Annotated in this window: 94 protein-coding genes, 1 pseudogene and 1 riboswitch (2 of these 96 only partly in view); of the genes and pseudogenes, 54 read left to right on the top strand and 41 right to left on the bottom strand. The window is 65.7% G+C overall.

Annotated features, from left to right (window positions below):
* On the top strand, window positions 1-352 hold the 3' portion of the coding sequence (locus ICJ04_RS12515) for a tetratricopeptide repeat protein (protein ID WP_188324557.1). It extends 506 nt beyond the left edge of the window; the window shows 352 of its 858 coding nt (coding positions 507-858); its start codon lies off the left edge, out of view; its stop codon occupies window positions 350-352.
* 174 nt (window positions 353-526) lie between these two features.
* Here the strand turns inward: ICJ04_RS12515 and dapE are convergent, their stop codons facing one another.
* Genes dapE through map form a run of 5 tightly spaced genes read right to left on the bottom strand, consistent with a single transcriptional unit; the run spans window position 527 to window position 6,513 of the window.
* The gene (dapE, locus tag ICJ04_RS12520) at window positions 527-1,657 is read right to left on the bottom strand and encodes a succinyl-diaminopimelate desuccinylase (protein ID WP_188324558.1); all 1,131 of its coding nucleotides are present in this window, start codon (window positions 1,655-1,657) and stop codon (window positions 527-529) included.
* A complete protein-coding gene (locus ICJ04_RS12525) occupies window positions 1,654-2,016 on the bottom strand; it encodes a Spx/MgsR family RNA polymerase-binding regulatory protein (protein WP_188324559.1) in 363 nt (120 codons plus the stop codon). The genes dapE and ICJ04_RS12525 overlap by 4 nt, the downstream gene beginning before the upstream one ends.
* Window positions 2,017-2,021: 5 nt before the next feature.
* Window positions 2,022-3,098: a 2,3,4,5-tetrahydropyridine-2,6-dicarboxylate N-succinyltransferase gene (gene dapD / locus ICJ04_RS12530; protein WP_188324560.1), complete on the bottom strand. Its 1,077-nt coding sequence runs from the start codon at window positions 3,096-3,098 to the stop codon at window positions 2,022-2,024.
* Window positions 3,098-5,734, bottom strand: a complete 2,637-nt coding sequence (locus tag ICJ04_RS12535) for a [protein-PII] uridylyltransferase (RefSeq protein ID WP_188324561.1) — start codon at window positions 5,732-5,734, stop codon at window positions 3,098-3,100. Before ICJ04_RS12535 ends, dapD begins: the two co-directional genes overlap by 1 nt.
* 2 nt (window positions 5,735-5,736) lie before the next feature.
* On the bottom strand, window positions 5,737-6,513 hold the full coding sequence (map, locus tag ICJ04_RS12540) for a type I methionyl aminopeptidase (protein ID WP_197973995.1): 777 nt from the start codon (window positions 6,511-6,513) through the stop codon (window positions 5,737-5,739).
* Window positions 6,514-6,737: 224 nt separating this feature from the next.
* On the opposite strand from map, the gene ICJ04_RS12545 reads away from it, so the two are divergent.
* From ICJ04_RS12545 to bamA, 16 genes are all read left to right on the top strand, one after another.
* Window positions 6,738-7,280: a spore coat U domain-containing protein gene (locus ICJ04_RS12545; RefSeq protein ID WP_188324563.1), complete on the top strand. Its 543-nt coding sequence runs from the start codon at window positions 6,738-6,740 to the stop codon at window positions 7,278-7,280.
* Between the two features lie 14 nt (window positions 7,281-7,294).
* Window positions 7,295-8,032, top strand: coding sequence for a molecular chaperone (locus ICJ04_RS12550; RefSeq protein WP_188324564.1), 738 nt, complete (start codon window positions 7,295-7,297; stop codon window positions 8,030-8,032).
* A 7-nt stretch (window positions 8,033-8,039) separates the two neighbouring features.
* Window positions 8,040-10,394, top strand: a complete 2,355-nt coding sequence (locus tag ICJ04_RS12555) for a fimbria/pilus outer membrane usher protein (RefSeq protein WP_188324565.1) — start codon at window positions 8,040-8,042, stop codon at window positions 10,392-10,394.
* Window positions 10,391-11,425, top strand: coding sequence for a spore coat protein U domain-containing protein (locus ICJ04_RS12560; RefSeq protein ID WP_188324566.1), 1,035 nt, complete (start codon window positions 10,391-10,393; stop codon window positions 11,423-11,425). The genes ICJ04_RS12555 and ICJ04_RS12560 overlap by 4 nt, the downstream gene beginning before the upstream one ends.
* 79 nt (window positions 11,426-11,504) lie before the next feature.
* A complete protein-coding gene (locus tag ICJ04_RS12565; protein WP_188324567.1) occupies window positions 11,505-11,789 on the top strand; it encodes a hypothetical protein in 285 nt (94 codons plus the stop codon).
* Window positions 11,789-12,499, top strand: a complete 711-nt coding sequence (locus tag ICJ04_RS12570; protein ID WP_188324568.1) for a fimbria/pilus periplasmic chaperone — start codon at window positions 11,789-11,791, stop codon at window positions 12,497-12,499. Before ICJ04_RS12565 ends, ICJ04_RS12570 begins: the two co-directional genes overlap by 1 nt.
* A gap of 237 nt (window positions 12,500-12,736) precedes the next feature.
* Entirely contained in the window at window positions 12,737-13,549 is an 813-nt protein-coding gene (gene rpsB / locus ICJ04_RS12575; protein ID WP_188324569.1) for a 30S ribosomal protein S2, read from the top strand.
* A gap of 124 nt (window positions 13,550-13,673) precedes the next feature.
* Window positions 13,674-14,552 carry a translation elongation factor Ts gene (gene tsf / locus ICJ04_RS12580; RefSeq protein WP_188324570.1) on the top strand — a complete coding sequence of 293 codons (879 nt, stop codon included), beginning with the start codon at window positions 13,674-13,676 and terminating at the stop codon, window positions 14,550-14,552.
* A 280-nt stretch (window positions 14,553-14,832) separates the two neighbouring features.
* Window positions 14,833-16,371 carry a GGDEF domain-containing protein gene (locus ICJ04_RS12585; RefSeq protein WP_188324571.1) on the top strand — a complete coding sequence of 513 codons (1,539 nt, stop codon included), beginning with the start codon at window positions 14,833-14,835 and terminating at the stop codon, window positions 16,369-16,371.
* A 121-nt stretch (window positions 16,372-16,492) separates the two neighbouring features.
* Window positions 16,493-17,227, top strand: a complete 735-nt coding sequence (pyrH, locus tag ICJ04_RS12590) for a UMP kinase (RefSeq protein ID WP_188324572.1) — start codon at window positions 16,493-16,495, stop codon at window positions 17,225-17,227.
* A gap of 90 nt (window positions 17,228-17,317) precedes the next feature.
* Entirely contained in the window at window positions 17,318-17,875 is a 558-nt protein-coding gene (gene frr / locus ICJ04_RS12595; protein ID WP_188324573.1) for a ribosome recycling factor, read from the top strand.
* Window positions 17,876-17,880: 5 nt separating this feature from the next.
* Window positions 17,881-18,648, top strand: coding sequence for a polyprenyl diphosphate synthase (uppS, locus tag ICJ04_RS12600; RefSeq protein ID WP_188324574.1), 768 nt, complete (start codon window positions 17,881-17,883; stop codon window positions 18,646-18,648).
* Window positions 18,645-19,487 carry a phosphatidate cytidylyltransferase gene (locus ICJ04_RS12605; RefSeq protein WP_188324575.1) on the top strand — a complete coding sequence of 281 codons (843 nt, stop codon included), beginning with the start codon at window positions 18,645-18,647 and terminating at the stop codon, window positions 19,485-19,487. Before uppS ends, ICJ04_RS12605 begins: the two co-directional genes overlap by 4 nt.
* 2 nt (window positions 19,488-19,489) lie before the next feature.
* A complete protein-coding gene (gene dxr / locus ICJ04_RS12610) occupies window positions 19,490-20,680 on the top strand; it encodes a 1-deoxy-D-xylulose-5-phosphate reductoisomerase (protein ID WP_188324576.1) in 1,191 nt (396 codons plus the stop codon).
* Between the two features lie 37 nt (window positions 20,681-20,717).
* A complete protein-coding gene (rseP, locus tag ICJ04_RS12615; RefSeq protein ID WP_188324577.1) occupies window positions 20,718-22,076 on the top strand; it encodes an RIP metalloprotease RseP in 1,359 nt (452 codons plus the stop codon).
* Window positions 22,077-22,165: 89 nt separating this feature from the next.
* A complete protein-coding gene (bamA, locus tag ICJ04_RS12620; RefSeq protein WP_188324578.1) occupies window positions 22,166-24,532 on the top strand; it encodes an outer membrane protein assembly factor BamA in 2,367 nt (788 codons plus the stop codon).
* A 239-nt stretch (window positions 24,533-24,771) separates the two neighbouring features.
* On the opposite strand, the gene ICJ04_RS12625 is transcribed toward bamA, so the two are convergent.
* Window positions 24,772-25,311: a hypothetical protein gene (locus tag ICJ04_RS12625; RefSeq protein WP_188324579.1), complete on the bottom strand. Its 540-nt coding sequence runs from the start codon at window positions 25,309-25,311 to the stop codon at window positions 24,772-24,774.
* 416 nt (window positions 25,312-25,727) lie between these two features.
* On the opposite strand from ICJ04_RS12625, the gene lpxD reads away from it, so the two are divergent.
* From lpxD to ICJ04_RS12660, 7 genes and pseudogenes are all read left to right on the top strand, one after another.
* On the top strand, window positions 25,728-26,750 hold the full coding sequence (lpxD, locus tag ICJ04_RS12630) for a UDP-3-O-(3-hydroxymyristoyl)glucosamine N-acyltransferase (RefSeq protein WP_188324580.1): 1,023 nt from the start codon (window positions 25,728-25,730) through the stop codon (window positions 26,748-26,750).
* Window positions 26,747-27,217 carry a 3-hydroxyacyl-ACP dehydratase FabZ gene (gene fabZ, locus ICJ04_RS12635; protein ID WP_188324581.1) on the top strand — a complete coding sequence of 157 codons (471 nt, stop codon included), beginning with the start codon at window positions 26,747-26,749 and terminating at the stop codon, window positions 27,215-27,217. The genes lpxD and fabZ overlap by 4 nt, the downstream gene beginning before the upstream one ends.
* A gap of 19 nt (window positions 27,218-27,236) precedes the next feature.
* Window positions 27,237-28,028, top strand: coding sequence for an acyl-ACP--UDP-N-acetylglucosamine O-acyltransferase (lpxA, locus tag ICJ04_RS12640; RefSeq protein WP_188324582.1), 792 nt, complete (start codon window positions 27,237-27,239; stop codon window positions 28,026-28,028).
* An 83-nt stretch (window positions 28,029-28,111) separates the two neighbouring features.
* Window positions 28,112-29,275, top strand: a pseudogene (gene lpxB / locus ICJ04_RS12645) (lipid-A-disaccharide synthase); the annotation flags it as partial.
* Window positions 29,272-29,949 carry a ribonuclease HII gene (locus tag ICJ04_RS12650; protein WP_188324584.1) on the top strand — a complete coding sequence of 226 codons (678 nt, stop codon included), beginning with the start codon at window positions 29,272-29,274 and terminating at the stop codon, window positions 29,947-29,949. The pseudogene lpxB and the gene ICJ04_RS12650, both read left to right, overlap by 4 nt.
* A gap of 766 nt (window positions 29,950-30,715) precedes the next feature.
* Window positions 30,716-34,294, top strand: a complete 3,579-nt coding sequence (gene dnaE, locus ICJ04_RS12655; RefSeq protein WP_188324585.1) for a DNA polymerase III subunit alpha — start codon at window positions 30,716-30,718, stop codon at window positions 34,292-34,294.
* Window positions 34,295-34,368: 74 nt separating this feature from the next.
* Entirely contained in the window at window positions 34,369-35,328 is a 960-nt protein-coding gene (locus ICJ04_RS12660; RefSeq protein ID WP_188324586.1) for an acetyl-CoA carboxylase carboxyltransferase subunit alpha, read from the top strand.
* A 337-nt stretch (window positions 35,329-35,665) separates the two neighbouring features.
* On the opposite strand, the gene ICJ04_RS12665 is transcribed toward ICJ04_RS12660, so the two are convergent.
* Window positions 35,666-36,121, bottom strand: a complete 456-nt coding sequence (locus ICJ04_RS12665; protein ID WP_188324587.1) for a CopD family protein — start codon at window positions 36,119-36,121, stop codon at window positions 35,666-35,668.
* Window positions 36,122-36,184: 63 nt separating this feature from the next.
* On the opposite strand from ICJ04_RS12665, the gene ICJ04_RS12670 reads away from it, so the two are divergent.
* Window positions 36,185-36,775 carry a class I SAM-dependent methyltransferase gene (locus ICJ04_RS12670; RefSeq protein ID WP_188327323.1) on the top strand — a complete coding sequence of 197 codons (591 nt, stop codon included), beginning with the start codon at window positions 36,185-36,187 and terminating at the stop codon, window positions 36,773-36,775.
* A 96-nt stretch (window positions 36,776-36,871) separates the two neighbouring features.
* Window positions 36,872-38,179, top strand: coding sequence for a polyhydroxyalkanoate depolymerase (gene phaZ, locus ICJ04_RS12675; RefSeq protein WP_188324588.1), 1,308 nt, complete (start codon window positions 36,872-36,874; stop codon window positions 38,177-38,179).
* A 247-nt stretch (window positions 38,180-38,426) separates the two neighbouring features.
* On the opposite strand, the gene ICJ04_RS12680 is transcribed toward phaZ, so the two are convergent.
* Together ICJ04_RS12680 and ICJ04_RS12685 are read right to left on the bottom strand one after the other, a co-directional pair.
* Window positions 38,427-39,437 carry a sensor domain-containing protein gene (locus tag ICJ04_RS12680; RefSeq protein ID WP_188324589.1) on the bottom strand — a complete coding sequence of 337 codons (1,011 nt, stop codon included), beginning with the start codon at window positions 39,435-39,437 and terminating at the stop codon, window positions 38,427-38,429.
* Window positions 39,434-39,799: a PadR family transcriptional regulator gene (locus tag ICJ04_RS12685; protein ID WP_188324590.1), complete on the bottom strand. Its 366-nt coding sequence runs from the start codon at window positions 39,797-39,799 to the stop codon at window positions 39,434-39,436. The genes ICJ04_RS12680 and ICJ04_RS12685 overlap by 4 nt, the downstream gene beginning before the upstream one ends.
* A 346-nt stretch (window positions 39,800-40,145) precedes the next feature.
* Between ICJ04_RS12685 and ICJ04_RS12690 the strand changes: the two genes are divergently transcribed.
* Window positions 40,146-41,051, top strand: coding sequence for a peptidylprolyl isomerase (locus tag ICJ04_RS12690; RefSeq protein WP_188324591.1), 906 nt, complete (start codon window positions 40,146-40,148; stop codon window positions 41,049-41,051).
* Window positions 41,052-41,318: 267 nt separating this feature from the next.
* Complete coding sequence (locus tag ICJ04_RS12695) at window positions 41,319-41,612, top strand: hypothetical protein (protein ID WP_188324592.1); 294 nt, start codon at window positions 41,319-41,321, stop codon at window positions 41,610-41,612.
* Window positions 41,613-41,666: 54 nt separating this feature from the next.
* Here the strand turns inward: ICJ04_RS12695 and ICJ04_RS12700 are convergent, their stop codons facing one another.
* Both ICJ04_RS12700 and ICJ04_RS12705 read right to left on the bottom strand, forming a co-directional pair.
* Window positions 41,667-42,410, bottom strand: a complete 744-nt coding sequence (locus ICJ04_RS12700) for a DUF4349 domain-containing protein (RefSeq protein WP_188327324.1) — start codon at window positions 42,408-42,410, stop codon at window positions 41,667-41,669.
* 53 nt (window positions 42,411-42,463) lie between these two features.
* Window positions 42,464-42,820, bottom strand: a complete 357-nt coding sequence (locus tag ICJ04_RS12705; RefSeq protein WP_188324593.1) for a GFA family protein — start codon at window positions 42,818-42,820, stop codon at window positions 42,464-42,466.
* Window positions 42,821-42,924: 104 nt separating this feature from the next.
* Here ICJ04_RS12705 and ICJ04_RS12710 point away from each other — a divergent pair, with 104 nt between their 5' ends.
* Window positions 42,925-44,733, top strand: a complete 1,809-nt coding sequence (locus ICJ04_RS12710; RefSeq protein ID WP_188324594.1) for a DUF885 domain-containing protein — start codon at window positions 42,925-42,927, stop codon at window positions 44,731-44,733.
* 111 nt (window positions 44,734-44,844) lie between these two features.
* Here the strand turns inward: ICJ04_RS12710 and smrA are convergent, their stop codons facing one another.
* Together smrA and ICJ04_RS12720 are read right to left on the bottom strand one after the other, a co-directional pair.
* Window positions 44,845-46,677, bottom strand: coding sequence for a multidrug efflux ABC transporter SmrA (gene smrA / locus ICJ04_RS12715; protein ID WP_188324595.1), 1,833 nt, complete (start codon window positions 46,675-46,677; stop codon window positions 44,845-44,847).
* A 93-nt stretch (window positions 46,678-46,770) separates the two neighbouring features.
* Window positions 46,771-48,330 (bottom strand): serine hydrolase, encoded by a 1,560-nt coding sequence (locus tag ICJ04_RS12720; RefSeq protein ID WP_188324596.1) that lies wholly within the window; start codon window positions 48,328-48,330, stop codon window positions 46,771-46,773.
* A gap of 106 nt (window positions 48,331-48,436) precedes the next feature.
* On the opposite strand from ICJ04_RS12720, the gene ICJ04_RS12725 reads away from it, so the two are divergent.
* Genes ICJ04_RS12725 through ICJ04_RS12735 form a run of 3 tightly spaced genes read left to right on the top strand, consistent with a single transcriptional unit; the run spans window position 48,437 to window position 50,664 of the window.
* The gene (locus ICJ04_RS12725; protein WP_188324597.1) at window positions 48,437-48,880 is read left to right on the top strand and encodes a VOC family protein; all 444 of its coding nucleotides are present in this window, start codon (window positions 48,437-48,439) and stop codon (window positions 48,878-48,880) included.
* Entirely contained in the window at window positions 48,877-49,677 is an 801-nt protein-coding gene (locus tag ICJ04_RS12730) for a DUF72 domain-containing protein (protein WP_223202881.1), read from the top strand. Before ICJ04_RS12725 ends, ICJ04_RS12730 begins: the two co-directional genes overlap by 4 nt.
* A gap of 39 nt (window positions 49,678-49,716) precedes the next feature.
* Window positions 49,717-50,664: a DMT family transporter gene (locus ICJ04_RS12735; protein ID WP_188324598.1), complete on the top strand. Its 948-nt coding sequence runs from the start codon at window positions 49,717-49,719 to the stop codon at window positions 50,662-50,664.
* Window positions 50,665-50,745: 81 nt separating this feature from the next.
* Here ICJ04_RS12735 and ICJ04_RS12740 read toward each other — a convergent pair whose 3' ends face one another.
* From ICJ04_RS12740 to ICJ04_RS12760, 5 genes are all read right to left on the bottom strand, one after another.
* Entirely contained in the window at window positions 50,746-51,816 is a 1,071-nt protein-coding gene (locus ICJ04_RS12740; protein WP_188324599.1) for a sensor domain-containing diguanylate cyclase, read from the bottom strand.
* A gap of 87 nt (window positions 51,817-51,903) precedes the next feature.
* A complete protein-coding gene (locus tag ICJ04_RS12745; RefSeq protein WP_188324600.1) occupies window positions 51,904-52,626 on the bottom strand; it encodes a pseudouridine synthase in 723 nt (240 codons plus the stop codon).
* A 39-nt stretch (window positions 52,627-52,665) separates the two neighbouring features.
* Entirely contained in the window at window positions 52,666-54,327 is a 1,662-nt protein-coding gene (locus tag ICJ04_RS12750) for a diguanylate cyclase (protein WP_223202882.1), read from the bottom strand.
* Between the two features lie 97 nt (window positions 54,328-54,424).
* Entirely contained in the window at window positions 54,425-56,842 is a 2,418-nt protein-coding gene (locus ICJ04_RS12755; RefSeq protein ID WP_188327327.1) for an EAL domain-containing protein, read from the bottom strand.
* A 163-nt stretch (window positions 56,843-57,005) separates the two neighbouring features.
* Complete coding sequence (locus ICJ04_RS12760; protein WP_188324601.1) at window positions 57,006-58,901, bottom strand: DEAD/DEAH box helicase; 1,896 nt, start codon at window positions 58,899-58,901, stop codon at window positions 57,006-57,008.
* Window positions 58,902-59,135: 234 nt separating this feature from the next.
* On the opposite strand from ICJ04_RS12760, the gene ICJ04_RS12765 reads away from it, so the two are divergent.
* Complete coding sequence (locus ICJ04_RS12765) at window positions 59,136-59,366, top strand: RNA-binding S4 domain-containing protein (RefSeq protein ID WP_188324602.1); 231 nt, start codon at window positions 59,136-59,138, stop codon at window positions 59,364-59,366.
* Between the two features lie 7 nt (window positions 59,367-59,373).
* On the opposite strand, the gene ubiM is transcribed toward ICJ04_RS12765, so the two are convergent.
* From ubiM to ICJ04_RS12785, 4 genes are all read right to left on the bottom strand, one after another.
* On the bottom strand, window positions 59,374-60,564 hold the full coding sequence (ubiM, locus tag ICJ04_RS12770) for a 5-demethoxyubiquinol-8 5-hydroxylase UbiM (protein ID WP_188324603.1): 1,191 nt from the start codon (window positions 60,562-60,564) through the stop codon (window positions 59,374-59,376).
* 89 nt (window positions 60,565-60,653) lie between these two features.
* Window positions 60,654-61,043 (bottom strand): MAPEG family protein, encoded by a 390-nt coding sequence (locus tag ICJ04_RS12775; protein ID WP_188327328.1) that lies wholly within the window; start codon window positions 61,041-61,043, stop codon window positions 60,654-60,656.
* A gap of 9 nt (window positions 61,044-61,052) precedes the next feature.
* The gene (locus tag ICJ04_RS12780) at window positions 61,053-61,613 is read right to left on the bottom strand and encodes a DUF4019 domain-containing protein (protein ID WP_188324604.1); all 561 of its coding nucleotides are present in this window, start codon (window positions 61,611-61,613) and stop codon (window positions 61,053-61,055) included.
* A 57-nt stretch (window positions 61,614-61,670) separates the two neighbouring features.
* A complete protein-coding gene (locus tag ICJ04_RS12785; RefSeq protein WP_188324605.1) occupies window positions 61,671-62,831 on the bottom strand; it encodes a hypothetical protein in 1,161 nt (386 codons plus the stop codon).
* 156 nt (window positions 62,832-62,987) lie between these two features.
* Between ICJ04_RS12785 and ICJ04_RS12790 the strand changes: the two genes are divergently transcribed.
* From ICJ04_RS12790 to ICJ04_RS12810, 5 genes are all read left to right on the top strand, one after another.
* The gene (locus ICJ04_RS12790; RefSeq protein WP_188324606.1) at window positions 62,988-64,463 is read left to right on the top strand and encodes a DNA-3-methyladenine glycosylase 2; all 1,476 of its coding nucleotides are present in this window, start codon (window positions 62,988-62,990) and stop codon (window positions 64,461-64,463) included.
* Window positions 64,460-64,957 (top strand): methylated-DNA--[protein]-cysteine S-methyltransferase, encoded by a 498-nt coding sequence (locus tag ICJ04_RS12795; protein ID WP_188324607.1) that lies wholly within the window; start codon window positions 64,460-64,462, stop codon window positions 64,955-64,957. The genes ICJ04_RS12790 and ICJ04_RS12795 overlap by 4 nt, the downstream gene beginning before the upstream one ends.
* Before the next feature lie 46 nt (window positions 64,958-65,003).
* Window positions 65,004-66,257 carry an ectonucleotide pyrophosphatase/phosphodiesterase gene (locus ICJ04_RS12800; protein ID WP_188324608.1) on the top strand — a complete coding sequence of 418 codons (1,254 nt, stop codon included), beginning with the start codon at window positions 65,004-65,006 and terminating at the stop codon, window positions 66,255-66,257.
* 677 nt (window positions 66,258-66,934) lie between these two features.
* Window positions 66,935-67,795: a pirin family protein gene (locus ICJ04_RS12805; RefSeq protein ID WP_188324609.1), complete on the top strand. Its 861-nt coding sequence runs from the start codon at window positions 66,935-66,937 to the stop codon at window positions 67,793-67,795.
* A 176-nt stretch (window positions 67,796-67,971) separates the two neighbouring features.
* Window positions 67,972-68,433, top strand: coding sequence for a hypothetical protein (locus ICJ04_RS12810; protein WP_223202883.1), 462 nt, complete (start codon window positions 67,972-67,974; stop codon window positions 68,431-68,433).
* Between the two features lie 56 nt (window positions 68,434-68,489).
* Here the strand turns inward: ICJ04_RS12810 and ICJ04_RS12815 are convergent, their stop codons facing one another.
* A complete protein-coding gene (locus ICJ04_RS12815; protein ID WP_188324610.1) occupies window positions 68,490-69,341 on the bottom strand; it encodes a pirin family protein in 852 nt (283 codons plus the stop codon).
* Window positions 69,342-69,612: 271 nt separating this feature from the next.
* Between ICJ04_RS12815 and ICJ04_RS12820 the strand changes: the two genes are divergently transcribed.
* Both ICJ04_RS12820 and ICJ04_RS12825 read left to right on the top strand, forming a co-directional pair.
* Window positions 69,613-71,694 carry a carbon starvation CstA family protein gene (locus tag ICJ04_RS12820; protein ID WP_188324611.1) on the top strand — a complete coding sequence of 694 codons (2,082 nt, stop codon included), beginning with the start codon at window positions 69,613-69,615 and terminating at the stop codon, window positions 71,692-71,694.
* On the top strand, window positions 71,694-71,918 hold the full coding sequence (locus tag ICJ04_RS12825; protein ID WP_188324612.1) for a CstA-like transporter-associated (seleno)protein: 225 nt from the start codon (window positions 71,694-71,696) through the stop codon (window positions 71,916-71,918). The genes ICJ04_RS12820 and ICJ04_RS12825 overlap by 1 nt, the downstream gene beginning before the upstream one ends.
* Before the next feature lie 47 nt (window positions 71,919-71,965).
* Here ICJ04_RS12825 and ICJ04_RS12830 read toward each other — a convergent pair whose 3' ends face one another.
* On the bottom strand, window positions 71,966-73,099 hold the full coding sequence (locus ICJ04_RS12830; protein ID WP_188324613.1) for a DUF3103 family protein: 1,134 nt from the start codon (window positions 73,097-73,099) through the stop codon (window positions 71,966-71,968).
* Window positions 73,100-73,335: 236 nt separating this feature from the next.
* Here ICJ04_RS12830 and ICJ04_RS12835 point away from each other — a divergent pair, with 236 nt between their 5' ends.
* On the top strand, window positions 73,336-74,808 hold the full coding sequence (locus tag ICJ04_RS12835; RefSeq protein WP_188324614.1) for a hypothetical protein: 1,473 nt from the start codon (window positions 73,336-73,338) through the stop codon (window positions 74,806-74,808).
* Between the two features lie 90 nt (window positions 74,809-74,898).
* Here the strand turns inward: ICJ04_RS12835 and ICJ04_RS12840 are convergent, their stop codons facing one another.
* The 3 genes from ICJ04_RS12840 to ICJ04_RS12850 all read right to left on the bottom strand — a co-directional run bounded on the left by ICJ04_RS12840 (window position 74,899) and on the right by ICJ04_RS12850 (window position 78,263).
* Complete coding sequence (locus ICJ04_RS12840) at window positions 74,899-76,149, bottom strand: DUF819 family protein (protein WP_188324615.1); 1,251 nt, start codon at window positions 76,147-76,149, stop codon at window positions 74,899-74,901.
* A gap of 136 nt (window positions 76,150-76,285) precedes the next feature.
* Complete coding sequence (locus ICJ04_RS12845; protein WP_188324616.1) at window positions 76,286-77,575, bottom strand: HAMP domain-containing sensor histidine kinase; 1,290 nt, start codon at window positions 77,573-77,575, stop codon at window positions 76,286-76,288.
* On the bottom strand, window positions 77,565-78,263 hold the full coding sequence (locus ICJ04_RS12850; protein ID WP_188324617.1) for a response regulator transcription factor: 699 nt from the start codon (window positions 78,261-78,263) through the stop codon (window positions 77,565-77,567). Before ICJ04_RS12850 ends, ICJ04_RS12845 begins: the two co-directional genes overlap by 11 nt.
* 149 nt (window positions 78,264-78,412) lie before the next feature.
* On the opposite strand from ICJ04_RS12850, the gene ICJ04_RS12855 reads away from it, so the two are divergent.
* Complete coding sequence (locus ICJ04_RS12855) at window positions 78,413-80,407, top strand: M2 family metallopeptidase (RefSeq protein WP_188324618.1); 1,995 nt, start codon at window positions 78,413-78,415, stop codon at window positions 80,405-80,407.
* 93 nt (window positions 80,408-80,500) lie between these two features.
* On the opposite strand, the gene ICJ04_RS12860 is transcribed toward ICJ04_RS12855, so the two are convergent.
* Complete coding sequence (locus ICJ04_RS12860; protein WP_188324619.1) at window positions 80,501-80,893, bottom strand: hypothetical protein; 393 nt, start codon at window positions 80,891-80,893, stop codon at window positions 80,501-80,503.
* A 105-nt stretch (window positions 80,894-80,998) separates the two neighbouring features.
* Complete coding sequence (locus tag ICJ04_RS12865) at window positions 80,999-82,219, bottom strand: multidrug effflux MFS transporter (protein WP_188324620.1); 1,221 nt, start codon at window positions 82,217-82,219, stop codon at window positions 80,999-81,001.
* Between the two features lie 284 nt (window positions 82,220-82,503).
* Window positions 82,504-82,606: riboswitch (glycine riboswitch) on the top strand.
* A 60-nt stretch (window positions 82,607-82,666) separates the two neighbouring features.
* Between ICJ04_RS12865 and gcvP the strand changes: the two genes are divergently transcribed.
* The 3 genes from gcvP (at window position 82,667) to ICJ04_RS12880 (ending at window position 86,492) form a co-directional block, all read left to right on the top strand.
* Complete coding sequence (gene gcvP, locus ICJ04_RS12870) at window positions 82,667-85,534, top strand: aminomethyl-transferring glycine dehydrogenase (RefSeq protein ID WP_188324621.1); 2,868 nt, start codon at window positions 82,667-82,669, stop codon at window positions 85,532-85,534.
* 419 nt (window positions 85,535-85,953) lie between these two features.
* On the top strand, window positions 85,954-86,181 hold the full coding sequence (locus tag ICJ04_RS12875) for a hypothetical protein (protein ID WP_188324622.1): 228 nt from the start codon (window positions 85,954-85,956) through the stop codon (window positions 86,179-86,181).
* 83 nt (window positions 86,182-86,264) lie between these two features.
* Window positions 86,265-86,492, top strand: a complete 228-nt coding sequence (locus ICJ04_RS12880) for a hypothetical protein (RefSeq protein ID WP_188324623.1) — start codon at window positions 86,265-86,267, stop codon at window positions 86,490-86,492.
* 329 nt (window positions 86,493-86,821) lie between these two features.
* Here ICJ04_RS12880 and ICJ04_RS12885 read toward each other — a convergent pair whose 3' ends face one another.
* Window positions 86,822-88,207 carry an amino acid permease gene (locus ICJ04_RS12885; protein ID WP_188324624.1) on the bottom strand — a complete coding sequence of 462 codons (1,386 nt, stop codon included), beginning with the start codon at window positions 88,205-88,207 and terminating at the stop codon, window positions 86,822-86,824.
* Window positions 88,208-88,288: 81 nt separating this feature from the next.
* Window positions 88,289-88,999: an AraC family transcriptional regulator gene (locus tag ICJ04_RS12890; RefSeq protein ID WP_188324625.1), complete on the bottom strand. Its 711-nt coding sequence runs from the start codon at window positions 88,997-88,999 to the stop codon at window positions 88,289-88,291.
* Window positions 89,000-89,119: 120 nt separating this feature from the next.
* On the opposite strand from ICJ04_RS12890, the gene ICJ04_RS12895 reads away from it, so the two are divergent.
* From ICJ04_RS12895 to ICJ04_RS12905, 3 genes are all read left to right on the top strand, one after another.
* Entirely contained in the window at window positions 89,120-91,228 is a 2,109-nt protein-coding gene (locus ICJ04_RS12895; protein ID WP_188324626.1) for a catalase, read from the top strand.
* Window positions 91,229-91,458: 230 nt separating this feature from the next.
* Window positions 91,459-92,430, top strand: coding sequence for a L,D-transpeptidase (locus ICJ04_RS12900; protein WP_188327330.1), 972 nt, complete (start codon window positions 91,459-91,461; stop codon window positions 92,428-92,430).
* A gap of 4 nt (window positions 92,431-92,434) precedes the next feature.
* A complete protein-coding gene (locus ICJ04_RS12905; protein ID WP_188324627.1) occupies window positions 92,435-93,124 on the top strand; it encodes a M23 family metallopeptidase in 690 nt (229 codons plus the stop codon).
* Between the two features lie 77 nt (window positions 93,125-93,201).
* Here the strand turns inward: ICJ04_RS12905 and ICJ04_RS12910 are convergent, their stop codons facing one another.
* Together ICJ04_RS12910 and ICJ04_RS12915 are read right to left on the bottom strand one after the other, a co-directional pair.
* Window positions 93,202-93,636 (bottom strand): pyridoxamine 5'-phosphate oxidase family protein, encoded by a 435-nt coding sequence (locus ICJ04_RS12910; RefSeq protein ID WP_188324628.1) that lies wholly within the window; start codon window positions 93,634-93,636, stop codon window positions 93,202-93,204.
* Window positions 93,637-93,967: 331 nt separating this feature from the next.
* Window positions 93,968-94,255 (bottom strand): hypothetical protein, encoded by a 288-nt coding sequence (locus ICJ04_RS12915; RefSeq protein WP_188324629.1) that lies wholly within the window; start codon window positions 94,253-94,255, stop codon window positions 93,968-93,970.
* Window positions 94,256-95,040: 785 nt separating this feature from the next.
* Between ICJ04_RS12915 and ICJ04_RS12920 the strand changes: the two genes are divergently transcribed.
* Window positions 95,041-97,557, top strand: coding sequence for a tetratricopeptide repeat protein (locus ICJ04_RS12920; protein ID WP_188324630.1), 2,517 nt, complete (start codon window positions 95,041-95,043; stop codon window positions 97,555-97,557).
* Between the two features lie 246 nt (window positions 97,558-97,803).
* Here the strand turns inward: ICJ04_RS12920 and ICJ04_RS12925 are convergent, their stop codons facing one another.
* From ICJ04_RS12925 to hflK, 5 genes are all read right to left on the bottom strand, one after another.
* Window positions 97,804-99,096, bottom strand: coding sequence for an adenylosuccinate synthase (locus ICJ04_RS12925; RefSeq protein ID WP_188324631.1), 1,293 nt, complete (start codon window positions 99,094-99,096; stop codon window positions 97,804-97,806).
* A gap of 207 nt (window positions 99,097-99,303) precedes the next feature.
* A complete protein-coding gene (locus tag ICJ04_RS12930) occupies window positions 99,304-101,442 on the bottom strand; it encodes a M13-type metalloendopeptidase (protein ID WP_188324632.1) in 2,139 nt (712 codons plus the stop codon).
* 212 nt (window positions 101,443-101,654) lie between these two features.
* A complete protein-coding gene (locus tag ICJ04_RS12935) occupies window positions 101,655-101,840 on the bottom strand; it encodes a DUF2065 family protein (protein WP_188324633.1) in 186 nt (61 codons plus the stop codon).
* A 68-nt stretch (window positions 101,841-101,908) separates the two neighbouring features.
* On the bottom strand, window positions 101,909-102,772 hold the full coding sequence (locus tag ICJ04_RS12940; protein WP_188324634.1) for a protease modulator HflC: 864 nt from the start codon (window positions 102,770-102,772) through the stop codon (window positions 101,909-101,911).
* Window positions 102,769-103,902: an FtsH protease activity modulator HflK gene (gene hflK, locus ICJ04_RS12945; protein WP_188324635.1), complete on the bottom strand. Its 1,134-nt coding sequence runs from the start codon at window positions 103,900-103,902 to the stop codon at window positions 102,769-102,771. The genes ICJ04_RS12940 and hflK overlap by 4 nt, the downstream gene beginning before the upstream one ends.
* Before the next feature lie 143 nt (window positions 103,903-104,045).
* Here hflK and ICJ04_RS12950 point away from each other — a divergent pair, with 143 nt between their 5' ends.
* On the top strand, window positions 104,046-105,041 hold the full coding sequence (locus tag ICJ04_RS12950; protein ID WP_188324636.1) for a YhdH/YhfP family quinone oxidoreductase: 996 nt from the start codon (window positions 104,046-104,048) through the stop codon (window positions 105,039-105,041).
* Window positions 105,042-105,130: 89 nt separating this feature from the next.
* Complete coding sequence (gene pilH / locus ICJ04_RS12955; protein ID WP_188324637.1) at window positions 105,131-105,502, top strand: twitching motility response regulator PilH; 372 nt, start codon at window positions 105,131-105,133, stop codon at window positions 105,500-105,502.
* A 447-nt stretch (window positions 105,503-105,949) separates the two neighbouring features.
* Here pilH and ICJ04_RS12960 read toward each other — a convergent pair whose 3' ends face one another.
* Window positions 105,950-106,846, bottom strand: coding sequence for a DnaJ C-terminal domain-containing protein (locus tag ICJ04_RS12960; RefSeq protein ID WP_188324638.1), 897 nt, complete (start codon window positions 106,844-106,846; stop codon window positions 105,950-105,952).
* 195 nt (window positions 106,847-107,041) lie between these two features.
* On the opposite strand from ICJ04_RS12960, the gene ICJ04_RS12965 reads away from it, so the two are divergent.
* Complete coding sequence (locus tag ICJ04_RS12965; protein WP_188324639.1) at window positions 107,042-107,524, top strand: peroxiredoxin; 483 nt, start codon at window positions 107,042-107,044, stop codon at window positions 107,522-107,524.
* A 44-nt stretch (window positions 107,525-107,568) separates the two neighbouring features.
* Window positions 107,569-108,138, top strand: a complete 570-nt coding sequence (locus tag ICJ04_RS12970) for a ferritin-like domain-containing protein (RefSeq protein WP_188324640.1) — start codon at window positions 107,569-107,571, stop codon at window positions 108,136-108,138.
* A 78-nt stretch (window positions 108,139-108,216) separates the two neighbouring features.
* On the opposite strand, the gene pbpC is transcribed toward ICJ04_RS12970, so the two are convergent.
* Complete coding sequence (gene pbpC / locus ICJ04_RS12975) at window positions 108,217-110,595, bottom strand: penicillin-binding protein 1C (protein ID WP_223202884.1); 2,379 nt, start codon at window positions 110,593-110,595, stop codon at window positions 108,217-108,219.
* A gap of 113 nt (window positions 110,596-110,708) precedes the next feature.
* Here pbpC and ICJ04_RS12980 point away from each other — a divergent pair, with 113 nt between their 5' ends.
* Window positions 110,709-111,494 carry a carbonic anhydrase family protein gene (locus tag ICJ04_RS12980; protein WP_188324642.1) on the top strand — a complete coding sequence of 262 codons (786 nt, stop codon included), beginning with the start codon at window positions 110,709-110,711 and terminating at the stop codon, window positions 111,492-111,494.
* A 58-nt stretch (window positions 111,495-111,552) separates the two neighbouring features.
* Here the strand turns inward: ICJ04_RS12980 and ICJ04_RS12985 are convergent, their stop codons facing one another.
* Window positions 111,553-115,343 carry the 3' portion of an alpha-2-macroglobulin gene (locus ICJ04_RS12985; RefSeq protein WP_188324643.1) on the bottom strand. Its footprint extends 1,153 nt past the window's final position, so the window shows 3,791 of its 4,944 coding nt (coding positions 1,154-4,944); its start codon lies off the right edge, out of view; its stop codon occupies window positions 111,553-111,555.

Here is a 115,343-nt window from a genome sequence, read left to right on the forward strand (position 1 = left end):
CGTCGCACCGCAGCACGGACAGGAGCATCCGTTGGTCACCGATATCCGGGCACGTGCGCAGGCCGGGGATGTGGAGGCTCAGGTGGATCTGGGCGCACTGCTTGAGACCGGTATCGGACTGGAGCGCGATGGCGTGCAGGCGCTCCAGTGGTATGAGCGGGCCGGCAACCGGGGCAACGTTTACGGGCAGTACTTCAGCGGATTGCTGCTGGGTCGTGGCCGGGCGGGCGTGACGCGCGATCTGGATGCAGCTGCCGGGTGGTTCGCAAAGGCCCATGCCCAGGATTTTCACCTGGCCGGCGAGGCGATATGGCGCAAAAGCATAGAGCCGCCGTTCTGGACGTTCGACTGACGCGCGGTAGACGCCACGGCCGCCGCTGCGCTCGCCGAGCGTGGCTCGGCGCTAGCGGGCGAGCGGTGAATGGGCTTTGGTAGCGCCGAGCCGTGCTCGGCGGAATGGGTGGGCGCGTGCGGGTGGGGGCAGCCGACTGAAGTCGGCTCTACCAAGCAGCTCTACCAAGCGGCTCTATCCCGCCAGCAGGCGCTCGACCAGACGCTGGTACAGCGCGGGCAGCGCCTCCAGATCGGCGAGGGCTACGTTTTCGTCTACTTGATGGATGCTGGCGTTGACGGGCCCTACTTCGATGCACTGTGCGCCCAGCGGGGCGATGAAGCGTGCGTCGGAGGTACCGCCCCCGGTGCTCTCTTCCGGCGCGGCACCGGCGAACTCGCCCAGCACCTCGCGCGCTACGCGACGCAGTGTGCCTTCCGGCGTATAGAACGGCTCTCCGCTGCGGTGCCAGGCCAGCGTGTAGTCCAAGTCATGCCGATCCAGCAGCGCGGCGATCTCCCGCTCCAGCTTGTCCGCGTTCCAATGCGGGTTGTAACGCAGATTGAAGTCCACCTGGAGGTGGCCCGGGATCACGTTGTTGGCCCCGGTACCGGCCTGGATGTTGGACACCTGCAGACTGGTCGGTGGAAAACTTTCGAAGCCATCATCCCAGTGACGCGCCGCCAGCTCGGCCAGTGCCGGGGCAGCGAGATGGATCGGATTGCGTGCTTTCTCCGGATAAGCCACGTGGCCCTGTACCCCCTGCACACGCAGTTTTGCCGACAGGCTGCCACGTCGGCCCACCCGCAACAGATCGCCCAGGCGCGCAGTGGACGACGGCTCGCCGGTTATGCACCAGTCGATGCGCTGGCCGCGTTCGGCGAACAAGCGCGCGACGTGGCGAACGCCGTCGATGGCATCGCCCTCCTCGTCGCTGGTCAACAGCACCGCCAAGGTGCCTGGATGATCAGGATGTGCGGCAACGAACTGCTCTGCAGCGATCACGAACGCGGCCACGCTGCCTTTCATGTCTGCAGCGCCACGCCCATACAGCACGCCATCGCGGACCGTCGGAACAAAGGGATCGCTGGCCCAGTCCGCGGCCGGGCCGGTGGGCACCACATCGGTGTGGCCGAGCAGCACCAGCACCGGCGCTCCGCTGCCATGGGTGGCCCACAGGTTGTCGACCTCGCCCAGCCGCAGGTGCTCGCAGGAAAAACCAGCCGCCTGCAGGCGGCCGCCGATCAATTGCTGGCAGCCGGCGTCTTCCGGCGTGACCGACGGGCGCGCGATCAGATCGCAGGCCAGCTCGAGCACCGCGCTCACGCACCGACTCCGAAGCGTGCCTTGAAGCCGTTGTCGGTGAATCCCTGGCTGACCGTGCCGTCCCCGGTCACGACCACCGGACGTTTGATCAGCTGTGGATACTCGCGCAGCAGCAGCTTCCACTCCGCATCGGAGGCAGCTGCCTTGCGGTTGTCCGGCAACTGCCGCCACGTGGTCGAAGACCGGTTCACCATGGCGCCCAGGCCGCCAAGCTGCGCCGCCCAGGCCATCAAGGTATCCGGGTCCGGCTTGGCGTCGCGGTAATCAACGAATACGTAAGGAACGGCGAAGCGGTCGAGCCACTTCGTCGCCTTCTTGCAGGTATCGCAGTTCTTCAGCCCGTAGACGGTCGTGGTCATCGCGATCAGTCAGCCAGGCCGCGCAGCAGGTCGTTGACGCTGGTCTTGCTGCGGGTCCTGGCGTCCACCTGCTTGACGATCACCGCGCAGTACAGCGAATGGCTGCCATCGGCGGACGGCAGCGACCCGGACACCACTACGCTGTACGGCGGAATGTAGCCGTAGCTGACTTCGCCGGTGGCGCGGTTGTAGATGCGGGTGCTCTGGCTCAGGAAGACGCCCATGCCGATCACGCTGTGATGGCCGACGACCACGCCCTCCACCACTTCCGAACGCGCGCCGATGAAGCAATGGTCTTCGATGATCGTCGGGCTGGCCTGCAGCGGTTCCAGCACGCCGCCGATGCCGGCGCCCCCGGACAGATGGCAGTGCTGGCCGATCTGCGCGCATGATCCCACCGTGGCCCACGTATCGACCATGGTGCCTTCGCCCACATAGGCACCAATGTTGGTGAAGCTCGGCATGAGCACGACATCCTTGCCGAAATACGTGCCGCGGCGTGCGATCGCACCTGGCACCACGCGCACGCCGCCACGGCGGAACTTCGCTTCATCGTAACCGGCGAAGCGCGATTCCACCTTGTCCCAGAACGGTGCAGGACGTGCATCGACCACCGCCATGTCGTTGACCCGGAAATACAGCAGTACGGCTTTCTTCAGCCACTCGTTGACCTTCCAGCCCCCCTGCCCGTCCGGCTCGGCCACGCGGAACTCGCCGCTTTCCAGCCCGTCGATGACCCGGTTGACCAGCGGCTTGGTGGAGCCTTCAAGCTCGTGCAGGGTGAGCGTGGCACGGCGCTCGAACGCGCTTTCGATACCGAACTTCAGCTCTGACACACCGGGCGCCGGCGGCTTGCGCAGCGACTTGCGCGCGATATTGTCCGCCCGCGCCTTCTCGACCGGCACCTTCTTGCTCACGGCCTTGCGCGCTGCCGGCTTCTTCGTTGCCGCCGCTGCCGGTGCCGCCTTGGCGACCTTGGCCGTGCCGGCGGCCTTCTTCTTCGCTGACGCGGTCGGGGTGGCAACAGGTGCCTGACCCGCCTTCGGCTGGGGGGACGCTTTCTTGCTCGGCTTGGTGGCCATCAGGGGGTATCTCCGGCGTTTATGTCAGGGTCCAGGCAGGACAACATCGCGTCCTGCAACTGCTGCCTGGCGGTTTCATCAAGGGGGAGGTCGTGCTCATCACTGATCACGAAGGTGTCTTCGGCGCGTTCGCCGAACGTGGCAATGCGTGCATCGTGCACACGCAGGCCTTGGTTGCGCAGCACGTGCGCCACGTCAGCCAGCAGGCCAGGGCGGTCCGGTGCCACCAGGCTGAAACGGGTTCCTGCCGCTTCGCCGGCCTCATCGCGGAACTCGATGCGCGGGGCGAAACGGAAGTGGCGAAGCTGACGGGGAATGGCCCGACGCGAGGGGCGCAACTGCGACAGATCGCCCGACAGCGCGTCGCGCAGGGCAACCTCCAGCCGCAGCGGGTCGCCATCGGCGTAGGTGTCGGCCGGATTGACTTCGAACGTATCGAAGATCGTGTCCGACGGGCCGTCCAGTACGCGCGCGCGGTGGATGCCGTAGCCCTTGCGGTCCAGCGTCATGACGATGGCCGCGAACAGACCGTCACGGTCGGGCGAATGCACGAACACTTCCAGTGCCGGGTCATCGACGCTGATCGGCCGCACCTTCACCAGCGTATGCCCCTGGCGCACGGGCACCAACGCGGCCGCCTGCCAGGCCAACTGTTCCGGGCGCAGGCGGATGAAGCTTTCATCGGGCATCACCGCGAACTGGCGGTCGATGGTGGCATCGTCGTAGCCGTGCTCGCGCACCAGTTGGCGCACGGTATCGCGTGCTTCGGCAACCCGCTCGGCTGCTGGCAGCGGCGGCTCCAGGCCCTCGCGCAGCGCGCGACGGGTCGCGAAATACAGGTCGGCGAGCAGCCGGTCTTTCCACGCATTCCACAGCTTGGGGCTGGTGCCGGCGATATCCGCGCAGGTGAGCAGGTACAGATAATCCAGCCGCTCACGTGTAGCCACCAGGCTGGCAAAGCGATGGATGACTGCCGGGTCGGAGATGTCCTGCTTCTGCGCGGTCACCGACATGCGCAGGTGCTGCTCCACCAGCCACGCCACCAGATCGGTGTCCGCTGCACCCAGTTCGAGTGCCTGGCAGAACTGCCGTGCATCCACCGCACCGAGTTCGGAATGATCTCCGCCTCGACCTTTGGCGATGTCGTGGAACAGCCCGGCCAGCAGCAGGAGCTCCGGCCGCCGCAGACGCGGCCACACTTCGTGGGCGATGGAGAACCGCTCCGCCGCGCGGCTGCTGGAAAATTCGCCGATGTTCCGCAGCACCATCAGGGTGTGCTGGTCCACGGTATAGACATGGAACAGATCGAACTGCATCCGCCCGCTCACCTGCGCAAACGCGGGAATCCATTGCCCCAGTACGCCCAGCCGGGCCATGCGCGACAGCGTATCCACCGGTCGTGGCTGGCGCAGCAGCGACAGGAACTGCTGGCGGGCGGCCTGGGTAGCCTGCTCGAAGCTGGGCAACTGCGGCAGGGCTTCTGCCAAGGCACGTGCAGTCAGTGAGTGCAGCCCGCGCACCTGCGCGTTGTTGGCCCAACTGGAAAACAGGGAGAAAATCGCGCTGATGTCATCGTCGGGCCAGTGTGCATCATTGGCAGCCAGATAACCCCGGCGCAGCGAGAAGCCGACGGTCAGCGGCTCGGGCACGGCTTCGCCGTCGAACTGTTCTTCGAAGCGCTGCAGCAGCCGGTCGCTGATCCGGCGCACCACCGACGCGGCGCGGTAGAAGCCCTGCATCATCTTCTCGACGCCCAGGCTTTCGATGTCGTCGGCGAAGCCCAGGCGCGCGGCCAACGTTTTCTGGTAGTCGAAACGCAGGCGCTCTTCGGGCCGGCCGGCGACCAGGTGCAGGCCGTAACGCAGCCCGGCCAGCACGCCGCGTTCGCGGTGCAGCGCAGCAGCCTCGTCGGCGCCCAGATGACCCAAGCCGACCAGCGCTTCCAGGTCACGTACGCCAAACGCACGAAGCGCCATCCAGCCCAGCGTATTGAGATCACGCAGCCCGCCCGGTCCGTCCTTCAGATCCGGCTCCAGGTTATCGGCGGTATCGCCAAAGCGCGCATGACGCGTGCGCAGCTCGTCCAGCTTGGCCAGGAAGAAGGCGCGTGGCGGCCACAAGGTGCCATCATTCATCGCCTGCCGCAGCGCGCGTCGCGCGGCATCGCCGGCCACCAGCGGGCGGGCTTCGATCAGTGCCGTCAGCACGGTCTGGTCGGCCGCGGCCTCACGGCATTGCTGCAGCGAACGCACCGCATGGCTGACCGGCAGCCCACAATCCCACAACAGGGCGAACAGCCGTGACAGACCGCCTTCTGCCGCGTGCTGCGCGCTGGTTTCGCCCAGCACGAGCACATCGACGTCAGAACGCGGGAACAATTCGCCGCGCCCATAGCCGCCCACGGCGAACATCGCCAATGCATCGCCGGGCGGCATGCAGCGCTGCCACGCCAGGCGGATCAGGTGGTCCGCCGCGCGCGCGCGCAGCGCAAGCAAGCGCTCGATGCGATCACCCTGGTCGAAACGCCGATGCAGCCGCGCATCGGCCTGCTGCAGCGCCTGACGCGCCGCAGCGGCCCAGTCGGCATCCGGAGCAGAGTCTGCCGGCGCGTCCAGCATCGAACCCGCCGGCAACATCGTCAGGCGACCTGCGATTCGCCGGGGGACAGGGTCAGTACGTCAACACCGGTCTCGGTGACCGCGACCATGTGTTCCCACTGCGCCGACAGCTTGCGATCCTTGGTCACCACGGTCCAGCCATCGGGCAGCACCTTGTTGTAGCGGGTGCCCTCGTTGATCATCGGTTCGATGGTGAAGGTCATGCCCGGCTGCAGCACCAGGCCCTGGCCGGGGCGGCCGTAGTGCACCACCTGCGGCTCATCGTGGTAGACCTTGCCGATGCCGTGGCCGCAGTACTCGCGCACCACGCTGAAGCGCTCGCCCTCGGCATAGCTCTGGATCGCATGGCCGATGTCACCCAGCGTTGCGCCCGGCTTCACTGCACGGATGCCGCGCCACATGGCTTCATAGGTCGCATCGACCAGGCGCTTGGCCATGACCGACGGCGTACCGACGTAATACATGCGGCTGGTATCGCCGTGCCAGCCGTCCTTGATCACCGTGACGTCGATGTTGACGATGTCGCCGTCCTTCAACACCTTCGCTTCGCTCGGGATGCCGTGGCAGATCACGTTGTTCACCGAGGTGCACACGCTCTTCGGGAAGCCACGATAGCCGACGTTGGCCGGCACGGTCTTCTGCACGTTGACGATGTGATCATGGCAGATGCGGTCCAGCTCTTCGGTGGTGACACCGGGCTTGACGAAGGGCGTGACGATGTCCAGCACCTCACTGGCCAGACGGCCAGCCTCACGCATCAGTTCGATTTCCTGGGGGGTTTTCAGATTTACGCTCATGGGGACCATTATCGCCGATCCGGCGCCGATGCTGAACGGGTTCCTGCACGGACCGACAGCGAAGGTTTGGCCTCGCGGCTCGCTGCCGATGGGTCAAAAGTGTGACGTAGGTCTGAATGCGCTCACTTCGCGCCCACGACGGCTTGTTATAAACGACATGTAACAACGCGTTCGACTGCATCGCCCCGGTTCAGGACCCTGAAGGGTCCAAGGAGATCCCGCCCATGCGCTCTACTCGTAGTTTCGGCCGTCTCGCCCTCAGTGGCCTGACCCTCTGCCTCGCAGCTGCGGCCCTGCCCGCCCTCGCGCAGAACAGCGTCACGTTCAATGTGCGTATCGCCATCACGACGTCGTGCACCATTGCCGCGGCCGCCCCTACCGACGTCGATTTCGGCACGGTAGCGTCCACGGCCACCGCACCGGTGCTGGCCCAAGGCACCATCACCGCGCAGTGCTCCGCGCTGACGCCGTACTCGATCGCCCTGAACGCCGGCAGCAACGCCGCGACCGCCGGTGATGTCACCACACGCCGCATGCGCAACGTCGATGCAGGCGTGACCACCAACAACTTCGTCGGCTATCAGCTGTACCAGGACGCGGGACGCACCAACGTCTGGGGCGCTACGACGGCCACCAACACCGTTGCCGCAGTGGGCACGGGCCTGCCACAGGCCTACAACGTGTACGGCCGCGTGCTCAATCCCAGCGTGAACAACGCCGCGGCCGGTTCCTACCTGGATACGGTCACCGCCACGATCACCTACTGAAGAGGGTGATCGCGATGGTCATTGAACGATGCCGATGGCACACCATCGGCCTGGCGGCGCTGTGCGCGCTGCTTATCCCGCTCGACGCGCTTGCCGCCAGCCTGCAGGTGGCGCCCACGCGGATCGAGCTGCGCCCGGGCCAGACCAGCGAGGCGCTGTGGCTGACCAATACCGGCACGGCCCCCATGCAGGTGCAGGTGCGCGTCTTCCAGTGGCTACAGTCCGACGGACAGGACCAGTTGCTCGAAACGCGGGATATCCAGCCCAGCCCCCCGGTGCATGACATCGCCGCGGGACAGCAGCAGCTGGTGCGGCTGGTGCGCATGGGAGAAACGGATGAGACGCGCCAGCGCGCGTACCGGGTGGTCGTTGACGAACTCCCCCGCTTGGATCCGGATGCCAAGGGCATGCAGTTCGTGCTGCGCTATTCCGTCCCCCTGTTCCTGCAGCCGGCTGACGCCGCCAAGCTGCAGCCCCGGCTGAGCGCGCGCCCCCTCCCCATGGCCGATGGCAGCCCGGGTATCGAGGTACGCAACGAGGGGGATGGCCATGCCCAGCTGGCCGACGTGGCGCTGGGTGATCCACGGCGCCCCCGGATCGTACGGCCGGGCCTGGTGGGCTATGTCCTGCCCGGTCAGGTCATGCACTGGACACTGGACACCGCCTCCCTGCCGGAAGCGGCCTCGTTCTCGGCGAAGATAAATGGCGAACCGGCGCAGACGCCGCTGCCTGCGACGGCACCGGCTCGCTGAGGCCGCCATGCGCATCCTGCTCGGCCTGGTGCCGGCGAGCGCCCACGCCGCCGACGTGGTCGCCACCGGCGCCATGCCGGACGCGCTGTTGCCGCCTCCCACCCCGCTCACCGCCAGCCAGTCGCTGTACCTGGAGGTCAGCCTGAACCAGGCACCTCGCGGCCTGCTGCCCTTCACCGACGACCACGGGCGACTGCAGGCCAGTCCCCAGGTGCTGCGCCAGCTCGGCTTTCCCGCGCGCGGTGATGCACCGGTCTATCTGGACCAGTTGATGGGCGTACAGGTGCGTTATGACGCGCGCATGCAGACGCTCGCGCTGGATGCGCCGCTGGACGCGTTGCAGTTGCCCACCACGGCAGTGGGCGCACGCCCGGCGGACATTCCCGTGGCCAGCTCCAGCCCCGGCGTCCTGCTCAATTACGATCTCTACGGCACGCACGTGGCAGATCTGTCCAGCCTGGCGCTGACATCGGAAGTACGTCTGTTCGGCATCGGCCGTGGCACGTTGTCCAACCTTGCCCTGCAGCGCAGGTTCCAGGACGGTGACGCGCGACGTTGGCGCAGCGACAGCGTGCGCCTGGACACACGTTGGACCCTGGATTTCCCGCAGCAGGCGGTCACGCTGGAAGTCGGCGATTTTTACAGCGGCTTTCTCGACTGGAGTCGTCCGGTGCGCATGGGCGGATTGCAGATCGGGCGCAACTACGGCCTGCAGCCCTACCGCGTGTTATCGCCGACGCCCAGCTTCCTTGGCCAGGCCGTGGTGCCCAGCAACGTCGAGCTGTACGTGGACGGGCTGCGCCAATACAGCGGGGCCGTGCCGGTAGGCCCGTTCCAGCTGGCGACGCAGCCGGGCATCAGCGGCACCGGCACCGCGCAGGTGGTCATCACGGATGCGTTCGGACGCACGCGCACCGTGGACTTCGATTTCTATGGCACCCAGCAACTGCTGGCGCGGGGCCTGACCGACTGGTCAGTGGGCGTGGGCCGTCTGCGCGAAGACTACGGGGTGCGTTCTTTCGCCTACGACAACCGCACCCTGGCCAGCGCGACCTGGCGGCATGGCGTCAGCGACCGGTTCACCGCCGAAGCCCATGCCGAGGCCGGTGGCGGGCTGCGCACGGCCGGGGTGGGCGGCGGCTGGCTGGCAGGTCGCGCCGGGGTGGTCACCCTGGCCTATGCACGCAGCGCGCTGGGGGCGCTGGAGGGCGGGCAGTACTCGGTGGGCTACAACTGGAACAACCGGCGCTACAACCTCAACCTGCTCAGTCGCCGCACCCACGGCGATTACCGCGACCTGGGCGCGCTGCAGGACAGCCTGCCAGCGGACATCACCGAGCAGGCCACGTTCGGCGTCAGCCTGGACCGGCTGGGTGCGTTCAGTGCCAGCTACCTGCGCTTGCGCCAGGCGGAAGGCCAGGACGACCGCTACGCCAGCGTGTTCTGGTCGCGCACCTTCGCCCAGCGCTGGTCGGCCTATGTGTCGGTGAATCAGAACCTGAGCGACGGCGGCGACCGCAGCATCTACGCCTCGCTGGCGACGACCTTGGGGCGTGACCGACAAGCCAGCGCCGCCGTGCAGCACAACGGGGGCGACGCGCTGTACAGCGTGGACGTCTCGCAACCCGTGCCCGGCGACGGGGGTGGCAATGGCATGGGCTGGCGCGTGCAGGCGCGCCAGGGTGACCGCGGCACCGGCGGGCTCGCAGAGGCCGGCTGGCTGACCCCGACCGGCCGCTACGCGCTGGGGGCGGTGCATGAGGGCGGCAGCACCTATGGCTACGCCAACGCCGGTGGCGCGCTGGTGTGGATGGGCGGCCACCTGTTCGCCGCGCGCGAGGTCAACGATGCCTTCGCGGTGGTGTCCACGGGGGGCATCGAAGGCGTGCCCGTGCGGCTGGAAAACCGTCCCGTCGGCATCACCAACCGACGCGGCCTGCTGCTGGTCAGCCCGCTGCTGTCCTGGCAGCGCAACCGCCTGTCCATCGATACCCTGGGCCTGCCGGCAGACATCGCCGCCGAGCGCGTGGACGATTGGGTGACGCCGAGCCAGGGCGCCGGACTGGGCGTGAGCTTCGGATTGCGGCGCAGTCGCGCGGCGCAGCTGGTCGTGCACGATGTCGCCGGGCAACCGCTGCCCGCAGGGAGCGTGGCGCGGTTTGGCGACCAGGGTGACGCCGTGGTCGGCTATGACGGCGCGCTGTACATCCAGGACCTGCCCAGCAACGGCAGGTTGGACATCGCCACCAGCGAAGGACGCTGCGTGCTTGCCGTACCGCCCCTCCCGGTGGCAGCCGACGGTGCCATTCCACGCCTCGGCCCGCTTGTCTGCCAGCCGGTGGCCGACGGGGACGTGCAATGAACCGCATGGGGCTGCCCGGCATCCTGATGCTGCTCATGCTGTTGGCCTGGCCGCGTGCTGCCCACGCCGACACGACATGCACCGCCACCGCCACAGCCGTGGCCTTCGGTAATGTGGGCAACATGGCGGGCTCGCCCACGCCCGCCAGCATGGGCATCAGCATCACGTGTGCCACCAGCGGACTGACCCTGCTGGCCAATGTCCGTGTGCGCCTGTGCGTGGGCATCGGCAGCGGCAGCGCCGGCACCACCCTTCTGCCAACCCGGCAACTGGCCAATGCCAGCGGCGATACGCTGGCGTTCCAGCTGTACACCGACGCGGCGCACCAGGTTCCGTGGGGCCTGTTGCAGGGAGGTGCGCCGCCCGCGCAGGACCTGCAGATCAGCTACTCCGCCCCCCTGCTCGGCGGCAGCACCACCACATCCACCACCGTGTACGGCCTTGTCCCCGCCAACCAGTCGTTGGCCACGGGCACCTACAGCAGCAGCTTCAACCAGGCCAATGTCACCTTGACCTATGCCTACAACGAAGTAGTCATCGGCACACCGACCATGCCGGCCAGCTGCACCGCCCCGGCCGCCACCAACCGCAAGACCGCCATCAACAGCTTTCCTTTCACCGCCACCGCCACGGTGCTGCCCCAGTGCGGCAGCTATCTGGTGACCGACATGGATTTCGGCAGCGCGGCAGGACGCATCGGCAGCGCCATCGACCAGACCGCCCAGCTGACCCTCACCTGCGTGCGCCGCACGCCGTTCAACGTCTCCCTGGACAACGGCCTGTACGCATCCGCAGGCACGCGCCGGATGCGCCATGCCACCAGCAGCACCGCCTTCATTCCCTACGAGCTGTACCGCAATGCCGCGCGTACCCAGCGCTGGGGCAACGCGATCGGTACCGATACCGTCGCCGGCACCGGCACCGGCGTTGCCCAGCAGATCACCATCCACGGACGTGCCCCCGCCACCAGCGGCGCCCTACCGGCGGCCGGCAACTACAGTGATCGGATAACGGTGACCATCACCTACTGATCAACCGTCCTCGTTGCGGGTTAAAGCGCGCTCTGTCACAGCCGATATCCCGTCAGGTATCGGCTGCAGGAGAACGAGGATGGGTCATCACACAGGGCGGGGCCTCCTGGCCGCCATGGCCGTCCTGTACGCAGCCGGCGCTGGCGCTTCGGCGTCGGACACGCTGCGCCTGCGCATGCAGATCGTGGAAAGCTGCACCGATCCCGCACCGGCCCGGACGGCCCCGACCGACAGCCGCGTGCAGTGCAGCGCGCCGCACCGGCGCGGCGAACCGGCGCGCTTCCCCGCACAGCTGCAACGCCTCGCACCGCCACAGCGCCCCGGCGAACGCAGCGAGCGCGGCGCGGACACGGTGGTGTTCTGATGCGGCAGCGCGTGCCCGTTGCCGCCACCCTCGCCTTGTTGGCAGCGACCGGCGTTGCGCCGCGCACCCTGGCACTGGAACTTCAACCGACCACGCTGCAGCTGGCACAGGGGCAGGCCCAGGGGGAACTCTGGCTGGGCAACCCCGGCCCTGAGCCGTGGGCCGGCCGGATCCAGATCCTGCACTGGGTGCAGACCGAAGGACGCGATGCCCTGCAGCCAAGCGCGGACGTGGTCGCCAGCCCTGCCCTGCCACGCCTCCCGGGTGGCACGCGCCAACGTATCCGGCTGGTGCTGCCACACCCCCTTCCCGCAGGCGCCGAACGCGCGTATCGCGTGCTGGTGGAACCCACCGACCTGCGGCTGCCCCGGTACTCACTGCCCTTGTTCATCACACCTGCGGGGCCGACTGGCAAGGCGACCCTGCAGGCAGGCGTGCAACGTCGCACCGCGGACGCCTCCTGCCTGTATCTGCATAATGCGGACCTGCGCAGGGCGCGGCTGGCCGATCTGGCTTTCGTTGATCGCGACGGCGGGATCCAGGTGTTGCAGTCCGGGCTGGCCGGCTATGTACTGCCCGGCGCCTCGGTGTGCTGGGACCTGCCACAGCGGGCTGACCACTATGCAGGCGGGCGGTTCCAGGCCCGACGCGATGGCGCCGATAGCGGGCTCCTTGCCGAGATTGCAGTGGCCGCCAGCAGCGGGCTATAATCCGCGGATTCCTGCCGCATCCGTGCGCGGGACATCGCCCACACCGGACGTCACCGGTGAATCCACACCCATCGTCCCGATCCGTGCCGGGGTGCCCCGCAAGGGGTTCGGCCACGGAGACGATGGGGAAGCCCAACCCCGGAACCATTCATGCGCGCCCGCGCCGTCCCGCACACTTTCCGCGGGCGTCCTCCAGGGGACATCGGTGCACGCAGGTTCCCTGTCAGGAGTAATGCAATGCCCCAGATCACCATGCGCCAGATGCTTGAAGCCGGCGTCCATTTCGGCCACCAGACCCGTTACTGGAACCCGAAAATGGCTCCGTACATCTTCGGTGCCCGCGGCAAGATCCACATCATCAACCTGGAAAAGACCGTCCCGCTGTTCAACGATGCGATGAACTTCATCTCCTCGATCGCACAGAAGCGCGGCATCATCCTGTTCCTGGGCACCAAGCGCAGCGCACGCGAGTCGATCCGCGAAGAAGCCGAGCGTTGCGGCATGCCGTTCATGAACCAGCGTTGGCTGGGCGGCACCCTGACCAACTTCCGTACCGTGAAGCAGTCGGTTGCCCGCCTGAAGGAACTGGAAGCCGGTGAGAACGACGGCAGCTTCGAGAAGCTGGTCAAGCACGAAGTGCTGGGCCTGCGTCGCGAGCGCGACAAGCTGGAAGCCTCGCTGGGCGGCATCAAGGACATGAACCGTCTGCCCGATGCGATCTTCGTCATCGATATCGGCCACGAAGACATCGCCATCAAGGAAGCCAAGAAGCTCGGCATCCCGGTGATCGCCGTGGTTGATACCAACTACAACCCGGAACTGGTCGATTACGCCATCCCGGGCAACGACGATGCCATCCGCGCCGTGCAGCTGTACGCCCGCGCTGCGGCTGACTCCGTGCTGGAAGGCAAGGCGGCTGCCCCGCATTCGGCCACCGTGCGCGAAGAAGAGTTCGCCGACGCTGCCGCTGAAGGCGAAGAGGCCAAGCCGGCCCGTCGCGCTCCGGCCAAGAAGGCTGCCGAGAAGAAGTCGGGCGAAGCCCAGGCCTGATCCAGGCCCCCGGTGGGCGCCCTGCGCCCACCTCCCCTGCATGTCGCCACTGGCGGCTGACAGGGCCATGTCATACGGGCCGGCCATCATGCCGGCCCAACCCCTTTCTTTCTGAGGAAATCCCATGGAAATCACTGCTTCCCTGGTCAAGGAACTGCGCGAGCGCACCGGCGCCGGCATGATGGAGTGCAAGAAGGCGCTCGTCGAAAACAACGGCGACATCGAGCTGTCCATCGAAGCGCTGCGCAAGTCGGGTCTGGCCAAGGCCGACAAGAAGGCTGACCGCGTTGCGGCCGAAGGCATCATCCGCGCTGCACAGAACGGCGGCACCGCGGTGCTGGTCGAAATCAACTCCGAAACCGACTTCGTCGCCAAGGATGAGAACTTCACCAACTTCGCCGATTCGGTCGTTGCTGCCGCACTGTCCTCGGGCGCTGCCGACATCGCAACCCTGAACAACGTCAAGCTGGCGTCGGGCGAGACCATCAACGAGACCCGCGCTGCGGTGATCGCCAAGGTCGGTGAGAAGGTCGACGTGCGTCGTATCGTGCGCCTGGAAAGCACCCACAACGTGGCGGCCTACGTCCACGGTGGCCGCATCGGCGTGCTGGTGGAACTGGCCGGCGGCGACGCCGAGCTGGCCCGTGGCCTGGCCATGCACGTGGCAGCGATGAACCCGCCGCACAACAAGGCGGCCGATGTGCCGGCCGAGTTCGTTGCCAAGGAAAAGGAAATCGAGCTGGCCAAGATGACCGATAAGGACAAGGCCAAGCCGGCCGACATCCTCGAGAAGATCATCAGCGGCAAGATCGCCAAGATCGTCAACGAAGTGACCCTGTACGGCCAGCCGTACGTGCTGGACACCAACCAGTCGGTCGAGCAGGTACTGAAGGCCGCGGGCGCCGAAGTGATCGGCTTCCAGCGTCTGGCCGTCGGCGAAGGCATCGAGAAGGTGGTGGAAGACTACGCCGCCGAAGTGATGAAGCAGGCTGGCCTGGCCTGATCGCCCGGTTGACCTGATTCACGGAAAAGCCGCGCTCTGCGCGGCTTTTTTTTGTTTCCCACGATGCCGGTCGCGTCCGCTATCGCCGCGCCATGCTTGGCAGGATCCTCGAACGCCGCTGCGCTCGCCGACCGTCGGTCGGCGCTACCCACCGCGGCGCCTTTGCGTTATGTGGCGTTCGGACCGATACTCTTTCCAGGGGAGTTCGTAGGGTGCAAGGGGCATTACGCAGATCTGTGACGGAACCCCTCTCCCGCCACATTTGAATGAACGACCCGATATGCCTCCTGAGCTGACAGCCGTCCTGGCGCTCTGCCGCAATCTTCCGTCGCCCCCCGGCATTGCCCTGCGCATCATCGAACTTGCCCAGGATCCCGAAGCGGACATCACCACCGCCGCCGACATCATCGCCATCGACATGGCGCTGAGTGCTCGCATGCTGCGCATCGCCAATTCGCCGCTGTATGCCAGCCGCCGCCGGATAGAAAATCTCGGCCAGGCGCTGACCATGCTGGGCCTGAACGCGACCATCAGCCTTGCCCTTGGATTCACCGTGACCCAGGGCCTGCTGGCCCGCGACAGCGGCAATGGCCATGACCTGCGCGAACGCGTCTGGCGTCGCAGCATCCTCAGTGCGCTGGCCGCCAGCCAGCTTGGCCAGGCCCGCGGCCTGCGCCGACTGGAAGAACTGATGCTGGCCGGCCTGCTGCAGGATATCGGCATCCTCGCCCTGCTGCAGTCACATGCGGATACCTACCCGCCGCTGCTGCGCGAGGCGGATGACAACGCCGCCCTGCTGGCCGCCGAGCGCACGCAGCTGCAGTGCACGCATGCGGACGTCGGCACATGGATGGCCGGCCAGTGGGACCTGCCGCGCTACCTTGCCGACTCCATCGCCCACAGCGAGGACGCCACGCTGTCCGACGACCATTTCCAGGCCTGTGTGCAGCTCTCCGGTACCGTGGCGGACATCTGGCTCGACACCGATCCTGACGCGGCCCGCGAGCGCGCCTTGGCGCAGGTACATGCGCGGCTTGGCCTGGACAGTGCGCAGTTCGACCAGGTGCTGGCAAAAATCAGCGAGGCGCTGCCGACCATCGCCAGCCTGTTCGACACCGCCCCCACCACGCCCACGCGCGTACAGCTGCTCATCGACCACGCACAGGAACTGGCCACGCTGCGCAACCTGCGTCAGCTGCAGGATGCCGAGCAGGCCCGTCGCCGCGCTGATGAGTTCGAAGCGCGCGCCAAGCGGCTGACCGAGCAGGCGCACCGCGATGCACTGACCGGCGTCCTCAACCGCCGCCAGCTGGAAGCCGTGCTGGAGCAGGAATTCCTGCGCGCGACGCGGCACGGCTGGCCGCTGTCTGTGGCCTTCATCGACCTGGACGATTTCAAGAAGATCAACGACGCGCATGGTCACCTGACCGGCGACGAAGTGCTGCGCGAGTTCGCCGGCAACCTGCAGGGCAAGCTGCGCACCAGCGATACGGTCGCGCGCTTTGGTGGCGAAGAGTTCGTCGCGCTGCTGCCGAATACCACCGAATCGGTCGCGCTGGATGTGATCCGCCGTGTACTGGCCAGCATCGTCATCACGCCGATGGCCATGAGCGAAGGCGGCCCACTGTTCGTCACGTTCTCCGCCGGCGTCGCGACCCAAGGGGGCTACGAGCGTTTCGCCGATGTGCAGGACCTGCTGCGCGCTGCCGATGACGTGCTGTACCGCTCCAAGAACCTGGGCCGCAACCGCGTCATCGCCCGCTCGCCCAGCGACGAGCCGTTCACCCGGGCCACGATGGAAAGCGGCAGCGCGGCCTGAACCCAGGCTCGCCAGCACACCGCCCTGGCGGCGCTGCACATGCCGCAGTGCACGAAAAGACTACAGCGGGGGCCCGCTTGCCAGTAGAATCTGCCGGGAATTCACGCATACCGAGGCCCCCATGTCCAAGCTCACCTATCGCCGCATCCTGTTGAAACTTTCCGGGGAGGCGCTGATGGGAGACGAGGACTACGGCATCGACCCCAAGGTCATCAACCGCCTCGCCCGTGAAGTCATCGAAGCGCAGCAGGCGGGCGCGGAGATCGCCCTGGTCATCGGCGGCGGCAACATCTTCCGCGGCGCCGGCCTGGCAGCGGGCGGCATGGACCGGGTAACCGGCGACCAGATGGGCATGCTGGCCACGGTGATCAACGCCCTGGCGATGCAGGATGCGCTCGAGAAAGTCGGCGCCAAGGCGCGGGTGATGAGCGCGATCAAGATCAACGACGTGTGCGAGGACTACATCCGCCGCCGCGCCATCCGGCACCTGGAAAAGGGCCGTCTGGTGATTTTCGCCGCCGGCGTGGGCAGCCCCTTCTTCACCACCGATTCGGGTGCCGCCCTGCGCGCCATCGAGATCGGTGCCGACCTGCTGCTGAAGGCCACCAAGGTCGATGGCGTCTACGACAAAGACCCGAACAAGTACGACGACGCCGTGCGCTTCGACAGCCTGACCTACGACGATGTCATCACCCGCGGCCTGGAGGTGATGGACACCGCCGCCTTCGCACTGGCGCGCGACAGCGACCTGCCGCTGCGCGTGTTCGACATGAGCCAGCCGGGCGAACTGCTGAAGATCCTGCACGGCGAGAACATCGGCACCCTGGTGCGCGGCCGCAACACGCCGGCCAACTGAGCGGCGGATGCACGAACGGGGCCGCACGGTCCCGGCTGGGGCCCTATTCGCCTATAATCGCCCGATTCCAGTACTACCCAGGATCGGGCGATGCTCAACGACATCAAGCAGAACGCGCGCGAGCGCATGACCAAGAGCATCGAAGCTCTGCGTCAAACCCTGACAGCCATCCGCACCGGCCGCGCCTCGCCGGCGCTGTTGAATGGCATTTCGGTGCTGGCCTACGGCACGCAGTCCCCGCTGGACAACGTGGCCTCCATCAGCGTTTCTGAAGGCCGCTCGCTGGTGATCTCGGTGTTCGACAAAGGCCTCGTCGCCGCGGTCGAGAAGTCGATCTACGCGTCCGACCTGGGCCTGACCCCGACCGTGGTCGGCACCGTCATCCGCCTCAACCTGCCGCCGCTCACCGAAGAGCGCCGCAAGGAGCTGGCCAAGACCGTGGGCAAGGAAGGCGAAGAAACCAAGGTTTCCATCCGCAACATCCGTCGTGATGCCAACCAGGAAGTGGCCAAGCTGCTCAAGGACAAGGAAATCACCGAGGACGACAAGAAGCGCGCCGAAGACGACATCCAGAAGCTGACCGACAACAGCATCAAGGACGTCGACAAGGTGGTTGCCGAGAAGGAAAAGGAACTGATGGCGGTCTGAAGCAGATGCCTTCAGTCCCTCCACCGTTGCCAAGCGCGCTGCCGCGCCACGTTGCCGTCATCATGGATGGCAACGGGCGTTGGGCACAGCAGCGCCGCCGCCCGCGCATGATCGGCCATCGCGCCGGCGCGCGCGCGGTCAACCGCACCATCGACCGTTGCCTGGAACTCGGTATTCCGGCGCTCACCCTGTTCGCGTTTTCCAGCGAGAACTGGGGCCGCCCGGACGACGAAGTACAGTCATTGATGAAGCTGTTCCTGCACGCATTGGATCGCGAAGTGGACGAGCTGCATCGGCGCGGCGTGCGCGTGCGTTTCATCGGCGAGCGCGAGCGCTTCGGCGCTTCGCTGGTCAGCCGCATGCAGCTGGCCGAGCAACGCACCGCGGACAACCGTGCCATGACCCTGTGCATCGCCGCCAGCTACGGTGGCCGCCAGGATATCGCACGGGCCGCGCGCATCCTGGCGCAGGAAGTGGCTGCCGGACGCCTGCTGCCGGAACAGATCGACGAGCATCTGCTCGGCACGCATGTCGCCCTGGCGGACATGCCGGCGCCGGACCTGTTCATCCGTACCGGCGGTGACACCCGCATCAGCAATTTCCTGCTCTGGCAGCTTGCCTACACCGAGCTGTGGTTCACCGACGTGCTGTGGCCGGATTTCGATGCCGACCAGCTGCAGCTTGCCCTGGACACCTATGCCAGCCGTGAGCGCCGCTTCGGGCTGACCAGCGCCCAGATCGCCGCTCTCGCCACCGAGACGTCCAGCCCATGACCAAGACCCGAGTCCTCGCCGCGCTGATCATGGCGCCGACGGCCATTGCCGCCATCCTGCTGCTGCCCAGCCAGTGGCTCGCCGCTGCCGCCGCCGCGGTGTTCCTGATCGGCCTGTGGGAGTGGCTGAAGCTGGCCGGCGTGGAAGACACGCTGGCCCGCACCACCCTGCTGCTGCTCAACCTCGTGCTGATGGTGCTGGTGGTCTGGGACCGCGATGCGTCGCTGTTCCTGTTCCGCGTCGCCGCCCTGATCGGTGTCGGCTGGTGGCTGCTGGCCCTGCTGTGGCTGCGTTTCTTCAACTTCGGCGCGCAGCCGGACAGCCATGCGCGCGCCCTCAAGCTGCTCGCCGGCACGTTGGCGGTGCTGCCGGCCTGGGCCTCGCTGGTGCTGCTGCACGCCTCCAGTGACCAGGGCCACCTGTGGCTGCTGACCGCGCTGGCCGTGGTGTGGGCTGCCGACTCCGGGGCCTACTTCGCGGGCCGCACCTTCGGCAAGCACAAGCTGGCGCCGCGCATCAGCCCCAACAAGACCTGGGAAGGCCTGTTCGGCGGCCTGATCGCCGGTCTGATCGTCGCGACCGCCTTCGGCCTGGGCTTCGGCGTGGCCGACTGGACGCTGGTCACCGTGGCGCAGCTGCCGTGGCTGCTGCTGGTGACCACCGTGGCGGTGTTCGCCTCGGTGCTGGGCGACCTGTTCGAGAGCCTGCTCAAGCGCCACGCGGGCGCCAAGGACTCCGGCCACATCATCCCCGGCCATGGCGGCGTGCTGGACCGGGTTGACGGCGTGTTGGCCGCCCTGCCGGTGTTCGCCATCGGCAAGGAAATCTTCGGGCTCTGACCATGCACGCCTCCCCTGCCCTGCGCCGTGTCGCCGTCTTCGGCGCCACCGGCTCCATCGGCGCCTCTGCGCTGGATGTCATCGCCCGTCACCCGGACCGGTTCCAGCCCACGGTGCTGGCGGCCGGCTCGCAGGTCGATGCGTTGCTGGCCCTGTGCCGCGCACATCGTCCCCTGCATGCGGTGATCGCCGATGAAGCGCTGTATGCACGCCTGCGCGACGGCCTGCGCGACGCCGGCCTGGCAACCACCGCCCACGCCGGCGATGCCGCCCTGGATGCACTGGCTGCCGGAGACACCTGCGATACGGTGATCGCCGCGATCGTTGGTGCGGCCGGGCTGTCGTCCACGCTGGCCGCCGCGCGGGCCGGCAAACGCATCCTGCTGGCCAACAAGGAATCGCTGGTGCTGGCCGGCGAACTGCTGATGCGCACCGCGCAGCAGGTAGACGCCGAGATCATCCCGATCGACAGCGAACATAGCGCCATCTTCCAGTGCCTGCGCTCGCGCGATGCCAGCCTGGACGGGGCCGGCGTGCGCCGCATCCTTCTGACCGCATCCGGGGGCCCCTTCCGTGGCCGCAGCCGCGCCGAGCTGGAGCAGGTCACCCCGGCGCAAGCCGTTGCCCACCCGAAATGGTCGATGGGCCCCAAGATTTCGGTCGATTCAGCCACCCTGATGAACAAGGGGCTGGAAGTCATCGAAGCCCACCACCTGTTCGGGGTGCCCGCCGCGCGCATCGAGGTACTGGTGCATCCGCAGAGTCTGGTGCACTCGTTGGTGGAGTTCGTGGACGGGTCCACGCTGGCGCAACTGGGCCTGCCGGACATGCGCACCACCCTGGCCGTGGGCCTGGGCTGGCCGCAGCGCATCGACGCCGGCGTTGGCGGGCTGGATCTGCTGCGCCAGGGTCGGCTGGACTTCGAAGCCCCCGATACCGACGCATTCCCGTGCCTGGCCTTGGCCTGGCACGCGATGCGGGCCGGCGGCACGGCGCCGGCGGTGCTGAACGCGGCCAATGAAGAGGCTGTTTCAGCGTTTCTTCAGGGAAGGGTAGGCTTTCTGGCCATTCCTGCCTTGGTGGATAACGCGCTCTCAACACTCCCGGTCGAGCCTGCCGATACACTTGGCGGCCTGCTCGCCGCCGACCAGCGTGCCCGTTTGATCACCCGGACTGCCATCGAAGCCCTCTGAATGCCGCCCTGCCCTGCCGCCACCACTGCGCTCCCCCATGACTGAGTTCCTCGGATCGGTGTGGTGGATGATCGTCAGCCTGGGCCTGCTCGTGACCATTCATGAGTTCGGGCACTACTGGGTTGCGCGCCGCTGCGGGGTCAAGGTGCTGCGCTTTTCCGTCGGCTTCGGCAAGCCGCTGTGGTCGCGCCGCGACCGCAATGGCACCGAGTTCGCCATTGCCGCCATTCCGCTCGGCGGCTACGTGAAGATGCTTGATGAGCGTGAGGTGGAGGTCCATCCGCACGAGCGCGGCCAGGCCTTCAACCATAAGACCGTCTGGCAGCGCATCGCGGTGGTCGCCGCCGGTCCGCTGGCCAACCTGCTGCTGTGCATGCTGCTGCTGTGGGCGATGTTCGTGATCGGCAAGCAGGACTATTCGGCCACGGTCGGCCGCGCCACCGGCATGGCCCAGGTGGCCGGGCTGCAGGGTGGCGAGCGTATCCTGTCGGTCGATGGACGCTCGGTCGCCACCGTCGGCGAGGCCAGCATGGCGCTGACCGCCGCCGCCATGGACCGTCATGACGTGACCCTCCAGGTGGTGGATGCGCAGGAACGTCGTCATCAGCGCACTCTGCCGCTGTCCCAGCTGCCGGCAGGCTTCGATGAACGCCGCGTCGCCCCGCTGGCCGGCATCAACTGGCAGTTCTGGCTGCAACCCGCGTTGGTGGACCGCCTGGTGGACGATTCCGCCGTGCGCGGCGTGCTGCAGCCGGGTGACCTGATCGTGGCCGTGGACGGCGAGCGGATAGACGCCGCCGACCAGGTCTATCCGGCCGTACAGGCGCTGGGTAAGCGCGGCGGCCCGGGCATGATCGACGTGCTGCGCGGTGGCGAGCGCCTGGCCCTGGAAGTCGAGCCACGACAAGGCCTGGACGGCAACAGACAGCCCGTATGGCAGCTCGGCATCGGTTTCAGCGAGGCCCACGCCCCGGTGTACGACACCGTGCTGAAGTACGGCCCGCTGGCCGCGGTGCCCGTGGCGATCAGCGAAACCGGGCGCATGGCCTCCGACTCCCTCGGGATGATGCGCCGCATCGTCACCGGCAATGCCTCGCTGCAGAACGTTTCCGGCCCCGTCACCATTGCCCGGGTGGCCAATGTTTCCGCGCAACGGGGGGTGGATTGGTTCCTTCAGTTCCTCGCCCTGCTGTCGCTCAGCCTGTGCATCATCAACCTGCTGCCCATTCCCGTCTTGGACGGAGGGCACCTGCTGTATTACCTTATCGAGTTGGTCAAGGGCAGCCCGCTGAGCGAGCGTGCCATGGCGGCCGGCCAGTTTGTCGGTCTCGCGCTGCTGGCCGGGCTGATGGGATTGGCGTTCTACAACGACATCCTCGGCCTTGTCACGCGATGAACATGGGCTCTGTAATGAACTTTTTCCTGCTGTCGCCGTCTACAACGTCGGCATTCCGCACTACGCAATCGACCTCTACCGGACGTGACATGACGCGACTCCCGAACCGCCGCCTGCTGGCCCTCGCCCTCGCTGTTGGAATCGGCGCCCCCGCACTGGCGCAGGCTGCCGCCCCCTTCACGGTCAGCGACATCCGCGTGGACGGCCTGCAGCGCATCAGCTCCGGCACCGTGTTCACCTACCTGCCGGTGGAACGTGGCCAGGCGCTCACCGACGCCAAGGTCAGCGAAACCATCCGTGCCCTGTACAAGACCGGCTTCTTCGAAGACGTCCAGCTGGACCGCCAGGGCGACATCCTGGTGGTCACGGTCAAGGAGCGTCCGGCGATCAACAAGCTCACCGTCACCGGCAACAAGGACATCAAGTCCGACCAGCTGCTGAAGGGCCTGAGCGACATCGGCCTGACCGAAGGCGGCACGTTCGACCGCCTGAGCCTGGACCGCGTGACCCAGGAACTGCGTCGCCAGTACAACGACCGCGGCAAATACAACGTGGAAATCACCCCGACGGTGAGCCCGCTGGACCGCAACCGGGTCGATATCGCGATCACCATCAAGGAAGGCAAGGCGGCCAAGATCCGCCACGTCAACCTGATCGGTACCGAGAAGTATCCGGCCGAAGACATCCTGGACACGTGGGAATCGAAGGAGCACAACTGGGCGTCGTGGTACCGCCGTGATGACCAGTACTCCAAGGAAAAGATGTCCGGCGACCTGGAGAAACTGAACTCCTGGTACCTGGACCGCGGCTACGTGGACTTCAGCATCGACTCCACCCAGGTGTCGATCAGCCCCGACAAGCGCGACATGTTCATCAGCGCCGGCGTCACCGAAGGCGAGCAGTACAAGATCTCCGAGATCAAGGTCAGCGGCGATACCGTGCTGCCGCAGGAAGACGTCGAGCGCATGGTCATCCAGAAGTCAGGTGACACGTTCTCGCGCGCCCTGCTGGAATTCAGCTCGAACAGCATCACCAATTCGCTGTCGAACATCGGCTATGCCTTTGCCAAGGTGAACCCGATCCCGACCACCAACCGTGCCGACCGCACGGTGGCGATCAACATGCAGGTGGTGCCCGGTCCGCGCGTGTCCGTGCGGCAGATCCAGTTCCGCGGCAACACGCGCACCTCCGATGAAGTGCTGCGTCGCGAAATGCGCCAGTTCGAGAACAGCTGGTACTCGCAGGCCGCCATCGACCGTTCCAAGATCCGCCTGCAGCGCCTGGGCTACTTCGAAGCGGTGGATGTGCAGTCCACCCCGGTCACCGGCAGCAACGACCAGGTCGACGTGATTTACAACGTCAAGGAAACCACGTCGGGCAGCTTCGTGTTCGGCCTGGGTTACTCGCAGTCGTACGGCATGACCACCTCGGTGCAGCTGTCGCAGAACAACTTCCTGGGCGGCGGCAACCGGGTGTCGGTGGAAGCCTCGCGCAGCAGCTACCTGCAGCGTTATGGCTTCAGCTACACCAACCCGTACTTCACCGATGACGGCGTGTCGCTGGGCTACAACCTGTCGTGGCGCGAGCTCGATTACTCCGACTTCAACACTGCGCAGTACAACAGCACCAACGGTGCAGCGCAGATGGTGTTCGGCGTGCCGATCACCGAGACCGATACGGTCTCGTTGATGTTCGGTATCGATAGCAACCAGATCACGGTTTACGAAGGCTCCACGCCAGCGTCGATCATCGACTACATCAATGCTGTAGGTCGTAAGACCTTCCACGCATGGCGTTCGGAGCTGGGCTGGGCGCGAGACTCCCGAAACGACTACTTCATGCCGACCCGTGGTACGTACCAGCGCGTCGGTCTTGAAGCCACACTGCCGGGTTCAACCGTTGAGTACTACAAGCTGAACTATCAGATCAGCAAGTACTGGCCGATCATCCCGTCCCTCGTCATCAACACCCGTTTCGAGGTTGGCTACGGCGATAGTTACGGAGACGATGTGTCGCGCGTTGTGACCGAGGCGGATGGCACCCAGCGCGTGATTACCGCGTCCGGCCTGCCGTTCTACGAGAACTTCTACGCGGGCGGCACGAACTCGGTTCGCGGGTTCGAAGACAATACGCTTGGACCGCGTTCCACGCCCAATCGGTTCTACAACCGTGGCCAGCCTCTGGGCGGCGCACTCAAGACTGTGGGTTCGGTTGAAGCGTATTTCCCGCGTCTATTCGACAGCCCATCCGCCCGTGTCTCCGCGTTCTTGGACTTCGGCAACGTCTATAGCGGCACGGACGACTTCAAGGCGAACGAACTGCGTGTGTCTACCGGTGTTGCCCTGCTGTGGCGCGCCCCGGTCGGCCCCATCTCGATCAGCTATGCCTTCCCCCTCAAGAAGGAAGACAACGACGAAGTCGAACGCCTGCAGTTCACGTTCGGCGGTCAGTTCTAAGCAGTCCGCACGAAACACAGAAACGCCGGGCATTGCCCGGCGTTTTTTTTGCCGTTTGACCAACCGTCGTATGTGACGCGAGGTATGCAGAGGTGGAGGAGCTGCGGCGCCAACTCCTTCAACCCCACTTAAGAACCGCTCGAACTGCACACCGGCGGCGAAGGCAGCGACCGGTCCAGTGGCGTAATAGAAATGTGTCCAATGGTCGAAGCAACGTCCGCTCTTCTGGACGCGATGGTCTAAAGGAACACGTGGCCTAGAACGCCGTCATTTACCGCCGAAACACTTCCTTCGCAGGTCGGATCCAGCGTATCAAAGTGCCGCCAGTCAGTTCCCTTCCAGATGAAAACACATCGATAAAGGGGCAATGTTCCAGGAAGCGCAACTTTGGAAATATGGCCGATGAAGTAGTCTCCAACGTGGTATCCCGCCTCGCAGTCCGGATCCGGTGAGGTGAAGAAGTTCCAGTTCCCTGGTCCATTGCAGGAGTAAAGTGGGGTGCTGTCTTGGAAAGGGGTCGACGATAGAAAACCCAGCGTTCCTTCCAACCGCCATCCCTGCTTGTGACCATTCTCAGGCCAGTAGAAATTGGTTGAGTGCGTCTGAGTTTTAGATCGATACATTCGGATGATCTCCCTCAGGGTGACCCCCGTGGGCAGCGCCATGGAGGCGGCAGCTGATGGCGGATCAATTCCGACAAGGTCAGCGTCATGCGCAGCTGCGCTACCAACTGTCGCGAACAGCGAGCCGACGAGTGCCATTCTTCCAATGACTTTCATACTTCACTCCTAGCTATATGAAGCGGAGCAGAAATGCTCCACTGCAGGCGTCATGCCCACCGGCGGAGCCTAGAAGGATGGAACTGGGCCTACTTACATATTCCGGTCATCGCATTGCCACCAGCTCTTGCGCCTGTCGTCCGACACGGCCACGTCCTGCGGCGACACATCAGCCCTTTCTGGACTGGCCCGCGCTTCGCGCTCGCCGAGCATGGCTCGGCGCTACGGCGTCGGTGGGCGTTTCGGACACGGGTGTGTGGGAGTGGCGAACACGGGTCGGTGGGCGTGGCGGACACGGCTACGTGGGCGTGCCGAATGTGGCGAGTGACCGGTGGAACGGCACCGGGGCCTCGTCCTGACCGCCCTGGCGGGAGCGGTAACATGACCGTTGTCACGCCACACGGTAAACTCCCCGCGTGAATACTCCTACCTACTCCGCCCAGCAACTCGCCGAGCAGTTCGGCCTGCAGGTCCATGGCGATGCCTCCACCGTGATCGGTGGCGTGGCGACGCTGGCCCATGCCGGACCGGCCCAGCTCACCTTCCTGGCCAATCCCCGCTACCGTGCGCAGCTGGCCGACAGCCAGGCCGGCATCGTGGTGCTTCGTGCCGAGGATGCCGAGTCCGCGCCCGGCACGGCGCTGGTCGCCAAGGACCCGTACAACACGTTCGCCCGCATCGCGGCCCTGTTCGATGTGGCCCCCAGCCGCCCGCCGGGCATCCATCCCAGCGCGGTCATCGACCCCAGCGCACAGGTGGCCGCCAGTGCCCATGTCGGACCCTTCGTCATCATCGGCGAGCGCAGCGTGATCGGCGAGAACTGCATCATCGGCGCGGGCAGCGTGATCGGCGAAGACTGCAGCCTGGACAGCGGCTGCGAACTCATCGCGCGGGTCACCCTGGTCACCCGGGTAAAGCTGGGCAAGCGTGTGCGCATCCATCCCGGCGCCGTGCTCGGCGCCGATGGATTCGGCCTGGCCATGGACGCAGGCAAATGGATCAAGGTTCCGCAGCTGGGTGGCGTGCGCATCGGCGACGACTGCGAGATCGGCGCCAATACCTGCGTGGACCGTGGCGCCCTGGAAGACACCGTGCTGGCCGAAGACGTGCGCCTGGACAACCTGGTGCAGGTCGCCCACAACGTGCAGATCGGCGCGCATTCGGCGATTGCCGGCTGCACGGGTATCGCCGGCAGCGCGAAGATCGGCCGTTACTGCCTGCTCGGCGGGGCCGTCGGCGTGGTCGGTCATCTTGAAATCTGCGACAAAGTCGTGGTCACCGGTAAATCGGTGGTCCGCAACTCCATTACCGAGCCGGGCGAGTATTCCTCCGGCACGCCGTTGACCGACAACCGCACGTGGCGCAAGAACGCCGCGCGCTTCAAACAGCTCGATGCGCTGGCCCGTCGCATCCTGTCTGTGAGCAAGGAGAAGGAATGAGCCAGGAACAGACCCCGTCGGACATCGACCTGCCCGACATCGCCCAGATCCGGGCCTTGATCCCGCACCGCTACCCTTTCCTGCTGGTGGACAAGGTGGTGTCGCTCGACTTCGAGAAGCGCAAGATCGTCGCCCGCAAGAACGTCAGCATCAACGAGCCGTTCTTCCAGGGCCATTTCCCCGAACAGCCGATCATGCCCGGCGTGCTGATCATCGAAGCCATGGCGCAGGCGGGCGGCGTGCTCACCCAGCTCACGCTGGGCCGGGATGCGCAGTCCAAGCTGTTCTACATGGTGAAGGTGGACAATGTCCGCTTCAGCGACAAGGTGGTCCCCGGCGATGTGCTGGAGATGCACGTGGAGATCAAGCGCGTGATCCGCAACATGGCGGTGTACGACTGCAAGGCCTTCGTCGACGGCAGGATCGTCGCCTGCGCCGAAGTCATGTGTGCCGGCACCCGCGAATAACCTACGAGGAGGACCACCGATGAGCGGACACGCTCCGTTGATCCACCCCACGGCAGTGATCGATCCGTCGGCGAAGCTCGCCGACGGCGTCCGCGTGGGCGCATTCACCCTGATCGGGGCCGATGTTGAAATCGGCGAAAACACCGAGATCGGCCCGCATTGCAGCATCCACGGCCCGACCCGTATCGGCCGCGACAACCGGTTCATCGGCCACGCCGCCATCGGTGGCGAGCCGCAGGACAAGAAATACAACGCCGAGAAGACCGAGCTGGTGATGGGGGACCGCAATGTCATCCGCGAGTTCGTCACCATCAACCGGGGGACCGGCGGTGGCGGTGGCATCACCACCGTCGGCGATGACAACTGGATGCTGGCGTACACCCACGTCGCGCACGATTGCCACGTCGGCAGCCACTGTGTGTTCTCCAACAACACCACGCTGGCCGGCCACGTGACCGTGGGCGACCATGTGATCATCAGCGGCTTCGCCGGTGCCCACCAGTTCTGCCGTATCGGCGCGCATGCCTTCCTGGGCATGGGCGCGCTGACCAATGGCGATGTCCCGCCGTTCACCATGGTCGGCAGTGATTCGCTGGGCCGTCCGCGCGGCATCAACAGCGAAGGCCTGAAGCGCCGCGGCTTCGACGCCGAGCGCATCGCCAGCATCAAGCGCGCGTACCGCACCCTGTACGTTGCCGGCCTGCCGCTGGCCGAGGCCAAGGTGCAACTGGCCGAGCAGGCGCGCAGCAGCGAAGACGTCAAGGCGCTGCTGGAGTTCATCGAACAGGCCGAGCGGCCGCTGCTGCGATGAACCAGACCACGCTGCCGCCCACGGCCGAGGTCATCCTGTTGCGTGAAGCACCGGCTGCCAGCGCCCCCGCGCGTGTCGATACGCGTCCCCTGCGCGTGGCGCTGGTGGCGGGCGAAGCATCAGGTGACCAGCTGGGCGCAGGGTTGGTACGGGAGTTGAAGGCACGCTTCCCCAATGCAGAGTTTGCGGGCATTGGCGGTGATGGGATGCGCCATGCGGGCTGCCAGACCTGGTTCGACGCCAGCGAGTTGGCCGTGATGGGGCTGACCGAAGTGCTGCGCCATCTGCCGCGGTTGCTGAAGCTGCGTTCGCAGTTCCGCCAGCGCGTGCTGGAGTGGCAGCCTGATGTGTTCATCGGCATCGACGCGCCCGACTTCAACCTGGGCGTGGAGCGCTGGCTGAAGCTGCGCGGCATCCGCACCGTGCACTACGTCAGTCCTTCGGTGTGGGCATGGCGCGAGAAACGCGCGGAGAAGATCGGCGAGAGCGCGGACCTGGTGCTGTGCCTGTTCCCGATGGAGCCGCCCATCTATGCGCGGCACGGCATCGATGCGCGGTTTGTCGGCCACCCGATGGCCGATGACATCCCGATGCACGTGGATCGCGAACAGGCACGCGCCGACCTGGGCCTGCCGTCCAATGCGAAAGTGCTGGCGGTGCTGCCGGGCAGCCGGCTGGGCGAAATCAGCCGGCTGGGCGAGCCCTTCTTTGAGGCGGCCTGGCAGGTATGCGAACGCATTCCCGGATTGCACGTCGTCGTGCCGGCCGCGAACGCCGCGTGCCGTCAGTTGATCGACCAGCAGCTCTCCCGCTCTGCGTTCCCCGTGGTGCATTCCCATGTGCTGGACGGACAGGCGCGCACCGCCATGATCGCCGCCGACGTGGTGGTGCTCGCTTCGGGCACGGCCACGCTGGAGGCGATGCTGGTGAAGCGGCCCATGGTGGTCGGCTACCGGGTCAACGAGCTGACCTACCGGCTGGTCAAGGCGCTGGGCCTGCTGAAGGTCGATCGCTATGCCCTGCCGAACATCCTGGCCAACAAGGATCTGGCGCCGGAACTGATGCAGCACGATTGCGTGCCGGAGAAGCTGGCCGCTGCGATCCAGCAGTGGTTCGACCATCCGCAGAAAAGCATCGACCTGCAGGCCACGTATCAGCAGTTGCACACCCTGCTGCGGCGTGATGCCTCGGCCCGCGCGGCCGATGCCGTGGCCGAGCTGGTGGCCCGCGATGTGGTGCCCCGATGAGCCGTCGTGCTGCCGCTGCCGCGACGATGACGCTGTTCAGCGCCACCGCAGCGGCAACCGTGGTCGTGCAGCGTATCGCCGGCGTGGATGAGGCCGGTCGTGGCCCGTTGGCCGGCCCGGTGTCCGTGGCTGCGGTGGTGTTCGATCCTGCGCGGCCCCGCATCAACGGCCTGGACGATTCCAAACAGTTGACTGCGGCCCGCCGTGACCAGTTGTACGACCGCATCATTGACCGTGCGCTGGCGTGGCATGTGGTCCTGGTCGATGCCCCCACCGTGGACCGGCTGAACATCTATCAGGCGACACTGCAGGGCATGCGCGAGGTGGTGGCTGCGGTTGCGCACGCGGCCGATCTGGCACGCATCGATGGCAATGTGGTGCCCAAGGGTCTGGTGCTGCCGGGCGAAGCGTTGATCGGGGGCGACGCCATCGACCGCGCGATCATGGCTGCTTCGATCCTCGCCAAGGTCAGCCGTGACCGCTACATGCAGCGCGTGCACGAGCAGTTTCCGTATTTCGGCTTCGACCAGCACAAAGGGTATGGCACGCCCATGCACCTGGCGGCATTGCGCGAACACGGACCGTGCCTGGAACACCGGCGCAGCTTCGCGCCCGTGCGCGAGTGCCTGGCCGTGCCGGTTGCTGCTCCTTTGGAGATGGCGCTGGCGCTGTAGGTGAGTCGAACGGGTGAGACCCCCTCGCGGTGGCTCTGACAGCGGGTTCCGAGCTTGGGGCCGGGCGGTGGGGCTGCGCGGGGGACGGCAAAAACTGCGTCCATGCGTGCCTCGTTTCGCGCCATCCATGGCGCGGGTACACGTCATCGCATTCGCGCTGCCGCTCCCACGCTTTGCTGCGCAAACCGCGGGCCCCGTCTCACCAACACCCACACCCCGCCGCTTCGCGGCCGCCCCTGACTCAGGGGCTCCCTCCACCAGACGGATTGCCGTCATCGGTAGCGCCGAGCCGTGGTCGGCGGAATGTTCCCGCTAACGGCCCGCTACGCTCGCCGACCATGGGTCGGCGCTACCGATGCCCGCAGGTCCCATGGCCACCATGGACCTGTCGAAGGTGGGGCGGGGTGGGTTGGCGGGGGCGTTGAGCGCCATGGATGGCGCGAAACGAGGCCCGCAGGATGCGGTTGTTGCCGTCCCCCGCCAACCCACCCCGCCCCGCCAACAAGCAGCCCTGCAGCTGTAGCTGTAGCTGTAGCTGTAGCTGTAGCTGTAGCTCTAGCTGTAGCTCTAGCTGTAGCTCTAGCTGTAGCTGTAGCTGTAGCTCTGGCTTCGAAGCCCCCCGCGCAGCGCGCCCCTTCCTCTACGTCAAGACCTTGTCCGTACAGGTCACCGCCGGTACCCTGAGCGGGCACTCCTGCGCACCTGTGACCCCGGCGGCCGTTCCTACGCCTGCTCCCGGGGCCGGTGCGCTCCAACCTGGTCCGGCATGTCCAACTCCCGTTTCGTCCATCTCCACGTCCACACCGAATTTTCGCTGGCGGATTCCACCATCCGTGTGCCGGCGAAGCCGGAACAGGCTGACCCGAAGAAAGCCAAACAGGCCAACCTGCTGTCGCGCTCGGTCGAGCTCGGGCTGCCCGCGCTGGCAGTCACCGATCTGAACAACCTGTTCGCCCTGGTGAAGTTCTACAAGGCGGCCGAAGGCGTGGGCATCAAGCCGATCGCCGGCGCCGACGTGATGATCGCCGAGGAAGGCCAGGATCCGTGGCGGATGACCCTGCTGTGCCGTGACCGCGAAGGCTATCTCAGCCTGTCCCGGCTGCTCACGCGTGCCTGGATGGAGGGCCATCGCCCGGAAGGCGGCGTCGCGGTGCATCCGGAATGGCTGAAGGCCGGCTGTCAGAACCTGTTCGCGCTTACCGGCCGTGAAAGTCTCGCCGGACGTCTCGCTGCGGCAGGCAAACATGAGCTGGCCGAGCAGCAACTGGCTGACTGGCAGCGCGTGTTCGGCGATGGACTGCACCTGGAACTGACCCGCACCGGCCGCGACGGCGAAGAAGCCTTCAACCAGTTCGCGCTGATGGCAGCGGGCCAGCGTGGCCTGCCGGTCATCGCCAGCAACGATGTGCGCTTCCTGCAACCGACCGATTTCAACGCGCACGAAGCGCGCGTGTGCATCGCCTCCGGTCGCGTGCTGGATGACCCCAAGCGCCCGCGGGACTACAGCGACCAGCAGTACCTGAAGTCGGCCGAGGAGATGTGCGCGCTGTTCGCCGACATCCCCGATGCCATCGACAATACGCGTGCGCTGGCAGAGCGCTGCAACATCGAGATGCGGCTGGGCACCTACTTCCTGCCCAACTACCCGGTGCCCGACGACGAGACGCTGGACAGCTGGATCCGCAGCGAGTCGCGCAAGGGCCTGGCACTGCGCCTGGAAAAGAACCCGGTCGCTGCCGGCATGACCGCGCAGGACTACAGCGAGCGCCTGGAATTCGAGCTGGATACCATCATCAAGATGGGCTTCCCCGGTTACTTCCTGATCGTGGCGGACTTCATTCAGTGGGGCAAGAACCAGGGCATCCCGATCGGGCCCGGCCGTGGTTCGGGTGCCGGTTCGCTGGTGGCATGGGCGCTGCAGATCACTGATCTGGATCCCCTGCCCTACAACCTGCTGTTCGAGCGCTTCCTCAACCCGGAACGCGTGTCGATGCCCGACTTCGACATCGACTTCTGCATGGACCGCCGCGACGAAGTCATCGACTACGTCGCGCGCAAGTACGGCCGCGAGCGGGTCAGCCAGATCATCACCTACGGCACCATGGCGGCCAAGGCCGTGGTGCGTGACTGCGGTCGCGTGCTGGGCTTCCCGTACGGACTGGTCGATGGTGTGGCCAAGCTGATTCCAAACATCCTCGGCATTTCACTGAAGGATGCGATGGGGGAAGGCAAGGACAGCGAGATGGCCTCGCCGGAACTCATCCAGCGCTACCAGAGCGAAGACGATGTCCGCGACCTGATCGATCTCGCACGCCAGCTGGAAGACCTGACCCGCAATGCCGGCAAGCATGCCGGTGGCGTGGTCATCGCCCCCGAACCACTGGCCGAGTTCTGCCCGCTGTTCGCCGAACACGATGAAAACGGCATCGGCCGCAACCCGGTCACGCAGTTCGACAAGAACGATGTGGAAGAAATCGGCCTGGTGAAGTTCGACTTCCTGGGCCTGCGCACGCTGACCATCATCGACTGGGCAGTGAAGGCGATCAACAAGCGCCACGAGCGCGCCGGCATTCCGCCGGTGGATATCGCCGCGCTGCCGCTGGATGATGCGGCGACCTACAAGGACATCTTCGCCTCCGGCAACACCGGCGCGGTGTTCCAGTTCGAATCCTCCGGCATGCGTCGCCTGCTGAAGGACGCCAAGCCCGATCGGTTCGAAGACCTGATCGCGCTGGTGTCGCTGTATCGCCCCGGCCCGATGGACCTCATTCCCTCCTTCGTCGACCGCAAACATGGGCGCGAGGATGTGGAGTATCCCGATCCGCGCACCGAACGCATCCTGCGCGACACCTACGGCATCATGGTGTATCAGGAGCAGGTGATGCAGATGGCGCAGATCGTCGGCGGCTACTCGCTGGGCGGCGCCGATCTGCTGCGTCGCGCGATGGGCAAGAAGGTGCCGGCCGAGATGGCCAAGCACCGTGAAATCTTCCGCGAGGGCGCGGCCAAGGACGGTGTAGGCGAAGCCAAGGCCGATGCGATCTTCGACCTGATGGAGAAGTTCGCCGGCTACGGCTTCAACAAGTCGCACGCTGCCGCCTACGCGCTGGTGAGTTACCAGACCGCGTGGCTGAAACGCCATTATCCCGCCGAGTTCATGGCCGCCACGCTGTCGTCGGACATGGACAATACCGAGAAGGTCGTCGGCTTCCTCGACGAGGTGCGCAACCTCGGCCTGACCGTGCTGCCGCCGAAGGTGAACCAGTCCGCCTACATGTTCGAGGCCGCCACGCCGGACACCATCCAGTACGGTCTGGGAGCAATCAAGGGCGTGGGCCAGGGCGCCTGCGAGGCCGTGGTCGATGAGCGCCTGCAGAAGGGCGCGTACACCAACCTGCTGGATTTCTGCACGCGCATCGGCTCGGCCAAGCTCAACCGGCGCACGCTGGAGGCGATGATCAACTGCGGTGCGCTGGACGAACTGGGCCGCAACCGCGCGTCGTTGATGCTGCAGCTACCGGAGGTGATCAAGGCCACCGAGCAGATGGCGCGCGAGCGTGCATCGGGTCAGAACTCGCTGTTCGGTGGACCGGACCCGAGTGCGCCGGCAATCCACCTGGAACTGCAGGAGACCGACGAATGGCCGCTGCTGCAGCGGCTCACCGGCGAGCGCGACACGCTGGGCTTCTATCTCAGCGGACATCCGTTCGACCCGCATCGCGACGATGTGCGTGACCTGGTCGGCACCGATCTGGGCGCCGTGGAAAAAATCTGGAGTGCCAACAGCGGCGGTGGTGGCGGTGAAAAGCGCTGGCGCCCGGAAGTACAGACGGTACTGGCCGGCCAGGTGGTTGGCGTGCGCCGCAAGGGTGAAAGCCAGATCTTCATCCAGCTGGAAGATGGTCGCGGCCGGGTGGAATGCAGTGCGTTCTCCGATGCGATGGCCGAGTTCGGCCACCTGATGACCAAGGACCGCATCCTGGTGGTCAAGGGCGGCCTGCGCGAAGACGAGTTCAATGGCGGCTTCGCCCTGCGCATCCGCCAGTGCTGGGATTTCGACGAGGTCTGTGCCAACTACGCCACCCGGCTTTCACTGCGGGTGGACCTGCGCCGTGAACGCCCCGTGTGGCAGCGCCTGAACGCACTGCTGGACCGGCATCGCCCCGGCCGTACGCCCCTGCGCCTGGACCTGCTGTTGAAGGACGAGGAAGGCTCGCTCGCGGGCATGCTGGACGTGGGCGGCGACAGCGCGGTGCGCATCGATTCCAAGCTGATCGACGCCCTGCGCGCGGACCCGGCGATCCGCACCCTGAAGGTGCGCTACAGCCCGCCCTGGGCGAGCTGACCAGACGACGGCGTACGGGGCATCTGCACGCATTCGGCTAAACTCCCCCTCTTCACTTCACACGACGGCTTCCGATGAATCCGAACTACCTCGACTTCGAGCAACCCATCGCCGACCTGGAAGCCAAGATCCAGGAACTGCGCAGCGCCAGTGCCGGTCCGGCGGTCAACGTCGAAGCCGAAGTGAATACCTTGCGCGACAAGCTGCGCGTGCGCACCGCGCAGATCTTCCGCAACCTGACCACCTGGCAGATCCTGCAGCTCGCCCGGCACCCGTCGCGTCCGTATACCGCGGACTACATCCGCCTGTTCTGCGACGAGTTCCAGGAACTGGCCGGTGACCGCGCGTTCGCCGATGACAAGGCGATCATGGGCGGCCTGGCCCGCATCGGCGGCCGTTCGGTGATGCTGATCGGTCACCAGAAGGGCCGTGACACCAAGGAAAAGATCAAGCGCAACTTCGGCATGCCCAAGCCGGAGGGCTACCGCAAGGCACTGCGCCTGATGAAGATGGCAGAGCGTTTCGGCCTGCCGGTGCTGACCCTGATCGACACCGCCGGCGCATGGCCGGGCATCGATGCCGAATCCCGTGGCCAGTCCGAAGCGATCGCCCGCAACCTGCTGGAGATGGCCGAGCTGAAAGTGCCGGTGATCTGCACGGTGATCGGCGAAGGCGGCTCCGGCGGCGCGTTGGCGCTGGGCGTAGGTGATCGGACGATCATGCTGGAATACAGCGTGTACTCGACCATCACGCCGGAAGGCTGCGCCTCGATCCTGTGGAAGGACGCAGGCAAGGCCAAGGAAGCCGCCGAGCAGCTGGGCATGACCGCGCCGCGGTTGAAGGGCCTGGGGTTGATCGACAAAGTGGTGCGCGAGCCCACCGGCGGCGCCCATCGCAACCCCAACCAGATGGCCAAGCGCCTGAAGGCCGTGCTGCTGAACGAGCTGGACGCCCTGCAGGCCCTGCCGACCGACGAACTGCTGGCCCGACGCTATACGCGTCTACGCAGCTACGGTACGTACGAAGCCGCGTAAACCGCGGCCGCGCTGCGCACTCGCCCAGCGTGGCTCGGCGCTACGGTCGCGGCCCGGACGGCAGCGCGCTGCACGTGCACGGGTAGCGCCGAGCCGTGCTCGGCGGCACTTCGTTCCGGCCCCCCCACACCTGACACAGACCGCGCTCCGCGCTCGCCGAGCGTGGCTCGGCGCTACCGTTGCGGTCCGGCCCGCAGCGCGCTGCACTTGCACTGGTAGCGCCGAGCCGTGCTCGGCGGCTTTTCGATCCGGCACCCCCACACCTGACACAGGCCGCGCTGCGCGCTCGCCGAGCGTGGCTCGGCGCCACCGTGCGAGGCCCGGCGGCAGCAACTCGTCAGAACGGCTTGGCCACCACCAGCCAGACAATCGGGATGAAGGCCAGCAACGGGATTTCGTTGATCCAGCGCAATGCGACCGGCGAGGGCAGCGCGCGGCCCTTGGCCACGCCTTTGAGCAGGCGCCCGGTCCAGATGAAATAGGCCAGCAGCAGTACCACCAGACCCAACTTCGCATGCAACCAACCGGCACCGCCCGGCGCCACCATCGTGGGGAAATCCGGAATCATTCGATATCCCATCCACAGGACCAGCCCCAGCACGAAGGCCAGACCGAACATCGCGTGCCCGAAGCGATAAAGGCGCCGCCCCATCAGCTGCAGGCGCTCGCTCACCGCAACCTGCCCGGCGGTCTCGGCAATGTTCACCAGGATGCGCGGCAGGTAGAACACCGTCGCCATCCATGCCACCACGAACACGAGATGGAAAGTCTTGACCCAGAAGTACGACTGCATGCGCTTGCTCCGGTGGCTGGCGTAGGATGAACGCCATTTTCACCGATGCGCAGACCCACGTACATGGACAAGACCTACGACGCCGCCTATTTCCAGCATTGGTACAGCCGCGCCGACATCGGCGGTAGCGCCCGCTTGGCGCGCAAGGAGGCCCTGGCCGTCGCCACCGCCGAGTACTACCTGGAGCGGCCGATCCGCACCGTGTTGGATATCGGGTGTGGCGAAGGCGCGTGGCGCGCGCCACTGCTGAAACTGCGCCCAAAACTGCACTACCTCGGTTTCGACAGCAGCGATTACGCCGTGCAGCGCTATGGCCGCACGCGCAACCTGCGTCCTGCGGCCTTCGGTGACTTCGCGTGGCTGCGGCCGTGTGCACCGGTCGACCTGCTCATCTGCTCGGACGTGATGCATTACGTGCCCGACCGCGAACTGCGCGCAGGCATGGCTGGGCTGGGTGAGCTCACCGGTGGCGTGGCGTTCCTCGAAACCTTTGCCGCGGAAGACGATTTCGAAGGCGATCATGAGGGTTTCCACGCACGTCCGGCCCGTTGGTACCGGCGCGAGCTGGGCAAACAGGGCCTGGTGCCCGTTGGCTCGCATTGCTGGCTCGGACCGCCGTTGGCAACGGATGCATCCGCGCTGGAAAAGGCATGAGGGCCAGCGGCCCGCCTTGCCGCGCCCAATTAATATACCGGCCGGCCTGATCGGTTATGCTGCGCGGCAACATATGACCATACATATTGAGTCAGTATGCTCTACCAACTGCACGAACTGACCCGCAACCTGCTCGCCCCTTGGGTGCATCAGGCGCAGGCCAATGCCCACTTCTTCAACAATCCCGGCCACTGGTGGTCGCAGATGCCCGGTGCCGACCGGCTGGCCGCGATGAACGAGCTGTTTCATCGCGTGGGCAAGGATTACGAAAAGCCGGAGTGGGGCATCAACGAAATCGACGTGGATGGCGAACGCGTGCCGATCGTGGTCCACGAAGAAGTCAGCAAGCCGTTCTGCAAGCTGCTGCGGTTCAAGCGTCATAGCAACGAAGCCGACCAGTTGCACACGATGTTGAACCAGCCGTTCGTGCTGGTCGTTGCACCGTTGTCCGGCCACCACGCGACGCTGCTGCGCGATACGGTGCGCACGCTGTTGCGGGATCACCGGGTGTATGTCACCGACTGGGTCGACGCGCGCATGGTGCCTGGCAGCGAAGGCGAGTTCGGCCTTGAAGATTACGTCGACTATATCCAGGAGTTCATCCGCCACCTTGGCGTGGAGCGCCTGCATGTGGTCAGCGTCTGCCAGCCCACCGTGCCCGTGCTGGCGGCGGTTTCGCTGATGGCCAGCCGCGGCGAACCCACGCCGAAGTCGCTGGTGATGATGGGGGGACCCATCGATGCGCGCTGCAGCCCCACCGCCGTGAACAACCTGGCCACCCAGAATCCGTTGTCCTGGTTTGAAAACAACGTCATCCACACGGTGCCGCCGGGTTATCCCGGTGCGGGTCGCCGCGTGTATCCGGGCTTCCTGCAGCACGCCGGCTTCCTGTCCATGAACCCGAACCGGCACTTCAGTTCGCACTGGGATTTCTACACCGATCTGGTGAAGGGCGATCTGGAAGATGCCGACGCGCACCGTCGTTTCTACGACGAGTACAACGCCGTGCTGGACATGCCGGCGCAGTATTACCTGGACACCATCAGCGTGGTCTTCCAGGACTTCCTGCTGCCGCGCGGGGAGTGGTTCATCAAGGGCGAAAAGGTGGATCCGTCGGCGATCCGCGATACCGCGCTGTTGAGCATCGAAGGCGAGCTGGACGATATCGCGGGACTGGGGCAGACCGAAGCGGCGCAATCGCTGTGCACGGGCATCGATGCCAGCCGCCGCGAACACTTCATCGTGGAAGGCGCGGGTCATTACGGCATCTTCAGCGGCCGCCGCTGGCGTGAAGTGGTGTACCCGAAGGTGCGTGATTTCTTCGCTGCCAATGCCGAAGCACCGGCAGCGTCGAAGCCGAAGAAGAAGAGCAACGTCACCCCGCTGCGGCGGAAAGCCGGCTGAGCATCATCCCGTAGCGCCGAGCCACGCTCGGCAAGCGCGCAGCGCGGCCGGTATCACACGCCAAGGTCCCGGACCGGAAAGCCGCCGAGCACGGCTCGGCGCTACCCTGCCGCGCGACGGCACTGGAACGCAAACAACAAACGCGGGATCGCACTGGTAGCGCCGAGCCACGCTCGGCGAGCGCGCAGCGCGGCCGGTATCACACGCCAAGGGCCCGGACCGGACAGCCGCCGAGCAAGGCTCGGCGTTATAGCCGCACCAGCAGATGCTTTGCCAGCGTGCCGTGCAGACGCCCCACGCCGCGTGCCAGATGCAGCGTGGCAAACAGCAACAGCACACCGACGACTGCGAGGACCGGCGTGGCCCATGCGCCCTCCAACAGGGGCAGGCCTTGGATCGTCAAGCCGGAATAATCGCCCGGCACCAACGCCGCTACCGGTGACCAGATGAAGGCCAGCGACACCGCCAGCAGCGTAGTGGCCACGGTGAAATACACGATGCCCAGCGGCAGCATCAACACGAAGTACAGCAAGGTCAGCCACGTGCGCCCGTCGGTGAACATGTCACCGATCCGCTGCAGCCAGCTGCGACTGCGGTCGCTGTAACGCGGGCGCCGCGGCATGCGCTCGCCCAGCAGCGCCTCTACCAACCGTCCTTCCAGCAACGCCAGGCCGCGAACCGAGCCGAAGAACAGCACGGCGACCGGAATGCCGATGATCAGGATCAGCAGCCCCACCGACAACGACAGCCCGGTGACCACCCACGTAAAGAAGAACGTGCCCGTGGCCAGCGAGAGCAGCATGTAGAGCAGCGCGCCGTAGGTGTGCGGATCCACCACGACGCCGAAGAAGCGCGCAGCGAGCGAACGCGACGGCGGTGGCGACGGGTCACCGTCCCGGCCATTCGGCGGGGTGATGCTGGCTGCCGGCGTAACCGAAGGCGCGACCTGCGCAGCCACCACCCGGGTACCGAGCGGCGTACTGGGCGTACGCAGCGCACGGCTGACGGTGATCTCCGTTTCGCGGTAGATATCGGCCACTTCGTCCGGCGCACCGTAGCTGCCGGCGACGTCGGCGATCACCTCCGCTTCGCTGCGGCCCGGCTGTGCAGCCAGCTCCGAACGCAGGTATTCCTCGGCGTCATACAACGCGTCCTGCACCATCGCCGGGTCGGCGCCTCGCAGTGCTGCGCGCAACTGCACCAGGTAGTCGGGAATGGTCGCTGGCAGGGTCCTGCCCAGGGTGTGTTCGGTGTTCATTGCAGTACGCCCTCCAGTACGGAATCGACGGAATCGCGGGTGGCACGCCATGCCTGGATCCATTGCTCCAGCACGGCGCGTCCCTGCTCGTTCATGCGGTAGTAGCGACGCGGTGGTCCACTGCTGGACGGCTCCACGTGACTTTCCAGCAACCCGGCGCCTTCCAGATTGCGCAGCACCGGGTACAGGGCGCTCTGCTTGCCACTCAGCACGCCCTCGCCCACCTGCTCCAGCTCCTTGGCGATCAGGTAGCCGTACAACGGCTCCGGTGCCTTGGCCAACACGGCCATCAGCGCCAGCGATACGGTCCCCGCACTGAGCTCCTTCTGGAACTTCTTCAGCTGGACCTCTTCATCGACCATGGCGGCTGCTCCACTACGTTGAAGTGAACAGTAGTGTGAAGTTCGGAGTAGTGAAAGATGTCATTGGTCACGGTGTCCTTTTGCGTTCGCTGTCGGCGCCGGGCTGTCGATGGCCTGCGGCGCCCCGGGGGTAGAGCCGGCTTCAGCCGGCTGGCGGTTGGAGCAGCCGACTGAAGTCGGCTCTACCGCACGGCGTTTGCCCGACGGCGTTTGCCCGACAGCGTTTACCCCATGGCGTTTTACCGACAGCGTTCAGCCCATGGCGTTACCCGATGGCATTACCCGGCGGCTGTGCGCTGCGCAGGTCTGATGGCAGAATCAAAGGCTCCTCGTCAAAAGGCTCGTCATGGATCGTCGCCCTGTTCAGTTGGCTCTTGGCCTTGCGCTTGCAGCGTGTGCGCTCGCCTCCCTGGCCACTGCCGCCACGCCGTACCGCAGCCCGCAGCAGATCCTCGACGCGGCCCCGGCGAGTGACTGGCGCACGCCGGACCCGGCCAACCTGCTGTACATGGATCTGCCGACGGGACGGGTAATCCTTGAACTGGCGCCGCAATTCGCCCCGCGCCACGTCGCCAATATCCAGACCCTCGCCCATGAGGCGTTCTGGAACGGCACCAGCATCTACCGCGCGCAGGACAACTTCGTGGTGCAGTTCGGCGATGCAGACGCGGATGATGCGGGGAAAGCAAAGCCGCTCGGATCGGCCGCACGCAAGCTCCCCGCCGAGTTCGAGCGCCCCAGTGTCGGGCTGGCCTTCAGCGCGCTGCCTGACCGCGATGGCTGGGCGGCACGTACGGGGTTCGTCGATGGCTTCGCGACTGGCGCGGACCCCAAGGCGGGCAAGGCATGGCTTGCGCATTGCTACGGCGCACTGGGTGCAGGCCGCAACAACGACGAAGACAGCAGCATCGGTGCGGAGCTGTACGTCGTCACCGGCCAGTCGCCACGCCAACTGGATCGCAACATCACCGTCGTGGGGCGCGTGCTGAAGGGCATGGAACTGCTGAGCGCACTGCCTCGTGGCCCGGCGCCGATGGGCTTCTACGCGGATGCGGCGCAGCGTACCCCGATCATCTCGATACGCCGCGTCAGCGAGGTGCCTGAAGCAGAGCGCACGCCGATCCAGGTCCTGCGTACCGAGTCGAAGACGTTTGCGGCGACGGTGGAAGCGCGCCGCAACCGCGTGGACGATTTCTACAAGCGTCCAGCCGGACATATCGACCTCTGCAACATCCCGGTGCCGGTGCGGTAACCCCACCGGCGGGGCTGGACGGGCTCACGGGTAGAGCCGACTTCAGTCGGCTGCGTGGCGTTCCGCGCCGACGGTAGAGCCGACTTCAGTCGGCCGCATGGTGTGCGCAGCCGACGGTAGAGCCGACTTTAGTCGGCTGCATCGTGTGCGCAGCCGACTGAAGTCGGCTCTACCCGTCGCCGCTACCGTCCTGCATGCGCCACCCTCACCCGCTTTTTTCCATCTGCTGGCTAGGCTGGGTGCCTGCATTCAATGAGGAAACGCCCCATGGCCATGTTGCGACTGCGAATCACCGGTAGCGAAGACGATGCACGTGCCATCAGCGATCTGCTGCTCGGTATCGAAGGCATCGAGCATGTTGAAGAAACCGACGACCTGATGCCGAAGATGGACGACGATGATTCCAGCTCCGCCGGCCTGTCCGACGACATGGGCCCCGGCAGCCACGAACTGGAGGTCGAGGTAGGCAATGAGGCCACCGCGCAGAAAGTGCGCGATGCCGTGCAGGAGCTCGCGTTGGAGCTCGATGTGTTCGTCGAGTACGAAACCGACGAAGGCTGATTCTGGGCAAGGGGCGCCAAGCTCGGTGTGGCGCCCCCTCCGGGCTTCCGGCGGTCAGGCCTTCCGGCGTCGGCGCCAACGCCACAGGCGCACGCCGATCCACCCCACCAGACCCAGCACCACCGCGACCGGCAGCAGCGCTGCCACAGCACGGATAAGGAAGGCCACGCTGTTGGTCAGGATGGTGCCCGATTCACGCCACGCCTGGCCGATTTCGCTTCGGCTGCGCTGCCCCGACGGGGTGTTGAACTGCATCGTCACCAGCTGCGTATCGATGCGCCTGCGCTGCTGCGCCGCATCCTTGTTCGCCTGTTCGACGCCCGCCTCGATCTCCGACAGGCGCTGCGTGATCACCAGCAAGTCCGCCAACTTGATGTCCTTGCTGTCCTGGTAAGCGAGCAACCGCTCATGCTCTTTCTGCAGACGCGCCTTGGCCAGCGCGGTATCGGCGACCTGCTGGGCAAGATCTTCTGCATGCGTATTGCGTGAGGACACCTCGCCGCCCTGCCCCGCCAGGCCGATGATCGGCTCCACGCCCTTCGGCGCGATGCGGACACGGATGGAGCCGGTCGGATAGTCACCCCCCTGCTGCCCCACCTGCAGCACAGCACAGTCGCCGAAGCGCGCGGATTGGCACGCGTCGGCGATCTGCTTCACGCGCGGACCGATCTGCATCGCCTCCAGGCGGATGTCCAGATCGTGCTCGTAGGCCAGTGATGCGCCTTCGGGAGAAGCCACGGCGCCCGCGCCAGCGCCGCCGGCATCGGCCATCCCCGGCTTGCCACACCCGGCGAGCATCAGCGTGAACAATGCCGCACCGATACCCAAGCCACGTCGCGTTACAGGAAGGCTCACGCATCGGCTCCATTGAAGGCGGTGACTGATAGGCCATCCAGCGCAAGACCCGGCAGGCAACGCACGTTCACCGCCGCCATGGCCTGACCGCTGCGCGGATCGACCCCTTCGCTGAACGGCGCGATGCCGCAGTGGGCGCAATGGTGATGATGCAGGTGGTGCTTGTTGAACTGGTAGGTCGCCAGCTGCGCCGGATCGCTGGACAGCACCAGCGCGTCACGGGCGGCGAACCACAGCAGGCCGCCGCGCCGACGGCACAGCGAACAGTTGCAGTCGATGACATCGGTGATCGGCGCTTCAGCCTGCACGGTGAACGCAATCCGGCCGCAATGGCAACTTCCTTCGTACTGCATGACACACCTCCGCACGGGAATGCGACGATGGTAATCCTTTGGCACGCAGACAGCGCACCGGGGCCAGCCTATGCTTGGGCATTGACCCGAATACAGGATTGCCGATGCGCCCGCATCTTCTTGCCCTCGCCCTGATCGCCGCCCTTGGTGGCTGCCAGCAGACCGACGCTCCCTCCGCCAGCACGCCCGCCGCCGCCCCGGCCCAGGCAGGGGCGGCCACCGCCGATGCGGCCTTCGCCGACCTGTCCAAGCGCTCCCTGGACAGCTGGATGCAGCGGTCACCGGTCGGTGCCACGCAGATCGGTGACCACCGGTTCGACAGCGAGATCGATGACCTCAGCGCCGCGGGCCAGCAGAAAACGCTCGCCGCCTACAAGGGCCTGCTCGCCGAGCTGGACACAATGGACGTGGCCAAGCTGGGCCGCGAGAACCAGGTGGATGCGGCAATCCTGCGCAACCAGTTGCAGTCCGATATCTGGAATGCGGAAGTTCTGCAGTCGTCCAAGTGGGACCCGCAGATGTACAACGGTCTGGCCGGCAGCGCGATCTACGGCCTGATGGCACGTGAGTTCGCCCCGCTGCCTGAGCGCCTGAAGTCGGCCACCGCGCGCATGGAGAAGATCCCGGCGATCTTCGCCCAGGCCCGCGAGAACCTCGATCCGGCCCGCGTGCCGAAGATCCATGCTGAAACGGTGGCCAAGCAGAACCGCGGCATCCTCAGCATCGTCGATACCTTCATCACCCCGCACATCGGCGAACTGCCGCAAGCCGACCAGCAGCGCCTGCAGGCGGCCATCGATGGCTTGAAGAAGGCCGTGGACGAGCAGCAGCAGTGGCTGGACAAGACGCTGGTGCCCAATGCCAAGGGTGAGTTCCGCGTGGGTGCTGAGCTGTACGACCAGAAGCTGAAGTTTGCGCTGAACTCGTCGCTGTCGCGGCAGGAGATCGGCGAGCGTGCGCGTGCCGAGCTCAAGCGCGTGCGCCAGGACATGTATGGCATCGCCCAGACCGTGCTGAAGGACAAGCCCGGCGCGCCGCAGATGCCGGCCAACCCGAGCGACGAGCAGCAGCAGAAAGCCATCGAAGCCGCGCTGGAACTTGCCTATGCGGACAAGCCGGCGCGCGACAAGGTGGTGGACGATGCCAAGGCGGCGCTGGACCAATCCACTGCGTTCGTCCGCGAGCATGACCTGATGACCCTGCCCGATGCGCCGGTGGACATCATCCTGATGCCGGAGTTCCAGCGCGGCGTGGCGGTGGCCTACTGCGATTCACCCGGTCCGCTGGACAAGAACCTGAAGACCTTCTACGCCGTGTCGCCGATCCCGGACGACTGGGACCAGAAGCAGGTCGACTCGTTCCTGCGTGAATACAACTCACGCATGATCCACCTGCTGAGCATCCACGAAGGCACCCCGGGCCACTACCTCGAAGGCTGGCATTCGGCCAAGTTCCCATCGACCCTGCGCGCGGTGCTGCGTTCGGGCCTGTTCGCCGAAGGCTGGGCGGTCTACACCGAACGCATGATGCAGGAACAGGGCTACCTGGATAACGACCCGCTGTTCCACCTGGTGCAGCTGAAGTTCTACCTGCGCACCATTTCCAACGCGATCCTGGACCAAGGCGTGCACGTGGACAACTGGACGCGCGAACAGGCGATGCACTTGATGACCCACGATGCCTTCCAGCAGGACAGCGAAGCATCGGGCAAGTGGGTGCGCGCACAGTTGACGTCGGCGCAGCTGCCGACCTACTTCGTCGGCGCGCAGGAGCACTTCGACACCCGCAAGGCCGCGCAGGAAAAACTGGGCGACCAGTTCAACCTGAAGGCGTACCACGACAAGATGCTGTCCTACGGCGCGCCGCCGGTGCGCTTCGCGCGCCAGCTGATGCTGGACCAGCCGATCGAGTAACGCCAACCGAACCGTTAGCGCCGAGCCATGCTCGGCGAGCGCGCAGCGCGGTCTGGGTCAGACATCGCGGTGGCGGACGGAATGCGCCGAGCCATGCTCGGCGCAACCCTTTCAGCCCTCGGCGGCAACAAAGCCGCCGGTCTGCCGTGCCCACAACCGCGCATACAGGCCACCGGCCTCCACCAGCTCTGCGTGCGTGCCCGTTTCGACGATCCGGCCTTGGTCCATCACCACCAGCCTGTCCATCCGGGCGATGGTCGACAGGCGGTGCGCGATGGCGATCACCGTCTTGCCCGCCATCAGCTCGTCCAGGTTGTCCTGGATCGCGGCTTCCACCTCCGAATCCAATGCCGACGTTGCCTCGTCCAGCACCAGGATGGGCGCGTCCTTCAGCAACACGCGGGCAATGGCGATGCGCTGGCGCTGGCCACCGGACAGTTTGACGCCGCGCTCGCCCACCAGCGCGTCATACCCCTTGCGCCCCTGCGCATCCACCAACGACTCGATGAAGCCATCGGCACGCGCCTTCGCCACCGCCGCGCGCACCGCGTCGTCGGTCGCCTCGGGCCGGCCATACAGCAGATTGTCGCGGATCGAACGATGCAGCAGCGACGTATCCTGGGTGACCACGCCGATCTGTCCACGCAGGCTTTCCTGTGTCACCGAAGCGATGTCCTGGCCGTCGATGACGATGCGTCCGCTTTCCAGGTCATACAGCCGCAGCAGCACGTTGACCAGTGTCGACTTGCCCGCACCCGACGGTCCGACCAGACCAATTTTCTCGCCCGGCTTCACCTGCAGGTCCAACCCGTCGATCACGCCCCCACGTTTGCCATAGTGGAAGTGGATGTTCTGGAAATGCACGCCGCCCGCACTCACGGTGAGCGCGGGCGCATCATCGCGATCCTGCACGGTCAGCGGTTGGGAGATCGTGGTGATGCCGTCCTGCACCGTGCCGATGTCTTCGAAGATGCCGTTGATGGTCCACATGATCCAGCCGGACATGTTGTGGATGCGGATCACCAGACCGGTGGCCAGGGTGATCGCACCGACGGTGATCAGCCCGTCGTTCCACAGCCACAACGCCAGTCCGCAGGTGCCGGCAATCAGGAAGCCGTTGACGATGGCGATGGTCAGGTCCATGCCACTGGTGATGCGCGTCTGCCGACGGTGCTTGACCGCCAGTTCTTCGATTGCCTCTGCCACGTACGCCTGCTCGCGCCCCCCGTGGGCGAACAGCTTCAGCGTCGGAATATTGGTATAGCCATCCACGATGCGACCCATTGCCTTGGATCGCGCTTCCGAGGCGATCCATGCGCGCTCCTTCGCACGCGGCACGAAGTACACCATGATCACCGCGTAGGCCAGCATCCACAGCAGCAGCGGAATCATCAGCCGCCAGTCGGCCTGCGCGAACAGGAACAGCGCGGTGCCGGTGTAGACCACGATGTACCAGAGCGAGTCGACCATCTGCACCGCCGATTCGCGCAGCGAAGTGCCCGTCTGCATCACCCGGTTGGCCATGCTGCCGGCGAAATCATTCTGGAAGAACGTCAGGCTCTGCCGCACGACGTAGTTGTGCATCAGCCAACGGGAGCGGTTGCTCAGGCCCGGCACGATCGCCTGGTTGACGAGCAGGTTGTGCAGGCCCACCAGCACCGGACGGGCGATGACACACACCACCACCATCCAGATCAGATCCTGCGCATGGCGCTGGAAGAATCCCGCGCCGGGCTGCTCGGCCACCATGTCGACGATGCGACCGAGGAAGTCGAACATCGCAACTTCCACCAGCGCCAGCAGCAGACCGGCGACCAGCGTGGCCAACAGCACCGGCCATACCGGACGCAGATAGAACAGATAGAACTTCACCACGCTGCGCGGCGGCGTGCGCTTGTCCACCGGCGGAAACACCGGGATCAGGGATTCAAACCAGCGGAACATCACAGTCGCTCACAGCACGGGAACCCGCTGATTATCCCACCAAGCGCATGCCCGGTAGTGACGGCCGCCGGGCCCGTCACCCCCGAGTGTGCATCACCCTTGCGGCACGAACAGCAGATCCTGGAAGTCGAAGCTGAAGTCGGTCAGCTCGGATATCGCCTGCATGCGCACATCGCGCACCTTTCCATCCGGATCCAGGCTGAAGTTCACGAACGCGTCGGCATTGAGCGAACGATCATCCCAGCGCACGATGAACGTGTCGTGCTGCCAATGTTCCAGCGTGCCGACCAGCTGCGGCGTCTTGTCGAACTGCAGGCGCAGCACCTTGCCGTTGCGTGAGATGTGCATGTCGCCATACCAGCTATCCCGGTACGTAGCGGCGTAGGCGTCCCGCGGTAGCGATGGCCGGCTGGTCCGATCACGCGCGGCCTGGTGCTTCGCCCACGCCTCGTCCGCCTTGCCGCGTCCCTTGTCCACGGCCTTGCCGTAGGCATCCACCCAGTCATGCCCGCTGCGTCCCAGATACGCATCCAGCACGCTCAGGGTAATCGCGTTGAAGGCCGCACCCACTTCTTGATTGGTCAGTACGACCACGCCCAGATTCGCCTCGGGCACCAAGGTCACCCGCGAGACCATGCCGGGCCATCCCCCGGTATGCCAGACCAGTTTCTGTCCCTGGTAATCGCTCAGACTCCAGCCCTCGCCATAGCCGGCGAAGTTCGGTCGCGCCGGCAGCAGCTCCGGCACCGTCGGTTCGGCGACCACCTGCGGGGTGATCATCTGCCACATCTGCTGCTGGCTTTTCGCGCTGAACAGCGCGGTGCCATCGGGCAGCGTGCCGTGCGCCAACTGCACCTGCATCCAGCGCGCCATGTCGTGCACGCTGGAATAGATACCGCCTGCGCCGGCATTGTTCTGCCACGTCAACGGCGCGACCGTGCGCAGATCGGTGAAGTCGAACTTTGCGTGGCCCACCGCAGCCTGGTCCCCCGCGTGCAGGTGGTCCGCGTTGTACCGCGTGCCGGCCATGCCGACCTTGTCGAAAATGCGCTGCTGCAGGAAGGCCTGGTAAGACTGGCCGGATACTTTTTCAATCACCTGCTGCGCCACGGCGTACAGAATGTTGTCGTAGGCGTAGCGCTCACGGAAGCCTCCCTTCAGCGGGACCTTGCCCAGGCGTTCCACGACGTCGGCATTGCGGTACGTGGTAGTCGGCCAGAACAGCAGGTCCCCCGCACCCAGGCTCAGCCCGCTGCGGTGCGACAACAGATCGCGCACGGTCATCTGGCTGGTCACGAAGGGATCGGACATACGGAAGGCCGGCAGGTGCTCGGTCACCTTGTCGTCCATCTTCAGCTTGCCCTCTTCGGCCAGCAGGTTCAGCGAGAGCGCGGTGAACGCCTTGGTGTTGGACGCGATGGCGAACAGCGTGTCGGCCTGCACCGGCTCAGGGCGGCCCTGCTCGCGCACGCCCCAGCCACGCTCCAGGACGATCTTTCCGTCCTTCACCACGGCCACGGCGATGCCCGGCACGTCGAAGCGCTCGCGTACGCGCTCCACGGTGGCATCCAGGTCCTGCAGGGGCGGCGGACTTGCCGCACCCGCCAGCGTTGCACAGGCCATCAGCATCACGCCTCCAATCAAACGCATCATCACGCACAGTCTCCAGACGGGAGTGGCGGCACCGTGCAGGGCCGCCGGGATTTCTCAGGATGGTAACGGCGCACAGCGCAGCCTTCCTGTGCCAAAGGAGGGTGCCATGCCAGACCATGCACAGGCCACTGCCGGTTCGACCATCATTCCCTGCCTGCGCTACCGCGATGCCCCGGCGGCCATCGCCTGGCTGCAGCGCGCGTTCGGTTTCCAGGCACAGGCCGTCTTCGCCGACGGCGATACGGTTCACCACGCGCAGTTGGTCTACGGCGGGGGCATGCTCATGCTGGCCTCGGCCGGTAATGAGGGGGAGTGGTCGCGGCACGCCGTGCATCCAGCCGACCTCGGCGGCCGTCAGACCCAGAGTGCCTGCGTGATCGTCAGCGACGTCGATGCGCACTTCACCCATGCGGTCGCTGCAGGTGCGCGGATCGTCATGGATCTGGCGGACCAACCCTACGGCGGGCGCGGCTATGCCTGTGCCGATCCGGAAGGCCACCTGTGGTGGTTTGGCAGCTATGACCCCTGGCACACGGATGCATCGCAGTGAGCGCCGCACCGATACGCTGTGGCATCGGCGGCTGGGTGTTCCCGGAATGGCGCGGCGGCATGTTCTATCCCGACGGCCTGGTGCAGCGCGAAGAGCTGGCCTTCGCCAGCCGAGCCCTGCGCTGCATCGAAATCAACGGCACGTTCTACCGCACGCCCAGCCCCGCCCAATGCGCGCAATGGGCGGCGCAGACGCCAGAGGGCTTCCGTTTCTCAATGAAGGCACCGCGTTACCTGGTGCAGCGGCGGGACCTGTCCGGCGTGGCCGATGCCGCGCAGCCCTTCCTGCAGGCCGCACTCGCCCTGGGTGACCGGCTGGGCCCGCTGCTGTGGCAGTTCGCCCCCGATCATTCCGCTGACGCCGATGCGCTTGCGGCATTCGTCGCCACGCTCCCCGCCTCGTTGCAGGGTGTGAAGCTGCAGCACGCCCTGGAAGTGCGCAACCCCGCTGCAGTGGACGCCGCGCTGATCACCGCGGCACGCCGGCACGATATCGCGTTGGTCATCGAAGACAGCGATGACGTCCCGCTGCACGGTGACCTGACCGCCGACTTCGCCTATGTCCGCATCAAGCGCAGCCAGGCCCGCCTGAAGGCCGGCCTTCCCGCGCCGGCACAGCAGCGCTGGGTCGCAAGGGCGCAGGCCTGGGCAACTGGACGGCCCGTGGATGACCTTCCGTTGATTGCGGCCGCAGCCGCTCAAGCACCGCGCGAGGTCTATCTGCTGTGCATCGGCGCGGCGAAGGCACGCAATCCTGCCGCCGCGATGGCCCTGCAACAGCGCTGCGACGCACGCTGACCCATCGCCGCAGAGCCCTGCTTGCCGCACAATATCGCGATGAGCAGCCCTGACACCCGCAAAGCCCTTTTCCAGATTCATTTCTGTGTACTGCTGTGGGGAATCACGGCCATCCTCGGCAAGCTGATCACCCTGCCGGCCCTGCCGCTGGTGTGGTGGCGCATGCTGCTGGTGGTGGCGATGCTGGCGCTGCTGCCGCGGGTATGGCGCGGGCTGCGCACCCTGCCATGGCGGGTCGTGGCAGCCTATTCGGGCATCGGCGCCCTGGTCGCGCTGCACTGGCTGACGTTCTACGGGGCGGTGAAGCTGGCCAACGCGTCCGTTGCCGCTACCTGCATCGCACTGGCGCCGGTGTTCACCTCCATCATCGAACCCTGGGTGGCCAAACGCCCGTTCCAGGTCCGCGAACTGGTGTTCGGCATCGCGGTGCTGCCCGGCGTGGCACTGGTGGTCGGCGGCGTGCCGGAGGGCATGCGGGTGGGGGTACTGGTCGGCGCGATGTCGGCGGTACTGGTCGCCGTGTTCGGTTCGCTCAACAAGCGCATGGTCAGCCATGCCGACCCGCTTACCGTCACTGCACTGGAGCTGGGTGCGGGCACGCTGACCCTGACCCTGCTGGCCCCGCTGATGCCCTACCTGCTGCCTGCCTTGGCCAGCCCGCTGTGGGTAATGCCAGACCTGCATGACGGCCTGTTGCTGCTGCTGCTGGCGGGTGTCTGCACGCTGTTGCCGTTCGCCCTGGCCCTGGTGGCGCTGCGTCACCTCAGTGCGTACACCGTACAGCTGGTGACCAACCTGGAGCCGGTCTACGCGGTGATCCTCGCCGTGGTCCTGCTACGCGAACAACACGAAGTCGCCGGCTGGTTCTACGTCGGCGTCGCGGTGATCATCGGCGCGGTGTTCCTGCATCCCCTGCTCAACCGTCGCCGCCCCGTCCAGCACCCCGAGATCCTCGGTACCGCAGAAGCCCGCAACATCGCGGACTGAGGAAAAAAGGGGACGGAGGGGATTAAGTCGTTTATGACCCCAAAGAGGTCAAAAACGACTTAATCCCCTCCGTCCCCTTTTTTACGGGGCGGTCTCCACCCGGTTGCGGCCGGCGGCCTTGGCCCGGTACAGGGCGGCGTCGGCACGCTCGACCGTGTGGTCGGTGCTGTCGCCGCTGCGGTGTGCCGCTACGCCGATGCTGACCGTGACGGGGAAGCCCAATGGCAGGTCGGCCACTGCCGTGCGCAGGAACTCGCACTGCACTTCGGCCATGCGCAGGTCGGTGTCCGGCAGCAGCACGACGAATTCCTCGCCGCCGTAGCGGGCTGCCAGGCCTGCCCCGGCGAAGTGGGAACGCAGCAGCGCACCCAGTTCGGACAGCACGCGATCGCCGGTGGCATGCCCCTGGAAATCGTTGATGCGCTTGAAGTGATCGATGTCGAGCAGGGCCACGCAGGTCTGCCGCGGCTGGCCATCGCGGGTGGTCACCGCCGCGTCCAACGCCAGTGCCATCGCACGCCGGTTCGGTAGGCCCGTCAAGGCGTCGGTGCGGCTCTGTTCGGCCAGGTCCGCGTTCTGCGCCAGCAGTACGTCGTGGTAGTCGCTGAGCAGTTTCTCGTAATCATCCCGCTCCAGCATGTGCTGCTGGATATCCAGCGCGAAGCGACGCAGCTCCATGACCACCATCACCTGGCGTGACAAGGCGGACAGGGCCTCGGCCTTGTCGGCGTCGAGCCGGTGCGGTTGCGGATCGAACACGCACAGCGTACCCAGCGGCTGGCCATCGTTGCTGACCAGTGGCGCGCCGGCGTAGAACCGTACGCGAGGATCACCCGTCACGATCGGGTTGTCATGAAAGCGCGCGTCAAGCCGCGCGTCTTCGACCACCATGATTTCCTGCGGCCGCAGGATGGCGTGCCCGCACATGGACTCGTCACGCGACAGCTCGGACACCTGGGTGCCCTGGATCGACTTGAACCACTGCCGCTCGGCATCGATGAGCGTCACGGCCGCCATCGACGTGCCTGCCACCGCACGGGCGACGGTGACCAGGTCTTCGAAGGACTTTTCTTTTTCCGAGTCGAGGATGCGATAGCGTTGCAGCGCATCGAGACGCTGCGCTTCGTTGGCAGGCTTGGCGGGCTTGATCATCCAGCGCTCGGGGGATGGGACCGGGATCAAGTCTAGAGGAAAGCAGCAGGCCATGGACCCGCTGCTTCGCGGCGTGCTTCGCCGCGTTTACCAGTCCTGCTGGCCGGGCAGCAGGCCGCGCAGTTCCTGCTCGCTGAGGTTGCGCCACTGGCCGGGCTTGAGCGCACCGATCTTGATGTTGTCGATGCGTACGCGCCGCAGCTGCGTGACGCGGAAGCCAAAGTGCGCGGACATCAGCCGGATCTGTCGGTTGAGCCCCTGCTGCAGGGTGATGCGGAAACCGAACTTGGCCAGCTTCGAGGTCCGGCAGGGCAACGTGGTCTGGTCATGCAGCCGCACACCGCGGGCCATCCCGCGCAGGAACTCGTCGGTGACCGGCTTGTTGACGGCCACCAGGTATTCCTTCTGGTGGCCATTCTCGGCGCGCAGGATCTGGTTGACGATGTCACCGTTGCTGGTCATCAGGATCAGCCCTTCGGAATCCTTGTCCAGGCGCCCGATCGGGAAGATCCGCTGTTCGTGGCCGACGAACTCGACGATGTTGCCCTTTACCGAGCTTTCGGTGGTGCAGGTGATGCCGACCGGCTTGTTCAGCACGATGTAGACATGGCGACGGCCGCCGGGCTTGCTGGCCTGGCGCACGCGAAGCGGCTGCCCGTCGATGAGGATCTTGTCCTCTTCGCCAACCACCGCGCCCGTACCGGCAACGTGGCCATTGACAGTAACGCGGCGCTCGCTGAGCAGCCGGTCGGCCTCGCGGCGGGAGCAGAAGCCGGTTTCGGCGATATGTTTGTTCAGGCGGATGGTCATGCCCCCATTATCGGGCATTGTGGCCTCCGCGGCATGGATTCAGGCGGCGCTGCCCGCATCCAGCTGGTCCCCGTCCATCACCCGGTCGCGGCCGGCGCGCTTTGCGCCGTACATCGCATGATCGGCACGGCGCAGCAGCCCTGCCAGATCGTCCTGATCTGGCCGCCATTGCGCCAGGCCGATGCTCACCGTCACCTGCAATCCCGGTACCTGCAGCGCGGTGCCGGCTTCGCTGATCTTCCGGCGGATCTGCTCCAGGCGCCCGGCGGCGACCGCGCGGCTGGCGCCGGGTAACAGCAGCAGGAACTCTTCGCCGCCCATGCGGAAGACTTCTTCGCGGCTGCGCACCGAACCGCGCAACGCGGCCGCCACCGCGACCAGCACCGCGTCACCGGTTTCATGTCCGTGGTGATCATTGATTTCCTTGAACAGGTCGATGTCGAGGAAGCCGATGACCAGTGGTGTGCCTTCGTCCGTCGCGCGGGCGATCTGCGCACCCAGCTGGCGCAGCCCGGCACGGCGATTGGGCAGCCCGGTAAGCGAGTCCGTATCGGCCAGCTGGCGCATCTCGTCACGCTGCTCACGCAGCTTGCCCAGCCGCTGGTTGAGCGCGTAGGCGGCCATCATCAACAACCAGGTCGTGGACAACTGCAGCGATTCCACGCGATGCGCCAACAACCACTGGGCGCGCGCGAGATCGGCCACGATCATCAGCAGGAACGGCGCCACGGCAATCAACCCGATGGCTGCCCAGCGCTCGCCGCGCGACCAGGCCCACACGCCGGCCAGCAACGCGGCCACGCAACCGGTGATGTGCGCCGCCTGCAGGATGTCGGCTGTCCAGCCCAGCATCGTCCAATCCATCCAGGGCACCAGCAGGGCCACCAGCACCAGTCCACAACTCAGCATGGCCCAGGTGCGCCGCCAGCGTGGCCAGTGGCGGTCGCCCACGTTGAGCCGCCACAACACCGGCAGCAGGACCGCCTGCGCGCAGGCGGTCAATCCCACCAGCCACCATGCACTGTCCACGTCCACCGGAAACCAGGGCTCTGGATACCCGCTCAGGCCGCTCAACACCGATTGCCAGACCATGAACACCGCGCAGACGCCGACGTAGATCAGGAACAGGCGATCGCGCGCGCTGAAGAAGCCCATCAATGCCGACAGTGCCAACGCCAACGCCACCGCCAGGCAGGCAGCGCGTACCAGCAGGCGGGCCGTGTCACGCTGCTGTACCGGACTGGGCGCGCCAAGCCGCAGCGTGGGTCCCCAGCGTTCCTTCAGGGGCGTCGCCCAGGAAACGACGATGGGCTCGGCGCTGCCCGCAGGCGGGACGATGACGATGCCGATGCCCGCGCGGAAGCGTGAATCCCGCGTCCGCGCATCCCCCATGTTGCCGCATATCTCCCGCGCCGCGTGGCGGATCATCACCTCGCCGGCGAAGACGTTGAACACATCCAGCGCCTGCGGTTGACCGGACCAGCCACCGGCCGGGGCGGGAATCTCCAACGTCTGGCGCGGGCCGTGGAGCATCTGCGGCGTGCAACTGCGATGCGGTGTGGGTTCGTCGGTGGCGCCGCCGAGCAGCAGATAATCGCGCACAGGCTGTGGCGTCGCCGCGGCCTCCAACGGCAGCAGGACAGCGCACAACAGCGCCACGATCACCACCCAGCCTTGCCACTGCACTCCTGTGCTCCCCACGCCCCACCCGCCTGCTTGCGTGCGCGCAGACTGCGCGCCGTCCGTGCGGCCAGATTATCGCAGCCGCACGGTTTTCACGCAGACTGCGACCAATTGCCTAGCGCTGCGCCATCCACGTCGGCGTCTGTTGCTGGCGGTGCGGGTGCAGCGCGGTCTGCGTGATGCGCTCCAACGGCTGTGGGCGCTCGATGGCATAGCCCTGCAGGCTGTGCACGCCCATCTCCACCAGCTGCCTTGCCTGCTCGTCGGTCTCCACCCATTCGGCCACCACGTCCAGCTGCAGTTCGCGGCCCAGCGCGGCGATCGCGCGCACCGTCGCGCGACTGATCGGATCGGTCTGCATGTCACGCACGAACGTGCCATCGATCTTCAGTTGATCGGCGGGCAGATGGCGAAGGTAGCCGAACGAGGACGACCCCGATCCGAAATCATCCAGTGCGATACGGCATCCACGCGCCTTGACCGCATCGATGAACTCGCGCGCCTGACCGAGGTTGCTGATGACCGCCGTTTCCGTGATTTCGAAGCACAACCGCGGCGCAAGCGAGCGGTTGCGCTCGAGCAGATCGGTGACGAAGGCCAGGAAGCTGGGCTCGGTGATCGACTGCGCCGACACATTCACATTGCACATGCCCAGCCGCGCCACGTGCGCGGGGCATACCTGCAGGTGGCGGAACAGCATCGACAGCACGCACCGGTCCAGCGACATGCCCATGCCATAGCGCTCGACCGCGGCAATGAACTCACCTGGCCCGTGCAGCACGCCCTGCTCATCGCGCATCCGCACCAGCACCTCGTAATGCAGGTGACCGGGGTCTTCGACATTGGCGATGCGCTGCGCGTACAGCACCATGCGGTTTTCGGCGATGGCGCGGCTGACGCGCCGCAGCCGATCCGCTTCGCCGCGCCGCTCCTCAAGCGCCATGCGGTCTTCGTTGAAGCAGTGGATGCGGTTGCGTCCTGCCTGCTTGGCCGCGTAGCAGGCGCTATCGGCAGCCCCCATCAGCCAGTTCACATCCGGCGTATCGGCGCCCATTTCCACCACGCCCACGCTGCAGCTGATCTTCAGTGTGTCCTCGCCGAACTGCACGCTCGCTTGTCCCAGCGTGCGGATCAACCGGTGCAGAATCTGCTTGGCTGCATCCTGCGTAGCCCCCTGCAGGAACAGTGCGAACTCGTCCGCGCCCAGCCGCCCTACCCAGTCGCCGTCACGCACGGCGTCCTCCAGGTGCTCCGCGAAGGTGCGCAGCATCTGGTCTCCTGCCGCGTGGCCCACCGTATCGTTGACCAGCTTGAAATGGTCGAGGTTCAGATAGCACAGCGCGTGGACACCGCCATCGTTGCGCACCTGCTGCACGGCCTGGTCCAGCAGCCGCTCGATCTCGCGCCGGTTGATCAGGCCCGTCAACACATCATGGCTGGCGTGGTGCTGCACCTCGCGCGCCAGCACATGGTTCTGGGTGACATCTTCGACGATCGCGAAAATCGAAATGCCCTGCTTGCCGCGTGACACAGCGGTGCCGCTCCAGCGCCCCCACATCAGGCTGCCGTCGGCCCGCAGGAAGCGCAGTTCACCGGCACGCAGCTGGCGGGGCCAGTCAATGCGCCCCCCGCCATCGAGCACCAGCTCGCCCTCTGCCAGCAGCTCACGCAGGTGCATGTGCTGCAGCTGCTCGGGATGACGGCCAAGCAGGTCGGCCAGCGCCTGGTTGACCTCCATGATGCCCCCTTCCCCGTCGATCTTCAGCATGCCCACGCTGGCCTGGTAGAAAGCCGCACGGAAGCGGCTTTCCTGCTCCATCAGATCGGTGCGCACGCGACGGGCCAACAGCAATGCGACCACGGCGATGGCCACCACCGACAGCGCACCCACGGCGAGGGTGATCATCCGCACCAGGGCGGACATGTTCACCAGCGCGAGAGAGAAATGGCGTGCGGTCTCCTGCAGCCCCGCATCGAGTTCGCTCAGGCGACGGTGATAGTGCACCGCATCCTGCTCACTGACCGTGCCGGACTGGAAACGCTGTTCCAACTGGTCGCCGATGCGCGCAAGCTCCTGCAACGGCGCATCGGTCTGCCGCCACAACTGGGACGCTTCGCGGAAATAAGCGAAGTCACGGCCATAGCGGTACGACAGGATCAACCGATTGACATCGCCACGGGCGTTCCCGCCGCGCAGGAAGGCAGCGCGCGCGGTATCGACGTCCGGCACATCCTGCTCCAACGCCAGGCGCGCCTCCAGGTCCGCCAGCGGCACCGCCAGCGCGGTGCGCGCCTCGTGCAGGTCGGTGGCCACGCCGCTGTCGAGATAATTATCCAGCGCGGCAACGGTCTGCTGCTGGCTGCGCGACCAGTGGCTCTGGCCTACGATCCAGGCCGTGGATGCAGCCTGCAGTTCCTGGATCAGCGCGGAGATGCCTACCAGGCCCACGGCCATACCGGTCAGCAAGGCAAAGCGCAGGGTCAAGCCGCGCGTCCTCGCAAGCTGCCGCATCCTCGCACCGGCCTCGCCCATTCGTGGAGCCCCCCAATCCGTGGTTGATCCTGACTGCATTCAGCGCATCATGCACGCTAGCGGCGGCCCTGTCTGCACGGCGCGAAGCCTCCGCGCGCTGTCCCGGGACAAAAAAAAACGCCAACCCGAGGGCTGGCGTTTCGATGTCATGGCAGGCGTGGGATCAGACGCTGCGCGGACCGCGCGGCTTGAATCCCTCGCGGCGTGGCGGGCGATCATTGCCACCCGGACCACCGGGACCACCCGGACCACTACGGCGCGGACCGCCCTTGTCGAAGCGCGGCTTGGCCGCAGCCCGCGGTGCCTGGCTGATGTCCTCGCCCGGCTCAACGCGACGCATGTTGAGCTGCTGGCCCGATACCCACACTTTCTTCAGATGGGTGAGCACGTCCTGCGGCATGTCGGTCGGCAGGTCCAGTACGGAGAAGCCGTCATGGATGTCGATGCGGCCGATGAAGCGGCTTTCCAGACCCGCCTCGTTGGCGATGGCGCCGACGATGTTGGCCGGCTTGACGCCATGCTGGTGACCCACCTCGATGCGGAAGGTTTCCATACCCTGCTCCGGCGCGCCACGCGGCGGCATTTCACGGCGCGGTCGGTCCGCGAACCCTTCGCCTTCGGCGCGCGGTGCGCGGTCGAACTTGGGACGGTCACCGCGGTCGAAGCGTTCGTTCCGCTCCGGACGGTCCGTACGTTCACGCGGGGCACGTTCTTCGCGGGGCGCACGCACCGGCGGCTGCAGCAGGAACGGCGTATCGCCCTGCATCATCTTGGCCAGCGCGGCGGCGACGTCGATCGCCGGCACTTCGTTCTCGCCCTGGAAGCGCTCCAGCAGCTGGCGATAGAAGTCCAAACCGCCCTGGGCCAGCGTTTCGCTGATGCGCGCGGTGAACTTGCTGACGCGGTTGTCGTTGACGGCTTCCACGCTCGGCAGCTGCATTTCTTCGATCGGCTGGCGCGTTGCGCGCTCGATCTGGCGCAGCATGCCCTTCTCGCGCGGAGTGGCGAACAGGATCGCCTCACCGCTGCGACCGGCACGGCCGGTACGGCCGATGCGGTGCACGTAGCTTTCGGTGTCGTACGGAATGTCGTAGTTCAGCACGTGGCTGATGCGCTCGACGTCCAGGCCGCGCGCGGCAACGTCGGTAGCGACCAGGATGTCCAGCTTGCCTTCCTTCAGCATGGCGATGGTGCGCTCACGCTGGGCCTGCTGCATGTCGCCGTTGATGGCGGCAGCGGCCAGGCCACGGGCCTGCAGCTTGGTGGCCAGTTCTTCGGTGCCGGCCTTGGTACGGGCGAAGACGATCATCGCGTCGAACGGCTCGACTTCCAGGATGCGGGTCAGTGCATCCAGCTTGTGCATGCCACTCACCCACCAGTAACGCTGGCGGATGTTCGCCGACGTGGTCGTCTTGTTGACGATGGTGACTTCGGCCGGGTCTTTCAGGTAGGTCTGGGCGATGCGACGGATGGCCGGCGGCATGGTGGCCGAGAACAGCGCGACCTGGCGCTTTTCCGGCAGCTTCTTGAGCACGGCTTCGACATCGTCGATGAAGCCCATGCGCAGCATCTCATCGGCTTCGTCCAGTACCAGCGTCTTCAGCTCGGACAGGTCCAGCGTGCCGCGGTTCAGATGGTCGATGACGCGGCCGGGGGTACCCACCACGATATGTACGCCACGGCGCAGCGCCGACAGCTGGGTGGCATACGGCTGGCCGCCGTAGACCGGCAGCACGCGGAAACCGGGGATCTTCGAGGAATAGGTCTGGAACGCCTCGGCGACCTGGATGGCCAGCTCGCGGGTCGGCGCCAGCACCAGTGCCTGCGGCTTGGTCTGCTGCAGGTCGATGTTGGACAGCACCGGCAGCGCGAACGCTGCGGTCTTACCGGTACCGGTCTGGGCCTGGCCGAGCACATCGCGGCCTTCCAGCATGGCCGGAATGGTGGCAGCCTGGATCGGCGAGGGGGTTTCGTAACCGACGGCGGCAACCGCCTGCATCACGGGCTCGGAAAGGCCGAGCTGCGCGAACTGCATCGGCGCTTGGGTATCTTGGGACATGGGGAACTCCGAAGGCACTGCCACGAACGTGGCAGGCGAAAAAAGGGGGGTATTGTGCGCTTAGGGCGCCCTTCTGACGCGTGCCCCGGCGCTTTTTCGAGTGCATAGGATACAGCACGCTGGATGAACCGGGGGATTGCCGCCATTCATCCGAGGCTGGCGCAACCGCAAGGGGTCATGGACCGTCCCTGCTGATCACCGCACAATGCGCATCATCTTACACGGAAGCCCCCCATGCAGACCCTAGAGTTCGACCTTGACGGTGAGTACGTCGAGCTGAAACAGCTGCTCAAGCTGACCGACCTGGTCAGCAGCGGCGGCGAAGCCAAGATGGCCATCAGCGAGGGCCGCGTACTGGTCGACGGCGAAGTCGAGCTGCGCAAGGCCTGCAAGATCCGCGCGGGCCAGCAGGTCGATTTCGATGACACCGTGATCCGGGTGCTGGCCCTGCCGGAAGAAGACTGAGACCGCGCTAGGCTCCCTGCCCGGCCACTGGCTGGGTGAGGTGGCTGGCGATGAGCTGGCGGAAGGGGCGTACACCCTGCGCAAGCCGCAGACCGGCCGCCCGCAGCAGACGCGCCGGCGCGCGATCATCGGTGTACACGCTGGCAATCGCATTGGTGGCTTCGTACAGCGGCCGCGAGGCGCGTCGGTGTCCGCGCTGGTAGCGGGCCAGGCTCCCCGCATCGGCAATGTCGGCACCGCGCGCATACTGATCCGAGATCAGGTCGGCCAACCGCTGTTGGCTGGCCAGCCCCAGGTTGAATCCGTGCGCGGTGACCGGGTGCATGCCCACCGCCGCATCGCCGATCAACGCCGCGCCTGGAGCGACGAACCGCTCGGCGTAGACGCCCACCAAAGGGTATGCCTGCGGCGTCGCCACGGGCTGCATGCGGCCCAGGCGATGCGCGAAGAAACGGCTGATCGCATCGCCCAGTGCATCCTCGTGCAATGCGAGCAGCCCTTCTACCTGCTGGGGCGGCAGCGTGATCACCGCCGAGGCCAGTCCGTCGTTGAGCGGCAACAAGGCCAGGGTGCGCCCATAACCGAACCATTCCCACGCCGTCTGCCGGTGATCGCGCTCGAGCTGCACCCGGCACACCAGCATCGATTTGCCGAAGTCGCGCACGCGGGCACCGATGCCGAGCAGTCGGCGGGTAGCGGAAAAGCGGCTGTCGGCGGCAACCAGCAGTCGCGCGTGCAGGCAGCTGCCATCGTCAAGCTGCACCACATGGCCTGCGTCGTCATTCTGCACGCCTTGGACCCGGCGGCCGTCCAGCAGCTGCAGGCCGGGCTGCCCTTGCACGGCATTCCAGGCGGCACGGCGGATCAGATGATTGGGCACCAGCCAGCCCAGCGGGCCATCGGCCGGCCGGTCACGCGCGAACGTGAGCGCAAAAGGGGACACCCCGTCCATGACGCGGGCATCGTGCAGCTCGGAAATTTCGGCGGGAGGCAGCCGCTCCCACACCTGCAGGCGTTGCAGGATCTGCCGGGATGCGTGGGTAAGCGCGATTTCGCGCCCGTCGAACGGCGCATCGGCCAACTGCTGCCGGGATTGCGGTTCCACCAATGCGACCCGCAGGCCGCTGCCAGCCAGAGACCGTGCGAAACACAATCCGGCAGGGCCCGCCCCCACCACCACCACATCGGTCACCTGCATCGCTGTGCTTCCCGGCTGTTTGTCGGCCCCAGCATAGCGGCGACTGCCCGGCGCGGCCCTTGATCTGGATCAGGCCGGGCAGCGCGGATTCACAGCAACGCCTTGAGCAGCATGAACACGCCGGCCATGGAGACCACCCACGCCAGACTGCGCACATAGGGCACGCCTGCTGCATACAGCGGCAGGTAGACCAATCGCGCCCAGAAATACAGCTGCACCGCGAGCGCCGTGCTGCCGTCCTGCCGGCCGGCCACCACGACCGCCAACGCAGCGGCAGCGAAGATCGGGAAGGTCTCGAAGAAGTTGGCCTGCGCGCGTTGCAGGCGACCCGCCACGAGACCCGGCGGTGGTGGCGCACCATCGCGCGCGGAGGCGTTCCACTTCTGCCCCCGTTCCCGCGTGACCGCTGCGACGGCGAGCAGCACGTAACCGATACCCAGCAGGCCGGACCAGGCCAGCATCTGCAGCTCAATGGACAGGGGCATGGCTCAGGTTCCCGGCGAACGGACGCTGTAACCGGCCAGGCGCCAGACCTTGTCTTCATCAAGGCGGAAGCTGACCAGCTCACGCACCGGCTGCGGACTGTTGGCGAAGCGCGTCGGGTAGGTCACGTTGAGGTACAGGCCTTCGGGAACGGCCGCCCCTGCGTTGAACCGCACCCGGCTGATGCTCGGCTGGCCACGACCCACCAGGGCGCCCAGTCGAGCGCGATCCGCGCTGACCTGTTTGGTGAACGCATCACGCGTAACCGCCTTGCGTGCTACGGCCGATGCGCCGTCCCACAGCTGCGCCGTCTGGCCGCCGTCCACAAGCCGGGCCGCCTGCAGCGCCGCCGCACTCATCTCGGCATTCTGCTTTTCAAGCTGCGCCTGCTGGGCCGGCGTGAGCTGCTGGGCCGGTGCAGCCGGTGCCGTGGCGGCGGCCGGGCGCGCGCCCGCTGCAGCCGGGGCTGCGGCAGGCCGTGCAGTGGACGGCTGGGCGGCCTGAGGCTGCTGAGCGACCGCCGCGACGGGCAGCAGCAGGGACAGAAAGATCAACGATCGCTTCATCGGAACCGCCGGTTCAGGGTAGATGCCCGCAGTCTACGCCACCCACCGCCCCGCGCTTCAAGCCGCCGGTTCGGCCGAAGCGGGCGGCATCTGCTCGGCGGTCGGCGCCGCCTCGTCTCGTCCATCATCCGCAGCTCCCTGCTGCGACGGCGAGACACCCGGTGCGGGCGGCAGGGTCGCCACGTCTATCTCCGACAGCGGGCTGTCCGAGGGGCATACCTCATCGGGGAATCCATAGTCTTTCTTCAGCGACTGCCCGCAGGCATTGACGGCTTCCAATTCGGCGCCTTCGCGTTTGCACTGCTGGTCGAAGGCCACCAGGAACGCATCCTTGCGGCGCACGAAATCATCGCCGCAGGCGCGCATCTGCTTGATGCGCTCCAGATCGTCCTGCACCGCGTTGGTGCCGTCCAGGCCATATTGCCGCAGCTCGTCCGCCGTCAGCACCCGCAGGCTGCGGTTGGGCACCGTCATCATCAGGTCGGCCACGCCCACCGCAACGCCGTTGCGCTGCAGGTAATCCTTGACGTTGTCATAGACCTCATGCAGCTCGCGGTTGAGTTCCGCACGCGACGTGGCCTTCGAGCTGATCCGCATCATGCGGTGGATGCCCACCTTGCCCAGCACCAGGCGATTGTCGCCCGCCGCCAGGACGAACACGCAGGCGCTGTGGCAGATGGAGGCCTCACGCACCCAGATGGTCCAGTTCGACTCGCCGATGCTGTCACCGGCGACGATGGCCGATTCAACCTGTCCACCACTGGAGTCCAGGTCGAGGATGCGCTTGTGGATGCCCAGCCCGTCGGCCACCACGGCCAGCCGCCAGACCAGCTCGGAAAAGCCCGGATTGATCTTGCCGCTGTATCGCACACGCGCCAGGCCGCGCTCGGCGCACGGCTGCAGTGCCTGCTCGATCTGCACACGCTCCAGGCCCGCCAGCTCCTCGCCGTCCCCGGGCTCGGCCGCGTAGTCGGTCGTGCAGCTGATCCATGCCCTGCCGTTTTCCAGCGCTGCCGCCGGCCACGGGCGATCGGCGCGGCCCACAGGCGGCGACGCGGGTGGCGGCGCGTCGGCCACGTTGATGGACACCATGTGGTCGCCGTCGGCACTGGGAGCACGCGTGGCGGCCTCGTTGGCCGTCACGTTGCCGGGATTCTCAAGCTGGCTGCACGAGGCCAAGGCCAGGCACAGCAGGGGCGACCACCATTTGAGCAACATGTACCATCGAACCGGTCGGAAACACACGCCCAGTCTAGGGCCTGCACAGCAGATGGCTGCAACCGCCGCTGAACCTGACCGGCTGCGTCAGGGGGCCGATGCATTGGTGTCCGAAAATGGCGAGCCCGGACACGCCGGCCGGCCTAGACTGATCGCATGACATCCTCTGCCGCTCTGGACACTGCAAGCTGCGAACGTGCGCGACTGGCCCGCGATGCGCGTTTCGACGGGCTGTTTTTCACGGCCGTCCGCAGCACCGGCATCTATTGCCGCCCGGTGTGCCCGGCGCCGGCGCCGAAGCCGTCCAACGTGACCTACTACGCCAACGCGGCCGCTGCCGCTGCGGCCGGCTATCGGCCCTGCCTGCGCTGCCGGCCGGAGCTGTCACCCGCGGCGCAGCAGCGGATCGACGAGGACGCCGTGCGGCGGGCGCTCGATCTGATCCATGACGGCTTCCTGCAGGGCGCAACGGTGGCCGCGCTGTCCGCGCGGGTGGGTGTCAGCGCGCGGCAGCTGCAGCGGCTGTTCGTCGCTGCGTTGGGCGTGACGCCGCAGCAACTGCATGCCAACCAGCGCCTGCTGCAGGCCAAGCAGCTGCTGACCGAGACGCGCCTGCCGGTGACCGATGTGGCGTTGGCCGCCGGTTTCAACAGCCTGCGGCGGTTCAATGATGCGTTTCTGGGTGGCTGCGGCATGCCGCCCACCAGCATCCGCCGCCTGCCTGCCCCCGCCTCCAGTGCGGGCGATGCCGTGCAACTGCGCCTGGGATATCGGCCTCCATTGGATTTCGGCCTGATGCTGCGGTTCCTGCAGCGCCGGATGATTCCCGGGATTGAACGCATCGACGACGACGGCTACCAGCGGGTGATCGGCCCTGCGCAGCGCCCTGCCCTGCTGCAGGTCAGCGCGTCGCCCGGGCGCAACGAACTCGTGCTGCGGCTTGAGCGCATCGATCCGCGACAGATTCCGGCCGTGGTCCGCCGCGTACGCCATATGTTCGACCTGGATGCCGATCTGCATCAGGTCCACGCGGCGCTGCAGGCAGAGCCCCTGCTTGCACAGGGCATCGCGCAGCGTCCGGGGTTGCGCGTTCCCGGCGGCTGGGAAGGGTTTGAAGTGGCGGTGCGCGCGGTGCTCGGCCAGCAGGTCAGCGTCGCCGCGGCAACCACGCTGGCGCGTCGGCTGGTGCACGCCCATGGGCACCCGCTGGACGGCATGCCCGACGGATTGGATCGCTTGTTTCCAGAACCCGCACGACTGGCCGATGCGCCGCTGGAGGCCATCGGCCTGCCACGTACCCGTGCATCGACACTGCGTTCGCTGGCCCGTGCCTGCGCCGAGGGTCAGCTCGACTTCGGTGCAGGGCAACGGCTTGAGGATTTCGTCCAGCGTTGCATCGCCCTGCCCGGCATCGGTCCGTGGACGGCGCAGTACATTGCGCTGCGCGCGCTGGGCCAGCCTGATGCGTTTCCCGCCGGTGACCTGGTGCTGCAGCAGATGCTGGGCACGCCCGAAAAGCGACTGACCGAACGCCAGACCGAGCAACGGTCGCAGCCGTGGCGGCCCTGGCGCGCCTATGCCGTGCTGCACCTCTGGCACCTCTCTCCTCCTTTCCGTGGAGCTCCGTCATGACCCTTCATTACGATCGCTTCGATTCGCCGATCGGTGAGCTCACCGTGGCCGGCGACGCGCACGGCATCGCCCATGTTCTTTTCCCTGAGAACCGCCATCCGCCGAAGGGCCGCGAGCACTGGCAGTACCAGCCAGCGACGGTGCGCGAGGCGCGCATGCAGCTGCTCCAGTACCTGCAGGGCGAGCGCTCGGCCTTTACCTTGCCACTGGCCCCCCGCGGCACGCCGTTCCAACTGCGCGTGTGGCACGCATTGGCGACGATTCCGTTCGGGCAGACCTGGAGCTACCTGCAACTGGCGACCGCGCTGGGCCAGCCCAGTGCAACGCGCGCCGTGGGCGCGGCGAACGGCCGCAATCCGCTGCCGATCGTGCTGCCCTGCCATCGGGTGATCGGCCGCGACGGCTCATTGACCGGGTTCGCCGGTGGACTGCAGACCAAGGCCGCGCTGCTGCGGCTGGAACAAGGGGCAGGCGCGTTGTTCGACCCCCCATGACCTTTGGTGTCTTGGGTACGTCATTGCGGCTGCCTACAATGGCGCGATGACCTATCGACGCCTTGCCTGGGCGCTGGCCGCGATCCTGCCGCTGGCTGCCTGCACCACCCCAGTTGCCCGCCCCGGTTCCGGTGTCGCCGCCGCGCCTGTCGCCGCGCCTGCACCCAAGCTGCTTCTGATCTCCATCGACGGCCTGCGCGCCGATGCGCTGGACCGTGGCATCACGCCGAACCTGCAGCGCATCATCGACAGCGGCGTGCGCGCGAAATGGATGAATCCATCGTATCCGTCGCTGACCTTTCCCAACCATTACACACTGGTCACCGGCCTGCGCCCGGACAAGCACGGCATCATCCACAACAGCATGGACGATGGGCAACTGGGCCCTTTCAAACTGAGCGACCGCGACACGGTCACCAAGCCGGCATGGTGGGGTGGCGAGCCGATCTGGGTCAGTGCCGAACAGGCCGGCGTGCGCACCGCAACGTGGTCGTGGCCGGGCAGCGAAGCCGAGGTAAAGGGCGTGCGTCCCAGCCAGTGGCGCCAGTATGACGAGCGTGTCCCATTTGAACGCCGCGCTTCCGATGTGCTGGCGTGGCTGCAGCAGGCCGGTTCCGATGCGCCACGACTGGTCACGCTGTATCTGGAAGGCGTGGACAAGGCCGGGCACCACGATGGTCCACAGTCGGCCGAGTACACCGCGGCCATCCAGCGCGCGGATGCGGTGATCGGCCAGGTACTGGATGGACTGCAGCGGGGCGGTCTCGACGCCACCACCAACGTGGTGCTGGTGTCCGACCACGGTATGGCGTCGGTGCCGGAGGGTCACGTCATCGCGACCGAAGACATGGCGGATCCGGCAATCGCGCGCAACATCAGCGTGGGCCAGTCGGTCGGCTTCGAGCCCATGCCGGGCCAGCGCGCCGCGGCCGAACGCGTGCTGCTGGGGCGCCACACGCAGTACACGTGCTGGAAGAAGGGCGACCTGCCTGCCCGATGGCACTACGGCAGCAACCCACGCATCCCTGCCATCGTGTGCCAGATGGATGAGGGCTGGGATGCGCTGGCCCGTGCGACGATCGCCAAGCGTCCCCAGCAGGACCGTGGATCGCATGGCTATGACAACGCGTTGCCGTCGATGCGCGCGGTGTTCATTGCGCGTGGGCCGTCGTTCAAGCAGGGTGTGGTGATCGATGACTTCGACAATGTCGACCTGTATCCCCTGCTGGCGCGCCTGCTGCAGGTGCCGGCCGCGCCGAACGACGGTGACCCGCAGACGTTGCTGAAGACCTTGCGCTAGCGGGTGGGGTGCCGGGCTGCGCCCGGCGCCCGCAGAAGCGAGCAGCAACAGCAACAGCAACAGCAACGGCTGCAGGGCCGTGGGTGGGTGGAGCGGGGTGAGTTGGCGGGGGACGGCAAGAGCCGCATCCCTGCGGGCCTCGTTTCGCGCCATCCATGGCGCTCAACGCCCCCGCCAACCCACCCCGCCCCACCTTCGACAGGTCCATGGTGGCCATGGGACCTGCGGGCATCGGTAGCGCCGACCCATGGTCGGCGAGCGCAGCGGGCTGTTGGCGGGAACATTCCGCCGACCATGGGTCGGCGCTACCGCAGATCTCGTTGAAACGTCTGGTGGAGGGAGCCCCTGAGTCAGGGGCGGCCGCGAAGCGGCGGGGTATGGGTGCTGGTGAGACGGGGCCCACGGTTTGCGAAGCAAAGCGTGGGAGCGGCAGCGCGAATGCGATGACGTGGACCCCGCCATGGATGGCGCGAAACGAGGCCCGCATGGATGCGGTTTTTGCCGTCCCCCGCACAGCCCCACCGCCCGGCCCATTCTCCTGCTGCGGCTGTCGAGCCACCCGCGAGGGGGTCCTGCCCGTTCGCACCGCGCAACAGCCTGTTGCCCATTCGGGGGATCCCCCGCCCCACATCGCATGCGATCCTGCGCCCCTGTCCTTGCCAGCGAGAACGCCCGTCATGACCACCATCATCGCCCCGCGCGTGCACGACATCGGCGGGCTGGAAGTCCGCCGCGCCGTACCCACCATGCAGGCGCGCAGTGTCGGACCCTTCGTGTTCATCGATCAGATGGGCCCGGCCGTGCTTGATCCCGGCACCGGCATCGACGTGCGCCCGCATCCCCACATCGGACTGGCCACTGTGACCTTCCTCTGGTCCGGTGCCATCGGCCACCGGGACAGCCTAGGCTCGGACCAGGTGATCCGTCCTGGCGATGTGAACTGGATGACCGCCGGCCGCGGCATTTCCCACTCCGAACGCACGCCGCCGCCGGAGCGCGAACACGGCCATCCGCTGCATGGCATGCAGACCTGGATCGCGCTGCCGAAGGGTTTCGAGGAAGTGGAGCCGGCCTTCCACCACCACGCCGCCGCGACGCTGCCCCAGCAACACCGCAATGGCGCGTGGCTTCGGGTGATCGCAGGCCGAGCCTACGGTGAGGAATCGCCGGTGAAGGTATTCGCCGATACCCTCAACGTCGCCATCGATCTGCAGCCGGATGCGGAGATCGATCTGGACACCGGTCACCGCGAGCGATCGCTCTACATCCTTGACGGCCAGGCGCAGTTGGATGGCGTGGACGTGCCTGCGCAGCACCTGATCCTGCCAGCTGACGGGGCGCGCGGACGCCTGCGCGCGAAAACGCCGGTCAAGGCCATGCTGATGGGCGGCGAGCCGCTGGACGGCCACCGCCATCTGTGGTGGAACTTTGTCTCCAGTTCGAAGGAGCGCATCGAGCAGGCCAAGCTCGATTGGGAAAACGGGCGCTTCGGCACCATTCCGGGCGACGATCAGGAGTTCATTCCCCTGCCCGCCTGATGGTTACCGATGTAACAGGGTTTGTGCGCTCGCTCACGTTCCGTTAAGGTCATCCCAACTCCCGCCAGCGTGGCTGGCAGGCAGGGTTGGCGTCCGGGGATGGGGGCCAGGTCGCAACGGCGACCGCGCCCGCCTGCCGCTGGCGGTGCCGTCGACTTGCTGCCTTGGGGATACCTATGAACCGCCTGACTACCGCCGCTCTGCTGTGCCTGATGTCGCTCGCCGTCAGTGCTTCAGCGCAGACCACGCCGCAGTGCCCGTCCTTGCCCACCAGCAGCAACCTGCAGTGGCAGGAACAGGCCACAGGGGATTTCCTGGTGTGTCGTGCCACCACAGGGGACGGCCGCGAGGTGCTGAGCCTGATGCTGACCGGCAATGATCCGGGGCTTCGCTTGCCGCGCGCACTGCGCCATGAAAAGGACAGCTTCGCCGGCGAAGAACTGTACTGGTACCAACCCGACCTGGGCGGGCAGGAGCCGCCGGGATTCGCTGACCGGCGGGTGAGCGTGGTCAAGATCGATAAGAACCGCTACGCGCAGATGGCCCTGTATCCCAGCAACAGCGAAGAGCGGGCCAGCCTGCAGCAGATGATCCGCGGCATGAACCTGACCCCGGCCGCCGTGGCAGACGGCCGCTGATCATGCAGGCCATGCCGGTGGGGCCGATGCAACGACCGGCCCCGCTTGCCGCATGCTCAGAAACGACCTTCCTGGAAATCGACGAAGGCCTGCATCAGTTCCTGCCGCGTGTTCATCACGAACGGTCCATGGCGAGCGACCGGCTCGCGCAGCGGCCGGCCTGCGACCAGGATGAGGCGCGCATCGCGCGTGCCACCGACGAGGTGCAGCGCATCGCCGCCGCCCAGCACGGCCATCTCCTGGCTCGCCAGCGGACGCGCATCTTCGCCGAGGCCGATCACCGCATCGCCTTCGAACACGTAGGCGAACGCGTGATGGCCTTCGGGCAGCCGGTAGTCCCACGTCGCCCCGGCCTCAAGGCCGATATCCAGGTAAACCGGGTCGGTTGCCGGCTGCACGATCGGGCCCGCCGTCCCGTCGACCTCTCCTGCGATGACCTTGACCCGCACGCCCGCGGCCGGCGTCAGCTGGGGAATCGCCTCCGGCGCGAACTCCTGGTATTTCGGCGCGGTCATCTTGTCCCGCGCTGGCAGGTTCACCCACAGCTGGAAACCGCGCATGCGCCCACTTTCCTGCTCGGGCATCTCCGAATGGACCAGACCGCGGCCGGCCGTCATCCACTGGACGCTGCCCGGCGTCAGCAGGCCCTCGTTGCCGTGGTTGTCCTTATGCCGCATGCGGCCATCCAGCATGTAGGTGACCGTTTCGAACCCCCGATGCGGGTGGCTGGGAAAGCCGGCGATGTAGTCCTCGGCCTTCTCCGTCCCGAACTCGTCCAGCAGCAGGAACGGATCGAGGTCCGGCAGCGAAGAGCCGCCGATGACACGGGTCAGGCGCACGCCCGCCCCGTCAGACGTGGGCATGCCGCGGATCGTACGCAGAACGCGGACCGGTGCGTGGGTGCTCATGGGAACTCCAGTGAATGACTACGACAAAGATGGGCGCTGTCGCGATCAGGACCAAGCACGCCCCCCGCAACCCATTGTTCCAATGCTGGCGTGACACGCCTCGGTGTCCGCCGCCGACGGCACGTGACGTTGGACCGGGTGCGCCGAAATGGACCGCCGGGAGGCACTGGCGGGTTACGACCAAAGTACTAGCCCTGAAACACCCTGTCTGCATTGACCCTGCAAAGGCCAAAGCGGACCCTTACGACGTACCTCCGGGAGAGTTCACCTCATGAAAGGCTTCTCAAAGCTGGGCTGGGCACTGCTCGCATTGCTCGGCGCATTCTGTCTGGGCACCGTGGCGCTGCGCCGCGGTGAACCGATCAACGCCCTGTGGATCGTAGTGGCTGCGGTCTCCATCTACCTGATCGCCTACCGTTTCTACGGTCTGTTCGTCGCCAGCAAGGTGCTGCAGCTGGACCCGACGCGGGCCACGCCCGCCGTGCTGAACAACGATGGCCTGGACTACGTGCCGACCAACAAGCACGTGCTGTTCGGCCATCACTTCGCTGCCATTGCCGGTGCCGGTCCCCTGGTCGGCCCGGTGCTGGCCGCACAGATGGGCTACCTGCCCGGACTGCTGTGGCTGGTGGTCGGCGTGGTCCTGGCCGGCGCAGTGCAGGATTTCATGATCCTGGTGCTGTCCAGCCGCCGCAACGGCCGCTCGCTGGGTGACCTGGTGCGCGAAGAAATGGGGCCCGTTCCCGGCACCATCGCGCTGTTCGGTGCCTTCCTCATCATGATCATCATCCTCGCGGTGCTGGCGATGGTGGTGGTGAAGGCGCTGGCGGAAAGCCCGTGGGGCATGTTCACGGTCATCGCCACGATGCCCATCGCGCTCTTCATGGGCGTGTACATGCGCTACATCCGCCCCGGCAAGATCGGTGAGATCTCGGTGGTCGGGTTGATCCTGCTGCTCGGCTCGATCTGGTTCGGCGGTATCGTCGCCGCAGACCCGGTCTGGGGTCCCGCCTTCACCTTCACCGCCAAGCAGATCACCTGGATGCTGATCGGTTATGGCTTCGTGGCTTCGGTGCTGCCGGTCTGGCTGCTGCTGGCACCGCGCGACTACCTGTCCACGTTCCTCAAGATCGGCACCATCATCGCCTTGGCCGTCGGCATCCTGATCGTCATGCCCGAGCTGAAAATGCCGGCGCTGACCCAGTTCGCCGCCAGCGGCGACGGTCCGGTATGGAAGGGCGGGATGTTCCCGTTCCTGTTCATCACCATCGCCTGCGGTGCGGTCTCCGGCTTCCATGCGCTGATCGCGTCGGGCACCACGCCCAAGCTGCTGGCCAACGAATCGCATGCGCGCTACATCGGTTACGGCGGCATGCTGATGGAATCGTTCGTTGCCGTGATGGCGCTGGTCGCCGCCTCGATCATCGAGCCGGGCATCTACTTCGCCATGAACAGTCCCGCCTCGGTGATCGGTGCCGATGCGGTTTCCGCCGCGCACTACATCACTACCAACTGGGGCTTCACCATCACCCCGGAGCAGCTGGAAGCCACGGCCGTTGCCATCGGCGAGCCGACCATCCTGCATCGCGCCGGTGGTGCACCGACACTGGCGGTCGGCATCGCGATGATCCTGCACGAAGCGATCCCGAGCGCCGGCGACGCGATGATGGCGTTCTGGTACCACTTCGCCATTCTGTTCGAAGCACTGTTCATCCTGACCGCGGTCGATGCAGGTACCCGCGCCGGTCGCTTCATGCTGCAGGATCTGCTGGGCAACTTCATCCCGGCGCTGAAGAAGACCGAATCCTGGTCCGCCAACATCCTGGCGACGGCCGGCTGTGTCGCACTGTGGGGCTACCTGCTCTACTCCGGCGTGGTCGATCCCTTCGGTGGCATCCAGACCCTGTGGCCGCTGTTCGGCATCTCCAACCAGATGCTGGCCGGCATCGCGTTGATGCTCGGCACCGTGGTGCTGTTCAAGATGAAGCGTGACCGCTACGCCTGGGTCACTGCTGTGCCGGCGGTATGGCTGTTGATCTGCACCACGTATGCGGGGCTGATCAAGATCTTCGACAGCAACCCGGCGCAGGGCTTCCTGGCACAGGCACACAAGTACCAGGACGCCATCGCCAGCGGCACCATCACCGCACCGGCCAAGACCGTCGGCCAGATGCAGCAGATCGTGGTCAATGCGTACGTCAATACGAGCCTGACGGTGCTGTTCCTGCTGGTGGTCTTCTCGATCCTGTTCTACGCGCTGAAGACCATCTTCATCGCACGCCGCACCCCGCAACGTACCGATCGCGAGACCGAGTACGTGAAGCTGCTGCCGCACCAGATGGCGGACCTGTAATGAGTACACAACTGGTACCGGTCGGTCAGCACCAGGCCCACCGCCGTCTCTGGCGGCGGCTGGTGCAGACCGCGCGGCTGTGCTGCGGGATCCCGGATTACGACAACTACGTGCGGCACGTGCTGGAAAACCATCCGGACCGCACCCCGATGGACTACAAGACCTTCTTCCGCGAGCGACAGGAAGCGCGCTACGGCGGGCGCAACGGAGGCCGTTGCTGCTGAGTGTTCGTCCAGGCGGCTGCGCGATGAGCGCAGCCGCCTGCCGTCGATCACTTACCCAGGGTGATGGGCGTCAGGTCCACGGTCGCGTTGGCGCCAGCACCCGGCCGGCTTGTGTACGCCTGGCCACGTTGCAGCAGATAGAAACTGTCGACGTAGTCGTGCTCATCAACGAACCAGGCGTCAGGCATTACCGTCAGCACCGCATCGGCGATCACGCTGACCAGACCTACGGACGGCTGGATCGGACCGATCGTGGCCCCGACCACCTTGATGAGTGCCGAGAGCATCGTCTTGTAGTTGGTTTCCCCATCTTCTTCGAACAGTTGCACGTTGGCCACGTCGTAACGGTAGTTTCCCCATAGAATCCAGGGCTGGCTGGGGTAGTAGTCCGTCTTGTCATGGTCCAGCCACGGCATTTCGAAGGTGCGCATCTCCGGCTTCTTCTCGTCCACCTGCAGCCCGGAAACGATCGCGAATATCTCCGCATCCCCTTTGAGGTTCGGCTCCTGGTCAGCGGCGAGCCGGATGCGGTCAAGCCGGGTGATGTCCAGCGTATCGGCCTGGGCAACCTGGGCGGGCAGCGTCTGCAGGCCCGCTGCTAGCAGTCCCTCGTTGACCACCTTCATTCCCTCCCGCAGCGCGGTGCGGGTGTCCACCTCCACCAGCAGCAGCGGGAACGCGGGACGCGCGTCGATGCCGATTTCCAGCATGCTGCCATCGGCGGCATACGTTCTTACCATCGTATCCAGGCGATCCTCGCCCGTCGGAACCGCTGCCACCCGGTACGCTGACAGCGCAAAATCCTCCCGTTGGGTGCCTTCTGGCAGCAATACCCTGACCTGCAGGAGATCGGCACCCTGCTCCGGAAGGCCCTTCAGCGCGCGCAGGCTCCGATTCGCCCGCTGCAGACGGCTGGCCGCCATCGCATGCGCGCCGAGCTGCTCGACGACCTTCGACAAAGGTGCCGTCTCCCCGCCTTCTGCGGCGATCACAGCGAGCGCATCCGCGACGAAATCCTGATGCCGCACGAGGTCGCGCACCTCAAGGATGGCGTTGCCCAGGACCGACGCCACGGACGCACCGGGCTCCAGCGTCAGTGCGGTTCCGGCGTGGGCCGTGGATACGGCGGTGGACAGGGCAAGCGCCAACAGGCAGGTTCGAGTGAAGGAATTACGATTCATCGTTTTTCTCTCTTCAAGGCGTACAGCAGCGCCCGCCCGGCGTTGTGTCAGGCTTCAAGCGCGCGGCCTTTTTACGACGTCGGCGGACGTGATGAGTCAATGCGGGTCGCAGAAATGGCGGGGCGGGTGAAACTCTTACTTGTCTGTACGTTCCAGTGCTTGTCGGCCGGCCCGCCTGCACGTCGTCACAGGGCAGTCTCCACGGATCGCTTTCACGCCTTGTCGGGTCCGGCACGATGTTCTTCAAGGATCCGTGCACGATCCCGCGCCGTGCGTGTCGGGCCGTGGCACGGCCGCATGAAAGGCGTCCAACGTCGCGTCATGGATGTGCTGAAAAAGACGTAATCCGCAACGTAGAGGCGGGTTATGGGACCCGCGTCGCCATCCCGCATTGTCGGTCGACAGATAGTCGGGCCTCATCCCAGCGGAGCATCCGCGCCATGAAGCACCCCGCACTGTGGTCGTCATTTCTGCTTTTTCACGCCCTTGCCGCGCACGCGGTGAGCCCGCGCCCTGCTGACATGATCGACCTCGACCGGCCGCTCGACCACTACCTCTGGATCACCACCCACAACGCAGCGAATCACGGAGGCCTGCTACCCAACCAGTCCTTCGACATAACCGAGCAGCTCCAGCGTGGCGTGCGGGGGCTGATGCTGGACATCCATGAGCGTGACGGGCGACTGTTTACCTGCCATGCGGACTGCACCTTTGGACGCAAGGCACCCCTGACGGAGGACATGGGGGCGGTGTCCCGCTATCTGGACACCCATCCGGACGCAGTCATCACACTTCAGCTTGAAGATTACTATCGGCGTGGCGCAATGGACGCGTTCGTGCGCGACAACGCCGGCCTGTTCAAGCACAGCTTCAAGCCGGGCGATCCCCGCTGGACGGCGCTGCGTGGGCAGTGGCCTACCCTGCGCGAACTGATCGCGGCCGACCAGCGCCTGTTGGTTCTGACACAGCGGGCGGAGCTTTCAGGCGCGTATGCCGATGGGGCGATCACGTTCATGCACGACCAGGCAGTCACCGCAGAGAACTATTGGAGCCTGGGCGCCACGATCTTCACCCATGACACTACGTGCAGACCCCGCTGGAGTGGGATTCCCCTGGACGCAACCGACCAGCCACTGGGGCTGCCGCGCCTGTTCGTCATGAATCATTTCCACGGCGCGCCCTTTTCCTGGCATAGCGGTGTCGACAATCGCCTGGACACCGTCGTGCAGCGACTGGACACGGCCTGCCTCCCCGCCGCCAAACGCATGCCGAACTATCTGGCGATCGATTTCATCGAGTGGGGCGACATGCTGGAGTTCGCCGAGACCTACAACAACGGCGGGCTGTTTGCCTTCGCGGACAACGGTGCAACGGGCGGACCGATATGCAGCTTCAGCACGGCGTTTGAACGGAACTGGTCGCTTGCATCCGCGCCGCGCATGGGCTGCGAGAACAACACGATACGCTCGCTCGTTTTCCGGGGTGCCCGCCAGGGCCAACGCGTGACGCTGCATGATGCGGCAGATGGCGATACCCAGCGCGCTTACACCGTCATCGACGTGCTGCAGGACATCGCCTGGAACCAGCCGCAGTCCGTAGAACGTCTGGACCTCGAGTTCGACTCGGCCTACCTGCGGGTAAGACCCTTCAAGGGAGGTCCCCTTGATGGAAGCGTCTCACACATCTCAGTGGAGCCAGCTGCCCGCTGAGCAGGCCCCCTGCTCCCTGCGTGTGCCGCGTCACGAGCCGGCGCAAAGGCCGGCTCGCGCGCTGGACCTGCGGTTTTCTGACGGCCGGCACTAGGCGCCGGCCATCGCCTTCAGGATCAGGCCGGTAACGTACGCCAGTCCGGTTCCCGTCGCATACCCCACCGTGCCCAACAGCACACCGACCGGCGCCAGGCTCGGGTGGAAGGCCGCGGCCACCACCGGTGCCGATGCGGCTGCGCCGATGTTGCCCATCGAGCCGACGCCGAAGAAGAACAGCGGCGCGCGCAACAGCTTCGCCACGATCCACAGCACCAGCACGTGGGTGGCCATCCAGATCAGGCCCAGCGCGAACAGCCACGGCCGATCAAGCAGCGACAGCAGATCCATCTGCATGCCGATGCAGGCGATCAGGAAATACAGGAACACGGTACCCAGTTTCGATGCGCCGGCCGACTCCAGCCGCCTTGCGCGGGTGAAGCTGAGCGCCAGGCCGAGGCCAGTGGAGAACAGCACGACCCAGACGAACTGACTGTCCAGGCTGAACTGGCTGGACCAGCCCACGTTGGCCTTGAACCACGCGGCCAGCGGTGCCGCGATGGCGTGCGCCAGACCGACGCCGCCGAGCGCTACGCCGACAATGACCATCAGATCGGTCAGCGTGGGGATGCGCGAGTTCTGCGCCTCGTAAGCGCTGATGCGGGCCTTCATCTCATCGATGGCCCGCGTATCCGCGCCATTGCGCGCATCGATCTGCTGCGAACGGTTGGCCAGGAACAGCAGGATCGCCATCCACAGGCTGGCGCAGGCCACGTCCACCACCGCGAACTGCCCAAACGTGGTGGCGTCGGTGCCGAAGATCTCGCGCATCGCCACCATGTTCGCGCCGCCGCCGATCCAGCTGCCGGCCAGTGCCGCCATGCCCGCCCAGGTATCACCGGCCACCGTTTCCGGATGGATCAGCTTCATCACCTGGAACGACACGATCGCCCCCAGCATGATGCCTGCGGTGCCGGCACAGAACACCACCAGCAGTTTCGGCCCCAGCTTGGCGATGCCCTTCAGGTCGATGGACAGGGTGAGCAGGATGAGCGCGGCCGGCAGCAGCACGTCGCGCGCCACCGGGTTGTACAGCGCGGTGCCATGGCCGTCGATCAGCCCTGCCGTGTTGTAGATGGCCGGGATGAAGTAGCACAGCAGCAACGCCGGCACCCAGGCGAAGATCTTCTTCAGCAGTGGCGTGGGACCACTGGCAGCCCAGAAGATCAGGGCAAGCGTGGCAGCGATGAGTCCCAGGCCGACGATGTCGCTGGAAATCAGGGCAGTTGCAGGTTCGGTCGGCATGGCGTCCTCTGTCGATCGAAAATGGTGGGCGAAAAAAATGCCGCAGGACGCGGCACCCTTCGAGCTTAACATCGCCATCACCACCGCGCTTGAAAAGAGCCGCTGCCGAGCGTGCCGACTTCAGCCGGCACGCACTCTACCCAGGGAAAGGTACGCCCGACGCGCTGACATCCAGTGTCGCCCGCGTGCCGCGTGGCTGCACCGGGTCGAACCGCAAGGTCCAGCCCAGGTGCTCGCACAGCCGTGCCACCAGCTCCAGGCCGATGCCGCCGTGTTCGTTGCGGAGCCCGCGCGCCATCCGTGCATGGATGGCCGCGATCTCCTCCGGGCTCATGCCGTGTCCCGGATCGCGCAGGGTCAGCACGCCGGCGGACGAAAGATCGAGCTGGATCGCGCCGCGACCGCTGTTCTCGATCGCGTTGCGCAGCAGGTTGCCGATCGCCGCCTGCACGACGGCCAGCGGCGCCACGATATCCACCGGCGCGGCGCGCAGGGCCACGGTCAGGTCCTTGTCTCCCAGCAGGTGGCGATGGTCTTCGATGATCTGCGGCAGCAACTGGTCCAGGGCGACGCGCTCGGCACGCGCGGAAAGTCGTGCCGGGTCGCGGGCCAGCACCAGCAGCAGTTCGATCAGTTCTTCAACGTCCGCCGCTGTACGCTGTACGCGCAGCATCTGCTGGCGTGCACGCTCCGGCAGCCCCGGTTGTTCCAACGCCAGTTCGGCCGCACCGGTGATCACCGCTACCGGCGTGCGCAGCTCATGGCTGGCCGTGCTGATGAACACCCGCTCGCGCTCGACGAACTGCTCGTTGCGCGCCAGGTAGTCGTTGAGCGCATTGGCAATGGTATGCAGCTCGGCGCTGCCACGTGCATCCACCTGGATATGCTGGCCCGGCGCACCGGGCTTCAACGCGGCAATGTCACGCGCCAACAGGCTCAACGGACGCACTACCCGCTGCATGCCCAGCCGCGCCATCACCACGGTCACGATCACCATCACCAAGCCAGCCAGCAGCACCCAGCGGGTAGCGAACTGCTCCAGCGCCTCGAAATCCGAAATATCCAATGCCAACGCCACGCGCCCCATCGTCTGGGTCTGCCGCACCATCACCGCCGCCTGCCGCTCCCCGATGGGCACGCCATCGTGCAGCCCGGGATGGAGATCACGCACGCTGGCCGGCGTTCCCGGCTGGTCCAGCCGGAACAGACTGAGCGTGTCCGAATCCTGCCAGCGGTACTGCGGGTCGCGCGCACTGTGCGCGAGGATGCTGTCCAGCTCGGAGTTCAACAGCGCCCGCCAGGCCGCATGTTCGGCGTGCTCATGCACGTTGTTGCCAACCCCGAACACGGCCAGTGAGATCAAGGCCAGGTAGGTCAGCAGCCATCCCAGTACCCGCCGGTACAACGGAGCAGGCCTAGCCGCCATCGGTGGCCTCCGGGTCCTGCACGGCCAGGCGGTAACCGACGCGCGGCAGCGTGTGCAGCAGCTTGCGCGCGAAGGGGCCGTCCACGCTGCGACGCAGTTCGTAGACATGCGAGCGCAGCAGGTCACCGTCAGGCGGCTCGTCGCCCCACAGGGCGAACTCCAGCTGCTGGCGCGTCACCGCTGCGGGGCTTGCGCGCATCAGCACCTCCAGCAACTTGCGGCAGGCGGGGTAGAGGTGCAGCGTCTGGCCCGCGCGCTGGGCTTCCAGCGTTGCCAGGTCAAGCACCAGATCGCCCACCTGCAGCCGTTTGCGCGGATTACGGCCCTGCGCGCGCACTCGCAGTGCATCCAGGCGGACCTCCAGCTCGGGCAGTGCGAAGGGTTTGGTCAGGTAGTCGTCCGCGCCCGCCCGGAACCCGGCGATCTTGTCAGGCAGGTCGTCGCGTGCGGTGAGCATGATGACCGGCACTTCAGAGGCGTGGTCCGACCGCAGGCGGCGCAGCACTTCAGGCCCTTCCATGCGCGGCAGCATCCAGTCCAGGATCACCACGTCATAGGTCTGCGTGGTCGCCAGGTGCAGCCCGGTGATGCCGTCCGGCGCGACGTCCAGCACGTGCCCACGCGATTCGAAGTAGTCGAACAGGTTGGCGACCAGTTGCCGGTTGTCCTCGATCACCAGAAGCCGCATGCGCTTTCCCACCCTGTGTGTGGCTGCATGGTACCGCTGCCCGTGTCGGATTCACGTCCCCCCGCCCTCGCCGCCAGCACGGATGCCACTTGCGGCAACCCGCCGCGCCCACTAGCCTTCGGCGGTCGTTCACCACCCAAGGATCGCCCGTGAAACACCGTCATCTCCTGCTGGCCTCGGCGATCGCCGCCGCCACGTTGTCGCTGGCCGCCTGCAAGAAGGACCCTTCGCCGGAAGCCGACACTGCGGCGACCACGGCACCGGCCGGCGAAACCGCTGACCAGTTCGTGGCCCGGATCAATGCGGAGTACAAGGCCGCGTACCCGGAGATGACCTCGGCACAGTGGCTGTCTTCCACCTACATCAACAGCGATTCCGAGCGTGTGGCGGCCAAGGCCAACGAACGCTCGCTGACCCAGCTCAACAGCTGGATCGAACAGGCCGCGAAGTTCGAGGGGCAGGAGATGTCCGACGACAGCAAGCGCGCCCTGCACCTGCTCAAGCTGATGTCGTCGATGCCGGCCCCGCGCGACCCGGCCAAGCTGGCCCAGCTGACCCAGATCGCCACACGCATGGAAGGCAGCTACGGTGCAGGCAAGTACTGCACCGATGCCAACGATCCCACTTCCTGCCGCCAACTGGGCGACCTGGAGCAGGTGCTGTCCAGCAGCCGTGACTACGACCAGCAGTTGGATGCCTGGCAGGGCTGGCACGGCACCACCAAAGACATGCGCGGTGATTACCAGCAGTTCGTGAGCCTGGTCAACGAAGGCGCCAAGGGCCTGGGTTTCGCTGATGCCGGACAGATGTGGCGCAGCGGGTACGACATGCCGCCGGAGCAGATCGGTCCGGAAACCGACCGGTTGTGGGAACAGGTCAAGCCGATGTACGAGCAGTTGCACTGCTACGCGCGCGGCAAGCTGGACGCCACCTACGGCAAGGACAAGGCCGAAGTGGGCAATGGCCTGATCGCTGCCCATCTGACCGGCAACATGTGGCAGCAGGACTGGTCCAACCTGTGGGACCAGCTGCAGCCGTACCCGGGTGCGGGCAGCCTGGACATCACAGCTGCGCTGGAAAAGCAGTATCAGGGCAACCTGAGCGGCGCACTGGCCAAGGCGGGCAGCAACGCCAACGTGGAAGGCCTGTACAAGGCGCAGCGTGAGGCCGAACTGCGCACTGCGCGGCAGATGACCGAACGCGCCCAGGATTTCTACGTGTCACTGGGCATGCCGTCGTTGCCGAAGTCCTATTGGGACAAGACCCAGTTCATCAAACCGCAGGACCGCGACGTGGTGTGCCATGCCAGCGCGTGGGACATGAACATGGAAGGCGATGTGCGCACCAAGATGTGCATCAAGCCCAACGAAGAGAACTTCACCACGATCTACCACGAGCTGGGCCACATCTATTACGACCTGGCCTACAACCCGCTGCCGCCGCTGTTCCAGGGCGGTGCGAACGACGGCTTCCATGAAGCAATCGGCGACACCATCGTGCTTGCGATGACGCCCAAGTACCTCAATTCGATCGGTCTGGTGGACAAGCCGGAAGAAAGCCGCGAAGCGGTGATCAACAACCAGATGCGGATGGCCCTGTCCGGCGTGGCCTTCCTGCCCTTCGGCCTGATGATCGACCGCTGGCGCTGGGGCGTGTTCGACGGCTCGATCACGCCGGACAATTACAACAAGGCCTGGTGGGACCTGAAGGCGCGTTACCAGGGCGTGGCACCGGCCACCACGCGCGGCGAGGAGTTCTTCGATCCGGGCGCGAAGTACCACGTGCCGGGCAATACGCCCTATACGCGCTACTTCCTGGCCCGCATCCTGCAGTTCCAGTTCTACAAGGGCCTGTGCGATGCCTCCGGCTACAAGGGCCCGCTGCATGAGTGCAGCTTCTACGGCAACAAGGAAGCGGGGCAGAAGTTCTGGGCCATGCTGAGCAAGGGTGCCAGCCAGCCGTGGCAGGCCACCCTGAAGGAACTCACCGGTGGTGAAAAGCTGGATGCCGGCCCGATGATCGAGTACTTCAGCCCGGTCAACGCGTGGCTGAAGGAGCAGAACCAGGGCCAGGTGTGCGGTTGGCAGGCCAGTGCCGCGGCGCCTGCTGCACCGGCAGCGCCGGCAGCGCCCGCACAGCGCTGACCGCGCCCCGTGATCCGGTAGCGCCGCGCCCTGCTCGGCGCTACCTTCGGACTTCATGCGACGCCGGGCATCGCCCGGCGCCGTCACGGCTGATCAGTTGGCCTTGCCTGCCGTCATCTTCGCGGCAAGCGCATCCTTGAACTCATCGAAACTGACCCCTTGCGCATTGGCCTCCGCCTGCGCGGCGTCACGCAGCGCATCGGAATACACCAGGCGCACCGGCGTGCCATTGCGCTCGTGCAGTTCACCCGCCTGCATGATCAGGGACAGCACCTGGGCAGCACTCTCGCTCTGGCCGGCAATGCGACCGTCCATGCCCAGCACCCATTCGCCATCGCGGCGGACAATGCCGGCCAGCAGCGTCCGCTGCTGATCGCGCAGTTCGGCGTGCGGCTCGACGGGCGAGGCGTTGGCAGCGTCCCGGTTGGCGGTCTGGGTTTCGCGGCGCCGGCGGATATCGCGGCGCAGTTTGGAAGTGGTCGACATCAGGGGCTTACAGTCATCCGGGTGCGCAAGGATACCCCAGCGGCGTCCCGCGCCGGCTTCACCGCCACGGCCCGCGCACGGCGCAGCGGCTCTGCCGGCTGGCGCTCAGCGTGCATGGGCGTGCGGGTTGCGCCGAGCGCAGGCGTTTTCCCAGTACCACACCGACGCCCCAAGCACGAAGAAACCAGCGTAGCCAAAGGCGAGATGCACCGGGTTGCTGCTCAGCAGGGGCGACAGCACACCGGCAACGAAGGTATTGATCATCATCTGGATGAACATCTGCATCGAGGAGGCGAGCCCGCGCTGATGCGGGTACAGATCCAGCACGCCCAGCGCCAGGATCGGGAAGATCATCGCCAGTCCGGTGCCCCCCATGAATATCGGAACGACTGCCCAAGGCAAAGCGATTTCTGGCACCGACAGCACGTAGCCGATGTTGAGCACCGCCGACAATCCACACAGGCCGAAGCCGATGCCGATCTGCCGCTGCGGAAGCACACGCCCGGCCATCTGCCCGGACAGGAACGCCCCCAGCGTCATCCCGCCGATGGTCGGCACGAACAGCCAGGCAAAACCGCCCTCCCCCAGTTTCAGGTGCTGCATGACGAACACCGGGGCCGAGGAGATGTACAGGAACACGCTGGAAAAATTCAGCGCGCTGGCCAGCGCAAGGCGCAACAGGCGTGGGTTGGAGCCCATCCGCAGGTAGTCGCGCAGCAATCCGCGCGGCGACAGCGACGTACGCGCTTCGACCGGATGCGTCTCGGGCAGGAACCGCGCCGTGGCCACCAGCAACAGCAACGAAAACACCACCAGGAACCAGAAGATCAGCGGCCAACCGGCGCCACTGAGCAGGATCCAGCCGCCGATGATCGGTGCGATGGCTGGGGCGATGCCGAAGATCATCGAGACCTGGCTCATCAGCCGCTGGGCATCATGGCCGTGGTACAGATCGCGGATCACCGCACGGCCGACGATCATGCCAACGCCCGCTGACAGACCCTGCAGCGCGCGGAACACCAGCAGCGTGGTCAGATCGGTTGACAGCGCGCAGCCTACCGAGGCGCCGACAAAGATCACCAACCCCCCCAGGATCACCCGCTTGCGACCCAGCGCATCCGAAAGCGGCCCGTGGGCCAAACTCATCAGCCCGTAGAACAGCAGGTACACGCTGATGGTCTGCTGCACCGCGACCTCGTCCACGCGCAGGCGCTGCGCCAGTTGCGGAAAGGCGGGAAAGATCGTGTCGATCGAGAACGGACCAAACATCGCCAGACCTGCGAGCAGCAGAGCCAGACGGCGGGTCGAGGGCGAGGCGGCAGTCATGGAGGTGTCCGGAGGAGCCGCGCAGGCCATGCGCGGCAGGCGCCAGCCCGTGTCCGGAAAAGACAGGAAGGCGGCGCCGGATGAATACGAATGGTGCGTCATGATAGGCCGTAGCGGTCCCCTTTGCCATTCGGTCCGATCCGAAAACGTCTGGTCCCTGACTCCATTCAGCCGCACATCCATCAGGGCCGACCGCTATAATCAACGGGCAACAAGGTGGGAGAAGCAGGACACCGCTGCCGAAGGCGCAAACGCCCGTAATCGCTCAGGCCCGTGACCACCCGCATCAAAACTCTGGAGAGACCGGTTCGATCCGGCGCCGAAGGGGCACGAAGCCGCGCACACGCGCGCTTCCAAACTCTCAGGCAAAAGGACAGAGGGGCGCCCCGCAGGCTGCCGAATGGCGGCCTGCCCACGTGCGTGCCCTTTCCCGACGGATCCTTCGCCATGCCCCAGAACACCCCTTCGCTGCGCGAGCTCGAACATCACAACGCGTTCGTCGAACGCCATATCGGCCCCAACGATGCCGAAATCGCGCAGATGCTCGGCGTGGTCGGCCACGCCTCGCTGGATGCGCTGACCGACGCCATCGTGCCCGCGCGCATCAAGTCGCCGGCACCGCTGGCGTTGCCCGAATCGGTGACTGAAGTCGAGGCGCTGGCGAAGATCCGTGCAATCGCCGACCAGAACACGGTGCTGCGCAGCTTCATCGGCCAGGGCTATTACGGTACCCACACGCCGAACGTCATCCTGCGCAACATCCTGGAAAACCCCGCGTGGTACACGGCCTACACGCCGTACCAGGCCGAGATCTCGCAGGGCCGCATGGAAGCGTTGATCAACTTCCAGACGCTGTGCGCGGACCTGACCGGCATGGAAATCGCCAATGCCTCGTTGCTGGACGAAGCCACGGCGGCCGCCGAAGCAATGACCCTGGCCAAGCGTTCGGCGAAGTCGAAGTCGGACACCTTCTTCGTGCACGACGCGGTGCATCCGCAGACGCTGGAACTGCTGCGCACCCGCGCCGAGCCGCTGGGCATCGTACTGCGCGTGGGCACCCCGGCCGAAGCACTGGAAGCGGAAGCGTTCGGCCTGCTGCTGCAGTACCCGGACACCTTCGGCCAGGTCGGCGACTATAAGGCGCTGGTCGATGCCGTGCATGCACGCGGCGGCCTGGTGGCCGTGGCGACCGACCTGCTCGCACTGACCTTGCTGGTGGCACCGGGCGAATGGGGCGCGGACATCGTGGTCGGCAACAGCCAGCGTTTCGGCGTGCCGTTCGGTTTCGGTGGCCCGCATGCCGCCTTCATGGCCTGCCGTGATGCCTACAAGCGCTCGATGCCCGGCCGCCTGATCGGCGTATCGATCGACGCGCAGGGCAACCCGGCGTACCGCTTGACCCTGCAGACCCGCGAGCAGCACATCCGCCGCGAGAAGGCCACCTCCAACATCTGTACCGCGCAGGTACTGCTGGCGGTGATGGCGTCGATGTACGCGGTGTACCACGGCCCGGAAGGCCTGACCCGCATTGCCCGCCGCACCCATCGCCTGGCGGCGATCCTGGCGGCTGCCCTGCGCAGCAACGCGGTGGCCGTTGGCGAAACGTTCTTCGACACGCTGCATGTCACCGGCATAGACGCCGACGCCGTGCATGCCAAGGCGCGCGCTGCCGGCTATAACCTGCGCGCGATCGACAGCAGTTCGGTGGGCATCAGCCTGGATGAAACCGCCACCCGCGAAGACATCGTCGCGCTGGCCCAGGTATTCGGTGCACACGCGGATGTGGAAGCACTCGATGCGAGCACGGCCGATGCCATTCCGGCCGGCCTGGTGCGCAGCAGCGCGTTCCTGACCCACCCGGTCTTCAATACCCACCACAGCGAACACGAACTGCTGCGTTACCTGCGCTCGTTGGCCGACAAGGATCTGGCGATGGATCGCACGATGATCCCGCTGGGTTCGTGCACGATGAAGCTCAATGCCACCGCCGAAATGATTCCGGTCACCTGGCCGGAGTTCGGCAACATCCATCCGCTGGTTCCGGCGGAACAGGCCATTGGCTACAAGGCACTCATCGAGGGCCTTGAAGCGATGCTGGTGGAATGCACCGGTTACGACGCTGTGAGCCTGCAGCCCAACTCCGGCGCGCAGGGCGAATATGCCGGCCTGTTGGCCATCCGTGCTTACCACCGCTCGCGCGGCGACGATCACCGCGATATCTGCCTCATTCCCGACTCCGCTCACGGCACCAACCCGGCCTCGGCGCAGATGTGCGGGATGAAGGTCGTGGTCACCAAGACAGACGCCAACGGCAATGTCGACGTCGATGACATCCGCCGCAACGCAGAAAAGTACAGCGACCGACTCGCCGCGCTGATGGTCACCTATCCGTCCACGCACGGCGTGTTCGAGGAAGAGATCGTCGACATCTGCGAGATCATCCACCAGCACGGTGGCCAGGTGTACACCGATGGCGCCAACATGAATGCCTTGGTCGGTGTGGCCAAGCCCGGCAAGTGGGGCTCGGACGTTTCCCACTTGAACCTGCACAAGACCTTCTGCATCCCGCACGGCGGCGGTGGTCCCGGCGTGGGACCGTGTGCCGTCAAATCGCACCTGGCCCCGTTCCTGCCGCGCGCGCTTGGCGGCGAGGGTGATGTCGGGATGGTCTCGGCCGCCACGTTCGGCAGCGCCTCGATCCTGCCGATCAGCTGGATGTACATCACGCTAATGGGGACCGAAGGGCTGCGCAAGGCCACGCAGGTCGCGCTGCTCAATGCCAATTACATTGCAAAGCGGCTGGCCCCGCACTTCAAGACCCTGTATACCGGCCGCAATGGGCTGGTCGCGCACGAGTGCATCCTGGATATCCGTCCGCTGGAAAAGACCAGCGGCATCGGCGCAGAGGACATCGCCAAGCGGCTGATCGACTTTGGCTTCCACGCCCCCACCCTCAGCTTCCCGGTGGCCGGCACGTTGATGGTCGAGCCGACCGAGAGCGAATCCCAGCATGAGCTGGACCGCTTCATCGACGCGATGATCCAGATCCGCGAAGAGATCGCCGCGATCGAAGATGGCCGTCTGGAGCGCGAAGACAATCCCTTGAAGAACGCACCGCACACCGCCGCCGCCGTGACGGCCAGCGAATGGACGCATGCGTATCCGCGCGAGCTGGCGGCGTTCCCCTTGGCCAGCCTGCGGCAGTCCAAGTACTGGCCGCCCGTGGCCCGCGTGGATAACGTGTATGGCGACAAGAACGTGATGTGTGCCTGCATCCCGGTCGATGCGTACAAGGACGACGAAGTCGACGCCTGATGGCGTCAGCACGACCTGACCGTTTCACTGCATCACGGCCCGCGCAAGCGGGCCTTTTTTTTTGCGCCCAGGTGACAGACCCGGATCGCCGCGCTGCCTGCCGTGTCGCACCTGGCAGGGCCAATAACGACTAGTCCGTGACTCCCTACAGCGCTCTGCGCGACATCACGTTCGCGGTTGGAGCCGCGTCGCATTCAACAACCACACACCGCTCATCGAAAACGGAACTGTGTTGCAGACGTAAGAAACCCGGTTTTTTATGTTGTGCACGTCACATTCCAGCACTCCTGTCGCGATGGTGTCGACGCACGATGACTCCACGTTCTGACGCCGGCCAGCCAGAACGGATCCCGGATCGCGAACGGGATCGACACCGCCGCCCATCCTGGTCGGCGGAACCCGTCAAACGGAGAATCATCATGAACCATCTGAAGACCCTCGTCGCCGCCGCTGCCCTCGCCTTCACCTTCGCCATCCCCGCTGCAAATGCGCAGCCTGCGCAGGAACGCGGCGTGTCGGATTGCGCCGTGAAGCTGGCCTCGTGCCTTGCTGAGGGTGGCGGTGCAGTGAACTGCGCCATCGAGTTCGTGAAGTGCCTGACCTCAGACAGTGCCTCGACTTCAATCGCCGATCGCCGCGAGGACTGAAGCCCAAGGGCACGGGCGCGAATGCTCCCGTGCTCTCTTCAGCAACGCGGTCCCCATCCGACCAACTTCAAACAGGATCTGACATGTCCGTCATAAAGAGCGCTGCTCTGGCTGTCGCCATGACCTTTGCCGTATCGCTACCTGCACTGGCCCAGCCTGCTGAGCCAAGCGCTGGTTCAATCGATTGCGCCAAGGCCTTCTTCCAATGCTATTACCTAGATGGACGCGACTTCATCAGCTGCTCGCTCGAACTGCGCAAATGCCTCGCCAGCGGCAGCCGTGTCGCACTCCCGGTTTCACTGGCCCCCTGAGTCCCTTGGGCCGCTGCGACGAAGAGGAAAATCCATGAACATCCGAGTTCTCGCCAGCAGTCTGTTGCTGGTCAGCGCCATTGCCGTTGCCACCGCTCACGCATAGGTCGTCCCAACCGGAAATCCGGTGACCTGCGGCGCCGAGTTCGTAAAATGCGTCGCAAAGACCGGCAACTGGCTGATCTGCGGGGTTGCCTACAAGCGGTGTATCGACACGCGCGATACAACGGTTGTGGCGACCCAACCGCAGGCGGATTGAGCGCCCGCACAGGCGCGGCCGGTGCATCGATCGCGCCGACGCGGATTGCAGAATGGGTGCTGCGTCGAGATCAGCGAAGTCCGGCCCGGATGCGTCGGGCAAGCGCACTGCAGCTGGCAATGAAGGCAGTCAGCACCACCATGGACAGGAATTGCAGGCGCGTCTGTTCGCCATACAACAGCAAAGCGAAGATCAGTGCCAGGATCGCCAACGCCAGCCCCGTCAACCACGGGAAAGCCGCCATGCGGAACGGCAATGACAGCCCCGCCCGATCCGCACGTCGACGCAGCACCAGCTGCGACGCCAGCGAAATCGTCCACACCAGCAGGCAGGTCGATCCGACGATGTTCAACAGCACCGGCAGCACTCTGGTCGGGAACAGCAGCTCCATGACCGTAGCGGCGAAGCCGAACAGGACGCTGGCAAGCACAGCGAGTATCGGCACTTGGCGGCGGTCTGCACGCCCCAGCGCGGCGGGCGCTTCACGGCGCTGCGCCAGCGAGAAGATCATCCGCGATGCCCCGTACAGATTGGCATTGAGCGCTGACAGCAGGGCGATCACCGCAACCAGGGTGATGGCGGTACCGGCGCCCGGAATATTGGCCGCTTCCAACACGGCGGCAAACGGCGACTTCAACGCCTCGCTGGTCCACGGCACCACCGCGATGATGACGCTCAGCGAGCCGATGTAGAACACCAGGATCCGCCACGCCACCGTACGGATGGCGCGCGCGATGCTGCGCTCGGGGTCTTCGGTCTCGGCTGCAGCCACCGCTACGATCTCGGTCCCGCCGAAGGCGAAGATCACCACGAGCAATGCCGCACCCACACCCGCCAGACCGGTAGGCGCGAACCCTCCATTGGCGGTGAAGTTGGACAGGCCCGGCGAGATCGCGTTCGGCAGCCAGCCCAGCAGCAGGGCCGCACCGATGGCGATGAAGCCGAGGATCGCGGCCACCTTGAGGATCGCGAACCAGAACTCGAACTCGCCGAAGTTCTTCACGCCCAGCAGGTTGATCGCGGTGAAGAACACCATGAAGGCAAGGGCTGCCATCGGAACGGAGAGACCGGGCCATACCGTCGCCAGCAGACCGGCCGCGCCTACCGCTTCGGCCGCGATCACGATCACCAGCTGGACCCACCACAGCCAGCCCACCGTGGCGCCCGCGGTCGCACCCAGCGCATCGGCGGCGTACACCGAAAACGCGCCGCTGGTCGGCTTGTTCGCCGCCATCTCGCCCAGCGCGTTCATCACGATGATCACCAGTGCGCCGGCAACCAGATACGACAACAGCACGGCCGGGCCTGCCAGCTGCACGCCGACCCCGGAGCCGAGGAACAGGCCCGCGCCGATGGCGCTGCCCAGTCCCATCATGATCAGCTGGCGGGGCTTGAGCGCATGGCCAAGGCGCGTGGTGGTCGAGGCTGTGGAAGCGGGGGTCGGGTTGTCAGGCATCGAAGGGCACGTGTGCGGCAACAAGGCCGTCACATTACCCTGTCCAGCGCGCGGACGGGATAGGCCGGATGGCCTGCCTGCTCAGCCGCCGGCCAGTTCGGCGATCCGGGCCCGATAGGCACGCGGCGAGACACCCGTTTCGGCCTTGAACTTGCGGGTGAAGGCGCTTTGGTCACTGAAGCCACAGGCTTGGCCGATACTGGCGATGCTGTCATTTCCATGCAGCAGGTGCATGGCCATCTGGATCCGCAGCCGGGTCAGCACCTGCTGCGGCGTCATCTGGAAGACTTTGCGGAAGCTGCGCTCCAGCTTGGACAACGAGAACCCGGTGATGTCCAGAAGCGTCTGCATGCGCACGTTTTCAGCGTAGTGCGCGTTGAGATGGGCCAGTGCCAGGCGCAGGTGCTCGTACTGCGCTCCCAAGCTGTGCTTCTGCCCCAGATCGCGGGAAATGCCGATCAGGCCCTGGATGCGCCCGTCCACCACCAGGGGCCGCTTGCAGGTCAGGCACCAACCCGGCTCGCGGTTGGCGAACAGATGCAGTTCCATGAGGTTTTCGATCACCGCCCCGCCCAGCACCCGGGTGTCCTGGTCGGCGTAGTCTGCGCTCAGGCCTGTCGGGTAGATTTCCGCCGCGGTGCGGCCGATGACCTCCTTGCGCGACTTTAATCCGAGGCGCCGCAGCATGGTCTGGTTGATGTGCGTATAACGCCCGTCGCAGTCCTTCATGAAGAAGAGCACATCGGGAATGGCGTCAAAGAGGGCTTCGATTTCGGCGGGTTCAACACGCATGCGCACAGCATAACCGAGCGCCATTTTCCCTGCGCGTTCACCCGCACGGGACCGTGGATTAACACCCGTCGGGCCATGGTCGAAGGGAAAAAGCCCCGCCCACCCTCCAGGAGACCTCCCATGGCCGCCAGCAAGCCATCCGGCAAGCGCGCATCCGCCTCGACCGCCCCATCCGAAGACGCCCCCCGCGAAGAGCGCGGTACCGGTGATGAGCTGCACCAGCTGGCAGGCGGTTCGCATCCGGTGCTCACCAGCAACCAGGGCATCCCGATCGCGGACAACCAGAACTCGCTGCGCCAAGGCCCACGGGGCCCGACCTTGCTGGAAGATTTCCTGCTGCGCGAGAAGATCACCCACTTCGATCATGAGCGCATCCCGGAGCGCATCGTCCATGCGCGCGGTAGCGCCGCCCACGGGTACTTCGAACTGACCCGTTCCTTGGGCAAGTTCACCCGCGCCAAGATCCTGACCGAAGTCGGCGTGAAGACGCCGGTGTTCACGCGCTTCTCCACGGTGGCCGGCGGCGCCGGGTCGGTCGATACGCCGCGTGACGTGCGCGGATTCGCGGTCAAGTTCTACACCACCGAAGGCAACTGGGACCTGGTGGGCAACAACATCCCGGTGTTCTTCATCCAGGATGCGCTGAAGTTCCCCGACCTGATCCACGCGGTGAAGATGGAGCCGGACCGTGCCTTTCCGCAGGCGGCCAGCGCCCACGACACGTTCTGGGACTTCGTTTCGCTGATGCCCGAATCCATGCACATGATCATGTGGGCGATGAGCGACCGCACCATTCCGCGTTCGCTGCGGATGATCGAAGGGTTCGGCATCCACAGCTTCCGCCTGCTCGACGAGGCCGGCAACTCCACGTTCGTGAAGTTCCACTGGCGCCCCAAACTCGGCCTGCAGTCGACGGTATGGGACGAAGCGCTGAAGCTGCAGGGCGCTGACAATGACTTCCAGCGCCGCGATCTGTTCGAAGCGATCCAGCGTGGCGACTTCCCCGAATGGGAACTGGCCGTTCAGCTGTTCACTGAAGAAGAGGCCGATGCGTTCCCGTTCGACCATCTGGATTCCACCAAGATCATTCCCGAGTCGCTGGTGCCGTTGCAGGTGATCGGGCGCATGGTGCTGGATCGCTGGCCGGACAACTTCTTCGCCGAAACCGAGCAGGTGGCTTACTGCCCGGCGAACGTGCCGCCTGGCATCGATTTCAGCAACGACCCGCTGCTGCAGGGCCGTCTGTTCTCGTATCTGGATACCCAGCTGATTCGCCTGGGCGGGCCGAACTTCCACCAGATCCCAGTCAATGCGCCGAAATGCCCCTTCGCCAACCACCAGCGCGATGGCCACATGCAGATGCAGATTCCCAAGGGCCGCGTCGCCTACGATCCGAGCTCGCTGGAAGGCGACAGCCCGCGGCAGACCCCGGCTGGCTTCCGCAGCCATGCAACGCCCGATGACGGGCGCAAGGGCCGGACCCGCGCGGACAGCTTTGCCGACCACTACAGCCAGGCCCGCATGTTCTTCCGCAGTCTGGAAAAACCGGAGCAGGCACATCTCGCCTCCGCGCTGGTCTTCGAGCTGTCCAAGGTGGAGACCGGCTACATCCGCGAGCGCGTCGTCAGCCACGTGCTGAACATCGATGAGTCGCTGGCCAAGCGCGTTGCCGATGGGCTGGGCATGGACGACCTGCCCGACGCCGCCCCCACCGCCATTCCGGCGCAGGACATGCCGAAGGCACCGGAAGTGCGCACCATCGGTCGCGGCAAGGAGAGCCTGCAGGGCCGCTGCATCGGCATCCTGTTCGATCAGGGATCCGATGCGGGCACCATTGCCGCGCTCCGGAAGGCGGCACAGAAGGCCGGCGCCGACGTGAAACTGGTAGCGCCGAAAGTCGGCGGCGGGGTGCTCAGCGATGGCAAGCGCCAAGCGGCCGATGGACAGCTCGCCGGTACGCCATCGGTCGTGTTCGATGCGGTAGCGGTCGTGCTGACGGCCGATGCGGGCCGGGCGTTGTCGAAGGAATCGGCTGCCATCGATTTCGTCAGCAATGCCTGGGCCCACCTGAAAGCAATTGCGAGCGACGAAGGTGGCACCGCGCTGTTGAAGGCGGCCCGCGTGGGTACTGATCCGGGCATCGTCAATGCAGCAGACGCGGAGGCGTTCGTCGCCGCTGCATCCACCCGCCAGTGGGCGCGCGAGCCCAAGCTGCGGCTGCTGGCCTGACCCCCTCAGAGCAGCACGATCCAGGCCCCGCCGTTCACCGGATGACGGCGTGACCCGATTGCTGATTCGAGACCTGTGTTGACTCGACGGCGGTGGCAGCGATGCCACCGCCGTTTCAGTGTCCGGCAGACAAGCGCATCGGTGTACTCAGGGATGCCTCATGGTTTTCACGGCGGCTGCGCATGCATAACGGGCATGGTGGGGGTATTCGATGAAGGAAAACATCCATGATGCCCAAGCGCCTCCGCCTCACCTGCCTGCTCGCCGCCTGCATGGGCCTGACCGCCGCGCCGTTCGCCATGGCCCAGGCGCCCGCCGCCGCCGCCCCCACCCAAGCGCCGGCCAGCGAGCCGGTGAACATCGAGCCACGCTCGCCGCTGCATGCGCAGGTGCTGCTGGACCGCGCCAACTTCTCGCCCGGTCAGATCGATGGCGAGGTCGGATCCAACCAGCGTCGCGCAGTGTCGGGTTTCCAGGCCGCCCATGGGCTGAAGGTCACCGGTGAGCTGGACGATGAAACGTGGACGGCCCTGCAGGCCGACAGCACCAACATGCTCACGCGCTACACGCTGACCGCAGAAGATGTGGCCGGGCCGTTCCAGCCCACCCCGAAGGGCCCTGCCGCACAGGCGAAATTGAAGGCCCTGGGCTTCGGCACGGTGGAAGAGGCACTGGGTGAGCGCTTCCACGCATCGCCGGCGCTGCTGAAAGCGCTCAACCCCGGCATCAACCTCGGCCAAGCGGGCGCCACGATCCAGGTACCGAATATCGGCAGCGGCGCGCTGCCCAAGGCAGCGAAGATACTGATCGACAAATCGGACTCCACCCTGCAGTTGCTTGACGACCAAGGGAAGGTACTGGCGCAGGTTCCGGTGTCTTCCGGCAGCCAGCACGATCCGCTGCCGATCGGTGAATGGAAGATTCTTGGCGTAGCGCGTGACCCCACCTTCCACTACAACCCGAAGCTGTTCTGGGACGCAAAAAAGGGCGATACCAAGCAGACGCTGCCGCCGGGCCCGAACAATCCGGTGGGCGTGGTCTGGATTGACATCTCCAAGCCGCATTACGGGCTGCACGGTACCCCCGAGCCGGGCCACGTCGGCAAAACGGAATCGCACGGCTGCGTACGCATGACGAACTGGGATGCGATGCGCGTTGCCGATGCCGTGGGACCGTCGTTGACTGTCGTGATGCAGGAGTGACCGCATGCGCGTGATGCCGTTGATTGCAGTGGGGCTGGTGGTAGGCATCGGCGTCGGCTGGTGGCTGTTCGACACGCGGGGCGATGCGGTGGACATCGCGCCCGTGGATCCGGCGACCGTGATCGCCGACCCTGAGACGGCGGCTGCCGGCGTACCGGGCGCGGTCGCGCCCGAGGCGGTCCCCGTGGCAGGCGCACCGCCGGTTACTGCCCCGCCCGTGGCGAGCGCGTCTGCCATGCCGCCGCCTGCGTCGGTGGCGTCGGGCAGTGGCCTGCTGCTGCCGGTCCAAGGTATCCAGCCATCGCAGTTGCAGGACACGTTTACCGACGCCCGGAGCGAAGGCCGGGTGCATGATGCGATCGACATCATGGCGGCGGAAGGCACGCCCGTGCTGGCGGTGGCCGATGGCCAGGTCGAAAAGCTGTTCGACAGCGATAAAGGAGGGCTGACGATGTATCAGTTCGACCCCGACGGTGTGCATTGCTATTACTACGCGCATCTGCAGCGGTATGCGGATGGCTTGGCGGAGAAGAAGCAGATCAAGCGGGGCGAGGTGATCGGGTATGTCGGCAGCACCGGCAACGCGAACAAAGACGCGCCCCACCTGCACTTCGAGATCCACCTGTTGGGGCCTGAAAAGCAGTGGTGGAAGGGCGAGTCGATCAATCCGTATCCGCTGCTGACCGCACGCTAGCGCCGCGAGCGGTGCTCAGCGGACGGGTTCCGCCGAGCACCGCTGCGCTCGCCGACCGTGGGTCGGCGCTACCAGTGTCAGATCGTGATTTCGCCGTTTTCTTCGCCGTCCCACCACGTGAGGCGAGCGGCGCGGACGTGCAGCAACACGATGCCGGGGGTATCGATACCCTGCTCGAACCAGCGCTCAAGGTCGTCCACCCAATGCTCGGCAAAGGTGGCCTTGTCGGTATGCAGATGGCAGTGCCCTTGCACGGCAATGAAGATCGGCGGCTTGCCCAGCAGGGACTTCGCGCCGGTGAACGACAACCCGACCTTCGGGTCGCGCCGGATGTCGGCGACCAGGCGCGTGTTTTCATAGGTGAAGAACCAGCTGTCGCCGTCGTAGTCCACGTCGCCGTTGTTGCTCATCGGCCGGGCCGCCAGTTCACCGCCGTCGGTGATCGTCTGCAGCATGACGAAATCGATGTCGGCCATCTTCTTGGCCAGGTCCTGCAGCGTCTTCGTGTTCATGGGGCGGTCTCGCGTCGGTGGTTGGTCCGAGGGTGGACAGCTCGCTGTAAACCGCCCGTGCACGAACAGCGACGGCGGCGTGCGCAGGGTCACCCGATCACCCCGTAGAGCACCCCGAGCCCGAACAACGACGCCACGACGGCCACCGACGCCAGGACCACGGCGATCATTTCGAGGCGCGCTGGTGTACAGACCCTTCGGCGGGGCCCGCGCACTCAACGCCGCCCATGCACGGCGTCGCAGGCGGTCTGGGCCAGCTGCCGTCCGGCCTGCAGCAGCGCGCCCTGCAGATGATCGCCAAGCTGCTGCTCCGGCCCGGCGTGCTGCCGGGTCAGATGGGCAGCGTGCAGAATCTGCAGGATGCCGTGCAGCCCCTGCAGGCTGCGACTGGCCAGCGCCAGATCACCGCAGCGCCCCAGCCCCAGGCCTTCCTCTTCCCACAGCGTACCGTCCGCACTTTCGCCAGGGTGAGATGGGCCATCAGCGCGGGGGTGGGATCGCCCATGCCCTGTGCTTTGAGGGTTGTTTCCAGACGCTCGGCCAAGTGGCGCGGGATATCGAGCACGGCATCGCCGATGAGGGCATGGAGCCGTGCGCCGGGGGGAGAGAATTCACCCATGGAATGCCTGTCCTTCGCTGTGGCCACCCGCAGGATGCGGGGTGGCGGACGGTGCGGGTTGGCATACCGGAGCTTTCAATCACCATCAAACCGGCGGATCGGGTAAGGATCCCCACGCACCGCCCGCCGTAAGCCGGCAGGACGATGCATTCTCCGCCGTCCCCGAAGGGCCACAACAGAGATGGTGATTTGAAAACTAACGGAATGCCAATCCCGGCTGGAATTGTTGATTCCAGCCTTTCTATTATTGATCGCAAATTGCGCCGGGGCTATGGGCAAATGTGCAAAACGACACATACCTATATCAGTGACCGACAGCCTCGCTTAGCACGGGACTATCGAGCACGCGCGGCTTTGATTCGAAGCAATCCAGAACCTCACCAAGCGCACATTCGCATACGCTAGCTGACAGCGCCACTCGCCTCTAGGACCCGAGCCATACGCCGTATCCCGTGAAGCATGGCATGTGAAGGACCTGACGGGCGCATGAAAGCGTCGCTCATTAACCGACATCAGTTATCATCGCCTCGCCGCAGAATCGGATCCGTGCGAAACCTTGAGCAATGAACCTTCTTCAGTGCATTGACCTACTCAAGTATCTTCGTGCCCAGCCGATGAATGGCGAGTACCCTGTCACGGTGAGGGCTGAATCATCTTTAAGAACCCTGCAATGACCCCAGTAATCAGCCAGCCAGCGCACGAACAAACCTAAGGACTACTTCCAAATGCCCGCCAGCCTAAGTAGGTTAACCCTGTATTCGCTAATATCAAGCATCGAAATCGATATGCGCGATGTCCTGCAGCGCTTTGCAGGCAATGCCAAATCTCCGGCAGAGTTTTTCGGCAAAGAGCTGCTTGATACAGCTGCAAATAGAGCGGGCGCCGAGCCCATCGGCGACGTGGCATCACCGGAGGTATCTGTACTTCTCGACTATGTCGATTTTGGAGATGTACTTTCACTTAGCAGGCGACATCAATCGATCATGCCAGAGCGATATGCTGACCAAGTTAGATCGCTGCACTCGGAGTTTGAACGCCTCAGCCTCATTCGCAATCGCGTAATGCATTCCAGACCACTGGAATTTGACGACCTAGCTCGCACATCGGATTTAGCACGAGTCTTGCTTCGCGAGCCACAGCATTGGCCACATCTACTCTCAGCTCGCGATGGTCTAGAACGGAATCCCGAGCAGGTCCTAAAACTATCCATCCCTCCTTACACGGAACCAACGAAGATACTACACAACCTTCCGCTTGCTGACTTCGATGAGACTGGATTCATCGGCAGAAAGCAGGTCTTAAGCAATCTGCTCAAAGCCTGCTCAGGCCCGTACCCTGTGATCACAGTTGTTGGTGAGGGCGGCCTTGGAAAAACATCACTAGCACTCAAAGCAGCCTACGAGATTCTAGATTCAAAAAAATTTGAGTTTGAGGCAATCATATTCGTAACAGCAAAGGCCACCCAGCTGACCGCGAACGAAATATCCAGAATAAAGGGAGCAATCAATTCATCATTAGGTCTTATGGAGGCGGCGATTGAGGTTCTTGGCGGGAACTCAGAACAAAAGGACGCCATATCTGACCTTAAGGAGCTCTTAAATACCTTCAAGATTCTTTTGATCATTGATAATCTCGAAACGGTCCTGGACCACCGACTTAAAGATGTACTTGAGGATCTACCGTTCGGCAGCAAAATCCTTATAACCACTCGAATCGGACTTGGGGCCTTCGAGTTTCCTGTGCAGCTACAGGGACTTTCAGACATAGAAGCGGTTCAACTGCTTCGTGCAACCGCAGAGACTCGCGGCAACAATAAGCTAACAAGCGCATCCAACGAGCGCCTTTCTAACTATTGCAAGAGAATGAGAAACAACCCACTTCACATCAAGTGGTTTGTCTCTGCAGTACAGACCGGAAAGCGACCCGAAGAAGTGCTAGCTGACGAATCTCTATTCCTCAAGTTCTGCCTATCAAATGTATTTGACCAGATCAGCGATGACGCCAAATCGATAGTCCGCGCATTACTCTCGCTCGGCGGCAGCTACACAGTCGCTGAACTATCATATTTAACTCAAATTGATGAGGGCAATCTGCTACGTGGCGTACAGGAACTCATGAGAACAAACATGTTCATCATGACGAGCTCCCACCTGGGCAATACTTACGAAAGCAGTTACGAACTATCCCAATTAGCCCGAGCTTACCTCACAAAATTTTATCCCGCAGGAAAGGAAAGGCAACTGCAGTTTATTGCACTCAAGAATAAACTAGTTAGCGCCGGGGAAGAGCAGAAAAAGGCGGCAATCCGAAATCCGCTATCACCTTACACAGTACACACTAGAAGCAGGAGTGACTGGGTTATCGCGAAACATCTGAAAGATGCGCTTAGTTTTGCGAAGGATCGTGATTTTGAGGATGCGCTGAAGCTGGTCGAAAAGGCGAAAATACTTGCACCAGATTTTTATGAGTGCTTTCGCGTGGAGGGGTGGATTAATGCGCTCATGGGCAATGCGAGCGAAGCGTACGACAGCTATGAGCGCGCGATTGCGACCGAACCGGAAGCCCCAAATGCTCGAACAATGTTCGCCGGATTCTTGCTCAGAGACTTGCGTGATGCCGAAAAGGCTGCGGAGCAGCTTGCAATCGCAATGAAACTCGCCCCCCTCAGTCCTGAACCAAAACTAGAATATGCGCGGTGTTGCCTCTACTTGGCGCGCTTTGACGAAGCGAGCGCGATACTTGACGAGCTATCCAAAACTCCAGACTGTCATGAAAGAGTTCGAACCAAAATCGTCGATCTTCAGATCCAGATGTATTGCCGGACCGCCGACTTCCACTCGCAGAATCAGGAGCCAATGAAGGCAATCGACGCCCTCCATAGCTTGAAGGAGTACTTCGACGACATCATCTACCCTGACCCTAAAATGTATGAACGATTGGCGAGAGTGCGACGATCATGCATTCTTTCTAGAAATTCCGTCCAACCTGGATCTCCGCATCATGTAAAGGCTGAGGAAGCGCTGCTTTGGATAGACACCAAATGCTCCGAGCATGAAACCGTAAACTCCGCCAGCAGCATCGGCGGAGAGCTTGACCTCTCAATTAGGGGCACGATAGCGCGCATACACAGCAGTCAAAAGTTCGGCTTCATCAGAACAACCGAGGGTGAGGAAATATTCTTCCACGTCACCGGGGTAGCAGATGAGGAGGTCCTGGCAGTCGGAGTGGGTGCTCGAGTGCGATTTCACTTATCTGTGGACTACATGAATAGAGCCGTGGCGATCGACATTCAGAGAACGTAGAAACGCACATGCAGTCGTGCCACTCATCGTAATCTCTACAAAGACATGCACCTGCGCCGGGGCGTTCGATCCTTCCAGGGTCCGAAATCTCTCACTTACGCGCTATTGGAGCGTTTATGTCGCACGTCGCTACATGCTGCAGGGCCGACGTGTAAAACGGCAGAGGGCGTGACGACCGCTGGTCGCCACGCCCTCCGTGTGAAGCCCGCCGAGCAGGGCTCGGCGCTACCGCGTCATTGCCTGGGATCAGGCGAACGGGTCCTGCAGCACCATCGTGTGGTCGCGGTCCGGGCCGGTGGACACGATGCTGATCGGGCAACCGGCCAGCTCTTCCAGCGAACGCAGGTAGGCGCGTGCGGCCGGCGGCAGGTCGTCCCAGGTGGTGATGCCGTGGGTGTTCTCGGTCCAGCCCGGGAACTCCAGGTACACCGGCGTGCACTCTTCCCAGCCCTGCCCGTCCAGCGGCGCGTACTCGGTACGCTTGCCACGGTATTCGTAAGCGATGCAGATCTTCAGCTTTTCCATGCCATCCAGCACGTCCAGCTTGGTGATGCACAGGCCGCTGATGCCATTGATGGCGACCGCGCGCTTCAGCGCCACGATGTCCATCCAGCCGCAACGACGCGGGCGACCGGTGGACGCACCGTACTCCGCGCCGCGGTCACGGATGCCCTGGCCGATTTCGTCGTCCAGTTCGGTCGGGAACGGGCCACCGCCCACGCGCGTTGCGTAGGCCTTGGCGATGCCCAGCACGTAGTCGATGGAATCAGCGCCGACGCCGGCACCGGCCAGTGCACCACCGACGGTGGTGTTGGAGCTGGTGACGTACGGATAGGTGCCGTGGTCGATGTCCAGCAGCGCGCCCTGCGCACCCTCGAACAGCACCCGCTTACCCTGCTTGCGCAGGTCATGCAGGATGCCGGCCACGTCGGACTTCATCGGCTGCACGTACTCGCCGAAGGCCAGCGCTTCATCGAAGGTCTGCTGGAAATCGACGGCATCGGTGCCCAGGTACTTGGTCAGCACGAAGTTGTGGTAATCCAGCGCGGTGCGCAGCAGCTCTTCCAGCTGCGCCGGGTAATGCAGGTCGGCGATGCGGATGCCGCGACGCGCCACCTTGTCTTCGTATGCCGGGCCGATGCCACGGCCGGTGGTGCCGATCGCCTTGCCACCGGCAGCGCGTTCGCGCGCCTGGTCCAGGGCGATGTGGTACGGCATGATCAGCGGTGCCGCCGGGGAGATCTTCAGGCGCGAGCGCACTTCCACGCCGGAGGTTTCCAGCTCGGCGATTTCTTTCTGCAGCGCGGCCGGGGAGATCACCACGCCATTGCCGATCAGGCACAGCGCATCAGGACGCAGGATGCCCGACGGGATCAGGTGCAGCACGGTCTTCTTGCCGTTGATGACCAGCGTGTGGCCGGCATTGTGGCCGCCCTGGAAACGTACTACGGCACCGATTTCCTCGGTGAGCAGATCGACGATCTTGCCCTTGCCTTCATCGCCCCACTGGGCACCAAGCACTACGACAGACTGACCCATGACGGGCTCCTCGAATTGTGTGCGGCCATCGGGGCCGCTGACGGGTAAACCGTGGCAGGACAGGCCAGCGCGGGATGGCGGCTCCAACGGGGAGGCGCCAGCGAAGGAAGGTCCCGGACACAGAAAAAGCCGAACGGGAGGGCCCGTCCGGCTTTTGTGCATTATCCGGGTTTCAGGGGGCAGGTGCCACCCCGGCCGGGGTACGGGTCAGCCACGGTTGGGGTCGGTCGTACCGGCGGCAGCGTCGCGCACGGGGAATAGATACTCGAAGGGCTGGGCGGGGCGCGGCGTGCAACCGAAGGCGCTGTCGAAGCCCTGCACGAATCGGGCCAACCCCGCGCGAAACGGGCCCGGCGGGTGGTCATCTTCGGCAACCTGCCGCCGCAGTTGCCGCTCGGTGGGATTGGCGGCGTGCAGGCCTGCGGCGGCAAGAAAAAAGCGCTGTAGATCGTACGACTCCCCTGCCGCCTCGGCCTCGGCCTGCCCGGCGCGTCGCGCCCCACTGATACCGCGCAGGTCACACGCGGCTTCTTCCTGCACGCGCGTGGCGTTCAGATGGGTGTGGTCTATCCACATGTCCCCGATACGTTGTCGGATGGCGGTGTCTTCGCGTGCCATCAGCGCTTCCGCCTCGGGGCTCAGGTCGCGCGCTTCGCCCAGCAGGTGCGCGATCTCATGCCCCAGCATGAAACCCAGCAAGCCCCAGCGCTCCTCACGGGATGAACCAAGGTGCTCAAGGCTGCCCAGCAGCGCCGGCGAAAGCACGACCCGTTCGTCGATCACGTTCGTCCCGAGCGAGAGGTGATGCGCAGGTCCCGCAAGGAGGGAATCGGTGGGGCCTTCAATGATGGACAGATCGTTGCGGGTCGCGAGCGCGTCCAGCGCCTGCATGTTGGCAAGGTGCGAGGCCGAGCCGATGAATCCGTCCCAGGGAACCTGCTGGCCTGCGTCGTCGAATACCAGCTGGACGGCTTCGAGCGCGGCGTGCAGCGAGGCGCGGTCCGCATCGGGCAACGCGGACATTGCCAGTTCTTCAATGAACACCTGGCGGATCGCATCGAACATCGCCAACGCCGGCGCGGTCAGCGCCGGTGCCATGCGCTGGCTGTACCACGCACTGAGCAGCAACCTGCCGCCGCGGCTTTCATCCAGTTGTTTCAACCGCGCTGGCGGTTCGACACTCCCCAGCAGATACCCCTGTGCGCGACGCGCCTGGTGGTACTGCAGGAATGCCCGCCAATCGGCAAGCGGGCGCCGTTGCAGCATCACGTCAAGCTTCCTGCAACTCTCCATGGTGATGTACAGCGACGTCATCGGATCCAGGCCCAGCGTTTGCCAGACGGTCTGCCAGGCAAAACCCGGCAGCGCCGCCTCGGCTTGGGTAAGCGTGTAGGAATTCACCTGCACAGGGGCGTGGGCCAGCGTGCGCTCCATCTCCAGCACCGTGTCTGCGGCCGCAGCCGCGTCGGTGGGCGCCATGCCGGACGTGCGCAGCAGGTCGGCAATGCGATCACGGTAAGCCAGCACATCGGGATGCGAAGGGGGCAGGCCGTACACCGCACCATCCGGGCTGCCAAGCGCGAAACCTGCGGCCAGCACGCCGTTGAGAAAGAAGCGCTGCAGGCCGAGCACCGACTCCTGCCCTCGCAGCATGCCCTGGCATATGTGGTGCTCGATGTCGGCTCGGCTGGCGAGCGCGGCAATGGCATCGCGCTGCGGCCGGAAATGCGACCATCCCCGGCCCGCCGGATCGGCGGCGGCGGCCCAGGTTGCGGCAAGTGCGGCCTCGGCGCCCCCCGCTGCAGTGGATGCCTGCTGCGCCAGCGGCAGCAACGACTCGCTGGCGTGATGACGCATTTCCGCGAAGCGGGTCGGGATCTCACGGCCCGGTGGGTGCTGCAGTTTCCAGAAGCCGTTGACGTAGCTGTCGAGCTGGCCGCAGGGGGTGGCGAACCACGCGGCGATGCCTTGCCACAGCAGTGAACTGCCGGCGCCGCCGCTCTCTTCGGCCACCGCGAGCGCTTCGGCATTGGCGAGCATTTCCAGCGGCTGCACCAACGGGTTGAACAGATCCGGGTGGAAGGCCTGCGGAAGTGGTGCGGCAGGTGTCGGTGCAGCGGCAGGCACGCAGCGCACGGAGTGCGGGCGCACGGCGGCCCGCAGGGATGACCCCGCCGGTGGGGGCCTCGGTGGCAGGGCCGTATCGTCTCGCCGCATGCCGGCCCGCGCCCCCAGTGACGCCGCCTGCTGCCCTGCCAGCAACACGACCGTGCCCAGCGTCAGCGCGCTGCGCAGATCCCAGGACCGGTTGCCGACAAAGCCAAGGCCGGGCACTCGTTTCGGCATGCGGCCTGCACGCCCTGAAACGGGCTGGCGGTGCGCTTCCCTCGCGACCTCATTGTTCCCCTGACGTGCGCGAACATCCCCCACTGCAATCGGCATCGTTCCACCTCCTGACCAGGAAGCTCCAACCCTAGTGAAGGTGCGTCAGGCGTCATAGGGACGCATGCGTCAATGAGCGGGAACTGGCAGTGGGGTGCGTGTCAGTAGGGTGCGTGTCAGTGCCGCACCCACCACAGCAGGCTCAAGCCCGCCAGCAACACCAGTCCGCCAAAACTGCGCAGCGCCGGACCGGGCAGGTCCAGCAGGCGCGCGGCCATGCGCTTCCACGCCAGCGGCGCGGCGAACAGCAGCAGACCTTCCAGCACGGCCACCAGGCACAGCGCGGCGAACAGGTCTTTCATCCGGTTTGAACTCCACGAAAAGCACGAGGCCCGGACATGCCGGGCCCCGTACGAAGCAACTACAGAACTTACTTGTCGCTCTTCAGGTACTGCAGGAACGGATCATTCTTGTCCAGCACGATCACGCCATTACCATCGGTCAACGAGTTGCGGTATGCCTCAAGGCTGCGCGTGAACGCGTAGAACGAGGGATCGGCCGAACCCGCCTGCCCGTAGATGCGCGTGGCATCGGCATCGCCCTCGCCTCGCATCCGTTGGGCATCACGCTCGGCAACGGCCACCAGCACCGTGGCCTCACGATCGGCCTGGGCACGGATGGTCAGCGCCTGTTCCTCGCCTTCCGCCCGCAGCTTCGCGGCTTCCTGCTTGCGCTGTGCACGCATGCGCTCGTACACATCATTGATCACCTGGCTGTCGGTCGGCAGGTCGATCTGCTTGATGCGCAGGTCGATGATCTGCATGCCCAGGCCCTTCACCGCCTCGTTGATGCCGGTCAGCTGATCGGCGATCAGTTCGCTGCGGTCACCCGATACCAGCTCGGTCAACGAACGCGAGTTGATCTGGTTGCGCAGCGAGTCGGTGATGATCGGTGCAAGGCGGGCATTGGCCACGCGCGGATCGCCACCGGTGGCGCGGAAATAATCGCCCACGTTGGAGATGTACCCGATGGCGAAGAAGTCAACGCTGACATCCTTCTGCTCGGCGGTGAAATACCGCGCCGGTGCCGTGTCGAGCACCTGGAAACGGCGATCGAACACGCGCACGCTTTCCACCAGCGGCACCTTGAAATGCAGGCCCGGCTTGATGTCCGCACGGACCACACGGCCCAGATTCAGCACCATGCCGGTCTGGTCCTCACGGACCACGAACACCGAACCCAGCAGGCCGAACAGGATCACGACCACCAGGCCGATCCACAGTGAACTCCTCATTGGCTGCCCTCCTCACGGCCGTTCGGTCGACCCGTCGGACGGCCCACCGGCCGACCTGGATCACGCGGAGCGGTCGTTGCACTGCCGGTCACGGCAGGCAGCACGACATCCGGATTCGTCAATGGCAGCTGCGCCGCACCGGTCGGGCGCGTTTCACCCGGGAACGGTACGTACAGCACCTGGCGGCTGTCGCCACCGATCACCTTGCGGTTTTCAGCCAGCACCTGCTCCACCGTTTCCAGCCACAGGCGCTTGCGGGTCACGTCCGGCGAGTTCTTGTACTGCTGCTGCAGCAGGGTGAAGCGCTGGGCATCACCCTCTGCACGCGAGACCACTGCCGCCTTGTAGCCTTCGGCCGTGGTACGGGTACGTGCGGACTGGCCGCGCGCTTCCGGAACCACCTTCGCTGCATAGGCCTGCGCCTCGTTGATCAGACGCTCCTTGACCTGCTGCGCACCATTGACCTCGTCGAAGGCCGGCTTCACTTCTTCCGGCGGACGCGCGTCAGGCAGGGTCAGACCGGTCACCGTCACACCGGTGCGGTACGCGGCCAGCAGGGTCTGCAGGCGCGTTTCGGCCGCCGTCGCCAGCGGGCCGCGGTTGTTGAGCACCGAGTTCAGGTCGGCACGGCCGACCTCTTCACGCACCGCACTCTGCGACGACTGCTCCAGTACCTGGTTGGCATCGAATGTGCCGAACAGGAACAGGCGCGGGTCGTCGATGCGGTACTGCACGTTGAGCGAGACGTTGACGATGTTCTCGTCGCGGGTCAGCACCGGCACCGAGATCGAGAACGTCTTGATCTCCGTGGCATTGACCTTGGTCACCGACTCGATCGGCCACGGCAGCTTGAAGTTCGGGCCGGGCTGCAGGATGCGCGAGAACTGGCCGAAGCGCAGGACCACGCCCCGCTGTTGTTCGCCTATCAGCTGGAAGCTGGAGAACAGCAACAGCAGGACCGCCGCGATCGCGATCCAGCGGACGATGCCTCCATCGAACATTTCCTTCAACGGCCCCGGGAACCCACCCCAGCCACCACCAAATCCGCCGCCGCGGGGCTTGGAAGGCCCCCGCCGGTTGTCTTCGGGACGTTGTCCGTCCCTGTTGCCGCCGGGTGTATTCCAGGCCATGCACGCTCCATCTGTATTGGGCCGCGCCACGGGCCCTTCCCGTGACACCAGCCTTGTACCGGTTTCCCTGATTCTACAAGATGGGGCGGATCAGGAGGATTGGAAGGGGGTAAGGTGATATTTCCCCGTCAGCGAGCGTTGCAATGTCCCTCCCCGCGTCTTTCACCGCCTTCCGTATCCACCAGGACGACCACGGCCATCGTAGCGGCCTGGAATCGATAGGCCTGGATGACCTGTCCGCCGGGCAGGTGCTGGTGCGGGCGAACTGGTCCTCGGTGAACTACAAGGACGCCCTGGCCGGCACGGGCAAGGGCCGTATCCTGCGGCGCTTCCCGCTGGTGGGAGGAATCGATGTCGCCGGCACGGTGGTCGCCTCCACGGATCCGGCCTGGCGTGAGGGCGATGCCGTACTGGCGACCGGATGTGGGTTGAGTGAGACCCGCGACGGGGGCTACAGCCCGTACGTGCGCCTGGAGTCCAGCGCCGTCATCGCGCAGCCGTCCGGCCTGTCCCCGCGCGAGGCGATGGTCATCGGCACCGCCGGATTCACGGCCGCGCTGGCGTTGCTGCGCATGCAGGACAACCGGCTCACCCCCGCTCATGGTCCCTTGGCGGTGACCGGTGCCAGCGGCGGCGTTGGCTGTCTGGCCGTGGATATCTTCAGCCGCGCGGGGTATGCCGTGCATGCGATCAGTGGCAAGCCCGGCCAAGCCGACTGGCTGCGCTCGCTGGGCGCCACCGAGGTGCTGCCGCGTGAGGCCCTGGCGGATGCCGGGCCGCTGCAGTCGGCGCGTTTCGGCGGCGGCCTGGACAGTGCAGGCGGGACGATGCTGACCAGCCTGCTGGCCCAGACAGTACCCTACGGCAGCGTGGTCAGCGCCGGTCTCGCTGCGGGTCCATCGCTGGAGATGACCGTCATGCCCTTCATCCTGCGGGGGGTGTCACTGCTTGGCGTGTCCTCGGCCAATGCACCCCGCCCGCTCCGCGAACAGGTCTGGGCGCAGCTGGGCACGGCCTGGCGTCCCGCACACCTCGATGCCATCTGCACACGGGAAGTGGTGCTCGCCGACCTGCCCGAGGTCTTCGATGGAATGCTGGCCGGGGGATCGACGGGGCGCACGGTCGTGCGGATCGACTGAACGTTGCAGGCGGGCGACGGACGGTGCGGCCTTTGCTTCACCCTGCCATGAGCGGCGCACTACACTGCTGGCATCACTTGGGGAACAACATGGCACGCATCCTTATCGTCGACGATTCGCCGTCGCAGCTGTTGGGGATACAGCGCATCGTCGAAAAACTCGGCCACGAGATCCTGACCGCCACCGACGGTGCTGCGGGCGTGGAAGCAGCACGCGCCGCGCTGCCCGATCTGGTCCTGATGGATGTGGTGATGCCCAACCTCAACGGGTTCCAGGCAACGCGCACGCTGGCCCGCGACGCATCCACGCGGCACATCCCGGTGATCCTGGTCACGACCAAGGATCAGGACACCGACCGCATGTGGGGCATGCGCCAAGGCGCGAAGGCGTACATCACCAAGCCGTTCTCGGAAGATGAGCTGTCCGAGGTGCTGGAGCGGGTGTTCGCCGGGCAGCCCTGACGGCTGGTCGAACGGGTGAGACCCCCTCGCGGTGTGCTGAAGAGCCGAATCTCATGCTGGGGCCGGGCGGTGGGGCTGGGCGGGGGACGACAAGAGCCGCATCCATGCGGGCCTCGTTTCGCGCCATCCATGGCGCTCAACGCCCCCGCCCAGCCCCACCGCCCGGCCCCCTGACAGGTTCCGTGGCCGCCCGCCGCGTATGAAAAGAAAGAAAAGCGGTAGCGCCGACCCATGGTCGGCGAGCGCAGCGGGCCGTTGGCGGAGACATTCCGCCGAGCACGGCTCGGCGCTACAGATAGCGATAATCCGTCGGGTGGAGGGAGCCCCTGAGTCAGGGGCGGCGGCGAAGCGGCGGGGTGTGGATGCTGGTGAGACGGGGCCCACGGTTTGCGCAGCAAAGCGTGGGAGCGGCAGCGCGAATGCGATGACGTGGCCCCCCACGCACCCTTACACCGATTCGCCGAACGCCTTCGCCAGGTTCTGGTAGGCCTTCCTCTGGGCCTCGTCGGTGGCCGCCGGGGCGACGATCTCCAACTCCACGATCTGGTCGCCGTCCGGATTACCCGGCAGCCCGCGCCCGCGCAGGCGCAGCTTGCGGCCCGCATCGGAATCGGCCGCGATCTTCAGGTCAACCGCGCCGCCCAGCGTGGGGACGCTGATGCTGGTGCCCAGTGCCGCCTGCCAGGGGGTCACCTGCAGGGTGTACAGGATGTTGCGCCCGTCGACCTCGAACTGCGGGTGCGCGGCGTATTCCACTTCGAGCAGGAGATTTCCGCCGTCGGTGCCCTGCCCGCCCAGCCGGATGACCTGCCCCGGCTTGATGCCCTTGGGCACACGCACGTCCAGCTGCCGCCCGTTGACGGTGATGCGCAGCGTATCGCCGTTGTAGGCGGCCTCCAGCGGCACCGATAGCTTGGCCCGGGTGTCACGCTGCGGTGCCTGGCCGGCACTGCTGAACCCCGGGCCCGGCCCACGGCCACCGGCGCCGCGCTGGCGGGCGAACAGGCTCTCGAAGAAGTCGCTGAAGCCGCCGTTGGCCGCGCCGCCACCGCCGAATACCTCTTCGAAATTGAAGCCTGCGCCACCGCCGTAGTTCGGCGGCACATTGAATTCTTCGCCAGGCCGGTAGCCCTGCGCGCGCAACTGATCGTAGGCGGCGCGCTTCTGCGGATCCCGCAGGGCCTCGTACGCCTCGTTGATGCCCTTGAACGTGTCTTCCGCCCCGGCCTCCTTGCTGACGTCCGGGTGGAACTTGCGTGCCAGCCGCCGGTAGGCGGTCTTGATCTCGGCCTCGCCTGCGGTCGGCTCGACACCCAGGGTGGCGTAGTAATCCTTGAATTCCATCGTGCTACCTCGATTGATCCGTCGGCACCGGGGGCGCCGACCCATGCATATTCTAGCGGCAGCCGCGTGCGGGGCCGGTCAGCAGCTGCACCGGCGGCGCCTGTTTCGGCAGATGGGCCTCAACGCCGGTTTTTCAATCCGTTGACACCGCCATTCCACGGCCTTGCCTACCCTGCAGGCCTGCAAGGAGACCCCATGAGCATCCGCGTCGGCGACCGCATTCCGGAAGTGACACTCAAGCGTATCCGCGATGGCATCGAAACACTGGATACCCGCGCCCTGTTCGAGGACCGCAAGGTCGTGTTGTTTGCCGTCCCGGGGGCCTTCACCCCGACGTGCTCGGCACAGCACCTGCCCGGCTTCGTCACGCGCTTTCCCGAGTTCCGCCAGCGTGGCATCGAGGTGTACTGCATGGCGGTAAACGACCCCTTCGTGATGAACGCCTGGGGAAAAGACCAGAACGTGCCGGACGGACTGTTGATGTTGTCCGACGGCAATGGCGACTTCAGCCGGGCACTCGATCTGCAGCAGGACGCGAGTGCATCCGGCATGGGTACCCGCTCCCGCCGGTTTGCCCTTTACGTGGAGGACGGCACCGTCCGTGGCGCATGGGTCGATGCGCCGGGCGCGTTCGAGGTGTCCTCCGCCGACCACGTGCTGCAGCAGCTACCCGCGTAGGTCGACGACCACGCGTCCCCCACCGAAAGGAGAAAAGGCCAGCCATGTCAAAGCCAGCCAACCAACCGCATCCCGCCCATCCCGCTGGCATCAGCGACCGCCAGGTACTGCGTGAGAACGCGCGCCGCAATGTGGAAGATGGGGCGATCACCGATTCCTACAGTGCCGACCGCAAGGCCGTCATCAAACTGCTCAACGATGCCCTCGCCACCGAATACGTGTGCGTGCTCCGGTACTACCGCCACTACTTCACCGCCAAGGGGATGTTCGCCGAGTCGGTGAAGGCCGAATTCCTCGAACACGCGCAGCAGGAACAGGCACATGCGGGCAAGTTGGCCGAGCGCATCGTGCAGTTGGGCGGCGAGCCGGATTTCAATCCCGACACGCTGACCGCACGGTCGCATGCCGAATACAAAGAAGGCACCGACCTGCGTGACATGGTCCGTGAGAACCTCATTGCCGAACGCATCGCGATCGACAGCTATCGCGAGATGATCAACTTCGTCGGTGACAAGGACACCACGACCAAGCGCATCCTCGAGGAGATCCTCGCGCAGGAAGAGGAACACGCGGATGAGTTCGCTGACCTGCTGGATGGCTGGATCGGCAAGTAATCCGCCCATGCAGCAGGGCAGTGGGTGACGGCCGGCTGTCGTCACTCACTGCGCTGGCCGATGCCCTGCCGTCCAGCATCAGCGCGCCACTGTAAAACGCACCTGGGTCCATGCACCGTCGTTGGCAAGCGCGGTCAGTGTGTGTGCGCCCGTCTGCTCGAGCACCGGGTTGAAGGGTTGCGCACCGCGGGTGCGTGCCAACCAGCGCCCGTCCATCAGCCAATCAATCTCGTGCTCGCTGCCCAGGGCGCGAAGCTGCAGGCGGACGCCCTGGGTGTTGCCGGGCGCACGCGCCAACGTCGCGCCGTCGTTCAGTCCGTCGATGTGCAGGGCGATGCTGGACTGGCGCCCATCATCACGACAATCCGGTGCCAGTGGCGGCAGCTGCGAGGCCTTGCGCGCCGCCTCTGGCAGCCACGGTGACAACAGCGCGGGCCAGCGCGCGATCTCGCGCTCTTCCTCATCGTGCACCGCGCTGCAGTCGGCTGAAAGGCGCAGGCCCGTGACGGCGTCTACCTGGTAGCGTTGCCTGCCGGGCTGCCAGCGGCGCGCATCGCGCTCGGCGAAGGTCGGCGGCACGTTGCCGTCCAGCAGCCACGCCTTCAGGCGTCGCTGGCACAAAGCGGGCGGCAGCTCGGACGCCAGCCCGCCACCGGGCCAGCAGATGTCGGCCTGGCTGACGCCCACGGGCGCCGGCACGGCGTGGCCCGCGCCTGCACCGCGCGGCAGGCTGTCCACCACTTCGAACATCAGCGGCAGCGCCGTGACGGCGCCGTACTGCCCGGGCAGTGGTGTGCCATCGGGCCGTCCGACCCATACCCCCACCGTGTACTGGCGGGTGCTGCCGATCGCCCAGGCATCGCGGTAGCCATAGCTGGTACCGGTCTTCCACGCGACCCGCGGGCGCCCTCCCACGTCGAAGGTATCGGTGCCCTGCCCCGGCCGCGGGTTGGCCTCAAGCATCTCGCGGGTGATCCATGCCGCGCCCGGTGACACCAGCCTGCGCTCCTGCAGAGGCGCCTCATCGGTATAGCGCACGCGCCCGGCGATTCCGCCCCGGTTCAACGCGGAAAAGGCACCCACCAGGTCTTCCAGGCGCGCGCCTGTGCCGCCCAGGATCAACGAAAGATTAGGTGAACTGCCGCGCGGAAACCGCAACTGGATGCCGGCATGCGACAGACGCGCGGCAAAGCGCGCAGGCCCCACACGGTCCAACAGGTCCACGGCAGGCACGTTCAGCGACAGCCGCAACGCCGTGGCCGCGCTCACCGGACCATTGAAGGCCTCATCGAAGTTGCCCGGCCGGTAGCCGCCGAAGCTCTGCGGCGCATCCACCAGCAGGCTCTCCGAATGGATGAGTCCGTCATCCAGCGCCATGGCGTATAGGAACGGCTTCAGCGTGGAGCCTGGCGAACGCCAGGCCTGCACCATGTCCACATGGCCCAGCCGTTGCCGATCACCGAAATTCAAGGTGCCCACATAAGCGCGCGCCTGCAGGGTCTGGTTGTCGATGACCAGCAGCGCTGCGGAAGTCCGTTCGGGCAGGGTGGAAAAATAGCTGGCGAGGCGTTCTTCCAGCGTACGTTGCAGGTCGATGTCGATGCTGCTCTGGATGCGCGCCTGGTCCGGCTGCGCTGCGTGCAGCCGCTGGGCCAGCAGGGCCGCGTGCAGGGGCGGCCGCAGGGAACGGGCGACCACGGTTTCCATGCGCGCATCGGCCACCACGTCGGCGGGCCATTGCTGCAGCGATTGCATGCGCGCCAGCACCTTGTCCCGGGCCCGCTGCGCTGCCTCCGGATGCCGGTCGGGGCGCAGCCGGCTGGGCGCCTGTGGCAGAACGGCCAGCAAGGCCGCTTCGGCGTGCGACAGGTGCGCTGCGGATTTGCCCAGATACGCCCAGCTCGCCGCCTCCACCCCTTCGATGGTGCCGCCGTACGGCGCGCGCTCCAGGTACAGGGTCAGGATATCGCGCTTGCTGAGGTGTACTTCCAGCTGCAGCGCCCGCAGTACCTGCTTGAGCTTGCCCCATGGCGTACGCGTGTGCGGATCCAGGATGCGCGCGACCTGCATGGTCAAGGTCGAGCCGCCGGATACGATGCGGCGCTGCCCGGCCATCTGCTTGCCTGCACGCAGCAGTGCGACCGGATTGATGCCGGGGTGGCGCCAGAACCAGCGATCCTCATATCCCAGCAAGGCCTGCAGATAGAGCGGCGACACCGCGTCCACCGACGCCGGATAGCGCCACACCCCTTCTGCGTCCGCAAAGGCGCGCAACGGGCTGCCGTCCTGCGCTACCACCAGCGTACTGGTGTCACGCCGCGTCGGCAGCGGCGGCGGGAAGACGAGGTCCATCACCAGCAGCGTCACCAGCAGCGCAGCCAGCGCCCAGCGCACCCAGCGCAGAATCGGACCAGACCGATGGAGGCGACGGCGGACGCGGGCGGACCATGCGATCACGCGCTGCACCTGCCGGCAACAGCAACACGGGCGAGCCATTCCGGAACGGCTGCGCAACGGTTTCGACCCTGGGCTGCGGCGCCGCGCATTTTCTCCGCTTCCCGGACACCTCGATGCCCTTCCTTGCTCGTACTTCCCTGTTCCGCACCGGCCTGCTGGCTGCAGCCGTATGCGCGACCGCCGCGTTGGCGTCGGCCTCCGGCGACCCACCCCACTGGGGCTACGACACCCTGGCCAGCCCGGCCCAGTGGGCTGGCATCGCGCCTGCCTGTGCCGGCCCCCAGCAGTCGCCCATCGATCTGTGGAGCAGCGACATCACGCACGGCGCGAGGTCCGCACTTGAATCGGATTACCAGGACACCCGCTTCGAGGTGATCAACAACGGTCACACCCTGCAGGCGACGCCGCAGCCGGGTGGCGCGAACACCATCACGCTTGACGGTGAAACGTTCACGCTGGCCCAGTTCCACGTGCACACGCCCAGCGAGCATCACGTGGACGGCAAGGCGCATGACATGGAGCTGCATCTGGTGCACACCAGCGCCTCCGGAAAGGTCGCGGTGGTGGCCGTCTTCTTCGATGTGGGCAAGCCGAACAACGCACTGGGCGAACTGTTCGACCGCACGACGGCCGAGCTCAGCCAGCCGGGCGAGCGTATCCGCCTGTACGCCCCCATCAATCCGGCACGATTGCTGCCTGACCACTCCCGCGTCGTCCATTACACCGGTTCACTGACCACGCCGCCGTGCACCGAAGGCGTGCTGTGGAACATCGAAATGGAACCGCAGACCCTTTCCCGGCAGCAGTTGGACGCGCTGCGCTCTGTGTTCCCGCACAACGCGCGACCGATCCAGTCATTCAACAAGCGCACGCTCATCGACGAGCCGGCCGCGCCGTGATCCGCCGCCTGGACAGGCTGCGTGCGCAGCCCATCCGGCGTTGCCACCAGGCGCGCGATCACGGCTGCACCACCGTGATCGTCGACGGATTGCTCCGGCCTACGCCCCGCAGCTGCGGCCGGTACATGTCTTCCACCAACGAGGGCGGCACGGTGTAGGTACCCGGCGTCACCGCACGCACGAGGTAGAACACGGTCGCCTTGCTGCCGCGCGACAACTTCAGCGCGGCGACGTAGCGGTCGTCGCGGAACTCCTCATGCTGCACCTGGGCCGCATCGCTGCGGTCGTTGATGCCGATGCCGTCGACCACCACGTCGGCCCACTGCTTGGCATCGCCCAGGTTGAAGTTCTCGATCTCCAGGCCGGCCGGCAGCAGGTCAGTGAGCAGCGCGTCAGGCATCGTGCCGTCCGGGGTGACCGTGACCCGCACGATCAGCGCTTCGCCTTCCTTCAACGGACGCGGCGTCCAGGGCTTGCCGTCGGTACCGAACCAGCTGCGCTCCACGCCTATCACGCTGTTGTCCGGCGCCGGCGCGGTGCGCGGAATGCCGGCCACGTCGATGCTGGCGAACATCGGAGGCTCGCCCGTGGGATTGAACCGTACGCCGCTGGCCAGCTGGGCCGCATCGAAGCTGCGGCCGAACAGACGGCGCTCACTGATGACTTCGGACTGCGCGCCGATGACCAGCTCGCCGGCCACCCGCTTCTTCTGGTTGGCGGCCAGCGCCTTGCCCAATCGCGCGATCGCCACCTGCTCCTGCGTGCTCAGCCACATCCAGCCGCTGTTACGGCGCGCATCCAGCTCGCGGCCCAGGTCGACCGAACGGGCGTCCCAGGCCGACGTGGCCAGGCCGTGCTCGTGCGTGAGCGCGATCATCAACGCATCGTCGCGGATCGCGCTGCCGTAGTCACCGAAGTAGGACGGCCGCTCGCTGCTCGGCTTGGCGAAGCCAGCGGCAATGGCGGCCTCACCCCGCTTGCGGTCGCCCTGCAGCGACAGCGCAACGCCCAGGTGCACCAGCGGCAGCCCGCCAATGGCCTTGGCCCGCTCGTTGTCATACAGCGTGCGAAGGGTGCCCAGCGGCGCACGGTTGACCCGTGCCAGCACATAACCGGAATACGCTTGGTTGGCGAACTTCAGGTTGTCGCGGCGATCCTGTCCATAGAACTGGTTGCCCCCGGACAGCAGATCCTCGCTGAGGCGGTTGAGCGCTTTCTGCAGTACGTTGTCCGGCACAGCGAAACCGGCATCGCGCGCATCCAGCAGGAACTCGGTGATGTAGGGCGTCAGCCACGGATTGACGTAACCGTCGTCTCCCCACATCGAGAAGTTGCCGTTGGCCACCTGCATCGACGCCAGTCGACCAAAGGCACCTTCCATGCGCTCACGCCGGACCTTCGCATCCAGGCCATCGGCGCCCAGCATGGACGACGTCGCCTGGTCCAGGATCAGTGCGGCGTAGCCCTTGCTGGTGGTCTGCTCGGCACAGCCATAGGGATAGTTCAATGCGCCCTGCAGCGCGCTGGCGAACGGAATCGGCGGCAGCGGGCTGACCAGCAGGCGTGCGGTCACCGACTCGGCCATCAACCCGTCCAGCAGGGTGCTGTCCAGGTTCACCGCGGCCAGCGGATCCAGCGTACGCACCTGCGAACGCAGCACCTGCGGCCATGCCGCGCGCACGGGCAGTTCATAGCGGCGGTCCGCCTTGAAGCCATTGCCCTCCACGCGCACGCGCACCTTGGCCACGCTGTGTCCGTCACGCGCACTCAGCGGGAAGCTCAGGGTGCTCTTGGCATCGGCAGCCAGCTGCACGCTGCGGGTACCCTCGCCCAGGCTCAACGGGCCGTCGGTGTCCACCCGCACGTTGAACTGGCCGGGCTTTCCGGTGAAGTTCTGCACATCCAGGGTCACCGTACTGCGGTCACCCGGCGCCAGCACGCGCGGCATGCTGGCCTCGGCCAGTATCGGGGCGCGCACCACCGTCTCCACGTCACGCTTGCCGTAGTGGTCATCGGAATAGACCAGCGCCGATACCCGCAGCGTGCCGTTGAAGTCGGGCACTTTCAAACGGATGCGCGCATTGCCCTTGGCATCAAGCTGCACAGGGCCGGTGAACAGATCAACGGTCTGCACCCGTGCGGTGGGCCGCTTGGCCTGCGGCAACGCCGCCAGCGCCATGTCGCCACCGAACTTCAGCTTGCCGCTGCTGCCGTCGAAGCTCTCGATGACCCGGCTGTAGATGTCATACGCATCGATGCCCAGCCGACGCTGTGCGAAGAAATGCGCCGCCGCGTCCGGCACCGGGAACCGGGTGATGTTGAGGATGCCGACGTCCACGGCGGACACCGTCACGTAGGCGGACTTGCCCGCCAGCTGCGGCGCACTCACCGTCACCGGCAGGTCCTGCTCCGGACGCATCTGCTTCGGTGCGACCAGACCGACCGCCACGGTCCGTGCCTTGCGGTCCATCGGTACGTGCACCACGCCCACGGCCCGCGCCGGCGTCACCTTGCTGGGCGCACTGCCGCCGCGGAACACCAGCGCGGTGATGTAGACATCGTGCCGCTCCCAGTCTGCGGTGACCGGAATCTTGAACGTACTGCCCGGCTTGGCGTCGATGTCCTGCACGTAGATCATGCGATCGGTCTCCACCATCAGCACGCCACGTCCGGCATGCGGCGGCGTCACCGTCACTTCCAGTGTGTCGCCGGCCTTGTAGCCGGTCTTGTCCAACGCCAGCTTGACCTTGTCCGGGCGCGCATCCAGGCCGCGGTTGTCATCGCCCCAGCTCCAGCCCGCCCGGAACGGATAGCGGCTGGTCAGTCCGGTCGCCGGGTCGAATACATCGACGCGGTACTCACCCCATTCCACGGGCACGTCGAAGGCCACCGCGCTGGTACCCGCATCGACGGTGCGCGTGTCTTTGTTCTCGAAGCGACGGGTGAAATCGTAGTCCCAGCGGTTGTCGTTGAATGCCCAGTGGTAGTCACGCAACTCGCGTACCAGGGTGACTTTCAGGCCCTTCGCGGGCTGCGGCTTGCCTGCCGCATCCACGCGCATCAGCTCGAAGCGCGCGGTGCCGTTGGCATCTGCACCGTCGTCAGGGTTGAACAACGGGCGCACGCCGACCAGCGCCGCAGCCGGCCACATCACCCGCTTCAAGGAGCGGTTGACGGTGCGGCCACCGGTTTCATACAGGCTGCCCGACAGCACTACCGCCACAGGCGTCTTCGCCTTGGCTGCCTCTTCCGGCAGGTCGATGTCCTGCTTCAGCGAGCCGTTGGCCGGCAGCTCGGTATCCAGCACATCCTTTGCTTCGCGCGGCAATGCCACGGTCGGGTCGCCGAAGAAATAGCCTGGCAGACCCTCCACCGGCTGTTGCTCCACCGCCACGGCCAGGCGCGCGGTCAGCCGATTGCCATCGGCCGGCGCGCCGTACAGATACGCGCCGTCTGCCTGCAGGCGCAGCGCATCGCCCGGCTTGAGGCTTTTCTGCGGGCTGTCCAGGTCCAGCTTCATGCGCTCCGGCAGGAACTCTTCGATCCGCAGGGTCATGCCCTGGATCGCTTCCTTGCTGGCCGGGTCGGTACGGAACTCCACCTGCCAGCGGCCTGTCGGCGCGTCGGCGGGGATCAGTTGTTCGAAATTGAAGTATCCCTGCGCGCCCGGCTGCAACTGGGTCTCGCGGAAAATCTTGCCGTCGGGCTGCTTCAGGCGCAGGAACACGGGTTGGCGGGCCTTGGCATCCTTTGCATCCTTGCCGGCTGCGACCGGCTTGCCGTCGTTGTCGCGCAGCAGCGCCGACAGCCTGATCGTTTCTCCCGGGCGATACAGGTCACGCCCGGACC

The organism is Stenotrophomonas sp. 169, assembly GCF_014621775.1.
Taxonomy (GTDB): Bacteria; Pseudomonadota; Gammaproteobacteria; order Xanthomonadales; family Xanthomonadaceae; genus Stenotrophomonas.

Bases quoted from the DNA above. Each gene is read 5' to 3' on its own strand.
- ICJ04_RS12795 (WP_188324607.1), top strand. From the start codon at position 64,460: ATGACCCTTCATTACGATCGCTTCGATTCGCCGATCGGTGAGCTCACC.
- ICJ04_RS12550 (WP_188324564.1), top strand. From the start codon at position 7,295: ATGGTCATTGAACGATGCCGATGGCACACCATCGGCCTGGCGGCGCTG.
- ICJ04_RS12935 (WP_188324633.1), bottom strand. From the start codon at position 101,840: ATGAAAGACCTGTTCGCCGCGCTGTGCCTGGTGGCCGTGCTGGAAGGT.
- ICJ04_RS12665 (WP_188324587.1), bottom strand. From the start codon at position 36,121: ATGCAGTCGTACTTCTGGGTCAAGACTTTCCATCTCGTGTTCGTGGTG.
- ICJ04_RS12780 (WP_188324604.1), bottom strand. From the start codon at position 61,613: ATGAAGCGATCGTTGATCTTTCTGTCCCTGCTGCTGCCCGTCGCGGCG.
- map (WP_197973995.1), bottom strand. From the start codon at position 6,513: ATGAGCGTAAATCTGAAAACCCCCCAGGAAATCGAACTGATGCGTGAG.
- ICJ04_RS12545 (WP_188324563.1), top strand. From the start codon at position 6,738: ATGCGCTCTACTCGTAGTTTCGGCCGTCTCGCCCTCAGTGGCCTGACC.
- uppS (WP_188324574.1), top strand. From the start codon at position 17,881: ATGCCTTCAGTCCCTCCACCGTTGCCAAGCGCGCTGCCGCGCCACGTT.
- ICJ04_RS12565 (WP_188324567.1), top strand. From the start codon at position 11,505: ATGGGTCATCACACAGGGCGGGGCCTCCTGGCCGCCATGGCCGTCCTG.
- ICJ04_RS12555 (WP_188324565.1), top strand. From the start codon at position 8,040: ATGCGCATCCTGCTCGGCCTGGTGCCGGCGAGCGCCCACGCCGCCGAC.
- ICJ04_RS12830 (WP_188324613.1), bottom strand. From the start codon at position 73,099: ATGAATCGTAATTCCTTCACTCGAACCTGCCTGTTGGCGCTTGCCCTG.
- ICJ04_RS12745 (WP_188324600.1), bottom strand. From the start codon at position 52,626: ATGACCATCCGCCTGAACAAACATATCGCCGAAACCGGCTTCTGCTCC.
- ICJ04_RS12740 (WP_188324599.1), bottom strand. From the start codon at position 51,816: ATGATCAAGCCCGCCAAGCCTGCCAACGAAGCGCAGCGTCTCGATGCG.
- tsf (WP_188324570.1), top strand. From the start codon at position 13,674: ATGGAAATCACTGCTTCCCTGGTCAAGGAACTGCGCGAGCGCACCGGC.
- ICJ04_RS12570 (WP_188324568.1), top strand. From the start codon at position 11,789: ATGCGGCAGCGCGTGCCCGTTGCCGCCACCCTCGCCTTGTTGGCAGCG.
- dxr (WP_188324576.1), top strand. From the start codon at position 19,490: ATGCACGCCTCCCCTGCCCTGCGCCGTGTCGCCGTCTTCGGCGCCACC.
- ICJ04_RS12860 (WP_188324619.1), bottom strand. From the start codon at position 80,893: ATGTCGACCACTTCCAAACTGCGCCGCGATATCCGCCGGCGCCGCGAA.
- ICJ04_RS12650 (WP_188324584.1), top strand. From the start codon at position 29,272: ATGAGCCGTCGTGCTGCCGCTGCCGCGACGATGACGCTGTTCAGCGCC.
- ICJ04_RS12925 (WP_188324631.1), bottom strand. From the start codon at position 99,096: ATGGGTCAGTCTGTCGTAGTGCTTGGTGCCCAGTGGGGCGATGAAGGC.
- dnaE (WP_188324585.1), top strand. From the start codon at position 30,716: ATGTCCAACTCCCGTTTCGTCCATCTCCACGTCCACACCGAATTTTCG.
- ICJ04_RS12525 (WP_188324559.1), bottom strand. From the start codon at position 2,016: ATGACCACGACCGTCTACGGGCTGAAGAACTGCGATACCTGCAAGAAG.
- ICJ04_RS12720 (WP_188324596.1), bottom strand. From the start codon at position 48,330: ATGATGCGTTTGATTGGAGGCGTGATGCTGATGGCCTGTGCAACGCTG.
- ICJ04_RS12705 (WP_188324593.1), bottom strand. From the start codon at position 42,820: ATGCAGTACGAAGGAAGTTGCCATTGCGGCCGGATTGCGTTCACCGTG.
- ICJ04_RS12815 (WP_188324610.1), bottom strand. From the start codon at position 69,341: ATGAGCACCCACGCACCGGTCCGCGTTCTGCGTACGATCCGCGGCATG.
- ICJ04_RS12895 (WP_188324626.1), top strand. From the start codon at position 89,120: ATGGCCGCCAGCAAGCCATCCGGCAAGCGCGCATCCGCCTCGACCGCC.
- ICJ04_RS12660 (WP_188324586.1), top strand. From the start codon at position 34,369: ATGAATCCGAACTACCTCGACTTCGAGCAACCCATCGCCGACCTGGAA.
- ICJ04_RS12725 (WP_188324597.1), top strand. From the start codon at position 48,437: ATGCCAGACCATGCACAGGCCACTGCCGGTTCGACCATCATTCCCTGC.
- ICJ04_RS12535 (WP_188324561.1), bottom strand. From the start codon at position 5,734: ATGTTGCCGGCGGGTTCGATGCTGGACGCGCCGGCAGACTCTGCTCCG.
- ICJ04_RS12805 (WP_188324609.1), top strand. From the start codon at position 66,935: ATGACCACCATCATCGCCCCGCGCGTGCACGACATCGGCGGGCTGGAA.
- ICJ04_RS12670 (WP_188327323.1), top strand. From the start codon at position 36,185: ATGGACAAGACCTACGACGCCGCCTATTTCCAGCATTGGTACAGCCGC.
- ICJ04_RS12605 (WP_188324575.1), top strand. From the start codon at position 18,645: ATGACCAAGACCCGAGTCCTCGCCGCGCTGATCATGGCGCCGACGGCC.
- ICJ04_RS12915 (WP_188324629.1), bottom strand. From the start codon at position 94,255: ATGGGTGAATTCTCTCCCCCCGGCGCACGGCTCCATGCCCTCATCGGC.
- ICJ04_RS12785 (WP_188324605.1), bottom strand. From the start codon at position 62,831: ATGTTGCTCAAATGGTGGTCGCCCCTGCTGTGCCTGGCCTTGGCCTCG.
- ICJ04_RS12680 (WP_188324589.1), bottom strand. From the start codon at position 39,437: ATGAACACCGAACACACCCTGGGCAGGACCCTGCCAGCGACCATTCCC.
- ICJ04_RS12970 (WP_188324640.1), top strand. From the start codon at position 107,569: ATGTCAAAGCCAGCCAACCAACCGCATCCCGCCCATCCCGCTGGCATC.
- fabZ (WP_188324581.1), top strand. From the start codon at position 26,747: ATGAGCCAGGAACAGACCCCGTCGGACATCGACCTGCCCGACATCGCC.
- dapD (WP_188324560.1), bottom strand. From the start codon at position 3,098: ATGGCCACCAAGCCGAGCAAGAAAGCGTCCCCCCAGCCGAAGGCGGGT.
- ICJ04_RS12735 (WP_188324598.1), top strand. From the start codon at position 49,717: ATGAGCAGCCCTGACACCCGCAAAGCCCTTTTCCAGATTCATTTCTGT.
- ICJ04_RS12840 (WP_188324615.1), bottom strand. From the start codon at position 76,149: ATGCCGACCGAACCTGCAACTGCCCTGATTTCCAGCGACATCGTCGGC.
- rseP (WP_188324577.1), top strand. From the start codon at position 20,718: ATGACTGAGTTCCTCGGATCGGTGTGGTGGATGATCGTCAGCCTGGGC.
- ubiM (WP_188324603.1), bottom strand. From the start codon at position 60,564: ATGCAGGTGACCGATGTGGTGGTGGTGGGGGCGGGCCCTGCCGGATTG.
- ICJ04_RS12825 (WP_188324612.1), top strand. From the start codon at position 71,694: ATGAGTACACAACTGGTACCGGTCGGTCAGCACCAGGCCCACCGCCGT.
- gcvP (WP_188324621.1), top strand. From the start codon at position 82,667: ATGCCCCAGAACACCCCTTCGCTGCGCGAGCTCGAACATCACAACGCG.
- ICJ04_RS12880 (WP_188324623.1), top strand. From the start codon at position 86,265: ATGTCCGTCATAAAGAGCGCTGCTCTGGCTGTCGCCATGACCTTTGCC.
- ICJ04_RS12845 (WP_188324616.1), bottom strand. From the start codon at position 77,575: ATGGCGGCTAGGCCTGCTCCGTTGTACCGGCGGGTACTGGGATGGCTG.
- ICJ04_RS12865 (WP_188324620.1), bottom strand. From the start codon at position 82,219: ATGACTGCCGCCTCGCCCTCGACCCGCCGTCTGGCTCTGCTGCTCGCA.
- ICJ04_RS12765 (WP_188324602.1), top strand. From the start codon at position 59,136: ATGCAGACCCTAGAGTTCGACCTTGACGGTGAGTACGTCGAGCTGAAA.
- ICJ04_RS12900 (WP_188327330.1), top strand. From the start codon at position 91,459: ATGCCCAAGCGCCTCCGCCTCACCTGCCTGCTCGCCGCCTGCATGGGC.
- rpsB (WP_188324569.1), top strand. From the start codon at position 12,737: ATGCCCCAGATCACCATGCGCCAGATGCTTGAAGCCGGCGTCCATTTC.
- ICJ04_RS12950 (WP_188324636.1), top strand. From the start codon at position 104,046: ATGTCCCTCCCCGCGTCTTTCACCGCCTTCCGTATCCACCAGGACGAC.
- bamA (WP_188324578.1), top strand. From the start codon at position 22,166: ATGACGCGACTCCCGAACCGCCGCCTGCTGGCCCTCGCCCTCGCTGTT.
- ICJ04_RS12965 (WP_188324639.1), top strand. From the start codon at position 107,042: ATGAGCATCCGCGTCGGCGACCGCATTCCGGAAGTGACACTCAAGCGT.
- ICJ04_RS12905 (WP_188324627.1), top strand. From the start codon at position 92,435: ATGCGCGTGATGCCGTTGATTGCAGTGGGGCTGGTGGTAGGCATCGGC.
- ICJ04_RS12920 (WP_188324630.1), top strand. From the start codon at position 95,041: ATGCGCGATGTCCTGCAGCGCTTTGCAGGCAATGCCAAATCTCCGGCA.
- ICJ04_RS12560 (WP_188324566.1), top strand. From the start codon at position 10,391: ATGAACCGCATGGGGCTGCCCGGCATCCTGATGCTGCTCATGCTGTTG.
- phaZ (WP_188324588.1), top strand. From the start codon at position 36,872: ATGCTCTACCAACTGCACGAACTGACCCGCAACCTGCTCGCCCCTTGG.
- hflK (WP_188324635.1), bottom strand. From the start codon at position 103,902: ATGGCCTGGAATACACCCGGCGGCAACAGGGACGGACAACGTCCCGAA.
- ICJ04_RS12760 (WP_188324601.1), bottom strand. From the start codon at position 58,901: ATGTCCCAAGATACCCAAGCGCCGATGCAGTTCGCGCAGCTCGGCCTT.
- frr (WP_188324573.1), top strand. From the start codon at position 17,318: ATGCTCAACGACATCAAGCAGAACGCGCGCGAGCGCATGACCAAGAGC.
- ICJ04_RS12690 (WP_188324591.1), top strand. From the start codon at position 40,146: ATGGATCGTCGCCCTGTTCAGTTGGCTCTTGGCCTTGCGCTTGCAGCG.
- ICJ04_RS12625 (WP_188324579.1), bottom strand. From the start codon at position 25,311: ATGAAAGTCATTGGAAGAATGGCACTCGTCGGCTCGCTGTTCGCGACA.
- ICJ04_RS12800 (WP_188324608.1), top strand. From the start codon at position 65,004: ATGACCTATCGACGCCTTGCCTGGGCGCTGGCCGCGATCCTGCCGCTG.
- ICJ04_RS12940 (WP_188324634.1), bottom strand. From the start codon at position 102,772: ATGAGGAGTTCACTGTGGATCGGCCTGGTGGTCGTGATCCTGTTCGGC.
- ICJ04_RS12710 (WP_188324594.1), top strand. From the start codon at position 42,925: ATGCGCCCGCATCTTCTTGCCCTCGCCCTGATCGCCGCCCTTGGTGGC.
- lpxA (WP_188324582.1), top strand. From the start codon at position 27,237: ATGAGCGGACACGCTCCGTTGATCCACCCCACGGCAGTGATCGATCCG.
- ICJ04_RS12885 (WP_188324624.1), bottom strand. From the start codon at position 88,207: ATGCCTGACAACCCGACCCCCGCTTCCACAGCCTCGACCACCACGCGC.
- ICJ04_RS12890 (WP_188324625.1), bottom strand. From the start codon at position 88,999: ATGCGTGTTGAACCCGCCGAAATCGAAGCCCTCTTTGACGCCATTCCC.
- ICJ04_RS12755 (WP_188327327.1), bottom strand. From the start codon at position 56,842: ATGGGCGAGGCCGGTGCGAGGATGCGGCAGCTTGCGAGGACGCGCGGC.
- ICJ04_RS12790 (WP_188324606.1), top strand. From the start codon at position 62,988: ATGACATCCTCTGCCGCTCTGGACACTGCAAGCTGCGAACGTGCGCGA.
- ICJ04_RS12585 (WP_188324571.1), top strand. From the start codon at position 14,833: ATGCCTCCTGAGCTGACAGCCGTCCTGGCGCTCTGCCGCAATCTTCCG.
- pyrH (WP_188324572.1), top strand. From the start codon at position 16,493: ATGTCCAAGCTCACCTATCGCCGCATCCTGTTGAAACTTTCCGGGGAG.
- smrA (WP_188324595.1), bottom strand. From the start codon at position 46,677: ATGTTCCGCTGGTTTGAATCCCTGATCCCGGTGTTTCCGCCGGTGGAC.
- ICJ04_RS12930 (WP_188324632.1), bottom strand. From the start codon at position 101,442: ATGCCGAAACGAGTGCCCGGCCTTGGCTTTGTCGGCAACCGGTCCTGG.
- ICJ04_RS12910 (WP_188324628.1), bottom strand. From the start codon at position 93,636: ATGAACACGAAGACGCTGCAGGACCTGGCCAAGAAGATGGCCGACATC.
- ICJ04_RS12820 (WP_188324611.1), top strand. From the start codon at position 69,613: ATGAAAGGCTTCTCAAAGCTGGGCTGGGCACTGCTCGCATTGCTCGGC.
- ICJ04_RS12850 (WP_188324617.1), bottom strand. From the start codon at position 78,263: ATGCGGCTTCTGGTGATCGAGGACAACCGGCAACTGGTCGCCAACCTG.
- ICJ04_RS12810 (WP_223202883.1), top strand. From the start codon at position 67,972: ATGAACCGCCTGACTACCGCCGCTCTGCTGTGCCTGATGTCGCTCGCC.
- ICJ04_RS12700 (WP_188327324.1), bottom strand. From the start codon at position 42,410: ATGCTCGCCGGGTGTGGCAAGCCGGGGATGGCCGATGCCGGCGGCGCT.
- ICJ04_RS12835 (WP_188324614.1), top strand. From the start codon at position 73,336: ATGTTCTTCAAGGATCCGTGCACGATCCCGCGCCGTGCGTGTCGGGCC.
- ICJ04_RS12980 (WP_188324642.1), top strand. From the start codon at position 110,709: ATGCCCTTCCTTGCTCGTACTTCCCTGTTCCGCACCGGCCTGCTGGCT.
- ICJ04_RS12875 (WP_188324622.1), top strand. From the start codon at position 85,954: ATGAACCATCTGAAGACCCTCGTCGCCGCCGCTGCCCTCGCCTTCACC.
- ICJ04_RS12685 (WP_188324590.1), bottom strand. From the start codon at position 39,799: ATGGTCGATGAAGAGGTCCAGCTGAAGAAGTTCCAGAAGGAGCTCAGT.
- ICJ04_RS12695 (WP_188324592.1), top strand. From the start codon at position 41,319: ATGGCCATGTTGCGACTGCGAATCACCGGTAGCGAAGACGATGCACGT.
- ICJ04_RS12960 (WP_188324638.1), bottom strand. From the start codon at position 106,846: ATGGAATTCAAGGATTACTACGCCACCCTGGGTGTCGAGCCGACCGCA.
- pilH (WP_188324637.1), top strand. From the start codon at position 105,131: ATGGCACGCATCCTTATCGTCGACGATTCGCCGTCGCAGCTGTTGGGG.